93 protein-coding genes, 2 tRNA genes and 1 riboswitch (1 of these 96 running past the window's edge) are annotated in these 115343 nt (G+C 72.6%); of the genes, 38 read left to right on the forward strand and 57 right to left on the reverse strand.

Going from position 1 to position 115343, the window contains the following annotated elements:
- Both ACZ6JT_RS23525 and ACZ6JT_RS23530 read right to left on the reverse strand, forming a co-directional pair.
- The coding region (locus ACZ6JT_RS23525; protein WP_469212581.1) for a phosphohexomutase domain-containing protein at positions 1-594 on the reverse strand (594 nt) is incomplete at its 3' end.
- 77 nt (positions 595-671) lie between these two features.
- Positions 672-1046 carry a DUF3499 domain-containing protein gene (locus tag ACZ6JT_RS23530; protein ID WP_030716567.1) on the reverse strand — a complete coding sequence of 125 codons (375 nt, stop codon included), beginning with the start codon at positions 1044-1046 and terminating at the stop codon, positions 672-674.
- Positions 1047-1139: 93 nt separating this feature from the next.
- Here ACZ6JT_RS23530 and ACZ6JT_RS23535 point away from each other — a divergent pair, with 93 nt between their 5' ends.
- On the forward strand, positions 1140-1616 hold the full coding sequence (locus ACZ6JT_RS23535; protein WP_078893109.1) for a metallopeptidase family protein: 477 nt from the start codon (positions 1140-1142) through the stop codon (positions 1614-1616).
- A 77-nt stretch (positions 1617-1693) separates the two neighbouring features.
- On the opposite strand, the gene ACZ6JT_RS23540 is transcribed toward ACZ6JT_RS23535, so the two are convergent.
- From ACZ6JT_RS23540 to ACZ6JT_RS23550, 3 genes are all read right to left on the reverse strand, one after another.
- A complete protein-coding gene (locus ACZ6JT_RS23540; protein WP_469212583.1) occupies positions 1694-3178 on the reverse strand; it encodes a DUF5719 family protein in 1485 nt (494 codons plus the stop codon).
- Complete coding sequence (locus ACZ6JT_RS23545) at positions 3175-6831, reverse strand: glycosyltransferase family 2 protein (protein ID WP_469212585.1); 3657 nt, start codon at positions 6829-6831, stop codon at positions 3175-3177. Before ACZ6JT_RS23545 ends, ACZ6JT_RS23540 begins: the two co-directional genes overlap by 4 nt.
- A gap of 244 nt (positions 6832-7075) precedes the next feature.
- Positions 7076-7339: a WhiB family transcriptional regulator gene (locus ACZ6JT_RS23550; protein ID WP_003983763.1), complete on the reverse strand. Its 264-nt coding sequence runs from the start codon at positions 7337-7339 to the stop codon at positions 7076-7078.
- Between the two features lie 630 nt (positions 7340-7969).
- Here ACZ6JT_RS23550 and ACZ6JT_RS23555 point away from each other — a divergent pair.
- From ACZ6JT_RS23555 to ACZ6JT_RS23565, 3 genes are read left to right on the forward strand one after another with little or no spacing between them, the layout of a single operon-like run.
- Positions 7970-8536 (forward strand): cysteine dioxygenase, encoded by a 567-nt coding sequence (locus tag ACZ6JT_RS23555; protein WP_469212587.1) that lies wholly within the window; start codon positions 7970-7972, stop codon positions 8534-8536.
- A gap of 32 nt (positions 8537-8568) precedes the next feature.
- Complete coding sequence (cofD, locus tag ACZ6JT_RS23560; protein WP_469212589.1) at positions 8569-9528, forward strand: 2-phospho-L-lactate transferase; 960 nt, start codon at positions 8569-8571, stop codon at positions 9526-9528.
- Positions 9525-10838, forward strand: a complete 1314-nt coding sequence (locus ACZ6JT_RS23565; RefSeq protein WP_469212591.1) for a coenzyme F420-0:L-glutamate ligase — start codon at positions 9525-9527, stop codon at positions 10836-10838. Before cofD ends, ACZ6JT_RS23565 begins: the two co-directional genes overlap by 4 nt.
- 17 nt (positions 10839-10855) lie before the next feature.
- Here ACZ6JT_RS23565 and ACZ6JT_RS23570 read toward each other — a convergent pair whose 3' ends face one another.
- Positions 10856-11854 (reverse strand): DNA-3-methyladenine glycosylase family protein, encoded by a 999-nt coding sequence (locus ACZ6JT_RS23570; protein WP_469212593.1) that lies wholly within the window; start codon positions 11852-11854, stop codon positions 10856-10858.
- Positions 11855-12148: 294 nt separating this feature from the next.
- Positions 12149-13552: a peptidoglycan recognition protein family protein gene (locus ACZ6JT_RS23575; RefSeq protein WP_469212595.1), complete on the reverse strand. Its 1404-nt coding sequence runs from the start codon at positions 13550-13552 to the stop codon at positions 12149-12151.
- A 140-nt stretch (positions 13553-13692) separates the two neighbouring features.
- On the opposite strand from ACZ6JT_RS23575, the gene ACZ6JT_RS23580 reads away from it, so the two are divergent.
- From ACZ6JT_RS23580 to ACZ6JT_RS23595, 4 genes are all read left to right on the forward strand, one after another.
- Complete coding sequence (locus tag ACZ6JT_RS23580) at positions 13693-14445, forward strand: TIGR03089 family protein (RefSeq protein ID WP_469212597.1); 753 nt, start codon at positions 13693-13695, stop codon at positions 14443-14445.
- 247 nt (positions 14446-14692) lie between these two features.
- Positions 14693-16021, forward strand: a complete 1329-nt coding sequence (locus tag ACZ6JT_RS23585; protein WP_469212599.1) for an LCP family protein — start codon at positions 14693-14695, stop codon at positions 16019-16021.
- A 222-nt stretch (positions 16022-16243) separates the two neighbouring features.
- On the forward strand, positions 16244-17986 hold the full coding sequence (locus ACZ6JT_RS23590) for an LCP family protein (protein ID WP_469212601.1): 1743 nt from the start codon (positions 16244-16246) through the stop codon (positions 17984-17986).
- A 60-nt stretch (positions 17987-18046) separates the two neighbouring features.
- Entirely contained in the window at positions 18047-19759 is a 1713-nt protein-coding gene (locus ACZ6JT_RS23595; protein WP_469212602.1) for an LCP family protein, read from the forward strand.
- Positions 19760-19855: 96 nt separating this feature from the next.
- Here ACZ6JT_RS23595 and ACZ6JT_RS23600 read toward each other — a convergent pair whose 3' ends face one another.
- On the reverse strand, positions 19856-20881 hold the full coding sequence (locus ACZ6JT_RS23600; protein WP_469212604.1) for a glycosyltransferase family 2 protein: 1026 nt from the start codon (positions 20879-20881) through the stop codon (positions 19856-19858).
- Between the two features lie 176 nt (positions 20882-21057).
- On the opposite strand from ACZ6JT_RS23600, the gene ACZ6JT_RS23605 reads away from it, so the two are divergent.
- Complete coding sequence (locus ACZ6JT_RS23605) at positions 21058-22557, forward strand: LCP family protein (RefSeq protein WP_469212606.1); 1500 nt, start codon at positions 21058-21060, stop codon at positions 22555-22557.
- A 188-nt stretch (positions 22558-22745) separates the two neighbouring features.
- Here the strand turns inward: ACZ6JT_RS23605 and ACZ6JT_RS23610 are convergent, their stop codons facing one another.
- Positions 22746-23282 (reverse strand): acyl-CoA thioesterase, encoded by a 537-nt coding sequence (locus ACZ6JT_RS23610; protein ID WP_030659854.1) that lies wholly within the window; start codon positions 23280-23282, stop codon positions 22746-22748.
- A gap of 106 nt (positions 23283-23388) precedes the next feature.
- Between ACZ6JT_RS23610 and ACZ6JT_RS23615 the strand changes: the two genes are divergently transcribed.
- On the forward strand, positions 23389-24705 hold the full coding sequence (locus ACZ6JT_RS23615; RefSeq protein ID WP_469212608.1) for an LCP family protein: 1317 nt from the start codon (positions 23389-23391) through the stop codon (positions 24703-24705).
- Positions 24706-24742: 37 nt separating this feature from the next.
- Here ACZ6JT_RS23615 and manB read toward each other — a convergent pair whose 3' ends face one another.
- Positions 24743-25825: a mannose-1-phosphate guanylyltransferase gene (gene manB, locus ACZ6JT_RS23620; protein ID WP_469212609.1), complete on the reverse strand. Its 1083-nt coding sequence runs from the start codon at positions 25823-25825 to the stop codon at positions 24743-24745.
- Positions 25826-25933: 108 nt separating this feature from the next.
- Complete coding sequence (locus tag ACZ6JT_RS23625) at positions 25934-27106, reverse strand: acyl-CoA dehydrogenase family protein (RefSeq protein WP_469212611.1); 1173 nt, start codon at positions 27104-27106, stop codon at positions 25934-25936.
- A gap of 206 nt (positions 27107-27312) precedes the next feature.
- Between ACZ6JT_RS23625 and ACZ6JT_RS23630 the strand changes: the two genes are divergently transcribed.
- Entirely contained in the window at positions 27313-28656 is a 1344-nt protein-coding gene (locus tag ACZ6JT_RS23630) for a UDP-glucose dehydrogenase family protein (RefSeq protein ID WP_469212613.1), read from the forward strand.
- Positions 28657-28820: 164 nt separating this feature from the next.
- Here the strand turns inward: ACZ6JT_RS23630 and ACZ6JT_RS23635 are convergent, their stop codons facing one another.
- From ACZ6JT_RS23635 to ACZ6JT_RS23650, 4 genes are all read right to left on the reverse strand, one after another.
- Positions 28821-29894: a membrane dipeptidase gene (locus ACZ6JT_RS23635; protein ID WP_469212614.1), complete on the reverse strand. Its 1074-nt coding sequence runs from the start codon at positions 29892-29894 to the stop codon at positions 28821-28823.
- Between the two features lie 142 nt (positions 29895-30036).
- Positions 30037-31215: a dipeptidase gene (locus ACZ6JT_RS23640; RefSeq protein ID WP_376619325.1), complete on the reverse strand. Its 1179-nt coding sequence runs from the start codon at positions 31213-31215 to the stop codon at positions 30037-30039.
- On the reverse strand, positions 31212-31748 hold the full coding sequence (gene purE, locus ACZ6JT_RS23645; protein WP_469212616.1) for a 5-(carboxyamino)imidazole ribonucleotide mutase: 537 nt from the start codon (positions 31746-31748) through the stop codon (positions 31212-31214). The genes ACZ6JT_RS23640 and purE overlap by 4 nt, the downstream gene beginning before the upstream one ends.
- On the reverse strand, positions 31745-32884 hold the full coding sequence (locus ACZ6JT_RS23650; protein WP_469212618.1) for a 5-(carboxyamino)imidazole ribonucleotide synthase: 1140 nt from the start codon (positions 32882-32884) through the stop codon (positions 31745-31747). The genes purE and ACZ6JT_RS23650 overlap by 4 nt, the downstream gene beginning before the upstream one ends.
- A 187-nt stretch (positions 32885-33071) precedes the next feature.
- Between ACZ6JT_RS23650 and ACZ6JT_RS23655 the strand changes: the two genes are divergently transcribed.
- Entirely contained in the window at positions 33072-33608 is a 537-nt protein-coding gene (locus tag ACZ6JT_RS23655) for a GtrA family protein (protein ID WP_469212620.1), read from the forward strand.
- Between the two features lie 24 nt (positions 33609-33632).
- Here ACZ6JT_RS23655 and ACZ6JT_RS23660 read toward each other — a convergent pair whose 3' ends face one another.
- Positions 33633-34898 (reverse strand): ATP-binding protein, encoded by a 1266-nt coding sequence (locus tag ACZ6JT_RS23660; RefSeq protein WP_469212622.1) that lies wholly within the window; start codon positions 34896-34898, stop codon positions 33633-33635.
- A 39-nt stretch (positions 34899-34937) separates the two neighbouring features.
- Complete coding sequence (locus ACZ6JT_RS23665; RefSeq protein ID WP_030156453.1) at positions 34938-35615, reverse strand: response regulator transcription factor; 678 nt, start codon at positions 35613-35615, stop codon at positions 34938-34940.
- Positions 35616-36111: 496 nt separating this feature from the next.
- Here ACZ6JT_RS23665 and ACZ6JT_RS23670 point away from each other — a divergent pair, with 496 nt between their 5' ends.
- On the forward strand, positions 36112-37632 hold the full coding sequence (locus ACZ6JT_RS23670) for a peptide MFS transporter (RefSeq protein ID WP_469212624.1): 1521 nt from the start codon (positions 36112-36114) through the stop codon (positions 37630-37632).
- Positions 37633-37694: 62 nt separating this feature from the next.
- Here ACZ6JT_RS23670 and ACZ6JT_RS23675 read toward each other — a convergent pair whose 3' ends face one another.
- From ACZ6JT_RS23675 to hutU, 8 genes are all read right to left on the reverse strand, one after another.
- Complete coding sequence (locus ACZ6JT_RS23675; RefSeq protein WP_469212626.1) at positions 37695-38996, reverse strand: hypothetical protein; 1302 nt, start codon at positions 38994-38996, stop codon at positions 37695-37697.
- Entirely contained in the window at positions 38993-40120 is a 1128-nt protein-coding gene (locus ACZ6JT_RS23680) for a hypothetical protein (RefSeq protein WP_469213257.1), read from the reverse strand. Before ACZ6JT_RS23680 ends, ACZ6JT_RS23675 begins: the two co-directional genes overlap by 4 nt.
- Positions 40121-40125: 5 nt before the next feature.
- Positions 40126-41187, reverse strand: a complete 1062-nt coding sequence (locus ACZ6JT_RS23685) for a COG1470 family protein (protein ID WP_469212628.1) — start codon at positions 41185-41187, stop codon at positions 40126-40128.
- Positions 41188-41204: 17 nt separating this feature from the next.
- On the reverse strand, positions 41205-41882 hold the full coding sequence (locus ACZ6JT_RS23690) for an LPXTG cell wall anchor domain-containing protein (RefSeq protein ID WP_469212630.1): 678 nt from the start codon (positions 41880-41882) through the stop codon (positions 41205-41207).
- Positions 41883-41995: 113 nt separating this feature from the next.
- Complete coding sequence (gene hutI, locus ACZ6JT_RS23695) at positions 41996-43174, reverse strand: imidazolonepropionase (protein ID WP_469212633.1); 1179 nt, start codon at positions 43172-43174, stop codon at positions 41996-41998.
- Positions 43175-43288: 114 nt separating this feature from the next.
- Positions 43289-44629 carry a formimidoylglutamate deiminase gene (locus ACZ6JT_RS23700; RefSeq protein WP_469212635.1) on the reverse strand — a complete coding sequence of 447 codons (1341 nt, stop codon included), beginning with the start codon at positions 44627-44629 and terminating at the stop codon, positions 43289-43291.
- Positions 44620-45810, reverse strand: a complete 1191-nt coding sequence (locus tag ACZ6JT_RS23705; RefSeq protein WP_469213258.1) for an allantoate amidohydrolase — start codon at positions 45808-45810, stop codon at positions 44620-44622. Before ACZ6JT_RS23705 ends, ACZ6JT_RS23700 begins: the two co-directional genes overlap by 10 nt.
- A gap of 35 nt (positions 45811-45845) precedes the next feature.
- Positions 45846-47510 carry a urocanate hydratase gene (gene hutU, locus ACZ6JT_RS23710; protein WP_469212637.1) on the reverse strand — a complete coding sequence of 555 codons (1665 nt, stop codon included), beginning with the start codon at positions 47508-47510 and terminating at the stop codon, positions 45846-45848.
- A gap of 104 nt (positions 47511-47614) precedes the next feature.
- On the opposite strand from hutU, the gene ACZ6JT_RS23715 reads away from it, so the two are divergent.
- Positions 47615-48970 (forward strand): type III PLP-dependent enzyme domain-containing protein, encoded by a 1356-nt coding sequence (locus tag ACZ6JT_RS23715; RefSeq protein WP_469212639.1) that lies wholly within the window; start codon positions 47615-47617, stop codon positions 48968-48970.
- 71 nt (positions 48971-49041) lie between these two features.
- On the opposite strand, the gene ACZ6JT_RS23720 is transcribed toward ACZ6JT_RS23715, so the two are convergent.
- On the reverse strand, positions 49042-49884 hold the full coding sequence (locus tag ACZ6JT_RS23720; RefSeq protein ID WP_469212641.1) for a MurR/RpiR family transcriptional regulator: 843 nt from the start codon (positions 49882-49884) through the stop codon (positions 49042-49044).
- A gap of 160 nt (positions 49885-50044) precedes the next feature.
- Here ACZ6JT_RS23720 and ACZ6JT_RS23725 point away from each other — a divergent pair, with 160 nt between their 5' ends.
- The gene (locus ACZ6JT_RS23725; protein WP_469212643.1) at positions 50045-50419 is read left to right on the forward strand and encodes a hypothetical protein; all 375 of its coding nucleotides are present in this window, start codon (positions 50045-50047) and stop codon (positions 50417-50419) included.
- Positions 50420-50705: 286 nt separating this feature from the next.
- Here the strand turns inward: ACZ6JT_RS23725 and ACZ6JT_RS23730 are convergent, their stop codons facing one another.
- A complete protein-coding gene (locus tag ACZ6JT_RS23730; RefSeq protein ID WP_469213260.1) occupies positions 50706-52088 on the reverse strand; it encodes a cystathionine beta-synthase in 1383 nt (460 codons plus the stop codon).
- A gap of 131 nt (positions 52089-52219) precedes the next feature.
- On the opposite strand from ACZ6JT_RS23730, the gene ACZ6JT_RS23735 reads away from it, so the two are divergent.
- The 3 genes from ACZ6JT_RS23735 (at position 52220) to ACZ6JT_RS23745 (ending at position 56134) form a co-directional block, all read left to right on the forward strand.
- Positions 52220-53245 (forward strand): SGNH/GDSL hydrolase family protein, encoded by a 1026-nt coding sequence (locus tag ACZ6JT_RS23735; protein WP_469212644.1) that lies wholly within the window; start codon positions 52220-52222, stop codon positions 53243-53245.
- A 478-nt stretch (positions 53246-53723) separates the two neighbouring features.
- Entirely contained in the window at positions 53724-54944 is a 1221-nt protein-coding gene (locus ACZ6JT_RS23740) for an acetyl-CoA C-acetyltransferase (RefSeq protein ID WP_469212646.1), read from the forward strand.
- Positions 54945-55303: 359 nt separating this feature from the next.
- On the forward strand, positions 55304-56134 hold the full coding sequence (locus ACZ6JT_RS23745) for a hypothetical protein (RefSeq protein ID WP_469212648.1): 831 nt from the start codon (positions 55304-55306) through the stop codon (positions 56132-56134).
- Here the strand turns inward: ACZ6JT_RS23745 and ACZ6JT_RS23750 are convergent.
- Positions 56118-56462 (reverse strand): hypothetical protein, encoded by a 345-nt coding sequence (locus tag ACZ6JT_RS23750; protein WP_469212649.1) that lies wholly within the window; start codon positions 56460-56462, stop codon positions 56118-56120. The genes ACZ6JT_RS23745 and ACZ6JT_RS23750 overlap by 17 nt on opposite strands.
- 101 nt (positions 56463-56563) lie before the next feature.
- Here ACZ6JT_RS23750 and ACZ6JT_RS23755 point away from each other — a divergent pair, with 101 nt between their 5' ends.
- Positions 56564-56794 carry a DUF4287 domain-containing protein gene (locus tag ACZ6JT_RS23755; protein ID WP_030716449.1) on the forward strand — a complete coding sequence of 77 codons (231 nt, stop codon included), beginning with the start codon at positions 56564-56566 and terminating at the stop codon, positions 56792-56794.
- A 115-nt stretch (positions 56795-56909) separates the two neighbouring features.
- Here ACZ6JT_RS23755 and ACZ6JT_RS23760 read toward each other — a convergent pair whose 3' ends face one another.
- Together ACZ6JT_RS23760 and ACZ6JT_RS23765 are read right to left on the reverse strand one after the other, a co-directional pair.
- Positions 56910-57761, reverse strand: coding sequence for a Bax inhibitor-1/YccA family protein (locus ACZ6JT_RS23760; RefSeq protein WP_469212650.1), 852 nt, complete (start codon positions 57759-57761; stop codon positions 56910-56912).
- A gap of 146 nt (positions 57762-57907) precedes the next feature.
- Positions 57908-57989, reverse strand: a tRNA-Leu gene (locus ACZ6JT_RS23765).
- Positions 57990-58400: 411 nt separating this feature from the next.
- On the opposite strand from ACZ6JT_RS23765, the gene ACZ6JT_RS23770 reads away from it, so the two are divergent.
- Complete coding sequence (locus ACZ6JT_RS23770) at positions 58401-59165, forward strand: ABC transporter ATP-binding protein (protein WP_469213262.1); 765 nt, start codon at positions 58401-58403, stop codon at positions 59163-59165.
- A gap of 58 nt (positions 59166-59223) precedes the next feature.
- Positions 59224-61776, forward strand: a complete 2553-nt coding sequence (locus tag ACZ6JT_RS23775; RefSeq protein ID WP_469212651.1) for an ABC transporter permease — start codon at positions 59224-59226, stop codon at positions 61774-61776.
- Between the two features lie 83 nt (positions 61777-61859).
- Here ACZ6JT_RS23775 and ACZ6JT_RS23780 read toward each other — a convergent pair whose 3' ends face one another.
- Together ACZ6JT_RS23780 and ACZ6JT_RS23785 are read right to left on the reverse strand one after the other, a co-directional pair.
- A complete protein-coding gene (locus ACZ6JT_RS23780) occupies positions 61860-63314 on the reverse strand; it encodes a class I SAM-dependent methyltransferase (RefSeq protein ID WP_469212652.1) in 1455 nt (484 codons plus the stop codon).
- A 146-nt stretch (positions 63315-63460) separates the two neighbouring features.
- Positions 63461-64837 carry an NAD(P)/FAD-dependent oxidoreductase gene (locus ACZ6JT_RS23785; protein WP_365484119.1) on the reverse strand — a complete coding sequence of 459 codons (1377 nt, stop codon included), beginning with the start codon at positions 64835-64837 and terminating at the stop codon, positions 63461-63463.
- 488 nt (positions 64838-65325) lie between these two features.
- On the opposite strand from ACZ6JT_RS23785, the gene ACZ6JT_RS23790 reads away from it, so the two are divergent.
- Both ACZ6JT_RS23790 and ACZ6JT_RS23795 read left to right on the forward strand, forming a co-directional pair.
- Positions 65326-65598, forward strand: a complete 273-nt coding sequence (locus ACZ6JT_RS23790; RefSeq protein WP_469212655.1) for a type II toxin-antitoxin system Phd/YefM family antitoxin — start codon at positions 65326-65328, stop codon at positions 65596-65598.
- Positions 65595-65864 carry a type II toxin-antitoxin system RelE family toxin gene (locus ACZ6JT_RS23795; protein ID WP_468862150.1) on the forward strand — a complete coding sequence of 90 codons (270 nt, stop codon included), beginning with the start codon at positions 65595-65597 and terminating at the stop codon, positions 65862-65864. Before ACZ6JT_RS23790 ends, ACZ6JT_RS23795 begins: the two co-directional genes overlap by 4 nt.
- 66 nt (positions 65865-65930) lie before the next feature.
- Here the strand turns inward: ACZ6JT_RS23795 and ACZ6JT_RS23800 are convergent, their stop codons facing one another.
- The 7 genes from ACZ6JT_RS23800 to ACZ6JT_RS23830 all read right to left on the reverse strand — a co-directional run bounded on the left by ACZ6JT_RS23800 (position 65931) and on the right by ACZ6JT_RS23830 (position 73225).
- On the reverse strand, positions 65931-66926 hold the full coding sequence (locus ACZ6JT_RS23800; RefSeq protein WP_469212657.1) for a Ppx/GppA phosphatase family protein: 996 nt from the start codon (positions 66924-66926) through the stop codon (positions 65931-65933).
- Positions 66923-67465, reverse strand: a complete 543-nt coding sequence (locus ACZ6JT_RS23805; protein WP_030716431.1) for a DUF501 domain-containing protein — start codon at positions 67463-67465, stop codon at positions 66923-66925. The genes ACZ6JT_RS23800 and ACZ6JT_RS23805 overlap by 4 nt, the downstream gene beginning before the upstream one ends.
- Before the next feature lie 46 nt (positions 67466-67511).
- Positions 67512-68000 (reverse strand): FtsB family cell division protein, encoded by a 489-nt coding sequence (locus tag ACZ6JT_RS23810; RefSeq protein ID WP_469212659.1) that lies wholly within the window; start codon positions 67998-68000, stop codon positions 67512-67514.
- A gap of 91 nt (positions 68001-68091) precedes the next feature.
- Positions 68092-69378 carry a phosphopyruvate hydratase gene (eno, locus tag ACZ6JT_RS23815; protein ID WP_469212661.1) on the reverse strand — a complete coding sequence of 429 codons (1287 nt, stop codon included), beginning with the start codon at positions 69376-69378 and terminating at the stop codon, positions 68092-68094.
- A 274-nt stretch (positions 69379-69652) separates the two neighbouring features.
- Positions 69653-70354, reverse strand: a complete 702-nt coding sequence (locus ACZ6JT_RS23820) for a transglycosylase family protein (RefSeq protein WP_469212663.1) — start codon at positions 70352-70354, stop codon at positions 69653-69655.
- 3 nt (positions 70355-70357) lie between these two features.
- A riboswitch (cyclic di-AMP (ydaO/yuaA leader) is annotated at positions 70358-70530 on the reverse strand.
- Between the two features lie 279 nt (positions 70531-70809).
- On the reverse strand, positions 70810-71847 hold the full coding sequence (locus ACZ6JT_RS23825; RefSeq protein ID WP_469212665.1) for a transglycosylase family protein: 1038 nt from the start codon (positions 71845-71847) through the stop codon (positions 70810-70812).
- Positions 71848-71917: 70 nt separating this feature from the next.
- The gene (locus ACZ6JT_RS23830) at positions 71918-73225 is read right to left on the reverse strand and encodes a cytochrome P450 family protein (protein WP_469212667.1); all 1308 of its coding nucleotides are present in this window, start codon (positions 73223-73225) and stop codon (positions 71918-71920) included.
- Between the two features lie 121 nt (positions 73226-73346).
- Here ACZ6JT_RS23830 and ACZ6JT_RS23835 point away from each other — a divergent pair, with 121 nt between their 5' ends.
- Positions 73347-74561, forward strand: coding sequence for a globin domain-containing protein (locus ACZ6JT_RS23835; protein ID WP_469212669.1), 1215 nt, complete (start codon positions 73347-73349; stop codon positions 74559-74561).
- Positions 74562-74566: 5 nt separating this feature from the next.
- Here the strand turns inward: ACZ6JT_RS23835 and ACZ6JT_RS23840 are convergent, their stop codons facing one another.
- Both ACZ6JT_RS23840 and ACZ6JT_RS23845 read right to left on the reverse strand, forming a co-directional pair.
- Positions 74567-75559, reverse strand: a complete 993-nt coding sequence (locus ACZ6JT_RS23840; RefSeq protein ID WP_469212671.1) for a nucleoside triphosphate pyrophosphohydrolase — start codon at positions 75557-75559, stop codon at positions 74567-74569.
- 28 nt (positions 75560-75587) lie between these two features.
- Complete coding sequence (locus ACZ6JT_RS23845; RefSeq protein WP_469212673.1) at positions 75588-76211, reverse strand: SurA N-terminal domain-containing protein; 624 nt, start codon at positions 76209-76211, stop codon at positions 75588-75590.
- Between the two features lie 177 nt (positions 76212-76388).
- On the opposite strand from ACZ6JT_RS23845, the gene ACZ6JT_RS23850 reads away from it, so the two are divergent.
- On the forward strand, positions 76389-78755 hold the full coding sequence (locus tag ACZ6JT_RS23850) for a YfhO family protein (protein WP_469212674.1): 2367 nt from the start codon (positions 76389-76391) through the stop codon (positions 78753-78755).
- On the opposite strand, the gene ACZ6JT_RS23855 is transcribed toward ACZ6JT_RS23850, so the two are convergent.
- From ACZ6JT_RS23855 to mfd, 3 genes are all read right to left on the reverse strand, one after another.
- Complete coding sequence (locus tag ACZ6JT_RS23855) at positions 78743-80263, reverse strand: protein kinase domain-containing protein (RefSeq protein WP_469212676.1); 1521 nt, start codon at positions 80261-80263, stop codon at positions 78743-78745. The genes ACZ6JT_RS23850 and ACZ6JT_RS23855 overlap by 13 nt on opposite strands.
- Positions 80260-80886 (reverse strand): hypothetical protein, encoded by a 627-nt coding sequence (locus tag ACZ6JT_RS23860; protein ID WP_469212678.1) that lies wholly within the window; start codon positions 80884-80886, stop codon positions 80260-80262. Before ACZ6JT_RS23860 ends, ACZ6JT_RS23855 begins: the two co-directional genes overlap by 4 nt.
- A gap of 215 nt (positions 80887-81101) precedes the next feature.
- A complete protein-coding gene (gene mfd, locus ACZ6JT_RS23865; RefSeq protein WP_469212680.1) occupies positions 81102-84632 on the reverse strand; it encodes a transcription-repair coupling factor in 3531 nt (1176 codons plus the stop codon).
- A 248-nt stretch (positions 84633-84880) separates the two neighbouring features.
- On the opposite strand from mfd, the gene ACZ6JT_RS23870 reads away from it, so the two are divergent.
- Positions 84881-86320 (forward strand): DUF2079 domain-containing protein, encoded by a 1440-nt coding sequence (locus ACZ6JT_RS23870; protein WP_469212681.1) that lies wholly within the window; start codon positions 84881-84883, stop codon positions 86318-86320.
- A gap of 100 nt (positions 86321-86420) precedes the next feature.
- Here the strand turns inward: ACZ6JT_RS23870 and ACZ6JT_RS23875 are convergent, their stop codons facing one another.
- Both ACZ6JT_RS23875 and ACZ6JT_RS23880 read right to left on the reverse strand, forming a co-directional pair.
- Complete coding sequence (locus ACZ6JT_RS23875) at positions 86421-89006, reverse strand: ABC transporter permease (protein WP_469212683.1); 2586 nt, start codon at positions 89004-89006, stop codon at positions 86421-86423.
- Positions 89003-89779 carry an ABC transporter ATP-binding protein gene (locus ACZ6JT_RS23880; protein WP_376620465.1) on the reverse strand — a complete coding sequence of 259 codons (777 nt, stop codon included), beginning with the start codon at positions 89777-89779 and terminating at the stop codon, positions 89003-89005. The genes ACZ6JT_RS23875 and ACZ6JT_RS23880 overlap by 4 nt, the downstream gene beginning before the upstream one ends.
- Positions 89780-90381: 602 nt before the next feature.
- Between ACZ6JT_RS23880 and ACZ6JT_RS23885 the strand changes: the two genes are divergently transcribed.
- Both ACZ6JT_RS23885 and ACZ6JT_RS23890 read left to right on the forward strand, forming a co-directional pair.
- On the forward strand, positions 90382-91854 hold the full coding sequence (locus ACZ6JT_RS23885; RefSeq protein ID WP_469212685.1) for an MFS transporter: 1473 nt from the start codon (positions 90382-90384) through the stop codon (positions 91852-91854).
- Positions 91855-91935: 81 nt separating this feature from the next.
- Positions 91936-92805, forward strand: a complete 870-nt coding sequence (locus tag ACZ6JT_RS23890; protein WP_469212687.1) for a hypothetical protein — start codon at positions 91936-91938, stop codon at positions 92803-92805.
- A 103-nt stretch (positions 92806-92908) separates the two neighbouring features.
- Here ACZ6JT_RS23890 and ACZ6JT_RS23895 read toward each other — a convergent pair whose 3' ends face one another.
- The 3 genes from ACZ6JT_RS23895 to ACZ6JT_RS23905 form a co-directional block, all read right to left on the reverse strand.
- Positions 92909-93781 carry a cellulose-binding protein gene (locus ACZ6JT_RS23895; RefSeq protein WP_469212689.1) on the reverse strand — a complete coding sequence of 291 codons (873 nt, stop codon included), beginning with the start codon at positions 93779-93781 and terminating at the stop codon, positions 92909-92911.
- 134 nt (positions 93782-93915) lie between these two features.
- Positions 93916-96474, reverse strand: coding sequence for an SUKH-4 family immunity protein (locus ACZ6JT_RS23900; protein ID WP_469212691.1), 2559 nt, complete (start codon positions 96472-96474; stop codon positions 93916-93918).
- Positions 96475-96481: 7 nt separating this feature from the next.
- Positions 96482-97495, reverse strand: coding sequence for an SMI1/KNR4 family protein (locus ACZ6JT_RS23905; protein WP_469212693.1), 1014 nt, complete (start codon positions 97493-97495; stop codon positions 96482-96484).
- 230 nt (positions 97496-97725) lie between these two features.
- On the opposite strand from ACZ6JT_RS23905, the gene ACZ6JT_RS23910 reads away from it, so the two are divergent.
- A complete protein-coding gene (locus tag ACZ6JT_RS23910) occupies positions 97726-98304 on the forward strand; it encodes a YwqJ-related putative deaminase (protein WP_469212695.1) in 579 nt (192 codons plus the stop codon).
- Positions 98305-98306: 2 nt separating this feature from the next.
- The gene (locus ACZ6JT_RS23915; RefSeq protein WP_388832437.1) at positions 98307-98816 is read left to right on the forward strand and encodes an SUKH-3 domain-containing protein; all 510 of its coding nucleotides are present in this window, start codon (positions 98307-98309) and stop codon (positions 98814-98816) included.
- A gap of 617 nt (positions 98817-99433) precedes the next feature.
- Here ACZ6JT_RS23915 and ACZ6JT_RS23920 read toward each other — a convergent pair.
- The gene (locus ACZ6JT_RS23920) at positions 99434-100717 is read right to left on the reverse strand and encodes a sensor histidine kinase (RefSeq protein WP_469212697.1); all 1284 of its coding nucleotides are present in this window, start codon (positions 100715-100717) and stop codon (positions 99434-99436) included.
- Between the two features lie 160 nt (positions 100718-100877).
- Here ACZ6JT_RS23920 and ACZ6JT_RS23925 point away from each other — a divergent pair.
- From ACZ6JT_RS23925 to pth, 5 genes are all read left to right on the forward strand, one after another.
- Positions 100878-100949: transfer RNA gene (locus ACZ6JT_RS23925), tRNA-Gln, on the forward strand.
- A 144-nt stretch (positions 100950-101093) separates the two neighbouring features.
- Positions 101094-102539, forward strand: coding sequence for a bifunctional UDP-N-acetylglucosamine diphosphorylase/glucosamine-1-phosphate N-acetyltransferase GlmU (gene glmU, locus ACZ6JT_RS23930; protein ID WP_469212699.1), 1446 nt, complete (start codon positions 101094-101096; stop codon positions 102537-102539).
- A 133-nt stretch (positions 102540-102672) separates the two neighbouring features.
- Entirely contained in the window at positions 102673-103650 is a 978-nt protein-coding gene (locus ACZ6JT_RS23935; protein WP_030723354.1) for a ribose-phosphate diphosphokinase, read from the forward strand.
- 190 nt (positions 103651-103840) lie between these two features.
- Positions 103841-104425 (forward strand): 50S ribosomal protein L25/general stress protein Ctc, encoded by a 585-nt coding sequence (locus ACZ6JT_RS23940; RefSeq protein WP_469212700.1) that lies wholly within the window; start codon positions 103841-103843, stop codon positions 104423-104425.
- Between the two features lie 99 nt (positions 104426-104524).
- Complete coding sequence (gene pth, locus ACZ6JT_RS23945) at positions 104525-105115, forward strand: aminoacyl-tRNA hydrolase (RefSeq protein ID WP_469212701.1); 591 nt, start codon at positions 104525-104527, stop codon at positions 105113-105115.
- Between the two features lie 63 nt (positions 105116-105178).
- Here pth and ppc read toward each other — a convergent pair whose 3' ends face one another.
- Entirely contained in the window at positions 105179-107941 is a 2763-nt protein-coding gene (gene ppc, locus ACZ6JT_RS23950; protein WP_469212704.1) for a phosphoenolpyruvate carboxylase, read from the reverse strand.
- A 353-nt stretch (positions 107942-108294) separates the two neighbouring features.
- Here ppc and ACZ6JT_RS23955 point away from each other — a divergent pair, with 353 nt between their 5' ends.
- Both ACZ6JT_RS23955 and ACZ6JT_RS23960 read left to right on the forward strand, forming a co-directional pair.
- Positions 108295-109275 (forward strand): acyl-CoA desaturase, encoded by a 981-nt coding sequence (locus ACZ6JT_RS23955; protein WP_469212705.1) that lies wholly within the window; start codon positions 108295-108297, stop codon positions 109273-109275.
- Positions 109272-109946, forward strand: a complete 675-nt coding sequence (locus ACZ6JT_RS23960) for a TetR family transcriptional regulator (protein WP_469212707.1) — start codon at positions 109272-109274, stop codon at positions 109944-109946. The genes ACZ6JT_RS23955 and ACZ6JT_RS23960 overlap by 4 nt, the downstream gene beginning before the upstream one ends.
- Before the next feature lie 73 nt (positions 109947-110019).
- Here the strand turns inward: ACZ6JT_RS23960 and ACZ6JT_RS23965 are convergent, their stop codons facing one another.
- Both ACZ6JT_RS23965 and ACZ6JT_RS23970 read right to left on the reverse strand, forming a co-directional pair.
- On the reverse strand, positions 110020-110412 hold the full coding sequence (locus tag ACZ6JT_RS23965; protein ID WP_365484567.1) for a VOC family protein: 393 nt from the start codon (positions 110410-110412) through the stop codon (positions 110020-110022).
- Between the two features lie 2 nt (positions 110413-110414).
- On the reverse strand, positions 110415-111272 hold the full coding sequence (locus tag ACZ6JT_RS23970; RefSeq protein ID WP_469212709.1) for a trans-aconitate 2-methyltransferase: 858 nt from the start codon (positions 111270-111272) through the stop codon (positions 110415-110417).
- 161 nt (positions 111273-111433) lie between these two features.
- On the opposite strand from ACZ6JT_RS23970, the gene ACZ6JT_RS23975 reads away from it, so the two are divergent.
- Entirely contained in the window at positions 111434-111931 is a 498-nt protein-coding gene (locus ACZ6JT_RS23975; protein ID WP_215017422.1) for a MarR family winged helix-turn-helix transcriptional regulator, read from the forward strand.
- On the opposite strand, the gene ACZ6JT_RS23980 is transcribed toward ACZ6JT_RS23975, so the two are convergent.
- The 4 genes from ACZ6JT_RS23980 to ACZ6JT_RS23995 form a co-directional block, all read right to left on the reverse strand.
- Complete coding sequence (locus ACZ6JT_RS23980) at positions 111890-112657, reverse strand: LuxR C-terminal-related transcriptional regulator (RefSeq protein ID WP_469212710.1); 768 nt, start codon at positions 112655-112657, stop codon at positions 111890-111892. The two genes, ACZ6JT_RS23975 and ACZ6JT_RS23980, sit on opposite strands and share 42 nt — an antisense overlap.
- A gap of 478 nt (positions 112658-113135) precedes the next feature.
- The gene (gene galE / locus ACZ6JT_RS23985; RefSeq protein WP_362855936.1) at positions 113136-114095 is read right to left on the reverse strand and encodes a UDP-glucose 4-epimerase GalE; all 960 of its coding nucleotides are present in this window, start codon (positions 114093-114095) and stop codon (positions 113136-113138) included.
- A 47-nt stretch (positions 114096-114142) separates the two neighbouring features.
- Positions 114143-114865 carry a response regulator transcription factor gene (locus ACZ6JT_RS23990; protein WP_469213264.1) on the reverse strand — a complete coding sequence of 241 codons (723 nt, stop codon included), beginning with the start codon at positions 114863-114865 and terminating at the stop codon, positions 114143-114145.
- A gap of 207 nt (positions 114866-115072) precedes the next feature.
- A protein-coding gene (locus tag ACZ6JT_RS23995; RefSeq protein ID WP_469212711.1) for an outer membrane protein assembly factor BamB family protein crosses the window boundary here: on the reverse strand, positions 115073-115343 show its 3' end. Its footprint extends 1520 nt past the window's final position; the window shows 271 of its 1791 coding nt (coding positions 1521-1791); its start codon lies off the right edge, out of view; it ends in the stop codon at positions 115073-115075.

A 115343-nucleotide genomic window follows, 5' to 3' on the forward strand; every position in this document is an offset into this window, starting at 1 on the left:
CAGACCCTCGAACACCGTCGGCACGGTGTGACCGCCCATGCCGTTGCCCGCGTCCACCACCACCTTCAGCGGACGGATCCCCGACAGGTCCACCAGACCCCGCAGATGCGCCGCATACCCCGGCAGGCTGTCCAGCTCCCCGATCGTGCCCGCCACCGTGCCCTCGGCCACCGCCGGCGCACCCTCCCGCGACCACCGCTCCACCAGCTCACGGATCTGCGACAGACCCGTGTCCTGACCCACCGGAGCCGCACCCGCACGACACAGCTTGATGCCGTTGTACCGCGCCGGATTGTGCGACGCCGTGAACATCGCACCCGGCAACCCCAGCGAACCCGACGCGTAGTACAGCTGATCCGTCGAACACAGACCGATCAACGTCACATCCACCCCACGCGCCGCCGCACCCCGCGCGAACGCCGCCGACAGACCCGGCGACGACGGCCGCATGTCATGACCGATCACGATCGCCGAAGCACCCGTCACCTCCACGAACGCACCACCGAACAGCTCCGCCAACGACTCGTCCCACTCGTCCGGCACGACACCACGCACGTCATACGCCTTGACGATGTTCGAAAGATCTGCGGCCACTGCCTGCCCTCCTGAGGTTCTGTCCGGTTCGGCAAACCTACCCTGAACCGGGAGCGCCTTCCGAGACGAACGGGGCGTCAGGAGTCGGGCGATCTCAGGACGCGCAGGTGTCCGCGACGGGTCTCGCCGGTGGCCGGGCGGCCCTGGCCGGAGCCGCCGGCCTCGGCCGCGCGCCCGGGCGGGCGGGCGGCTTCGCGGACCGCGTTGGCGAGGGCTTCGAGGTCGTCGCCGCTGGGGCGGGACGGCCCGGAGCCGTCGGACAGGCGGACGACGTCCCAGCCGCGCGGGGCGGTCAGGCGCTCCGAGTGCTCGGCACACAGGTCGTAGCAATGGGGTTCGGCGTAGGTGGCGAGCGGGCCGAGAACTGCGGTCGAATCGGCGTAGACGTACGTCAGTGTCGCGACGGCAGGGCGGCCGCACGCGGTGCGCGAACAGCGACGTACAAGGCTCACGACGTTGGACGGTACCGCACTCTTGACCGGGCCGCGACGACTCCACCACCGCTCACTCCCCCGTGTCGTGCTCGGGGCTACCCTGCGGGGGTGATGGACACCCCTTTGCCTCCCTGCCCCGGCGAGCCCCCCGCAGGGGCCCCCACCGAGCCGCGTCCGCGCCGGCGGGACCGGCACGGACGCGGGATGCGCGGGCCGGTGGCCCCTCCTCAGGTGCCGCTGGCGGCGAGCCGGGCGGAGCTGTTCGGGGACCTCGTACGGGACTCCGTGGAGCGGCTGGAGCGGCGCTGGCCGCAGCTGGCCGAGGTGGAGTTCCTCGTCGGTGACGTCCCCGGTCCGCCGGGTGGCGCGGACGGCGGCTGGAACGACGAGGCGGTGCCGCTCGGTGCGGTGTCGGAGTCCCGTGAAGGGCGGCCGGCCCGGGTCGTGGTCTTCCGGCGGCCGGTGGAGATCCGTACGAAGACGCGGGACGAGAAGGCGATGCTGGTCCACGAGATCGTGGTGGAGCAGGTGGCGGAGCTGCTGGGGCTGTCGCCCGAGACCGTGGATCCGCGGTACGGGCAGGACTGACGGAGGCGGGGACCCCCATGGGTCCCCGCCTCGGCGTCCGGTGGAGCCGTCCGGCCCGGCCGTCCGGCTGGGCCGGGTTACCTGGTGAGGACCGAGAGGTCCTGGGCGGCCCGGGGGACGGCGACCGTGGAGTGGTCGTCCGAGAGGGTCTGCACGGTGAACATCGCGATGCCCTCGGCGGGGAGGGACAGCGTGCGGGCCGCGTGGACCGGGCCGCCCGAGAGGGTCTCGACGGTGAGCGCGTAGGAGCCCTTGCCGCCGGCCGGGGCCAGGGTCAGCGTCTGTGTGGTGCCCGCCTTGACCGTGACCTCCTGGGAGGCCGGCTCGCCGCCGCCGGTGCCCGGCGAGGCCGTCACCTTGACCTTGGCGTCCGCGGTGGGGGCGGTCAGCGACAGCAGGGTCGTGTTCTCGTCGGGCCGGTTGTCGGCCACGGTCGCCCGGGTCCCGACCGGTCCGGCGGCCGGGACGAAGCCGAGCTCCTGCTTGGCGCCGCTGCCGCGGACCACCCGTACCGCGGCGACGACCGGGGCGGCCTTCTTGGCGTCGACCGGGCCCAGCAGCAGCGAACCGGGCTCGCCGCGGGTCAGGTCCTTGAGGTCCAGGACGGCCGTCATACCGGCCTTGACGTGCAGTTGTTCACTGCCGGCCGGGCTGATCGCGCCGCCGGGAGCCGCCAGGCGCACCTTCAGGTCCGCGTCCTCCTCGCCCGGTACGAAGGCCACGAGCCGTACGGAGGAGGCGTCGGCCGGGATGCCCGGCAGCACCAGCGAGCCCGCCGGGTCCGTGGCGGCCGGCAGCCAGTCCGCGCCGACGCCCTCCTCGGCGACCTGCACCGAGGCGCCCACCCGGCCCGCGCGGGTCGTCACGTGGGCGGTGGCGTCGGCGAGCTGGGCGCCCGGGACGAGGGAGGAGAGCAGGACGGTCTTCGTGGACTTGGGGTCGACGCGGATGTTCTCGCTGGTGCCGCCCTCGGGCTTGGCCAGTCCGTCCGGGCCGAAGAGCTTGATGTCGACGATGGCCGCGGCGTCGTCGGGGTTGGTGAGGTGGACGTAGTCCTCGCGGCCCTTGGCCGTGCTCACCGCGGGGAACCAGAAGTCGGTGCCGGGCGCGGTGCAGCCGACGCCGAGCACGCCGCGGGCGCGGCCGACCGAGACCTTGGTGGTCAGCTGCGCCGTCCAGCCGGGGGCGAGGAGCCCGTCGGCGCTGCCGGTGAGGGCGGGCGCGTCGGCGCCGTTGGCGGTGGCTCCGACGGGCTTGCCGGGTTCCTTGGCCTCCAGGACCGGCTTGGCGTCCTTGGTCGCGCCGAGCAGCCGGGCCGAGCCCTTGCCGTCTCCGGCGGGGGCGCCGGGCGTGAAGGAGGCGTACGTGGTCTCCGCGATGTCCGAGGAGCTGGGCCCCGGGCACACCAGCAGGGACCGCTCCACCGGCATCCGGGCCGCGGCCGCCGCCTTGCCGTCGGCGGTCCTGCCGTCGGCGGCGGGGGCGGTGAGGGCGGCGATGCCGGTGAGGGCGGCCAGCGCCGCGGTCACGGCGGCCAGCGTCAGGGGTGCGCGCTGCTTCACTGCTGGGGGCTCCCGTCAGGACGCGGGTCGTGCGGTGCGTGGGGGTCGTACGGTGCCTGGGGGTCGTACTGGTCGTACTGCGCCTCGCCGTACGGGTACTGCTGCGGGTACGGGGCCTCGTAGGCCTGCTGTCCCGGTTGGCCCTGGTATCCCTGCGGGTCCTGCTGCCCCTGCTGGCCCTGCTGGTCGTATCCCGGGTACTGCTCGTACGGGATCGGCTGCTGGGACTGCGGTTCGTAGGCGTAGCCGCCCTGGTCGCCGTAGGGCTGGTAGGCGTACGCCTCCTCGCCGTAGACCGGCTGCGCCGGGATCTGCGCGTACGGGTCGGCGACCGCGGCGGTCTCCACCGGTACGGGGGCGGGCTCGGCCTCGGCGCGCAGCCGGCGGGCGCGGCGGCCCTCGCCGGCCTCGCCCGGGCCGGGCTGGGACGGGATCGCGGCCTCCTCCTCGGGCAGGTCGTCGTCGAGCTGGGCGCGGCGGCCCGGCAGGGCCATCACCAGCAGGACCAGGGCGAGGAGGCCCTGCGCCCAGTACCAGGCGCTCTGCAGGAGGGAGTCCTCGTGGACGAGGTCGAGGCGGCCGCCGGCGGCGGGCAGTTCGAAGCCCTGGGCCCAGCCGTCGAGGGTCTTGGCCTTGAGGGGCTTGCCGTCGAGGGTGGCCTGCCAGCCGGCGTCGGCGCGGTCGGCGATGCGCAGGACGCGGCCGGCCTCGCCGGAGGGGATCTTTCCGTGGGCCTCGACGGGTCCGGCGGCGACCGGGATCGGGGCCTCGCCCTGCTTGCCGGAGATGATGACGGCGCGGGGCAGCCAGGGCTCGACGCCCCACAGTGAGGTGCCGTCCTGCTGGTGGCGCCGGCTCAGGCCCGGGGTGGCGTCGAGGACGCGGCGGACCTCTTCGGGGCCGCCGGGGCGGAACATCACGAAGCGGATGGCGTAGGCGCTCAGCTGGCTGGACTGGTCGGCGCCGGAGCCGGCGACCAGGTTGGAGACGACCTTGTCGAGGCGGGGGTCGCCGCCGGTCCGGGCGGTGATCTCGGCGTCGCCGAGGCGGCCGCCGGAGCCGCGGACGAGGCTGTAGGAGACGGTGGCGGGCGGGTCCAGGGCGAGGATCAGGGTGCGGGTCTGGTTGTCGTCGCCGCCCGCGTCCGCGACGAAGGCCGGGACCTGAACGGGGTCGCGGCGCTCCAGCGGCCCGTCGGCGCCGGCGATCATCCAGGTGGCGGCGGCGACCAGCGGGCCCGCGGCGGCCGCGAGGGCGATGAGCGCCGCCAGCGGCTGGCGCCAGCCGAAGCTGCGCGCGGCGACTCGCTCCTTGGCGCCGTCCGCGCCGAGCGCGGCGGCCGCGAGCAGGGCGAGTCCGTAGACGAGGGTGGCGGGGCCGGCCCAGGCGGTCCGGTTGGCGAGGACGGCGAAGAGCAGCGCGGCCAGGGCGGCGGCCCAGGCGGTGCGGACGGCGAACCGGCGATCGGTGCGCAGCAGGGCGGCCAGCGCGGCGAGGACGATGCCGGCGAGCAGCAGGCCGGCGCCGGTGCCGGGGCCGCCGGGGTTGATGCCGAGCAGGTCGAGGGCGCCGGCTGCGCCGGTTCCGTAGGGCAGTCCGGCCTCTTGGAGGAGGCGGCCGGGGTGCGTGAGCAGGCCGATCGACCAGGGGGCGAGCACCAGCAGCGGGACGGCGAGGGTGGCGAGCAGCCGGGGGCCGTACGCCTTCCAGTGCGCGCGGCGCAGGACGAGTGCGGCGGTCCCGAGGACGGCGGCGAGCGGCCAGAGCACGGGGGTGAAGGCGGTGGCCAGGGTCAGCAGGAGCGTGTACGTCCACACCGCGCGCCAGCTGCCGCGCTTGTCGGCGGTCGAATCGCCGCCGCCGAGGGCGAAGGCGGCGACGGCGGAGCGGGCGATGAGCGGCAGCACGACGGCGAGGACGGCGGTGCCGAGGCGGCCGCCGGCGAGGGCTCCGGTGACGGCGGGGAGGAAGGCGTAGGCGATGGCGGCCCAGGCGCGCAGCAGTCGGGACTCCACGAGCGGCCGGGAGGCGAAGTAGGCGGTGAGGCCGGCGAGCGGGACGGATCCGACGAGCAGCAGGGTCAGTGCGGCCTGGGTGGAGCCGAACAGCAGGGTGGCGAGGGCGCCGAGGACGGCGAGGTAGGGGGGCGCGGAGGCGGTGGAGCCGGTGCCGACGGCCTGCCAGCCGTCGGTGTAGGCACGCCAGAGGTCGGGGCCGCTGTCGGGGGCGGGCAGCAGGGCGCCGCCCATGAGGGAGCCGCCGACGAGGAGGCCGCGGCAGGCGGCGAGGGAGACGAGCAGGAGGAGGCCGAAGAGGAACGGCGCGGGGTTGCGGGCGATCCGCTTGAGGCGGGCGAAGCGTTCCTCGGCCACGGCGTAGTCGCCGTCCTCGCCGGGGGCGGTCAGGATGCTGCCTCCGCCGTGCCGGCCGGCGGGGGCGACGTCGGTGTCGCGGTCGCCGCCGAAGTAGCCGGCGAGCTGTTCCGCGTTGGCCCGCAGGGAGGCTCCCGGCGGGGGGAAGAGCGGGCGCAGGTCGGCGGCGGGGACGGCGGGGCGGCGGCGGGCCTTGCGGGCGGCGAGGATCCGGCCGGGGCGCAGCAGGGTGGCGAGGAGGCCGGTGATCTCGTCGACGGCCTGGCCGGGGGCCTTGCCGATGAGGTAGGCGAGGGTGCGCAGGACGGTGCCGAGGAGGACGCGCAGCAGGACGTAGGGCAGGGCGCGGCCGGAGCTGTTGGCGAGGATGGTGTAGACGGCGCCGGCCTTGTCGACGCGGTGCGGGCCGGCCGCGGTGCGGCCGGCGCAGTCGACGGTGCGGCGTTCGCGGGCGGCGGCCTCGGCGTGGCGCAGGACGGCGTCGGGGGCGACGAGGACGGTGTGGCCGGCGCTCTGGGCGCGCCAGCACAGGTCGACGTCGTCGCGCATCAGGGGCAGGCGGCGGTCGAAGCCGCCGAGGTCGTCGTAGACGTCGCGGCGGACCAGCATGCCGGCGGTGGAGACGGACAGGACGGGGCGGACCTGGTCGTGCTGGCCCTGGTCCTGTTCCCGGCGGTCGAGTCCGGTCCAGCGGCGGCCGCTGCGGGCGATGGTGACGCCGGCTTCGAGGAGCTGCTTCTTGTCGTACCAGCCGCGCAGTTTGGGGCCGATGACGGCGGCGTCGGGGTTCTCCTCGGCGACGCGGAGCAGTTCGGTGAGGGCGTCGGGTTCAGGGGCGCTGTCGTCGTGCAGGAGCCAGAGCCACTGGACCGGTTCGCCGTGGGGGAGTTCGGGGAGGTCGTACGTGTCGTCGCGCCAGGTGCGGCTGACGGGATCCCAGCCGCTGGGGCGCTTGAGGTACGGGAGGTCCTCGGGGGTCAGGGTGCCCGCGCTCCGGGCGGCTTCGTCCACGGCCGTGCCGAATCCGGTGCGGCGGGCGAGGTGCAGGACGCGGTCGTCGCCCAGGGCCTCGGTGAGCAGCCGCGCGGATTCGTCGGCGCTGCCGGTGTCGGCGGCGACGTGGTTCTGCGCGGGGCGTTCCTGGCCGAGGAGGCCGGCGAGTGTCCGGGGCAGCCAGCGGGCGCCGTCGTGGGCGACGAGGACCGCGGTGACCACGTGCCGGGGGAACTCGGGTGTGGCGGGGGCCTGGTGGGAGGCCGCCGACTGGCTGTGCAGGGACATCGCGCTACTGGCCCTCCGGCCTGGGGGTCCCTCCGGCCGGGGCCGGGGGGAGGGTCCGGGGGTGGTGTGCCCTCGGAGGCTGCTGGACAGCGCCCCACCCTAACGGCTGGCAAGACAACGGTCCGCCTCCTGCGGGGAAGGTGCAGGAGGCGGACCGTTTGCCGTGCTCTGTGTGATGTCTTTCGCGCGTTCGATATGTCGTGCGTTGTGCGGTGGGTGCCGGGTCGGTGGTGCCCCGGCCGTTTCAGACCGCTGCCTTTTTCAGCCGGCGGCGCTCGCGCTCGGACAGACCGCCCCAGATGCCGAATCGCTCGTCGTTGGCGAGGGCGTACTCGAGGCATTCGGAGCGGACTTCGCAGGCGAGGCAGACCTTCTTGGCCTCGCGGGTGGAGCCGCCCTTCTCGGGGAAGAAGGACTCGGGGTCGGTCTGGGCGCACAGAGCGCGCTCCTGCCATCCGAGCTCTTCGTCCGCCTCCTCGACCAGCAGTTCCTGAAACAGCTCGGTCATGTGCGCCCCTCGCTCTGTCTGTGCGTCCCCGTGGTGATGCCGTTACTGATCGCTACGTAACGACACGAGTGAAATTACAAGTGCGTGGCTCCGGAGCAGTCAAGCCGGGATCTGCTATTGGGCCCCTTATTCACTCTGCGGAACCAAGCGTATGCAGAAAGTGTTCAAATCGCCAAAAATCGTGACACATGCATCGGGTGTCGCGAGACTTCCCCCTTCACCCGTTATCCACGTGCCCACTGGAGGCGGGGTTGCGACCTGCCGGGAGAAGCGGCGTAGATCACATTCCGGTCACGAGATGACGGGTTGGGTTTGAGCCCTCACACAGCGCCACATCCCCTGGCGTGGATTGCACAAACCTTTCTCCGCGCACAGCAACCGGATGAGGTGAAACATTTACGCCAAACCGGACATTGGGTTGACAGTCCGACCTCCGAACCGTTCTCCTTGTTCGCATGTCAGCGCCCGCAGCCGCCACCCGGACCCCCATTCGTGGGTTCCTGTGCGCTGCCCAGGTTCGCTGTTGCTGTTGCAGCTGTTGATGCCCCCGGAGCCCCGGCTCCCGTGAGCTCCGGCCCGCCCCCACAGCAACCGCCAGCACGACTGACATCCGTCGAGGTAACCCCCACGATGAACAGCACGTACAGCGCCACCCCCACCGCCGCCCCTGCCGCTCCCGTGACCGCGCCCTCGGCGACCGCGGCGCCCGTCGAGAGCGACCTGCAGATCGCCGGCGACATCCTCGCCGTCCAGCACCTCCTCCAGCCCGCCCGGGAACACCCGGCGACCGTCGCCGAGTTCGTCGGCCTCGCCCGCTCCATCGCCGAGGACCGCGCCTCCTGGCAGCACCTCGTCCGGTACGACGCCACCACCCGCTGGTACCACCGGCTGCGCACCGGCCCCGGCTACGAGGTCTGGCTGCTCAGCTGGGTCCCCGGCCAGGGCAGCGGCCCGCACGACCACGGCGCCTCCTCCGGGGTCCTGACCGTGCTCGAGGGCGAGCTCACCGAGCACACCTCACGCGGACGGCTCACCCACCGCCCCGGAACCCAGCGCGTCCTCGCCCCCGGCTTCGCGCACGAGGTCGTCAACGACACCCTCGACGGCGCGGTCAGCCTGCACGTGTACTTCCCCGGCCTGACCGAGATGCCGATGCACAGCTGCTCCCCGGCCGAGTCCGAGTCCGTACCCGCCTGACCCGCCCGCCGCACCGCTGACAGACTGTCCGCATGCGCATTGTTGTTCTGGCCGGCGGTATAGGCGGCGCCCGGTTCCTTCGCGGACTCAAGTCGGCAGTGCCCGACGCGGACATCACGGTCATCGGCAACACCGGTGACGACATCCACCTGTTCGGGCTCAAGGTGTGCCCCGACCTCGACACGGTGATGTACACCCTCGGCGGTGGCATCAACGAGGAGCAGGGCTGGGGCCGCACCGACGAGTCCTTCACCGTCAAGGACGAGCTCGCGGCGTACGGGGTCGGCCCCACCTGGTTCGGCCTCGGCGACCGCGACTTCGCCACCCACATCGTCCGTACGCAGATGCTCGGCGCGGGCTACCCGCTGAGCGCCGTCACCGAGGCCCTCTGCGACCGCTGGCAGCCCGGAGTGCGGCTGCTGCCCATGTCCGACGACCGCGTCGAGACCCACGTCGCGATCACCGAGGCGGGGACGGGAGAGCGACGGGTCATCCACTTCCAGGAGTACTGGGTCCGGCTGCGCGCCGCGGTGGACGCGGAGGCCGTCGTACCCGTCGGCGCCGAGCAGGCCAAGCCCGCGCCCGGCGTGCTGGAGGCCATCGCCGCCGCCGACGTGATCCTCTTCCCGCCCTCGAACCCCGTGGTCTCGGTCGGGACGATCCTCTCCGTGCCCGGCATCCGGGAGGCCGTCGCCACCGCCGGGGCGCCCGTGATCGGCCTGTCCCCCATCGTCGGGGGCGCGCCCGTGCGCGGGATGGCCGACAAGGTGCTGGCCGCGGTCGGCGTCGAGGCGACGGCCGCGGCCGTCGCCCTGCACTACGGGACCGGGCTGCTCGACGGCTGGCTGGTGGACACCGCCGACGCGGACGCCGTCGCCGAGGTGGAGGCCGCCGGCATCACCTGCCGCGCGGTACCGCTGATGATGACCGACCTGGAGGCCACCGCGGAGATGGCCCGGGCCGCGCTGGAGCTGGCGGAGGCCTCCCGGTGACGGAGCCGACCACGCAGCGCCCGCCCTCGTACGAGGTGCGGGCCGTCGGCGGGATGCCGGAGGTCAGGCCGGGCGACGACCTGGCGAAGCTGATCACGACGGCCGCGCCCGACCTGCGCGACGGGGACGTCCTGCTCGTCACGTCGAAGATCGTCTCCAAGGCCGAGGGCCGGATCGTGGAGGCGGACTCGCGCGAGGCGGCCATAGACGCGGAGACCGTACGGGTGGTCGCGCGCCGCGGCCCCCTGCGCATCGTCGAGAACCGGCAGGGCCTGGTGATGGCCGCCGCCGGGGTGGACGCCTCCAACACCGCCCCCGGCACGGTGCTGCTGCTGCCCGAGGACCCCGACGCCTCGGCCGCCGCGATCCGCGCCGGGGTGCGCGACACCCTGTCCGTGGACGTGGGCGTGGTCGTCACCGACACCTTCGGGCGGCCGTGGCGCACCGGACTCACCGACGTGGCGATCGGCTCGGCCGGCGTGCGGGTCCTGGACGACCTGCGCGGGGGCACGGACGCACACGGCAATCCGCTGAGCGCGACGGTGGTGGCGACCGCGGACGAACTGGCCGCCGCCGGCGACCTGGTCAAGGGCAAGGCGGCCGGGCTGCCCGTGGCCATCGTGCGCGGCCTGGCCCACGTGCTGGGCGAGGGCTCCTCGGCACGGGACCTGGTGCGCACGCCCGCCGACGACATGTTCCGGCTCGGCACCTCGGAGGCGGTACGGGAAGCCGTCACGCAGCGCCGTACCGTACGGGCCTTCACGGCGGAGCCGGTGGACCCGGGCGCGGTCCGGCGGGCGGTGGCGGCGGCCGTGACCGCCCCGGCCCCGCACCACACGACGCCGTGGCGGTTCGTGCTGCTGGAGTCCGAGGCCTCGCGGACCGAACTGCTGGACGCGATGCGGGACGCCTGGATCGCGGACCTGCGGGCGGACGGCAAGTCCGAGGAGTCCGTGGCCAAGCGGGTGCGGCGCGGGGACGTGCTGCGGAACGCCCCGTACCTGGTGGTGCCGTGCCTGGTGACCGACGGCGCGCACCACTACGGGCACGCCCGGCGGGACGCGGCGGAGCGGGAGATGTTCGTGGTCGCGATGGGCGCGGGCGTGCAGAACCTGCTGGTCGCGCTGGCCGGGGAGCGGCTGGGGTCGGCGTGGGTGTCCTCGACGATGTTCTGCCGGGACGTGGTGCGGGAGGTGCTGGGGCTGCCGCGGGACTGGGATCCGATGGGGGCGGTCGCGGTGGGCCACCCGGCCTCGGCTCCGGCCGGGCGGCCGCCCCGGACGGCGGAGGACTACATCGAGGTCCGCTGAGCCTTCGGGTCGGCGGGTCAGAGCAGGCCGATGTCGGTGCGCGGCATGCGGGGCGTGCGGCGGGGCGGGGCGTGGCCCGCGAGGAGGATGAGCCGGGCGGCACGGTGGCGCTGCCCGGCGTACGGGGCGAGGAGCTCCAGCATGGCGTCGTCGTCGGTGTCGCGGTCGCCGACGAGGGCGTAGCCGATGATGCCCGGCAGGTGGAGGTCGCCGGTGGTCACGGCGTCGGGGTCGCCGTTGCTGCGCTGGAGGGTTTCGGCGGAGGTCCACGGGCCGATCCCGGGAACGGCCTCCAGCCTGCGCACGGCCTCGGCCGGCGCCATGGCGGCGGCCTCCTCCAGGCGGTTCGCCACGCGGGCGGCCCGGACGATGGTGGCGGAGCGCTTGGCATCGACGCCGGCCTTGTGCCAGCCCCAGGACGGGATCATGGCCCAGGTGCGGGCGTCGGGCACGACGTACAGGTCCTGCGGCCCGGGCGCGCGCTCGCCGTACTGCCTCACGAGGCGGCGCCAGGAGCGGTAGGCCTCGTCGGAGGTGACCTTCTGCTCCAGGATCGTGGGGATCAGGGACTCCAGGACCATGCCGGTACGGGTGAGCCGCAGGCCCGGACGGCGGCGGTGGCTGGCGTGCACGAGCCGGTGGCGGGGGACGAAGGCGGCGGGGTCGTCGCCGGCGCCGAGGAGCACGGGGAGCTGTTCGAGGAACCAGTCGGCGCCGGGGCCCCAGGCCTCGGCGTGCACCTGCTCGCCCGCGCGGGCCACGCGGAGGGTGGCCGGGCCCTGCGGGGTGCGGGCGGTGCGCCAGACCGAGCCGTCGGGGGTGGTGCGGAAGGTGGGGTCGGCGGGGCCGCGTCTGAGGGGGCCGAGGGTCAGGCCGAGGTCCAGCGGACCGGCGGGGGTCCAGCGGCGTTCTTTGGCGCCGGCGGTGGCGGTGGCGGTGGCCTCCCGGCCCGGGGGGACGTCGGTGCGGCCGCCGCGCACAGCGGTACGGGTGAGTGGATCGAAGCGGCCGGCCATGCGTCGAGCGTAGCCCCGCCGAGCGCCAGCCCCGAACCCCGCCGGGCTCCGCCCGGACCCGCGCCTCAAACGCCGGCGGGGCTGAATATGCGGAGCTCCGCTGAAAGGTGCCTCCCGACGAGGCTGGACGGCCGCGGAGCGGCATTCCCAGCCCCGCCGGCGTTTGAGGCGCGGGCGCGGAGCGCCGTAGGGGGTCCGGGGCGGAGCCCCGGCAGCGGTGGGACCGTCGGGGGCGGACAGGGGCTGCGGCCCGGGGGTGGAGCCGCCCGCACGGCCCCTGCGGGCCGCCGGAGGCTAAGGGCGGCCTTGGAGTTTCGCCGAGTTCGTCCGCGTCGTCGGGAGCTTGCCGTACAGCTTCTTGCCCGGGCATTCCGTGGCGAAGCCGTCGCGGTGGCCCGAGATGACGTTCATCGACACGTTCTTGCCCTTGGGGTAGCGGTTGCCGCCGCCCGACGTCAGGGTCGTCTTCCCGCGCGGGTCGCGGCCGAAGAGGCCGAGCTTCCAGGCCGTGAGGCGGGCGACCGCGTCGACCGCCGCGGCCGGGGGCGCCGCCGAGGTGTAGGTGCCGAGCACCACGACACCCATGCTGTTCGTGTTGAAGCCCATGGTGTGGGCGCCGAGCACCGCCTTGGAGACGCCGCCCGCGCGGCCCTCGTAGACGGTGCCGCACTTGTCGACGGCGAAGTTGTAGCCGAGGTCGCGCCAGCCGCTGCTGATCACGTGGTAGCGGTACAGGCTGCGCAGCACCGCCGGGGCGTCCTTGCAGGCGTAGTTGTTGCCGGAGGCGCTGTGGTGGACGAAGGCCGCCTTCACCGTGCTGGTGTAGACGAAGGCCTTCTCGCGCAGGGACTCGTCGGCGCCCCATCCCTTGCGGGTGACGATGCGCGGGCGCGGGCCGATGAACGGGGCGGCGGCCGCGGTCAGTTCGCCGTCGCTCGCGAAGACGGCGTCGGCGGTGGAGTCGGCCTTGTTCAGCTCCGCGATCTCGTCGGCGCCGAGCGCGGCGTGCGGCACGTTCGCCGCGGAGGCCTCGGCCATCTCCATCGTCATGCCCGGGGCGACCACCTCGCCCTTGTCGTCTCCGACCGGGCCGCCGTTCTTGCCGTCGGCCGCCCTGACCGGCGCGTCCGCGCCCGGGTCGACGAGTTCGATCCGCAGGCCCGACGGCAGCCGGGATCCCGGGCGGGTGGCCGGGGCGCCGCCGGGTTCCGCCTGGACGCGGACCTCGACGCCGTCGGACTCGCCGACCCACAGCGGGGCGGTGGCGCCGCGGACGCGGCCGGACGTGCGTTCCGCCGCGCCGGGGTCGGCCGCGTGCTCGTTGTGGATCTCGACGTCCTGCCAGTCGGACCAGGTGGCGGTCCGGGCGGAGCGGGTACGGACCTGGACGCGCCCGTGAAGTTCGGTGTCGGCGTCGTCCCAGACGACGCCGACCAGCGAGAACGTCTTGACCTCGCGGGCGCCGAGGCCCTGCGTCTCGGGCCCGCGGGGCGCGGCGCTCATGCCGGGCACGCCGGGGGTGCGGTCCGCCGAGGGTCCCAGGGGGACGAGCGGCAGCGACTGGGTGGACCCGCCTGGGGTCACGGGTGCGACCGCGCCCGTGGAAGGAGTGGCCAGGGCCTGAGTAGGGAGCGCGAGGGGCAGGGCCAGTGCGGCGGCCGTCGCGACGCCGATCGAGGAAGCAAGGAATCCACGCATGAAAAGGATGGTGAGCACCCGCACGGCCCGGCGCCATCCGAGAACTGACGGTGCGTCCGATGACGGGCCGGGTACCCCTCCCCCGTACGGTGGAGCCGACGGCCCCCGTACGGGGGACGGGCCCGCGTACCCTGTGCCGGGTGAACGCCACTGACCGCACCCCTGCCGACCTGCTGCGATCCGCGCTCGCCGCCGATCCGGGCCGCCCGCTCGTCACCTTCTACGACGACGCCACCGGCGAGCGCGTCGAATTGTCCGTCGCGACCTTCGCCAATTGGGTGGCCAAGACCGCCAATCTGCTCCAGGGAGACCTGGGCGCCGAGCCCGGCGACCGGCTCGCGCTGCTGCTCCCGGCGCACTGGCAGAGCGCGGTCTGGCTGCTCGCCTGCGCCTCGGTCGGGGTCGTGGCCGAGATCGGCGGCGATCCGGCCGGTGCGGACCTCGTCGTCAGCGGGCCGGACACGCTGGAGCAGGGTCTCGCGTGCCAGGGCGAGCGGATGGCGCTCGCGCTGCGGCCGCTGGGCGGGCGCTTCCCGCAGGCGCCGCCGCCCGGGTACGCGGACTACGCGGTGGAGGTGCCGGGCCAGGGCGACCGCTTCGCCCCCTTCGCGCCGGTGAACGCCGACGGCCCCGGGCTGGTGGTCGGCGGCGAGGAGCTCTCGTACGCGGCGCTCACCGCCCGCGCCCGCGAGGACGCGGCGAAGCTCGGCCTCGGCGCGGAGGCGCGGGTGCTGACCGGGCTCGGCTACGACACCTGGGACGGGCTCTCGGCCGGGCTCTACGCCCCGCTGGCCGCGGGCGGGTCCGTGGTGCTGTGCCGGAACCTGGACCGGCTGTCGGCGCAGGCGCTGGCCCAGCGGACCGAGAGCGAGCGCGTCACCCACACCGTGTAAACCGTCCGGCGCCGCCGGGGCCGGGCCGTCCGGCCCGTCCGGGGTCCCTGCCCCGCCGTCAAGGCGAGCGTGTCCGCGACCGTCACCCACACTGCTCAACTGCGGGAACAGGCGATTTGTCACCCGGACGGCCCTAGACAGACCCCCGCCCCCAGGCTGCTCCGGTGGCCCGGGGGCAGGATCGGCAGTGGCCGCACTCACCCGTACGGCCGGGCCTGAGGTCGTAGCGGCGAGGGGACGGACGCCAGTGACGGGCAGCGCAGGCATACCGGGCGGCACCGGTGGGGCCGCGGGAGCCGGACGGCTCCCGCGCAACCACCGGCGCCGGCTGCTGCGCTGGATCGGCCTCGGGCTGGCCCTCCTGGTGCTGGCGGGGGCGGCCACCGGCTGGTGGCTCTACAACAAGCTCGACGGGAACATCACCGAGGACACGTCCGCGGCGGCCGAGCTGGACCGCTACGAGCGCGACCGCCCGGCGCACCTCGCCACCGGCTCCCAGAACATCCTGCTGATCGGCTCGGACTCGCGCTCCGGCAAGGAGAACGCCCCGTACGGGCAGGACCAGGGCACCGAGCGTTCGGACACCACGATCCTGCTGCACCTGCCGGAGGACCGCAGGAGCGCGACGGCGGTGTCGATACCGCGGGACCTGATGACGGAGATCCCGCCGTGCCTGAGGGCGGACGGGAGCCGCACCGGCGACCGGTTCGCGCAGTTCAACTGGGCGTTCCAGTGGGGCGGGGCCGCCTGCACGATCCGTACGGTGGAGGAGCTCACCGGGATCCGCGTCGACCACCACATGGTCATCGACTTCGGCGGGTTCAAGAAGATGGTCGACGCCATCGGCGGGGTCGAGATCTGCCTCAAGGAGCCGGTGAACGACTCCGAGGCCAAGCTGAGGCTGACCGCCGGGCGGCAGACCCTCCAGGGCGAGCAGGCGCTGGGCTTCGTCCGCGCCCGGTACAGCCTGGGCAACGGCAGTGACACCGAACGGATGGAGCGCCAGCAGCAGTTCCTCGGCTCGCTCGTCAAGAAGGTGAAGAGCAACGGGGTGCTGCTGAATCCGGCGCGGCTGTACCCGCTGCTGGACGCGGCGACCTCCTCGGTGACCACGGACCCCGGTCTGGCCTCGCTGCGCGGCCTGTACGAACTCGTGCGCGGGATGCGGGACATACCGACCGACCAGGTGAAGTTCCTGACCGTGCCCCGCCGGCCCTACGCCGCCGACCCGAACCGGGACGAGCTCGCGGAGCCGGACGCGGCGCGGCTGTTCCAGCAGTTGCGGACGGACCAGCCGGTGACGGTGGCCCCGCCGGAGGCCGTGACCACTCCCACTGCCACGCCCTCGACTACACCCGCGCCCTCGGCCACGCCCGCGCCCACCTCCTCCGGCGCCGCCCCCGCCACCCCCTCGGCCACGCCCCCGCCCGCCCTCACGCCCGGGCCCACGGACGGCACCGGACCGGCCACGACGGCCGGGACGACGGCGGGGACGGCCACCGGTGGAACCGTGACAGCCCCCGTTCCCGTCCCCACCTTTACCGGCACCACGGCGGAGAACGTCGACTGCCGGTAAAGCAATCCCAAAAGCCGGTGACCGAACCGAGTGGGATGGGCGGTTCACCCCGTTATAAGGGGAGTGGAATTTGTCACCAGCATGGTTTGCGGCCGAACAGGGCGGATAGGGTGAGCGATCCGGTGCCCGGCCGGACCAGAGATCGGGCGCCAGCAGCCGGATCGTTGACCGGGCGCCTGGGGGAGGCGCGTCGCGAGGCACCGACGGAGGATTCGAGCAACCGTGGATGCGCAAAGCCGTGGACGGGCGGACGAGATCGACCCCGCCGACCAGTGGGTGCTCAATCCCCGCACAGGCAACTACGAACTGCAACTGGGCGACTCCGCTGCGCAGGCGCAGCCGCGTCCCAGGGTCGGCGCGCCCCGCAGGTCGGCCTCGGCTCCTGCCGCTCCCACCGCCCCCTCCACCGGCGTACCGAAGCCCCGCCGCGGTGACGCCCCGCCCGGTGGCCGGCGCGGCGGCCGCTCCCGCAAGGGCGGCGGTGGCGGCGGACGCCGCAAGAAGGCGCTGCTGATCACCAGCGGGACGCTGGCGCTCCTGCTGGTCGGCGGCGCCACGGCGGCGTACCTGTACTACGACCACCTGAACGGCAACCTGAGCGTCACCGACGTCGCGGGAGCGGGCACGGGCGGTTTCAAGAAGGACCAGCCCATCAACATCCTGGTCATCGGCACCGACAAGCGCAGTGGCGCCGGCAACGAGGGCTACGGGGACAAGGACAGCGTCGGGCACGCCGACACCACGATCCTGTTCCACGTCTCGAAGGACCGGACGAACGCGACCGCGCTGTCCATCCCCCGCGACCTGATCACCAACATCCCGGCCTGCCCGACGAAGCAGCCCGACGGTTCGACGAAGACGATCCCGCCCGTCAGGAACACCCGCTTCAACACGAGCCTGGGCCAGGAGGGCCGGGACGCGGGCTGCACCATGCGCACGGTGAAGGAGCTCACCGGGATCGAGGTCGACCACTTCATGATGGCCGACTTCAACGCCGTCAAGACGCTGAGCACGGCGGTCGGCGGCGTACCGGTGTGCCTGGACAAGGCCGTGAACGACGAGGAGGGTTCGCACCTCAAGCTGGGCCCCGGCGAGCACCGGCTGGAGGGCGAGCAGGCCCTGGCCTTCGTCCGTACCCGGCACGGCTTCGGCAACAACAGCGACCTCGACCGGATCAGGATCCAGCAGCAGTTCCTGGGTTCGATGATGCGGGAGATGAAGTCCAAGGAGACGCTGACCAGTCCCAAGAAGTTCCTGTCCCTCGCGGAGGCGGCCACCAAGTCGCTGGGCGTGGACTCGGGGATCGGGTCCATCTCCAAACTCACCGATCTGGCCGGTGAGTTGAAGGGCATCGACACGAAGAACGTCACCTTCACCACGCTGCCCGTGAAGGACAACCCGGCCGAACCGGAGGGCAAGAAGGCGACCGTCGTCGTCGAGAAGTCCCTGGCCGACCCGCTGCTGCAGATGATCCGGGGGGACGTCTCGCTCACGGAGGTCGAGAAGAAGGAGCAGGCGGCCAAGGAGGCGGCCGACGCGGACGCGAAGGCCAAGCAGGACGCGCTGCTCCAGGGCAACCGGGCCGCCGCGGCGGACGTACGGGTGAGCGTCTACAACGGCGGCGGGCCCTCGGGCGCGGCCTCCACCACGTTGAACTGGCTGCAGAACACCAAGGGGATGTCCAAGTCCAGCAACCAGGGCAACGCCCCGGCGAAGGTCGGTGCCACGCAGCTGGAATACGCGCCCAACCAGGCCGACCAGGCCCGGGCGCTCGCGGACGCCCTGGGGCTGCCGGCCACCGCGCTGAAGATGGGGACGGCGGACGCGGCGGCGAAGGCCCCGATGAAGCTGACGCTGGGACCGGACTTCGACAAGCCGGGGGCACCGCTCGGGGCGCCGGTCCCGCAGCAGCTTCCCGAGGACGTCCAGCAGGCCCAGGCCGACAAGGCGATCTGCGCCAAGTAGCAGGACGCAGCCGGTCGCACCGGCACACAGACGACCAAGCAGGATCTTGAGGGGGGACGCGTGAGGCACAGCAGCGTGCGGGGGGAGGGGGCGACCGCCCAGGCCGCCGGGGACGACATACCCGGTGGCGGGGCGGACGCGCCCGGCGTGGTGCCCGCACCACGGGGCGGCTCCAGAGCCGCCCGGCGTGCGGCCGACCGCCAGCGCCCCACCAGGCGGGGGCGGCGGCGCGTGCTGCGCTGGGTGTCCGCCGTCCTGTCCCTGCTCATACTCGGGACCGCGGCGGCCGGATACCTCTACTACCGCCATCTGAACGGCAGCATCCAGACGGACGCGCTGAACCTCGGCGAGACCAAACTGGGCGGTTCCAAGCCCAACGCCTTCGGGCAGACCCCGCTGAACATCCTGCTCATCGGCTCCGACGCGCGCGACGACGCGGAGAACCAGGCGCTGGGCGGGGCCACGAACACCTTCGACGGCCCGCCCCTCGCGGACGTGCAGATGCTGCTGCACCTGTCCGCCGACCGCAGCAACATGTCGGTGGTCTCGATGCCGCGCGACACGATGCTGATGATGCCCAAGTGCACCGAGCCGGGCGGCAAGGTGTACCCCGCCAGCAAGGGGCTCGTCCAGACGAACGAGTCCCTCCAGCGCGGCGGGCCGGGCTGCACCGTCGCCGCGTGGATCGAGCTGACCAAGATCCCCATCGATCACTTCATGATGATCGACTTCAAGGGTGTGGTGTCCATGGCGGACGCCATCGGCGGCGTCCCGGTCTGCGTCGAGCAGAACGTGCACTCCCGCACCCGTGACGGCAAGGGCTCGGGCCTGAAGCTGCCGAAGGGCGAGAACGTCATCCAGGGCGAGGTGGCCCTGCAGTGGCTGCGCACCCGCTACGGCTTCGAGGACGGCACCGACATCGGGCGCACCCACGCCCAGCACCAGTACATGAACTCGATGGCAAGGGAGTTCCGCAAGAACGCCAAGCTCACCAACCCGGTGAAGCTCAACAGCCTGGCGCAGGCGGCGATCCAGGCCATGGTGGTGGACACCGGCCTGAACAAGATCGACAAGCTGTACGACCTCAGCATGGAGCTCAAGAAGGTCCCGCCGGGGCGCATCACCATGACCACGATGCCCTGGGTCTACAGCACGAAGCCCGGTATGGACGGACGCGTCGAGCCCATGGCGGGCGAGGCCGAGGACCTGTTCCGGATGGTCCGCGAGGACATCGCGCTCGACGGCAAGGGCTCCGGCACCCCGGAGGGCGGCGCCTCCCCCTCGCCGGGCGCGAGCGGTGCCCCGTCCGCCCCGGCCCAGCAGCCGACCACCGCCCCCACCACGGCCCCCGCGGCCGCGCCGGCGAAGATCGTGGTCGGGGTCCGCAACTCCACGGGCGGCAAGGACGGCGCCCAGGCCAGGGTCAAGAACCGGGCGAACGACGTGACGGCGCTGCTCGCCGCCAAGGGCTTCACCAAGGCCGGCGCGGAGACCCAGACGGGGGCCGAGGACACCACGGTGGTCCGCTTCGCCACCGACGGCCAGGCGGCCGACGCGGCGGCCGTGGCCACCGCGCTGGGCCTGCCCGCCGCCTCGGTGCAGAAGTCCGACCAGGTGGCCGGGATCGTCCTGTTCGTCGGCAAGGACTGGCGGACCGGCGACGCGCCGGCCGCGCCGCCGCCCGCGCCGACGGTGGCCCCGACGTCCGCCCACGCGCTCAACGGCGACAACGACAAGGCCTGCATGCCGATCCAGCCGGGCTTCACCTGGTAGCGGGTCCCGGACCTGCCGAGCACGCGGGAGGGGCCCGGCGCGGAGCTGTTCACACAGCCTCCGCGCCGGGCCCCTCCGTACGTCCCGACGCGCGGGTCAGACCTGTGAGGAGTCCCGGTGCACGGCCGGGCGGCGGCTCGCGATGACCTTGTTCGCCAGCGCCCGCGGGCTGGTCAGGAAGCCGAAGCCCCAGCACAGGTGCATCGTCGCCAGGGCGACGGGGATCTGCGCCCGGGCCCGCGGCGACAGGCCCTTGCCCGCCGGAATCGAGCCCGCGACGATCGCCGCCAGGTAGCCGGCCGGAACGGCGAAGCCCAGGGGGGTGACCGCCACGCCCACGACCACGCCCGCGGCCAGCGCGCAGACCAGGGTCGGCGGGGCCATGTAGCGCGGGTTGATGGAGCCCGAGTGGTAGCGGGCCACCACGTGCCGCCAGCGCCCGTAGTCCTTGTACTGCTTGGCCAGTGCCTTGACGGAGCGCCTGGGGCGGTACTGGACCTTCAGCTCCGGGGAGAACCAGATCAGGCCGCCGGCTTCGCGGATGCGGAAGTTCAGCTCCCAGTCCTGGGCGCGGATGAACTCCTCGTTGTATCCGCGCTGCTGCTCGAGCGCCTCGCGGCGGAAGACACCCAGGTAGACGGTCTCGGCAGGACCGGCCTGGCCACCCGTGTGGAACGGGGCGTTGCCCACGCCGATCCTCGAGGTCATCGCGGCGGCGACGGCGTCTTCCCAGGCGTTCTGGCCCTCGGCGTGCATGATGCCGCCGACGTTCTGCGCACCGGTCTCCTCCAGCAGGCGGACCGCGGTGGCGATGTAGTTCGGCGAGAGCATGCCGTGGCCGTCGACGCGTACCACGATCGGGTGACGCGACGCCTTGATGGCGGCGTTGAGCGCCGCCGGGGTCCGGCCGGTGGGATTCGGGACGGTGTGGACTCGGGGATCCTCGGCGACGAGTTCGGCGGCGATCTCGTCGGTGCGGTCCGTGGACGGCCCGAGTGCGATCACCACCTCCATCTCGCCCGCATACTCCTGTTCCAGGATGTGGCGGACGGAATCACGGAGGTAGTGCTCCTCATTGAGCACCGGCATGATCACCGAGACTGCGGGCTGCTGGGCGGGCATGTGGTCCTTCAAGGTCGGGTATCGGTGTCACGTTACCGCGTACGGGGGAACCGGGTGCGCGCCGAGTGATCGGTAAGGACAAACGCTGATCGTATGGGCCTACTGTTCTGTCGAATCAGCTGAATCCGACCCGTCTCTCGACCGGTCTCCCTGCTGCTCCCGCGGAGGTGTCCACCGTGCCCCAGCCGCACCGTCCCACCCGTCCCGCCGGGCCGTCCCAGCCGCAGCGCGCACGGCGCGGCGGCGGCGTGGGCGGCCCGGCCCGGCGTCGGGGCGAGCGCCCCCGGTGGGGGGTGCGGCTCGCGGCCGGGCTGTCGGTGGTGGTCCTGGGCTCCGGGGCCGTCGGGCACGCCGTGATGACCGGCCTGGACACCGGGATCGAGCGGGTTGACCCGTTCAAGGACATGAAGAACCGCCCGCAGGCCGGGCACGGCCTGAACTTCCTGCTGGTGGGCACCGACGGCCGGGAGAAGATCACCCCGGAGGAGAAGCGCGAGTACCGCCTGGGCGGCGCGCCCTGCCACTGCACCGACACGGTCATGCTGGTGCACCTGTCGGCCGACAGGGAGCGGGCCAGCGTCATCAGCCTGCCCCGCGACAGCTACGCGGAGGTGCCCGCGCACCGGGACCTGGTCACCGGCAAGGCGCACCGGGCCCACTCCCTGAAGCTGAACGCGGCGTACGCGGAGGGCGGCCCCAACCTGACCGTGCGGACCGTCGAGAACATGACCCGCGTGAAGATCGACCACTACCTGGAGGTCGACTTCACCAGCTTCATGAAGACGGTCGACGCGATGGGCGGCGTGGACATCTGCACGGCCAAGACCATGCGCGATGCGAACACCGGCCTCGACCTGCTGCCCGGCACCCACCGGCTCAGCGGCGGCCAGGCCCTGCAGTACGTGCGCTCGCGCCATGTGGACGGGGCCTCCGACCTGGGCCGGATGCAGCGTCAGCAGCGCTTCGTCGCCGCCCTGATCAAGCAGGCGACCGGCGGCGGGGTGCTGCTGAACCCGGTCAAGTTCAAGGAGGTCAGCTCCACCCTGCTCGGCTCGGTGCGGGCCGACAAGGACTTCGGCTCGGAGCAGATGCTGGCGCTCGGGCAGGCGATGCGGGACTTCACCCCCTCCTCCTCGGAGTTCGCCTCGGTGCCCATCGGCGACCCCTCGTTCCGCGTCAAGGGCATCGGCTCCACCGTGAAATGGGACGAGCCGAAGGCGGCCAAACTGTTCGAGGCCCTGCGGGAGGACCGCCCGCTGGCTCCGGCCCGGCCCGGCAAGACCGGCGCCGGCCGGCCGGTGGCGGTGCCGGTGGACGTGCCCCCGCAGCAGATCCGGGTCCAGGTGGAGAACGGGACGCGGATCGACGGGCTCGGCGGGCGGGTCGACACGGCGCTGCGCGCCACCGGCTTCGACACCACCCGGGCCCCGGGCAACGGAGCCAGCCGCGACGTCAAGCGCACGGTGATCACGTACGACCCGCGCTGGGACCGCTCCGCCCGCTCGGTGGCGACCGCCCTGCCGGGCAGCCAGCTGCGGGCGGTGGCGGGCCAGGGCCGGACGGTGCTGGTGATCGCGGGCTCCGACTACCGCAAGGTGGTGCCGGTCCGCGCGGAGGACCCGTACCAGGGCGCCTTCGGCGTGGTCAGCGGAGACCAGGTGGTCTGCGGGACCTAGTGCTGTGACCGGCAAGGTTCACCGGGTTGCGACACCCGGCACGGCACCTCGCCGCGTTGTCGGACCGCGCAAGTACGTCCAGTACGAGCCGCGGCCCTCCGCCTTGCGATCCACCGCACCGGACGCCGCAACCCGGCAAACCTTCCCGGCCACAGCACTAGGGTGCCCCGCCGCCCGCGGTGGGGACGTCAGTCGTCGAAGCCCTGGGCCGCCCGCTCCTCGCGCAGCGCCATGATCGCCTGGCGGCGGGCGAGCCGGTGGGTGCGGCGGATCTGGGCCTCCTGGTAGCGCCGCTCGTCCTGTTCCGTCTCGGGGAGCACCGGGGGGACCTGGCGGGGCTTGCCGTCGGCGTCCACGGCCGCGAAGACGAGGTAGGCGCTGCCGACCTGGGTGGCGGGCGTGGACTCGTTCCACCGCTCCGCGAGGACCCGCACGCCGATCTCCATGGAGGAGCGGCCGGTCCAGTTGCACTGCGCCTTCACGTGGACGAGGTCGCCCACGCGCACGGGGGCGAGGAAGGCCATCTCGTCCATGGACGCGGTGACCGCCGGGCCGCCGGAGTGGCGCCCGGCCACGGCGCCCGCCGCGTCGTCCACCAGCTTCATGATCACGCCGCCGTGCACCGTGCCGAGGAGGTTGGTGTCGTTCGCGGTCATGATGTGGCTGAGGGTCGTACGGGAGGCCGCGGTCGGCTTCCCGGGCAGCTCGCCCGGTATCTGTGTCATACGGACACCTTAGAGCCGTACCGGAGGCATCAGCTCTGCAACAGCCCCGGTACGGATCCCTCCCCGGGCTGTCGTCCGGCACGCCCGGGCAGGCATCCTAGGGCGCATGAATGACTGGCCAGAAGGTCGTGACGACGGCTACGGGCGCGGCAGCGCCCAGCCGCAGCCCGAGGGCGTACAGCGGATGCAGCACGTCCGGCGGCAGCCGCAGCAGCCCCCGCGGCCCGCGCAGCAGCCCCCGCGCCCGCAGCGCCCGGCGGGCCCGCCGCCCGCGTACGGCGTGCCTCCGCAGCAGGCCGGCGGCCACGACACGTACGGCGGTTACGACAGCGGCTACAACACCGGCCAGGTCTACGGTTCGCCCTCCGGCGGCGCCCCGGGCGGTCCGGCCGGTCCCGGCGGACCCTCCGGCCCCGGCCGTCCCGACCGCGCGCCCGGCCCCGCCCCGGACTGGCGCAGGCGGATCAAGATCGGCTCGATCGTGCTGGTCTCCGCCCTGCTGGTGACGACGGTCTCCACCTACTTCTGGGCCGACTCCAAGGTGCGCCGCGAGGTCGACCTCTCCAAGGTCATCGAGCGCCCCAAGGAAGGCGACTGCACGACGTACCTCATCGTCGGCTCCGACAGCCGCGAGGGCATGTCCGACGAGGAGAAGAAGAAGCTCCACACGGGCTCGGCCGAGGGCAAGCGGACCGACTCGATGATGATCCTGGCGAAGTGCTCCAGCGGGAACACCATGATCTCGCTGCCGCGCGACTCGGACGTGGAGATCCCGTCCTTCGTCGGCTCCCAGTCCGGCAAGAAGTTCCCCGCGCAGGGACGCCGGGTCAAGCTCAACGCGGCGTACGCGGAGGACGGCCCGGAGCTGCTCGTGCGGACGGTGGAGCACAACACCGGTCTGCGCATCGACCACTACGCGGAGATCGGCTTCGCCGGCTTCGCGAACATCGTGGACGCGCTGGGCGGCGTGGAGCTGGACATCGAGGAGGGCTTCAAGGACGAGAAGTCCGGCGCCGACTTCAAGGCGGGCAAGCAGACCCTGAACGGCGAGCAGTCGCTGGCCTTCGTACGGACCCGCTACGCCTTCGCCGAGTCGGACCTCCAGCGCACGAAGAACCAGCAGAAGTTCCTGTCGGCGCTGGCGAGCCAGGCGGCGACCCCGTCCACGGTCCTCAACCCGTTCGACCTGTACCCCCTGCTGGGCGCCGGACTGGACACCCTGATCGTGGACAAGGACATGGGCCTGTACGACATGGGCCAGATGTTCTTCGCGATGAAGGGCGTCAACGGCGGTGACGGCGTGTCGATGAACATGCCGATCTCCGGGCAGCGCGGCGGCAACCTCGTCTGGGACAAGGCGAAGGTGCAGCAGCTGGTGAAGCAGATCCAGAACGACGAGAAGGTCACCGTCCGCGGCAACTGACCGCGGCGGTGACGCCCGCCGGCTCCCCGGACTGCGCTCAGGCGTCCGGGGAGAAGCGGATGGCGGCGGCGGGCAGCCGCGCCTCGCACCACACCCGGGCCCCGGCGCGCAGTTCGTTGTCGGCCCCCACGACGGCCCCGTCGCCGATGACGGCGCCGTCCAGCACGGTCCGCGCGCCGACGGCGGAGCGGGCGCCGATCAGGCTGGCGCTCACCTGGGCGTCGGGGCCGATCACCGCCCCGTCGAGCACGATGCTGCCCTGGACGACCGCGCCGGCCTCCACGCGGGCGCCGGCTCCCACGACGGTGCCCCCCGACAGCTTGGCTCCGGCCGCCACTTCGGCGCCCGGCAGCACGAGGGACTCGCCGCGGCGTCCGGGGACGGCCGGGGAGGGGACCACGCCGCGGACCAGGTCCGCGGAGGCCTGGATGATGGACTCGGGCTTGCCGAGGTCCATCCAGTAGGTGTTCTCGGTGACGCCGTGCAGCTTGGCCCCGGAGGCCAGCAGGCCGGGGAAGGTCTCGCGTTCGACGGAGACCGGGCGGCCGGCCGGGATGGCGTCGATCACGCTGCGGCGGAAGACGTAGCAGCCGGCGTTGATCTGGTCGGTGATGATCTCCTCGGGCGTCTGCGGCTTCTCGGTGAAGGCCAGCACCCGCCCCTCGGAGTCGGTGGGGACCAGGCCGAAGGCGCGCGGGTCCTCGACGCGGACGAGGTGCAGGGAGACGTCGGCGTCGGCCGCCTCGTGGGCCTCGACGAGACCCGCGATGTCGAGGCCGGTGAGGATGTCGCCGTTGAAGACGAGGACGGAGGAGTCCGGACCGCCCGTCAGGCGCCGCCCGGCGTTGCGGATGGCGCCGCCGGTGCCGAGGGGTTCGTCCTCGACGACGTACTCGAGGGTGAGGCCGAAGTCGGAGCCGTCGCCGAAGTAGGGCTCGAAGACCTCGGCGAGGTAGCAGGTGGCCATCACGATGTGCGTGACACCGGCGGCGGCGGCCCTGGCTATCTGGTGGGCGAGGAAGGGGACCCCGGCCGTCGGGACCATCGGCTTCGGCGTGTTCACCGTCACCGGACGCAGGCGCGTCCCTTGTCCGCCGACCAGCAGGATCGCTTCCGTCATTGCGTTCTCCCCAACCGATTCCGGCGTACGAAGGTCCAAATTTAGCCCATCCTGGGCGTGCGAAGGCCGGAGACGGATGTGGGCATCCGCCTCCGGCCTGGGAGGACGTTACGGCAGGTTGCGGGCCATGACGATCCGCTGGACCTGGTTGGTGCCCTCGTAGATCTGGGTGATCTTGGCGTCGCGCATCATGCGCTCCACCGGGTAGTCACGGGTGTAGCCGTAACCGCCGAGGAGCTGGACGGCGTCCGTGGTGACCTCCATGGCCACGTCGGAGGCGAAGCACTTGGCCGCGGCGCCGAAGAAGGTGAGGTCTTCCTTGTCACCTCCGGCGGCAACCCGCTCCGACTTGGCGGCGGCCGAGTACGTGAGCTGGCGGGCGGCCTCGATCTTCATGGCCATGTCCGCGAGCATGAACTGCACGCCCTGGAAGTCGCCGATCGGCTTGCCGAACTGCTTGCGCTCCTGGACGTAGCCCTTGGCGTAGTCCAGGGCGCCCTGCGCGATGCCGAGCGCCTGGGCCGCGATCGTGATGCGGGTGTGGTCCAGGGTCTTCATCGCGGTGGCGAAGCCGGTGCCCTCGGCGCCGATCATGCGGTCGGCGGGGATCCGGACGTTGTCGAGGTAGACCTCGCGCGTCGGGGAGCCCTTGATGCCGAGCTTCTTCTCCGGGGCGCCGAAGGAGACGCCCTCGTCGGACTTCTCGACGACGAAGGCGCTGATGCCCTTGGAACGCATCGAAGGGTCGGTGACGGCCATGACCGTGTAGTACTCGGAGACGCCCGCGTTGGTGATCCAGCGCTTGACGCCGTTGAGCACCCAGAAGTCCCCGTCGCGCACGGCGCGGGTCTTCATGCCGGCCGCGTCGGAGCCCGCGTCGGGCTCCGAGAGCGCGTACGAGAACATCGCGTCGCCCTTGGCGAGCGGGCCCAGGTACTTGGCCTTGAGCTCCTCGGAACCGGAGAGGATCACGGGGAGCGAGCCGAGCTTGTTGACGGCCGGGATGAGGGAGGAGGACGCGCAGACGCGGGCCACCTCCTCGATCACGATCACGGTGGCGAGGGCGTCGGCGCCCGCGCCGCCGTAGGTCTCGGGCACGTGGACGGCGTGCAGGTCGCTGGCGACCAGGGCGTCGAGGGCCTCCTGCGGGAAGCGGGACTCCTCGTCGACCGCGGCTGCGAACGGCAGGATCTTCGCCTCGGCGAGCGAGCGGACCGACTCGCGGAGCATGTCGTGCTCCTCGGCCGGGCGGTACAGGTCGAAGTCGGCAGAACCCGCCAAGATCTCTCACTCCCCAGGGTGATGCGTGATGCTAACTACCGTTAAGTAACCCAAGCTTAGTGGCCCGGTCACGGATGGCGATATGGACGGCCTACGTGAGTTGCGTGACAGCGGTGTCGACGGCGGCCGCCTCCTGGGGAACGTCCCCGCCGACGGGCCCGACTATGCTCAGTGGCCGCAAACGGCCCCGCACCTCTGGAGCACCCATGGCCCCCCTCAGGATCACAGTGATCGGCACCGGATACCTCGGCGCGACCCACGCCGCGGCGATGGCGGAGCTGGGGTTCGAGGTGCTGGGGCTGGACGTGGTCCCCGAGAAGATCGAGATGCTGGCGTCGGGCCGGGTGCCGATGTACGAGCCCGGGCTGGAGGAGCTGCTGGCCAAGCACGTGGCCGGGCTGCCGGGCTCGACCGGGCGGCTGCGGTTCACCACCTCCTTCGAGGAGGTCGGCGCGTTCGGCGACGTCCACTTCGTCTGCGTCAACACTCCGCAGAAGCACGGCGAGTACGCGTGCGACATGTCCTACGTCGACTCCGCGATGGCCTCGCTGGCCCCGCACCTGACCCGGCCGGTCCTGGTCGTCGGCAAGTCCACCGTGCCGGTGGGCTCGGCGGAGCGGCTCGCGGCCAGGCTGACCGAGCTGTCCCCGGCGGGCGAGGACGTGGAGCTGGCCTGGAACCCGGAGTTCCTGCGCGAGGGCTTCGCGGTGCAGGACACCCTGCACCCCGACCGGATCGTGATCGGCGTCCAGGGCGAGCGCGGCGAGAAGCTGCTGCGCGAGGTGTACGAGACGCCGATGTCGGAGGGGACCCCGCTGGTCGTCACGGACTTCCCGACCGCCGAGCTGGTCAAGACCGCCGCCAACTCCTTCCTCGCGACGAAGATCTCCTTCATCAACGCCATGGCGGAGGTCTGCGAGGCCGCCGGCGGCGACGTGGTGAAGCTGGCGGAGGCCATCGGCTACGACGAGCGGATCGGCGCGAAGTTCCTGCGGGCCGGGATCGGCTTCGGCGGCGGCTGCCTGCCCAAGGACATCCGGGCCTTCATGGCCCGCGCCGGCGAGCTGGGCGCCGACCAGGCGCTGACCTTCCTGCGCGAGGTCGACTCCATCAACATGCGGCGGCGCGGGCACATGGTCGAGCTGGCGCGGGAGGCCGTGGGGGGCTCGTTCCTCGGCAAGCGGGTCGCGGTGCTCGGCGCCACGTTCAAGCCCGACTCGGACGACGTGCGCGACTCGCCCGCGCTGAACGTGGCCGGACAGATCCACCTTCAGGGCGGGCAGGTCACCGTCTACGACCCCAAGGGCATGGACAACGCCCGGCGCGTCTTCCCGACCCTCGGGTACGCGGACTCCGCGCTGACGGCGGCCCGGGGGGCGGAGGTCGTCCTCCACCTGACCGAGTGGCGCGAGTTCCGGGACCTCGACCCCGCGGAGCTCGCGGGCGTGGTGACGGACCGGCTCGTGCTGGACGGGCGCAATGCGCTGGACCCCGTGCGGTGGCGCGCCGCCGGGTGGACGTACCGGGCGATGGGCCGGCCCCGGGCCTGACCCCCTGCGGGGTTGCTCGGCGGGGTTGCTCGGCGGGCTTGCCCGACACCGCTGCATCCTGGGTGCGGCGCCTCCCCCGGACTCCGTCCGGGGGACCCCCAGGGGGCTCTGCCCCCGGGCCCCCGCGCCGCAAACGCCGGCGGGGCTGGTTTTGCCCGGCGGGGCTAGTTGTGCCCGGCTGGGCTGACCTTCGCGCGGCGAGCCGTGAACTCCGCGTCACGGACCACGCGGAGGGCGTTGCCCCAGGTCAGGAGGGCCAGGTCGGATTCCGGCCAGCCCCGTTCCAGGAGTTCCGCGATCAGTCGCGGGTAGCCCGAGGGGTCGGTCAGGCCGGCCGGGCGGGAGCCCTGGGGTTCGGTGCCGAAGGCGGCGCCGAGGCCGACGCTCTGCGGGCCCGCGACGGCCCGTACGTGGTCGAGGTGGTCCGCCACCGCGTGCAGGGAGTCCCCGGTGCGGGCGGCGTCGAAGGTGACCATCGCCAGGCCGTGCGCCTCGCCCAGCGCGAGCAGCACCTCGTCGGGCACGTTCCCCGGATGCGGGTTCAGCGCGGCCGCCGCCGTGTTCGAGATGATCGCCGGGGACTTGGACGCGCCCGCGATCTGGCAGGCGACGGCAGGCGGGCAGCCGTTGACGTCCAGGATCATCGCCAGCCGGTTCGCCTCCCGGACCACCTCGTGGCCGAAGGCCGTCAGGTCGTCCTGCGCCCAGGGCGCTCCCGCGGGCGCGAGGATCCGTACGCCCAGCGTGTGGAAGGCGCGCAGCGCGCCCAGCGAGTCGGTCAGCGTGCGGCCGGGCACCGGGCCCAGGAACGAGGCGATGCGGCCGCGGTTGTGGGCGTCCGCCATGTCGTCGGCGCTGAGCGCCAGGCGCAGGCTGTCGGGGTACCGGCGGATCAGGGCCAGCGCGACGTCGATCTGTTCCAGGGTGTCGGAGACCACCTGGTCACCGGTCATGTCCCCGCGCGGGCGGCCCTGCGGTACGAGCAGGGACCAGAACTGGGCCCCCACTCCCCCGGCGCGCAGCCGCGGGATGTCGGTGTCGACGTTGAGGTCGGGGGTGTCGATGTCGTGGTACGGGCTCTGGCGCAGGGTCCAGACGAGGGTGTTGCACCCGTCCGCCACGGGATGCACGGACAGCAGCGCGACGGCGCGGTCGAGGGCGCCCGTCGGCGCCTCGGGTGCGGGGAGGTCTTCGGCTCCGATGCCCACGGAGTGGGGTTCGTCCTGCAGGTCGGCCATGGCGTTCGCTCCGGTCTCGGCGGCAGCAGGGAGAGATGGGATGGAGCCACCGTGACATGCGGGACGGCAGGGACGCCCGACGGATGTGGCGTTCGGGTGAACCCGCAGGTCACACCCGATCACCCCATCCGCCGCGCCGCCGCTAGATGACCGCGTTCGACGGGCCCCGGGAGGCCGAGAGGTCCCGCGCCACCGCTTCCGCGTCGCGCAGCACCCGTACCGCGTTGGACCACGTCAGCTTCGCCAGGTCGGCCCGGGACCAGCCGCGCGCCAGCAGCTCGGCGACCAGGTTCGGGTATCCGGCCACGTCGTCCAGCCCGGACGGGGTGAAGGCCGTGCCGTCGTAGTCGCCGCCGATCCCGATGTGGTCGACCCCGGCGACCTCGCGCATGTGGTCCAGGTGGTCGGCCACCGTGGCGGCCGTGGCCACCGGACGCGGGCGCTCCGCCTCGAAGGCCCGGTGCAGGGCCATCGCCTCGGGAGTGGTGTCGAGGTGGTGGAAGCCGTGCGACCGCAGGTTCTCGTCCGCGGCCAGCGTCCACTCGACGGCCGCCGGGAGGATGAACTTCGGGACGAAGGTCGCCATCGCCACCCCGCCGTTGGCCGGCAGCAGCGCCAGCACGTCGTCGGGGATGTTGCGGGGGTGGTCGCAGACCGCCCGCGCCGAGGAGTGCGAGAAGACCACCGGCGCGGCCGAGACCGCGAGCGCGTCCCGCATGGTCGTCGCGGCGACGTGCGAGAGGTCCACCAGCATGCCCACGCGGTTCATCTCGCGGACGACCTCGCGGCCGAAGTCGGTCAGGCCGCCGTGCCGGGGCTCGTCGGTCGCCGAGTCCGCCCAGTCGATCGTGTCGTTGTGCGTGAGCGTCATGTACCGCACGCCCAGCCGGTGCAGGGCGCGCAGCGTGGCGAGCGAGTTGTTGATGGAGTGGCCGCCCTCGGCGCCCATCAGCGAGGCGATCCGGCCGTCGGCGCGGGCCGCCTCCATGTCGTCCGCCGTCAGCGCCCGCACCAGGTCGCCGGGGTAACGGTCGATCAGCTGGGCGACGACGTCGATCTGCTCCAGCGTCGCGCTGACCGCCTCGTCACCGGCGTAGTCGGAGCGGACGTACACGGACCAGAACTGCGCGCCGACCCCGCCGGCGCGCAGCCGCGGGATGTCGGTGTGCAGGTGGGCGGACTGGTCGCCCGCGATGTCCCGTCGCGCCAGGTCGTATCGCACCTGCTCGCGCAGCGCCCAGGGCAGGTCGTTGTGGCCGTCCACGACGGGGTGTTCGGCCAGCAGCTCGCGCGCCTCGTCCAGACGCTGCGCCGCGCTCACTTGCCGAACCCGAAGGACTCCGCGTTCGCGACCTTCGTACGCAGCCGCTTGCCCTTCTCGGTGGCCTGGTCGTTCAGCTCCTGCTGGAAGTCGCGCATCCGGGCCAGGAGGTCCTTGTCGTGCGCGGCCAGCATCCGTACGGCCAGCAGGCCCGCGTTGCGCGCGCCGGCGACCGAGACGGTGGCGACGGGCACCCCGGCCGGCATCTGGACGATCGACATCAGCGAGTCCATGCCGTCGAGGTACTTCAGCGGCACCGGCACGCCGATGACGGGCAGCGGCGTCACCGAGGCGAGCATGCCGGGCAGGTGGGCGGCCCCGCCCGCGCCCGCGATGATCGCCTTCAGGCCGCGGTCGGCGGCCTGCTCCCCGTACGCGATCATCTCGCGCGGCATCCGGTGCGCGGAGACGACGTCGACCTCGTAGGGGATCTCGAACTCGTCGAGGGCCTGCGCGGCCGCCTCCATGACGGGCCAGTCCGAATCGGATCCCATGACGATGCCGATGACGGGGGCGGCGGTGGAGGTGCTCATTCGGTGACCGTTCCTCTGAGGTAGTCGGCAGCGTGGCGTGCGCGCTCCAGCACATCGTCCAGGTCGTCGCCGTAGGTGTTGACGTGGCCGACCTTGCGGCCCGGTTTCACGTCCTTGCCGTACATGTGGATCTTCAGCTGCGGGTCGTGGGCCATGCAGTGCAGGTACGCGGCGTACATGTTGGGGTAGTCCCCGCCCAGCACGTTCGACATGACCGTCCAGCGGGCCCGGGGGCGGGGGTCGCCCAGGGGGAGGTCCAGGACCGCGCGGACGTGGTTGGCGAACTGGGAGGTGACGGCACCGTCCTGGGTCCAGTGGCCGCTGTTGTGCGGGCGCATCGCCAGTTCGTTGACCAGGATCCGGCCGTCGGTGGTCTCGAACAGTTCCACGGCCAGATGGCCGGTCACGCCGAGTTCCTTGGCGATGCGCAGGGCGAGGGCCTGGGCCTCGCCGGCCAGGGCCTCCGAGAGGTCCGGGGCGGGGGCGATCACCGTGTCGCAGACCCCGTCCACCTGGCGGGACTCGACGACGGGGTAGGCCACCGCCTGGCCGTGCGGGGAGCGGACGATGTTCGCCGCGAGCTCGCGGACGAAATCGACCTTCTCCTCCGCGAGGACCGGGACGCCCGCCTTGAACGGGGCCTCCGCGTCCTGGGGGGTGCGGACGAACCACACGCCCTTGCCGTCGTACCCGCCGCGCACCGTCTTGAGGATGACGGGGAACCCGCCGACCTCGTCCGCGAAGGCGGCCGCGTCCGCCGGATCGCTCACGATCCGGTGGCGGGGGCTCGGGGCGCCGATCGCGTCGAGCTTCGCGCGCATCACCCCCTTGTCGGCGGCGTGCATCAACGCGTCGGGCCCCGGGCGGACGGGGATGCCGTCCGCTTCCAGGGCCCGCAGGTGCTCGATGGGCACGTGCTCGTGGTCGAAGGTGATCACGTCACAGCCGCGCGCGAAGGCACGCAACGTCTCCAGGTCGCGATAGTCGCCGATGACGACATCGCTCACGACCTGGGCCGCCGAGTCCTGTGGGGTGTCACTGAGGAGCTTGAATCTGATGCCGAGGGGGATACCCGCCTCGTGGGTCATGCGGGCGAGCTGACCGCCGCCGACCATGCCGACTACCGGGAACGTCACTCCTCCAGGGTATCCGCCGGTATTCCGCCATCCGGACGTGCCCTGGCCCGAAGCCGTCGGTGTGCCGTGCGTCGCACGGTGTCCGAAGGCACAGACTGGGCTGCGGGGGGACACTTACGATGGGCGGGTTGACGCAGAACACCGGACGTCCTTAGCGGGGCGGTGACCGACAGGGACTGACCTACTGATGAGCACGCCGGAGAACGGATCTGTTCTCGAACGCGTACGCGGTCTCCTGCGGGAGGTCGCCAAGTTCGGGGCGGTCGGCGGTCTGGGTGTGCTGGTCAACCTGGGTGTCTTCAACCTGATCCGGCACACGACCGACCTGCAGGTGGTGCGCGCGAGCGTGATAGCCACCGTCGTGGCCATCGCCACGAACTACCTCGGCTTCCGCTACTTCGCCTACCGGGACCGCGCCCAGAGCGGCCGTACGCGCGAGCTGGCCCTCTTCGCCGCGTTCAGCGGCATCGGCCTGGTCATCGAGAACGGCGTGCTGTACACCGCCACCTACGGCTTCGGCTGGGACGGCTCGGTGGCCAGCAACGTCTTCAAGTTCATCGGCATCGGCACCGCCACCGTGTTCCGCTTCTGGTCGTACCGGACCTGGGTCTTCAAGGCCCTGCCCGAGGTCGCCGAGCCCGAGCCGGAGCCCGTGGCGGCGCCGCTGCCCAGGCCCGAGCGGCGGCCGGAGCCGCTGCCCGAGCCGGAGCCCGCGAGCAACTAGGGACGAGCAGCAGGGGCCGGGGCACTAGCGCACCGTGGCCTCGGGCTCGACGCGTTCCGGCGCCGTCCGGCTGAGGAACAGCGCGAACACCGGTGGCTGCGTCTGGAGCAGTTCGAGGCGCCCCCCGTCCGCCTCCGCGAGGTCGCGGGCGACCGCGAGGCCGATCCCGGTGGAGTTGCGGCCGCTGATGGCCCGCTCGAAGATCCGGTTGCCGAGGTCGGGCGGGACCCCCGGCCCCTCGTCCGTGACCTCCAGCACCGCCTGGTTGCCGATCACGCGCGTACGCAGCGCGACGGTGCCGCCACCGTGCATCAGGGCGTTCTCCACGAGCGTGGCCAGCACCTGCGAGACCGCGCCCGGGGTGCCGACGGCGCGTACGCCCTGCTTGCCGGAGCGCACGATGGCCCGCCCCGCGCTGCGGTAGGCCGGCCGCCACTCCTCCACCTGCTGTTTGACGACCTCGTCGAGGTCGAAGGGGACCGCGGAGCCGGTCCGCGGGTCGCGCGAGTTCGTGAGCAGCCGCTGCACGACGTCCGTGAGCCGCTCCACCTGGGTGAGGGCGATCGTCGCCTCCTCCCGCACGGTGTCCAGGTCGTCGGTGACGGTGATCTCCTCCAGCCGCATGGACAGGGCGGTGAGGGGGGTGCGCAGCTGGTGCGAGGCGTCGGCGGCGAGGCGCCGTTCGGCGGTCAGCATCCGGCCGATCCGTTCGGCGCTGGAGTCCAGCACGTCGGCGACGCGGTCCAGCTCGGGGACCCCGTACCGCCTGTGCCGGGGGCGCGGGTCGCCCGATCCGAGGCGTTCCGCCGTCTCGGCGAGGTCGGTGAGCGGGGAGGCCAGCCGGTTCGCCTGGCGTACGGCGAGCAGTACGGCGGCCACGACGGCCAGCAGCGCCACCGCGCCCACGACCGCGAGGGTCCGCCCGACCTCCTTGGTGACCGTCGAGCGCGATTCCTCGACGGTCACGACCTCGCCCTGTTCGCCGCGGGCGGTACCGCGGATGACGCTGTCGGGGATCGGGGCGCCCACCTCCACGGCCCGCCGGCCGGGGACGGCGATGCGGGCGTAGTGGCCGGCGTCGAGCTGCTCGGCGAGGGCGACCGGGTCGATCGGCTTGTGCTCCAGGACGTTCGCCTCGACGATGCCCACCAGCCGCAGCGCCTCGGACTCGATGCGGTCCTGGGCGCTGCTGGTGATGGTCCGCGTCTCCACGATGACGAGGGAGACGCCGAAGACGGCGATCACGACGAGCACCACGGCGAGCGTGGAGTTGATGAGGCGGCGGCGCATGCCTTAGAGCATGCCCCAGGGGAGCCGCCGCCCCCGCCGTCAGCTCTTCTCGAAGCGGAAGCCGACGCCGCGGACGGTGGCGATGTAGCGGGGGTTCGCGGCGTCGTCGCCGAGCTTCTTGCGCAGCCAGGAGATGTGCATGTCGAGGGTCTTGGTGGAGGACCACCAGGTGGTGTCCCAGACCTCGCGCATGAGCTGGTCGCGGGTGACGACCCGGCCCGCGTCGCGGACGAGGACGCGCAGGAGGTCGAACTCCTTCGCCGTGAGCTGCAGCTCTTCCTCCCCCATCCAGGCGCGGTGCGATTCGACGTCGATCCGTACGCCGTGGGTGGCGGGGGCCTGGGCGGCGTCGTTGGCTCCGCGGCGGAGCAGGGCCCGGACCCGGGCGAGCAGCTCGGCCAGACGGAAGGGCTTGGTGACGTAGTCGTCGGCGCCGGCGTCCAGGCCGACGACCGTGTCGACCTCGTCCGCGCGGGCGGTGAGGACCAGGATCGGGAAGCCGTGGCCCTCGGCCCGCAGCCGGCGGGCGACTTCCAGCCCGTCCATGCCCGGCAGGCCCAGGTCGAGGACGACGAGGTCGACGCCGCCCTGCAGTCCCGCGTCCAGGGCGGTGGGGCCGTCCTCCCGGACCTCGACCTCGTACCCCTCCCGGCGCAGGGCGCGGGCCAGGGGCTCCGAGATGGATGCGTCGTCCTCGGCGAGCAGTACACGCGTCATGTGGGTGATGGTAGTCCGCGGCGACCTGATCGAGAGGCCTCCCTGCACACCCCTCTCTATCTGCGCTTATGAACTACTAAGCGCCTTCGAATATGGTCGAACGGTTCCCGGCGCGCCTGTGATCCATCTCTCAAGTCCTTTCATATGCCGCAGTGTCGTGTCGTATGGTGGCGAGACGCCTGATGCACTACCTCAGGGACCTTTGTGCCGAAAAGCGCGCCAAAGGTCTCTATTTCTGTCCTGACCGGACAGGCCAGTCTTGTGGGACTCACCTGTCCGGGCTTGATGACAGTGAATGACCTGTGGGCCGGGCCCCTCGCGCGAAGGTGCGCGAGCGGGCGTGGATCCCGGTTACGGATGTTCTCCTCGCTCCCAACCCCATGGGGGGCGAGACCCCGAGGCGTGGGGTGGGAGATCCGTCGCCGGTGCCGGCCACCCCCCACCGGGCGCGGATGAGCTCACGAAGCCAAGCGTCCCGAGCAAGCAAGGATCGACCATGGCTTCCAGCCTGACGACGGCTTCTCAGAGCCCCGCTCACGAGAAGACCCTCTTCGGCCACCCGATCGGCCTGGCCACGCTGTTCATGACCGAGATGTGGGAGCGCTTCTCCTACTACGGCATGCGTGCGCTTCTCGTCCTGTACCTGGTCTCCGGCGGCGTCGACGCCGCGACCGGGAGCCAGGGCGGCGGCCTCGGCTTCACTGCGGCGACGGCCACGGCGATCTACTCCGTCTACGTGGCCATGGTCTATCTGATGGCCATGCCCGGCGGCTGGTTCGGTGACCGCGTCTGGGGCGCCCGCAAGACCGTCGCCATCGCCGGCGGCGTGATCATGGCGGGCCACGTGTCGCTCGCGCTGCCCGGCCAGATCGCGTTCTTCGTCGGTCTGCTGCTGGTCGCGGTCGGCTCCGGTCTGCTGAAGGCCAACATCTCCACGATGGTCGGCCACCTGTACCGGGGTGTGGACGACCCGCGCCGTGACAGCGGCTTCACGATCTTCTACATCGGCATCAACGTGGGTGCCCTCCTCGCACCGGTCGGCATCGGCATGGTCGGCGAGCTCGTGAACTGGCACCTCGGCTTCGCGCTGGCCGCCGTCGGCATGGGCATCGGCCTCGTGGTCTACCTGCTCGCCGGCCGCACGCTGAGCCCGAAGAGCAGCCTCGTCCCGAACCCGCTGAGCCCCGCCGAGCGCAAGGCCGTGATCGTCAAGGCGCTCGCCGTCCTGGCCGTCGTCGCCGTCTTCTACGCCGCCGTGGTCGCCGCGGACATGTACACGATCAAGTGGGCGCTGTACCCGATCACCATCGCCGGTCTGCTCATCCCCGTCGCCGTCCTCGTGCGCATCAAGCGGGACAAGGACCTGTCCACCGTCGAGCAGACCCGGATGAGCGCCTACATCTGGTTCTTCGTGGCCGCCGCCGTGTTCTGGATGATCTACGACCAGGGTGGTTCGACGCTCTCGCTGTTCGGTGACAAGAACTCCGAGCGCGCCCTGTTCGGCTGGGAAGTCCCCACCGTCATCTTCCAGTCGCTGAACCCGCTGTTCGTGGTCGCCCTGGCCCCGGTCTTCGCCGCCGCGTGGGTGGCCCTGGCCCGCCGCAACCGCGAGCCCAGCACCATCGTGAAGTTCTCGGTGGCCCTGATCATCGTCGGCGCCTCGTTCTTCGTCTTCGCCCTGCCGCTGAGCCAGACCGCGGGCAACGACACCAAGGTCACCATGTGGTGGCTGGTGCTCATCTTCCTGATGCACACGCTCGCCGAGCTGTGCCTGTCGCCGGTCGGCCTCTCGGTCACGACGAAGATGGCGCCGCAGAAGTACGGCTCCCAGATGATGGGTGTCTGGTTCCTCGCCGTCACCGCCGGTGACTGCGTCACCGGTCTGATGGGTCTGGCCGACGTGCAGCTGAACGGCGTCGGCGTGATCCTCTTCCAGGCGGTCGCCGCCGTGCTCGCCGGTCTCGCGATCTTCATGTACCGCAAGAAGGTCAACGAGCTGATGGGTGCCACGGGCTGACGTTCGCGCCCCCACCACGCAACGGCCCGGCACACCGGAAGGTGTGCCGGGCCGTTCGCGTGTCAGCGGGTGCCGCGCAGACGGCGCCACGGGGTGAAGGTGAACACCGCCCCGCCGAGCAGGATCACCGTACCGGCGACCAGGGCCAGGGCCTTGATGCCGCCCTCGTCCTCCGCGCCGGTCTCGGCGAGGCCGCCGCCGGAGGTGCCGCTCGCGGAGGCCGTGGAGGAGCCGGAGCCGCCCGGCTGGGCGGTGGTGTCCAGCTCCAGCGAGACGCCGCTGCTCGTGGCCTTGCAGGGGACGTTGATCGGCGTGGAGCCGGGGGCCATCGTGACGTCGATGGTCAGCTGGTCCGGGCTCAGCGTCACCTTGCCGGACTTGCCGGGCTTGTAGGTGCCGGTCATGTCGCTGAGGCTGACGGGGGCCTTGTCGGGGATCGGCTCGGCGTTGGCCGGGCCGGAGACCTTGACCGTGCCGCTGTCCGCCCCGCCGAGCTTCACGTCCATCGAGGGCTTGAGGGCTCCCGCGGGCAGGGCCATGGGCGCCGCCATCGCCCCCTTGGCCGTCTTGACCGTGAGGTCGTAGCTGCCGCCGTTCTTCTTGGCGTTGACGGTGACAGGGGTCTTGATGCCGCCCGGGACGACCGGCCCGCAGTCGAAGGCCACCTCGACCGCCTTGCCCGGGAAGTCGCTCTGGCCGCCTCCGCCGCCGGTGGTGGACCCGCCCGAGGTCGTACCGCCGGTCGTCGTGCCGCCGGTGGTCGTACCGCCCGTCGTGGTGCCGCCGGTGGTCGTGCCACCCGTCGTCGTACCGCCGCTGGAGCCGGCCGACACGTCGATGGTGGCCCCGACGCCCACGGCTCCGGTCGGCGCGCACTTGGTGACGAACGTGCCGAAGGAGAAGGTGACCGCCACGTCGTACTTGCCGGGGGTCAGCGTGATCTTCCCGGCCTTGGTCAGCTTCAGCTTGCCCTTCATCACGGACATCTGCATGGGCGCCTTCTTCGGGATCGGCGGGTTCTTCTTCTCCCCGACGACCTTCAGCTCACCGCCACCGCCGCTCACGGTGATCCAGCCGGTGGGCTGGACCGCGTCCTGCGGGATGTCCATCAGGTCCGTGTTGTTCGAGGCCGGCTTCACCGTCTCCCAGGACACGTCGACCTCGTCGCCGACCTTCGCCGAGGCCGGAGCGGTGACCTTGGCGGTGGTCTCCCCCTCCACGGGGCTGCCGCCCCCGGCCGGGGGGACGCATTTGACGTTGAACGTGGTCTCCGCGGCCTGGGCGGGAGAAGCCGTGATGGCGATGCCCGCGCCGCCGAGCAGCAGCGCGACCACGGCCGCGCTCACCCTCCGTTGGGTCTTCACGATGGTCCCTTCGTCGTCGAACGGTTCTCAGACGGTGCGGACGTCTGTGGTGCTGTCTCCGGCGCGCTGTCCGGGGTGAACCACGGCAGGACCGCCGTGGTGGTCGAAGGGGGCTCCGCGGGCTGCTCGGAGCGGGCCGGTCCGGCGGCCGGGCGCAGGGCCGGGATCCGGGGCAGCCGGGCCGTCACGGCCGTCGCCGCCTCGGCGGGCCGCGCGCCCCGGTGGCGGCCGGCCGCGGGCACGGCGCGCGGCCGGACCCGGTCGACGACGGCCATGCCGACGCGGAAGAGCGCGGCCGGGATCACCAGCAGGAGCAGGCCCCAGAAGAGCAGCACCCCGTACGGGCGGTCGACGCCCCAGGGCTGGGTGGCCACCACGGTCTCGCCGTACTTGAGGGAGATCGTGTAGTCGCCGTGGGCGCCGGCGGTGAGGGCGACGTCGAGCGCGATCTCCGCCTTGCCGCCCGGCGGGATGGTGCCCTTCCACCGGGCCTCCTCCCACAGCGGGGCGAACACCCCGTGGGCGGTGCCGAGCTGGAAGACCGGGTCCTTGACCGGGGCCGAGCCGAGATTGCCCACGGTGACCCTGAACGTGCGGCTCGGCGGGGCGCCGAACCAGGTCAGCACCCCGTCCTCGCCCTCCAGCCGGACCCCGGTGAGCATCGCGAGGCGGGCCGTGCCGGATTCGGCGGGCAGTTCGGCCACCGGATGGTCGGTGATCTTCAGGGGGGCCGCGACAGTGGACTGGTCGCCGTTAACGGAGGTGACGTTGACGACGCAGGGGCAGGGCTTGGGCGGCGCGACCACGGCCAGCCGGGCGGTGAAGCGCCCGTCGTCGGCGACGGAGACGGCGGCGCCGTCGGCGTTGGCGCAGCTGTTGGTGCCGCCGATCATGTTCTGCCCGCAGACCAGCAGCATCACCAGTGTCCTGGCCCGCCAGCCGGTGCCGGTGACGGTGAGCTCGGTGCCCTTGGCGGCCTCCTGGAGGGAGAGGGCGACGGTGGGTTTGCCCTCGTCGGCCGCGGCCGGGGCCGCGGGGAGCAGCGCGAGCGCGCACACCGCCAGCCCCGTCAGGAGGGACCGGACCGTGCGGCCGGCCTTGCCGCGGACCTTGCCGCCGACCATGGCGCTCACCTGGACGCTCCCGTCAGTTCGTGTTCCGGTGCAGGGGTCGGGCCGGGCCTCCCGGGCGTCTCGCCGGGGATCTCGCCGCCGGGCGGGTCCTGCCGGGTGCGCCGGCCCCGTACGAGGAACAGCGCGGCCAGCGTGGTCCCGCCGAGGGCGAGCAGGCCGAGGCCGGTCCAGCCGGCGGCCCGCCACGGCAGGAACCAGGCGGACGCGCTCCCCTCGGCGCGGGCTCCGCCGGGGGCGGTGACGGTGACGGTGACGCGGACCTGGTCGAGCACGGGGGCGCCGGGCCAGGGTTCGGTCAGCTCGATCCGCCGGCCCGGGAGCAGTTCCACCGGCAGGGCCCGGGCCCCGCGGCCCGGGACCTCGCCGAACCGGCCCTCGGCGCGCAGGGACAGCTCGGGGGCGAGGGCGACGTTGCCCCGGTTGACCAGGGTGTACGCGACGACCGCGGCCCCGCCCCGGCCCCGTACGGCGACGTCCTCGACGGTGAGGGCCGCCAGGGCGGGGCCGCCGACCCGCAGGTGGACCCGTACGCCCACCTCGCGGCCGGCCTCGGTGGCGACCACGGCGGCGGGGTGGTCGCCGGGCGGGGACGAGGGCGGCACGGTGACGGTGAAGGGGACCACGGCCCGGGTGTGGGGCGGGATCTTCACGGTGGTCCCGGCGCCGAAGCTGATCCAGGCGCCGGCGCCGGTGGATCCGGCGGCGGGGCGCACGGCGAAGGCCCCGTCGGCGGTGTTGTAGGCGTCGGCGCCGCGCAGAGTGACGGTGTGCTCCTGGTCGCTGGTGTTGGCCAGGGCGAGGCGGTCCTCCAGCACGGTTCCGGCGGTGCCCGCCATGTAGAAGTACGGGCGCGCGGAGGGCGGGGGGTCGCCGGCGCGGGGTACGGCCTGGCCCGCGGCGGGTTCGGCGGTCCAGCCCGGCTCGTCGGCGGCGCTCCCGTACGCGGGCGGTGCGGGGGCCGCGTAGAGGGCGGCGGCGAGCAGGAGCAGGCCGGCGCACCGGGCGCGCCGGCGGACGCGGGGGACGTGGGGGACGTGGGGGACGTGGAGCACGGGCATGGCCTGGGGCGCTCCGTTCAGGGCCGGGCCCGCTGGCCGCGCCGGGTCAGCCAGAGCACGCCCGCCACGCCGGAGAGCAGCACGGTGCCGCCGAGCGTGCCGAGGGCGAGGGCGGAGTCGGTGGGCCCGGTCTGCGGCAGGGTCTCCTCGCCCGAGCCTCCGCCGGACCGGGTGGCGGCGCCGCCGGCGGCCGTGACGTCGAGCTCCAGGGACGGGCCGGGGCTGTTGCCGGGGGTGCAGGTGGTCGTGGTGCCCATCGCCTTGATGGTGAGCACGCCGGCGGTGAAGGTGATCTTGCCGCTCTTCGCGGGCGTGTAGGTGCCCGAGAGGTCGGTGATCTTGATGGGGGTGTCGGCGGGCACGGCCTCGGGGTTGGGCGGCCCGGAGACCGGTACGGACGCCTTCTCGGCGCCGTCGACGAGGATCACGGCGCTGGGGCTCATCGCGCCCTTGCCCAGTTCGATGGGGCTGGACGAGACGCCCTTCTGGAAGGACATCGTCAGCTTGTACGCCTCGCCGTCCTTGACCGCCTTGATCTCGATGGGCGAGATCGCCGACTTGTCGCCGATCGGGGTCTTGCAGTCGTAGGCCACGTCGACGACGGCGGCGTGGGCTGCGGGGGCGGCCAGCAGGACCGCCGATCCGGCCAGCGCGGAGGCCAGCGCGAGCGCGGTGGAGCGTTTGCGGTCGGACACCTTCGTCTTCCCCTCGGGCCACAAATAACTGACGACACATCAGATGGGTGGCTCAAGGTACGCCCGGGGTCTTACGGAGGGAAGACAAAGGACGGCCCCGGATTGACCGTTCGTCAGTACGCCCGGCGACCCCGCTGCCAGACGGCCGAGACGAGCGGGACGCCCGGGCGGTAGGCGAGGTGGACGTGGCTCGGGGCGTCCAGCAGGGCCAGGTCGGCGCGGGCTCCGGGGGTCACGGTGCCGATGTCCGCGCGGCGCAGGGCGCGGGCTCCGCCGGCGGTGGCCGACCACAGGGCCTCGTCGGGGGTCATCCGCATGTCGCGGACGGCGAGCGCGACGCAGAACGGCATGGAGCTCGTGTAGGAGGAGCCGGGGTTGCAGTCCGTGGACAGGGCGACGGTGGCGCCCGCGTCGATCAGGCGGCGGGCGTCGGGCCACACCGCGCGGGTGGAGAACTCGGCTCCGGGCAGCAGGGTGGCGACCGTGGTGTCCGCCGCCTGGGCGAGGGCGTCCACGTCGGCGTCGGTCAGGTGGGTGCAGTGGTCGGCGGAGGCCGCCTCCAGCTCCACGGCGAGCTGTACGCCGGGACCGTGGGACAGCTGGTTGGCGTGCACGCGCGGGATCAGACCGGCGGCGGCGCCGGCGGTGAGGATCGCGCGGGCCTGGTCGCCGTCGAAGGCGCCCTTCTCGCAGAACACGTCCACCCAGCGGGCGTACGGGGCGCAGGCCGCCAGCATCTCGCCGGTGACGAGGTCCACGTACGCGGCCGGGTCCTCGGCGTAGTCGGGGGAGACGATGTGCGCGCCGAGGTAGGTGACCTCCTCGGTGTGCGCGGCGGCGATGCGCAGGGCGCGGGCCTCGTCGGCGACGGTGAGGCCGTAGCCGGACTTGGTCTCGAAGGTGGTGGTGCCCTGGCGGCGGGCCTCGTCGAGGTGCCGGACGAGGTTCGCCTCCAGCTCGGCGTCGGTGGCGGCGCGGGTGGCGGCGACGGTGGTGCGGATGCCTCCGGCGGAGTAGGCGCGGCCCGACATCCGGGCGTTGAACTCCTGGGTGCGGTCGCCGGCGAAGACGAGGTGGCTGTGGCTGTCGACGAAGCCGGGGATCAGGGCCCGGCCCTGCGCGTCGAAGGCCTCGTCGGCGGCGGGCGCGTTGGCGGCGGGGCCGACCCAGGCGATGCGGTCGCCGTCGATGACGACGGCGGCGTTCTCGATCAGGCCGAGGGGGCTTCCGTCGCCGACGGAGGGGTCGTTGGTGACGAGGCTGCCGATGTGGGTGATGGCGGTGGTGGTCATGGTTCCTCTCGGTTTCCTGGGGCTCCGCCCCAGACCCCGCGCCTCAAACGCCGGCGAGGCTGAATTCTTCAGCCTCGCCGGCGTTTGAGGCGCGGGCGCGGAGCGCCGTATCTGTCAGCCGCGCAGGGCCGCGATGGACTCGGCAAGGGCGGACGGGACGTCCTCGACGAGGGCGTGGGCGCCGTCGCGGACCACGTGGCGGCCGCCGACCACCGTGTGGCGGACGTCGGCGGCGGTGGCGGCGAAGACCGCCGTCTCGGCGCCGAGCCGCGGCAGGGCACCCGCCGTGCGGACGGAGTCCAGCGCGATCGTGGTGAAGTCCGCGAGCGCGCCCGCCTCCAGGCGACCCGCGTCGGCCAGGCCGAGCGCCGCATGGCCGTCGGCGGTGGCGGCCGTGAGCAGGGCGTTGGCCGTCCAGTGCCCCCGGGTACGGCTGCGCAGGCGCTCGTTGAGCTCCATCGCGCGGGCCTCCTCCAGCAGGTCGATCACGGCGTGGCTGTCGCTGCCGAGCGACAGCGGGCTGCCCGCCTGCTGGAGGCGGGTCGCCGGGCCGATGCCGTCGGCGAGGTCGCGTTCGGTGGTGGGGCACATGCAGGTGCCGGTGCCGGTGCCACCGAGCAGGGCGATGTCGGTGTCCGTGAGGTGCGTGTTGTGGACGCCGGTGGTGCGCGGGCCGAGCACCCCGTGGTCCGCGAGGAGCCGGGTCGGGGTGCGGCCGTGGGCGGCCTGGCAGGCGTCGTTCTCGGCGGTCTGCTCGGAGAGGTGGACGTGCAGCGGGGCCTCGCGCTCCTCGGCCCAGCGGGCGACGGTGGCCAGCTGGTCGGCGGGCACGGCGCGCACCGAGTGGATCGCGGCGCCGATCAGGGCGTGCGCGCGAGGCTTCAGGGCGGACGCGCGCTCGGCCCAGGCCTCGGCCGTGCCGTCGGAGAAGCGCTGCTGGTGCGGGTTCGGGGCCTCGCCGAAGCCGGCCGAGAGGTAGGCCGTGTCGAGGAGGGTGATCCGGATGCCGGCCGCGGCGGCGGCCTCGATCAGGGCCTCGCCCATGGCGTTGGGGTCGGCGTACGAGGCGCCGCCCGGCGCGTGGTGGACGTAGTGGAACTCGCCGACGTTGGTGATGCCGGCCAGCGCCATCTCGGCGTACACGGCGCGGGCGAGCGCGAAGTAGGTGTCCGGGGTCAGGTTCTGGGCGACCTTGTACATGAAGTCGCGCCAGGTCCAGAAAGTGCCGGAGCCGACCTGGACCGTGGAGCGCAGGGCCCGGTGGAAGGCGTGGCTGTGCGCGTTCGCCAGGCCCGGGACCGTCAGGCCGCGCAGGACCTCGGCGCCGGGCGGCGGGGTCTCGACCCCGGTGCGCAGGGCTCCGATGCGGCCCTCGGCGGTCACCTCCAGGGCGACGCCCGGCTCGACGTGGGTGCCGAGCCAGGCGTGCTCCAGCCAGTACGTCGTCAACGACATGCCAGGCCTTCCAGTACGTCGGCGAGGGCGAGGACACCGGCCACGCAGTCGTCCTCGGCGGCGAACTCCCGCGGGGAGTGGGAGACGCCGGTGGGGTTCCGTACGAACAGCATCGCGGTCGGGACGGCCGCGGAGAGGATTCCGGCGTCGTGTCCCGCCCCGGTGCCGAGGACGGGGACGGCCCCGCCCAGGATCCGGTTCATCTCGTCGCGCAGGGCGTGCTCGAACTCGACGACCGGGGTGAAGGACTCCCGGACGATGCCGAGGTCGATGCCGTCCTGGTCGGCGCGCTCGCGGGCGGCCTTCTCGATGGCGGTCACGACCGTGTCGAGGGTCGCCTGGTCGGCGGCCCGGGAGTCGAGCCAGCCGCGCACGAGGGAGGGGATGGCGTTGACCCCGTTGGGCTCGACGGAGATCTTCCCGAAGGTGGCCACGGCCCCGGCGAGGGCCGCCTCGGTGCGGGCGGCCAGGACGGTCGCCGCGTACGTGAGCATCGGGTCGCGGCGGTCGACCAGCCGGGTGGTGCCGGCGTGGTTGGCCTCGCCGCGGAAGTCGAACCGCCAGCGGCCGTGCGGCCAGATCGCGGAGGCGATGCCGACGCGGTCCCCGCTCAGGTCCAGGGCCCGGCCCTGTTCCACGTGCAGCTCGACGAAGGCGCCGATGCGGGCGAGCCGTTCGGGGTCGGCCCCGATGGCCTCGGGGTCGTAGCCGGCGGTCTCCATGGCCTGGGGCAGGCCGATGCCGTCGGCGTCGCGGAGCTCGTACGCCTTCTCCTTGGTGAGCTGCCCGGCGGCGAGCCGGGAGCCGACGCAGGCGAGGCCGAAGCGGGCCCCTTCCTCGTCACCGAAGTTGGTGATGGCGAGGGGCCTGGAGAATTCCGCGCCCCTCCTGCGGAGTTCGTCCAGGGCCGCGAAGGAGGACACCACCCCGAGGGGGCCGTCGAAGGCCCCGCCGTCGGGTACGGAGTCCAGGTGCGAGCCGGTGACCACGGCGTCCCCCGCGAGGGGGTCGCCGAGCCAGGCCCACTGGTTGCCGTTGCGGTCGGTCTCGTACGTCAGCCCGCGCGCCTCGGCCTGCTCCTGGAACCAGGTCCGGCAGTCGGCGTCGGCCCCGGTCCACGCGTGGCGCCGGTAGCCGCCGGACTCGGCGTGGCGGCCGATGGGGGCGAGCTCGTTCCACATGCTGTGGAACGAGGCCGCCCCGGCGGGGTTGTCGCTCACGCGTCGTCGCCCTCGCGCATCGGGACCCGCACGCCGCGCTCGTCGGCGACCGACTCCGCGATGTCGTAGCCGGCGTCGACGTGGCGGATGACGCCCATGCCCGGGTCGTTGGTGAGGACGCGGCGGATCTTCTCGCCGGCCAGCGGGGTGCCGTCGGCGACGGTGACCTGGCCCGCGTGGATCGAGCGGCCCATGCCGACGCCGCCGCCGTGGTGGATGGAGACCCAGGAGGCGCCGGAGGCGACGTTGACCATGGCGTTGAGCAGCGGCCAGTCGGCGATGGCGTCGGAGCCGTCGAGCATGGCCTCGGTCTCGCGGTACGGGGAGGCGACCGAGCCGCAGTCGAGGTGGTCACGGCCGATGGCCAGCGGGGCGGCGAGGGTACCGTCGGCGACCATCTCGTTGAAGCGCTCGCCGGCCTTGTCGCGCTCGCCGTAGCCGAGCCAGCAGATGCGCGCGGGCAGGCCCTGGAAGTGGACGCGCTCGCCCGCCATCTTGATCCAGCGGTGCAGGGACTCGTTCTCCGGGAAGAGCTCCAGCATCGCCTTGTCGGTCTTGTGGATGTCCGAGGCCTCGCCGGACAGCGCCGCCCAGCGGAAGGGGCCCTTGCCCTCGCAGAAGAGGGGGCGGATGTAGGCGGGGACGAAGCCGGGGAAGGCGAAGGCGCGGTCGTAGCCGGCCAGCTGGGCCTCGCCGCGGATGGAGTTGCCGTAGTCGAAGACCTCGGCGCCGGCGTCCATGAAGCCGACCATGGCCTCGACGTGCTTGGCCATGGACTCGCGGGCGCGGGTGGTGAAGCCGGCCGGGTCCTTGGCGGCGTAGGCGGCCATGTCGTCGAAGTCGACGCCGACGGGGAGGTACGCGAGCGGGTCGTGGGCCGAGGTCTGGTCGGTCACGATGTCGATGGGCGCGCCCTCGGCCAGCATCTGCGGGAGCAGCTCGGCGGCGTTGCCGAGCAGGCCGATGGAGAGCGGCTTGCGGGCGTCGCGGGCCTCGACGGCCAGCTGGAGGGCGTGCCGCAGGTTGTCGGCCTTGACGTCCAGGTAGCGGTGCTCGATGCGGCGCTCGATGGCGCGCGGGTCGACGTCGATGCAGATCGCGACGCCGTCGTTCATCGTCACGGCCAGCGGCTGGGCGCCGCCCATGCCGCCGAGGCCGGCGGTCAGGGTGATGGTGCCGGCGAGGGTGCCGCCGAACTTCTTGGCCGCGACGGCCGCGAAGGTCTCGTAGGTGCCCTGGAGGATGCCCTGGGTGCCGATGTAGATCCACGAGCCGGCCGTCATCTGGCCGTACATGGTCAGGCCCAGGTGTTCCAGGCGGCGGAACTCCTCCCAGTTGGCCCAGTCGCCCACCAGGTTGGAGTTGGCGAGCAGGACGCGCGGCGCCCACTCGTGGGTCTGCATGACGCCGACCGGGCGGCCGGACTGGACGAGCATCGTCTCGTCCTGCTTGAGGGTCCGGAGGGTGCGGACCATCGCGTCGTACGAGCGCCAGTCGCGGGCGGCCTTGCCGGTGCCGCCGTAGACGACGAGCTTGTCGGGGTGCTCGGCGACCTCGGGGTCGAGGTTGTTCTGGAGCATCCGCAGCGCGGCCTCCTGCTGCCATCCCAGGGCGCTGAGCTCGGTGCCTCGCGCGGCACGTACGGGGCGGGGTCCTGACATGGCGGCGCCTCCTCCGATGTTGGTGTTTCCATTCACATCCTGACGTCCTGAATAGATTCAGTCAACAGCTGCGGGCGGCCCTGTCGAATGATGGGATGGCGGACATGGCTGCACACACGCACGCGGACGCCGATGCCGCCGCGCGCCGGGATCCGGCCGTACGGGCCGCCGTCGCCCAGGGGCTCGTGGGCGGGGCGGACTCCGCGCCGCCCCTGACCTGCCTGCTGGACACCGCCGGGATCCGCGCCTCCGCCGCCGCCCTGAACAGCGCCTTCGCGGACGCCCTGGCGCCCGGCACCCCCGTCCTGCACGCCTTCGCCGTCAAGGCCGCCCCGCTCGTCCCGGTCCTGCGGCTGCTCGCGGACGCCGGGCTCGGCTGCGAGGTGGCCAGCCCCGGCGAGCTGGCGCTGGCCCGGGCGGCCGGGGTACCGGCCGGGCGGACCGTCCTGGACTCCCCCGCCAAGACGGTGGCCGAACTGCGCGAGGCCCTGGCCCTGGGAATCGCCGTCAACGCCGACAACCCGCAGGAACTGCAACGGCTCGACGCCCTGGTCGGCGCGGGCCCGCCCCGGTCCCCGATCGGCGTACGGATCAACCCGCAGACCGGCGCCGGGACCATCGACGCGCTGTCCACCGCCACCTCGACCTCGAAGTTCGGGATCGCCCTGCGGGATCCCGGCGCGCGCGCATGGCTCGTACGGGCGTACCTGGACCGGCCCTGGCTCACCCGCCTGCACGTCCACTCCGGCTCACAGGGCGTTCCCCTGGCCCTGATCGCGCAGGGCGCACGGGAACTGCACGCGCTGGCCGAGGAGATCAACGGGGTGGCCGGGCGCCGCCAGGTCGACACCCTCGACATCGGCGGCGGCCTGCCGGTGAACTTCGCCTCGGACGAGCACACGCCCCGGTTCGCCGCGTACGTGGCCGCGCTGCGCGAGGCGGCGCCCGGGCTGTTCTCGGGAGCGTACGGCCTGGTCACGGAGTTCGGCCGGGCCCTGCTGGCCAAGCACGGGCTGGTGCTGGCCAGGGTCGAGTACACCAAGACCAGCGGCTCCCGGCCGATCGCGCTCACCCACGCCGGGGTGCAGCTGGCGACCCGCACCGCGTATGCCCCGGCGGCCTGGCCAGTGCGGATCCTGGCGTACGACGCGAAGGGCGTGCCCAAGACCGGCGACCCGGTGGCGCAGGACGTCGCCGGGCCGGCCTGTTTCGCGGGGGACCTGCTCGCGACGGCCCGGGAGCTGCCGCTCCTCGCGCCCGGCGACCTGATCGGGGTCCCGGACACCGGCGCGTACTTCTTCACCGCGCACTACGGGTACAACAGCCTCCCCCGCCCGGCGGTCCACGGCTTCACGGTGGGCCCGCGGGGCGAGGTCAGCTTCGGCCTGGTCCGGCCGGCGCAGTCCCTCGAGGCCATCGTCGCGGAGGCGGGCGGCGCTCACGCCGAAGCCCTGCTGTAGCCGGCGGACGGGCCCTCCCGGGCTCCGCCCGGCGGGGGTCGGGGCGGAGCCCCGGCTTGAAGCCGTGCCGGCTACTCCACGAAGAGGCCGCGCGCCGCGGCTCGGGCGTCGAAGGCCTCCAGGCGGGCCTGGGCGTCCGGGAGGGCGTCCGCCATCGCCTCCAGCAGGACCCGCCCCAGCAGCATCGGCGCACACGCCGTGTCGAAGGCCAGCCCCGTCCCCACGGGCGCCGGGATCAGCAGGTCCGAGTGGCGGGCCACCGGCGCGAAGGCCGAGTCGGCGACCGTCACCACGGTCAGCCCGGCCGCCCGCGCGTGCTCCAGCGCCTCCGCCACCTCCCGGGGATGGCGCGGCAGCGCGAAGCACAGCAGCGCCGAGGCCCCCGCGCCGGCGGCCGCGTCGATGCGGTCGGCGAGCATCGAGCCGCCCTCGTCGAGGAGGCGTACGTCCGGGTGCACCTTGGCGGCGAAGTAGGCGAACCCGCGCGCCTGCGAGGACGCCGCGCGCAGCCCGAGCACCGGCAGCGGGGCCGAGGCGGCGAGCAGCCGTCCCGCCTCCTCCACCGGCCCGGGATCGGCGAGCATCTCCGCCAGCTGCCGCAGGTTCTCGATCTCGCCCAGGACGGCCTGCTGGTACTCGTTGTACGAGTCCTCCTGCGCGACCTCGACCCGCTCGGCGGGAGCCACCTCGCGCAGGTGCCGGCGCAGTGCGGGATATCCGTCGAAGCCCAGGGCCACCGCGAACCGGGTCACCGACGGCTGGCTCACCCCGGCCAGCTCGGCGAGCTCGACGCTCGACAGGAAGGGCACCTCGGCCGCCCCACGGACCATGCAGTGCGCGATGCGCCGCTGCGTCGGCGTCAGCCGGTGCCCCTCGAACAGCTTCTGCAGCCGCGCGGCCGGGCTGTCGCTCATTCCCGTCCCCTCCGTCCCCGTCGATCCATTCAGTCACCGAGCACTCTGCATGTGGTTATGCAGCTCGGCAAGCCGCGCCCGCGATGCGGATGCGGCGGATGCGGCGGATACGGGGGCTAGCACCAGTGCCGGGGCCCGCGGCGCTTCCTACGGTGGGGGTATGGACGCCCACGCCCAAGAGCTGAAGAAGGAACTCGACGCCACGCTGGACGCCCGGCGGGAGCTGGGTCCGGAGTACGAGACCGCGCTGGTGGACTCGTTCGTCGAGAAGGTCGAAACCCAGGTCCGGCGGCGCCTCGCGGAGGAACGCCTGTCCGCGGCCCGCGGCGAGACCCGTCCCTCCGCCTCGCCGGCGGACGGGAACTTCGGCGAACGCTTCGGCTTCGGGATCATCACGCTGGTGCTGGCGGTCCCGCTGTCGGCCATCGCGGCCGCAGAGGCGCACTTCAGCGGTCTCCTGGTCGCCTGGGCCGGGATCGTGGGCGTGAACTTCATCCACGCCAACAAGCGGTTCGGGCGCCGGTCCGCCGAATAGTTTGTGCGCGGGGACCGCCGCACCCTCGGTCGCCCGAGGGGCGGGACGACGGCGGTCCCCGCGAAGGACACGGCCGGGTCAGGGCCGTCCGCGTCCGTGACGTCCGCGTGGTCCGGGAGCCGCTCCGGAGGTACGCGTACGCCGTTCGGTGGTGCCGGCGGGGTTCCGGTCTCCCGGTCTTCCCTGCCGACGACCACCACTGTGCCCCAGCCGTGTTAAGCCGGTGCTGCCGTCACGTGTCGTGCCCGTACCGTTTGCACGAAGGCCACGCGCGGCCCCGTACGGGTTACTTGGAGCCCTTGGCGAGGAACGCCAGCAGGTCCTGACGGCTCACCACACCGGTGGGCTTGCCCTCGACGAGCACGATCGCCGCGTCCGCCTCGCCGAGCACCGCCATCAGCTCGGACACCGGCTCGCCCGAGCCGACCTGCGGCAGCGGCGAGCTCATGTGCTTCTCCAGCGGGTCGGTCAGGGAGGCCCGCTGCGCGAACAGCGCCGCCAGCAGTTCCTTCTCGACGACCGAGCCGATGACCTCGGCGGCCATCACGTCCGGGTGACCGGCGCCCGGCTTGACGATGGGCATCTGCGAGACGCCGTACTCCCGCAGGACCTCGATGGCCTCGCCGACGGTCTCCTCGGGGTGCATGTGGACGAGGGACGGGATGCCGCCCTCCTTGTCGCTCAGCACGTCACCGATGCGCGCGGCGGGACCGGCCTCCTCCAGGAAGCCGTGGCCCGCCATCCACTCGTCGCTGAAGATCTTGCTCAGGTAGCCGCGGCCGCTGTCCGGGAGCAGCACGACGACCACGTCGTCCGGGCCGAGGCCCTCGGCGGCCTTCAGCGCCGCGACGACCGCCATGCCGCAGGAGCCGCCGACGAGCAGGCCCTCCTCCTTGGCGAGGCGGCGGGTCATCTGGAAGGAGTCCTTGTCGGACACCGCGATGATCTCGTCCGTGACGTCGGGGTCGTAGGCGGTCGGCCAGAAGTCCTCGCCGACGCCCTCGACGAGGTACGGGCGGCCGGAGCCGCCGGAGTAGACCGAGCCCTCGGGGTCGGCGCCGATGACCTTGACCTTCCCGCCGCTGACCTCCTTGAGGTAGTTGCCGGTACCGGAAATCGTGCCGCCCGTGCCCACGCCCGCGACGAAGTGGGTGATCTTCCCGTCCGTCTGGTCCCACAGCTCGGGGCCGGTGGTCTCGTAGTGCGAACGGGGGTTGTTCGGGTTGCTGTACTGGTCGGGCTTCCAGGCACCGGGCTCGCGCGCGAGGCGGTCGGACACGTTGTAGTACGAGTCCGGGTGCTCGGGGTCGACGGCGGTCGGGCAGACCACCACCTCGGCTCCGTACGCGCGCATCACGTTGATCTTGTCCATGGACACCTTGTCAGGGCAGACGAAGATGCACTTGTAGCCCTTCTGCTGGGCCACGATGGCGAGTCCTACACCCGTGTTGCCGCTGGTCGGCTCCACGATGGTGCCGCCGGGCTTGAGGGCTCCGCTCTGCTCGGCGGCCTCGATCATCCGTACGGCGATCCGGTCCTTCACGGATCCACCGGGATTGAAGTACTCGACCTTCGCAAGGACGGTGGCCTGCAGGCCTTCGGTCACACGGTTGAGCTTCACCAGCGGGGTGTTGCCGACGAGGCTGATCATCGAGTCGTGGAATTGCACCATGTTCTCCAAGGAGGGGACTCCACGGGTTCTCCGGGAGGTCTGGCCAGAGTATGCGTAAAGGGATTGGCCGACCGTGCGTACGGGGCAGGTAGGGATCAATGAGGAGGACCGAGGAGGTGGCCTGAAGGGTGTCCAGGGCGAGAACGGCCCGCCGGATCGCGGCGGGGGCAGCGTACGGCGGAGGCGGACTCGGACTGGTCGGGGCCGCCGCGGTGGGTCTGGTGCTGGCCGAGGTGCAGTTCGCCAAGCGCACGGTGGGCACCGGTCTGGGCGATCCGCCGCGCGCCGACGGGCTGTACGGGAGCGAGTTCGGCGGCCCGGAACAGAGCCCGGGACCGCTGCGCCTGGGCATGCTGGGCGATTCCACGGCCGCGGGGCTCGGCGTACGGCGGGCCCGGCAGACACCGGCGGCCCTGCTGGCGTCCGGGCTGGCGGCGGTGGCCGAGCGCCCGGTGGAGCTGCGCAACGTGGCACTGTCGGGGGCCATGTCCGACGATCTGGACCGGCAGGTGGGGCTGCTGCTGAACGACGGCAGCCCCGCCCCGGACGTGTGTGTGATCATGATCGGCGCGAACGACGTGACGCGCCGGATGCCGCCGACCCAGTCCGTGCGCTGCCTGACCTCGGCCGTGCGGCGGCTGCGGATGGCGGGGGCCGAGGTCGTCGTGGGCACCTGCCCCGACCTGGGCACGATCGAGCCGGTCTACCAGCCGCTGCGCTGGGTGGCCCGGCGGGTCTCGCGGCAGCTGGCCGCCGCGCAGACCATAGGAGTGGTCGCGCTGGGCGCCCGTACGGTCTCCATGGGTGACCTGCTGGGCCCGGAGTTCGCCGCGAACCCGCGCGAGATGTTCGGCCCGGACTCCTACCACCCGTCGGCGGAGGGGTACGCGACCGCCGCCATGGCCGTGCTGCCGACGCTGTGCGCGGCGCTCGGCCTGTGGCCCGAGTCGGACCGGCTGGACGTGTCCCGCGACGAGGACATGCTCCCGGTGGCGAAGGCCGCGTCCGCGGCGGCGGACCAGGCGGGAACGGAGGTCACGGCCGCCCGCGGCCCGTGGGTCCTCCTCAAACACCGCCGCCGCCGCCGTGTCCCGGGCGAGGACCCGACCCCCACCCCCGACCCCGGCCCAGACACCAGCCCCGCCGGCGTCTGAGCCGCGGGGTTGGGGCGCAGCCCCGCCTCTCCCAGCCCCGCCGGCCCTTGGGCGCGGGGCCCTGGGCCGGAGCCCCGGCCTCCCAGCCCCGCCGGCGCTCGAGGCGCGGGTCTGGGGCGCAGCCCCGGCCTCTTCCAGCCCCGCCGGCCCTTGGGGCGCGGAGCCCCGGCCTCTCTCAGCCCCTCAGCGCTTGAGGCGCGGGGTCTGGGGCAGGGCCCCGGCCTCCCAGCCCCGCCGGCCCTTGGGGCGCGGGGCCCTGGGGCGGAGCCCCGGCCTCTTTCAGCCCCGCCGGCGTTTGAGGCGCGGGGTCTGGGGCAGGGCCCCAGCAGCGGCGCCGCACATTTCGACGCACGGCCCCGCCCAAGGGATCGCACCCCCGCGGGAGCGACCGGCATCACACTCCCACCCCGGTGACCTCGACCGTACGGGGCGGTAACTTCGCATGCGGTCCCGCAACGACGCACCCCTTGGAGTCCCGATGCCCGAAGCCGTCATCGTTTCCACCGCCCGCTCTCCCATCGGGCGCGCCGGCAAGGGGTCCCTCAAGGACGTCCGCCCGGACGACCTGACCGCGACCATCATCCAGGCCGCCCTCGCCAAGGTCCCCGAGCTGGACCCGCGCCAGATCGACGACCTGATGCTCGGCTGTGGTCTCCCCGGCGGCGAGCAGGGCCACAACCTGGCCCGCATCGTGGCCGTGCAGATGGGCATGGACTACCTGCCGGGCACCACGATCACCCGCTACTGTTCCTCCTCGCTCCAGACTTCCCGCATGGCGCTGCACGCCATCAAGGCCGGCGAGGGCGACGTCTTCATCTCCGCGGGCGTCGAGACGGTCTCCCGGTTCGCGAAGGGCTCCTCGGACGGCCTGCCGGACACGCACAACCCGCTCTTCGCCGACGCGGAGGCCCGTACGGCCGCCGTCGCGCAGAGCGAGGGCTCCTCCTGGCACGACCCGCGCGAGGACGGCCTGATCCCGGACGCCTACATCTCGATGGGGCAGACCGCGGAGAACCTGGCCCGCCTCAAGGGCGTGACCCGTCAGGACATGGACGAGTTCGGCGTGCGCTCGCAGAACCTCGCCGAAGAGGCCATCAAGAACGGCTTCTGGGCCCGCGAGATCACCCCCGTCACCACCCCGGACGGCACGGTCGTCTCGACCGACGACGGCCCGCGCGCCGGCGTGACCCTGGAGGGCGTGCAGGGACTCAAGCCCGTCTTCCGCCCCGACGGCCTGGTCACGGCCGGCAACTGCTGCCCGCTCAACGACGGCGCCGCGGCGCTGGTCATCATGAGCGACACCAAGGCCCGTGAGCTGGGCCTGACCCCGCTGGCCCGGATCGTCTCCACCGGCGTCACCGCCCTCTCCCCCGAGATCATGGGCCTGGGCCCGGTCGAGGCGTCGAAGCAGGCCTTGAAGCGGGCCGGCCTGACGGTCGGCGACATCGACCTGTTCGAGATCAACGAGGCCTTCGCGGCCCAGGTCATCCCGTCGTACCGGGACCTGGAAATCCCCCTCGACAAGCTGAACGTCAACGGCGGGGCCATCGCCGTCGGTCACCCCTTCGGGATGACCGGTGCCCGCATCACCGGCACGCTGATCAACGGCCTGCAGTTCCACGACAAGCAGTTCGGCCTCGAGACGATGTGCGTCGGCGGCGGCCAGGGCATGGCCATGGTGATCGAGCGGCTGAGCTGAGCCGTAGCGGTGGCGGAGCTCAGCGCGACCAGGAAAGCGAGCGGCTGAGCCGGAAACCGATCACCCGAGCCCACTGGATCAAGACCCGCGCCCAGTCGCCGCAAGGGATCCCGCCGGATCCCTTGCGGCGCAGGGGCACCGGATCCAACCCGGTCGCGGCCGACCTGTGACCGAATCTCCCCCAGGATGTGACCTATCTCCTGGGGGATTGGCATTTGTGCAGGTCAGCGCCAGTACGGGGGGTGCGGGTGTGACCAAAGCCCTGTCCAATTCGTGACGTAATGCACTGCACGCCATTCCCAGGTCGGGACACTCTGATGTAGGAAGTCGGGGGATCGAATCACCTCAGGAGTTAGTCAGTGAGCGCCATGTCTCTTGCCCTGCTGCTGACCACTGCCGCCGCCGCGGCCGTGGGCGCTGCTGCGCTGCACGCCGTCCACGGTCTGCGCAAGCAGGTCACCGCCCTGCGCACCGAGCTGGCGGCGCCGGTCCACCACCGCGGTGCGACCGTCCCGCACGCCCGCAGCGCCGGCGCCGTGGAATCCCCCGCCGCCGAGATACGAGCCGCCGTGGCCGAGGCCCTCGCCGAGGAGCGCGAGCGCGAGCTGGCCGAGGCGCGCGCCTTCTGGGCCGCGCAGGAGGCCCGCGACGCCGCCGACGCGCCGTCGCTGCTGGGCGGCCTGTCCGGGCTCGGTGAGGACAGCCCCGTCTTCCTGCCCCGGCAGGCCGACATGGTGGGTCTGGAGCCCGTTCTGGGCGAGGAGGCCCTCGACGAGCTCCCCGGCTACCCCGAGGACTCGGCCGAGCTGGCCGCCGCCCGTCGGCGCCACCCCTCGCACCCCGACTTCGTACCGGCCCAGGCCTCGCACCCCGGCGCCGACCACGAGCGCACCGTCAACCGCCTGGAGGAGCTCGCGGAGGCCCGTACGGCCCTCGCGGACGTCCGCCCCGGCCCGCTGGGCACGCTCGACGTGTACGTCTTCACCGACGGCACGACGCTGTGCATGACCCCCGGGCACCGGGAGACCGCGGAGCGCCTCGCCGAGGCCCTGCGTTCGGGCACGGCCCCGGTCCTGCTGGGCGGCTCGGGGATCTCCGGCGCCTACGCGCTGACCTTCTCCTGCGGTGACTCCGAGGACCCCGACAGCAACGTCTACATCCTCGCGGACCGCGTCATCGCATCGCTCTGATCTCCGCCTGCTCCACCAGCCCCACGGCCTCGTCCAGCACCTCGGACGGGGCCGTCGCGCCGTCCGGGCCGGCCGCACCGGTGCGCAGTGCCTCGGCGAGGTCCAGCCCGGCGACGGCCACCTGGTCCCCGACGACGAAGATGCCGGCGTCGGGCAGCTCCCGGGGCGCCTGCCCGGGGGTCTCCAGCCGCTGCGCCCGTACGGAGAGCTCGCGGGCCAGTTCCAGGGCCACGGCGGCGGCCCCCTGCTGCAGGCGGCTCTGCGGCAGGGCCCGCAGCCGGTCGGCGAAACGTTCCACGACGGCGGTCAGGGGCGAAGTATCAAGCACCCGGCCGACCTTACGCGCCGCCCGGGCACCATTGCCAACGGGCGAACTCTCCGGCACGGTGGCGTGAAGAGAACAGCACGGCGATACCTCCGGAGGCGCCCATGTCCGTAGAGTTCTCCGAACAGACACACCGCAACATGATCGACAGAATCCCCCAGACCACCGGTCGTGAAGTCTCCGACTGGCTCCGCACCGTCGACGAAGGCCCCTCCCTCGTCCGGTTCGAGGAGAAGGTCAGCTGGCTCCGCGGCGCGCACGAGCTGTCGTACGGCCAGGCCAAGGCGATCATCCACGAGTACGACCTGCGCAGAGCAGCGCGCCGGTTCGGCTGACCCCCTCCCCCGACCCCCGTTCCCCTGGACGCGGGAAGGCCCCGCGAGCGGTGTGCTCGCGGGGCCTTCCCCATGCCGTGTGCCGTGTGCAGGCCGGGGTGGCCTGCGGGTCCTGCTAGTCGTCGCCCGAGAGGATCGAGAAGATGCGCAGCATCTCCACGTAGATCCACGCCAGGGTGACGGTGAGGCCGAAGGCCGCCAGCCACGCCTCGTCGCGCGGAGCGCCGTAGGCGATGCCGTCCTCGACCTGCTTGAAGTCCATGGCGAGGAAGCAGGCGCCGAGGATGACGCCGATGGCACCGAACAGCAGGCCGAGGCCGCCGCTGCGGAAGCCGAGGCCGTCACCGCCGCCGAACACCGCGAACAGCGTGTTCGTCAGCATCAGCAGGATGAAGCCGAGGGTCGCGGCCATCACGAAGCCGTAGAAACGGCGCGTGACGCGGATCCAGCCCATCTTGTACCCGAGGAGCACGGCGGCGAAGACGCACATCGTGCCCATCACGGCCTGGATGACCACGCCGGGGCTGAGGTAGGTGCTGACGGCGGCGCTGATGACCCCGAGGAAGACGCCCTCGAACGCCGCGTAGGCCAGGATCAGGCCGGGGACGGCCTTGCGCTTGAAGGACTGGACGATCACCAGGACGAAGGCGACCAGGCCCGCGGCGAAGCCGATGCCGTACGACTTGCCGAGGTTGGCCGGGTCGACCGGCAGCAGCACCCAGGAAAGGGTGGCCGTGACGATGAGCGTGCCGAGCGTCATGGCCGTACGGCTCACGACGTCGTCCATGGTCATCGCACCGGCGCGCGCCGGTGCCGGCGGCATGCCCGTGGTCGGGTCGGTCGCGTACGGGTTCGTCGCGTACGGGTTGGTCCCGGCCTGCTGGTGCTGCGGCGTCGCAAAGCCCGCGTGGCCACCGTTGTCGCGGCTGAACCCCCGTCGCGAGAAGACCGGGTTACTGCTCCTCATCTCACTCCTCCGTGGCCGCCGAGCGCGGCCTTGCAACAAGAGTAATGCGCTCGCAAAGAAAGCACCCTACTGCTGGAGGAGGATCTTAGGAGAAGGCAGGGCGAAGCGCAGGAGATAAAGGAGCGGGCCTCGCGAGAACTGCGGAGTGCCCGGAGCCGGACTTGAACCGGCACGGCCCGAAGGCCAGCGAGGTTTAAGCTCGCCGTGTCTGCATTCCACCATCCGGGCAGGGCGTGGCGGCCCCCGTGGAAAAAGCCTTCGACGCTTGATCCGAGCCTATCCGTAACGCCGCCGCCGCTGACCTGCCGTCAACCCGATGTTGTCTGATTTTATTGGCGCTTGAGGGTTCGTCAGACCCGAGAACGCACGGTCGGCCCGTTCTGGGAGCCGCTCACCACCTGTACGGGATTGACGGGATTTCGACGGCCGCGCCACCCCGCGCGCCACCCGCTGCGCCACCCCGGGCCACCGCCCCGCGGATCAGGGCTCCTGTCATACCAGAGGAGGAGACGCGACGCCCCTCCGTCAGACTCGAGTGGGCCGGGAAACAAGCTCGGCGGCTGATCCGGAGCGGGGGTGCCCGCGGCGAGGATGGGAACGTCCCCGCACCGCAGACCGAGGAGCCGTCCCGTGACCACCATGAACTACGCCCCGCACACCACCCAGGCCGTGGCCGCCCGCGCCACCGGCCTCTCCAAGGTGTACGGCCAGGGCGAGACCCAGGTGGTCGCCCTGGACAACGTCTCGGTGGACTTCGGACAGGGGCAGTTCACCGCGATCATGGGCCCCTCGGGCTCCGGCAAGTCCACGCTGATGCACTGCGTCGCCGGTCTGGACACCTTCTCCGCCGGCTCCGTCCGCATAGGCGAGACCGAGCTGGGCGCCCTCAAGGACAAGCAGCTCACCCAGCTGCGCCGGGACAAGATCGGCTTCATCTTCCAGGCCTTCAACCTGCTGCCGACGCTGACGGCCCTGGAGAACATCACCCTCCCCATGGACATCGCCGGCCGCAAGCCCGACAAGCAGTGGCTGGACGACGTGATCAGCATGGTCGGCCTCACCGGCCGCCTGAGCCACCGCCCCACCCAGCTCTCCGGCGGCCAGCAGCAGCGCGTGGCCGTGGCCCGCGCCCTGGCCTCCCGCCCCGAGATCATCTTCGGTGACGAGCCCACCGGAAACCTCGACTCCCGCTCCGGCGCCGAGGTCCTCGGCTTCCTGCGCAACTCGGTGCGCGAGCTCGGCCAGACCGTCGTGATGGTCACCCACGACCCGGTGGCCGCCTCCTACGCGGACCGCGTCATCTTCCTGGCCGACGGCCGCATCGTCGACGAGATGTACGGGCCCACCGCCGACGGCGTGCTCGACCGCATGAAGGCCTTCGACGCCAAGGGCCGCACCAGCTGACCCGGGATCTCCCTCCCCCGCCCTCCTCCAGACCCCAGCCCCAGGACTGAGATCCCCCATGTTCCGTACCGCCCTGCGCAACGTCCTCGCGCACAAGGCCCGGCTGCTGATGACGGTCCTCGCCGTCACCCTCGGCGTCGCCTTCGTCTCCGGCACCCTCGTCTTCACCGACACCCTCAAGAAGTCCCTCTCCCACCAGTCCGCCAAGAGCTACGAAGGCGTGGCGGTCTCGGTCACCTCGTACGGCCAGGGCCGCGACGACAACGGGCAGAAGGAGGGCGAGCCCGGCCTCAGCCAGCAGACCCTCGACAAGGTCAAGGCCCTCGCCGGGGTCGCCTCCGTCTCCGGCCGCGTCTCCGGCTTCGCCGGCGTGGGCGACGAGAACGGCAAGCTGATCGGCTCCGGCTGGTCCAACAAGGGCTCCAACTACGCCCCCGTGAAGGACGGCAAGGACCCGAACTACGCCTTCGCCCAGGGCGCCGGCCCGGCCAAGGCCGACGAGATCGCGCTCGACAAGGCGACCGCGGACGCGGGCGGCTACCACGTCGGCGACCGGGTCCGCGTCGCCACCAACGGCCCGGTCAAGGAGTACTTGCTCGCCGGTGTCTTCACCACCGAGGACGGCGCCGTCCAGGCCGGCGGCAGCCTCGTGCTCTTCGACACCAAGGTCGCCCAGGAGCTCTACCTCAAGCCCGGCTACTTCCAGGAGCTGTCGGTGGCCGCCAAGGCCGGCGCCTCCGCCGACCAGCTGCTCGCCGAGATCAAGCCGCTGCTCGACGACAAGCACACCAAGGCGCAGACCGGCGCGGCACTCGCCAAGGAGCAGGCCGAGCAGATCGAGAAGGGCATGAGCAACATGAGCACCATGCTGCTCGTGTTCGCCGGCATCTCGCTCTTCGTCGGCGTCTTCCTGATCTACAACACCTTCACCATGCTGGTCACCCAGCGCACCAAGGAGCTGGCCCTGCTGCGCGCCGTCGGCGCGAACCGCGGCCAGGTCATGCGCTCGGTCCTCGCCGAGGCCCTGGTCGTCGGCGCGGTCTCCGCCGCCATCGGCCTCCTCAGCGGTCTCGGCCTGGCGATCGGCATGCGCTCCCTGATCGGCTCCTTCGGCGCCAAGCTGCCGGGCGGCGACCTCGTGGTCGCCCCGGGCACCATCGTCGCGGCCCTGGTCATCGGCGTCCTGGTCACCACGCTGGCCGCGCTGCTGCCCGCCTGGCGCACCGGCCGGATCGCCCCCGTCGCCGCCATGGGCAGCGCCCACCTGCCGGCCTCGGCGAAGTCCCTGATCGTGCGCAACGTCATCGGCTCCGTCATCGGCGTCCTCGCCGTCGGCCTGGTCCTGCTGGGCGTGTCCAAGGGCGGCTCCACCGGCCGCATGATCATGGGCGGAGGCGCGTTCTTCATGCTCATCGGCCTGATCGTGCTGCTGCCGCTGCTCTCCAGGCCGGTCATCTCGGCGGTCCGCCCGCTGCTCCAGAAGGCGTTCGGGGTTCCCGGCAAGCTGGCCGCGCAGAACGCCGTCCGCAACCCGCGCCGCACCGCCGTCACCGCCGCCTCCCTGGCGATCGGCCTGACCCTGGTCACCACCCTGTCCGTGCTCGGCATCACCGTCGGCAAGGTCGTCGACCGCATGAGCACCGAGAAGCTCAAGGCGGACTACCGGGTCTCCATGGCGGGCGACATGGGCAGCCTGGACAAGTCGGTGGCCGAGACCCTGGCCAAGGCTCCCGGCATCAAGGCGGTCTCCCCGCAGGCGGCGGGCTTCCTCAAGATCGGCGAGGACTTCCGCGCCGCCTCCGGTGTCACCCCGGGCGCCATCGACCAGATGCTGAACATCGAGGTCCTCAGCGGTTCGCTGGACGCCCTCGGCAAGGGTGAGCTGGCGGTGGCCGAGAAGACGGCCAAGAAGGCGAACCTGACCGTCGGCTCCACGGTCCAGGTCCAGTTCGACGACGGCGGGCAGGGCAGCCTGAAGGTCGGCGCGGTCTACAAGGACCTGGAGGGCCTGCTCTCCCCTTACGTCATCGACAACAAGATCCTCAGCGCCCACAGCGAGGAGCAGTACATCCCCGAGGTGTACGTCAACGTCGCCGGCGGGGCCTCCGCGGCCGGCCAGCAGAAGGTCGTCGACGCCCTCGGCAAGAACCCGGCCATCACCGTCGCCACCCAGCAGGACATGCGCAACGAGATGGGCGGCATGATCAACACGATGCTGAACGTCATGTACGGCCTGCTCGGCATGGCGCTGATCATCTCGGTGCTCGGCGTGGTCAACACCCTGGCGATGTCCGTCTTCGAGCGGACCCAGGAGATCGGCATGCTGCGGGCGATCGGCCTCGACCGCAGCCGGGTGAAGAACATGATCCGCCTGGAGGCCGTGGTGATCTCGCTCTTCGGCGCGGTCCTGGGCGTCGCCATCGGCGTCTTCCTCGCCTGGGCCGTCGGCACCACGATGGCGAAGTCCATGCCGAACTACGAGCTGGTCCTCCCGTGGGACCGGATCGGCATCTTCCTGCTGCTGGCCGCCGTGGTCGGCGTCCTGGCCGCCATGTGGCCGGCCCGCAGCGCCGCCCGCCTGAACATGCTGACCGCCATCAAGACCGAGTAGCGCGCCGGACGCGGACCGGCGACGAGGCAGGGCCCCGGGGCAACACGCCCCGGGGCCCTGCCCGTTGTGCGCATACGTTTCCGCTACGGGGTCCGCGCCCCCCAGGTGCGCAGCCGCAGCGGCAGGCCCGAGTCGCCACCCGCCGCGCACTTCACCGCGAGGACCTGGTTGACGCCGAGCCGGCCGTGCTCGAAGCCGAGCGCGGAGGCCGCCATGTAGAGCTGCCAGACCCGGGCCCGGCCCGGGGAGGTCAGCCGGACCGCCTCGTCCCAGTGCTCCTGGAGCCCCGCCACCCAGGCCCGCAGGGTCAGCGCGTAGTGCTCGCGCAGCGCCTCCACGTCGCGCACCTCGAAGCCGGCCCGCTCCAGCTCGCCGACGGTGGTGCCGAGCGGGGAGAGCTCCCCGTCGGGGAAGACGTAGGCGTCGATGAACTCGTCGATCCGGTACGCCTCCTCGTCCGGCTCCGGCGGACGGGCGATCTGGTGGTTCAGCAGCCGCCCGCCGGGGCGCAGCAGGGCGTGCAGGGTGCGGGCGTACTCCCGGTAGCGGTCGGACCCGACGTGCTCGGCCATCCCGATGGAGGAAATCGCGTCGTACGGGCCGTCCCTGACGTCCCGGTAGTCCTGGATGCGCAGCTCGACGAGGTCGGCCAGGCCCGCCTCGGCGACCCGTTTGCGCCCGTACGCGGCCTGCTCGCGCGAGAGCGTGATCCCGGTGACCCGGACCCCATACTCGCCGGCCGCGTGCAGCGCCATGGAGCCCCAGCCGCAGCCGACGTCGAGGAGGCGGTCGCCGGGCCGCAGGGCGAGCTTGCGGCAGACCAGGTCGAGCTTGTCCCGCTGGGCCTGCTCCAGGGTGGAGCCGGGGCTCCAGTAGGCGCAGGAGTACACCATCGAGGGGCCGAGCACCCGCTCGTAGAAGTCGTTGCCGACGTCGTAGTGGTGGCTGATGGCCTGGCGGTCGCGCCCCTTGCTGTGCCGCGGCCCGCCCCGCCGGACCGCCTCCTCCGCGGGGGGCGGGGGCGGCGGCAGCGGTCCGGCGAGCGCGATCAGCTCCCGTACGGCCGCCCGGTGGGCCGGGTCCCGCCATTTGGCCCCCGGCAGGTCGGGCAGCCGGGGCAGACGGGGCAGCCCCGGCCGGGTCGCGATGCCCTTCCGGGCCGTGCGGGGCCCCGGGCGGCCACCCGGCACCACGGCCTCGGGCGTCCGCTCCGGGCCCGCCGTGCGCGCCCCCGCGGGCCCCGCGGGGGCGGCGGGCAGCGGGGTGCGCCCGCGTTCCCACAGGACCCCCGCCACGCGGTCCAGCAGGGCGAACAGGTCGCCCTCGACGGTCAGTTCCCCCGCCACCCAGGCGCGGGCCAGGCCCAGCTCCCCGGGCTTCCACAGCACCCGCCGCAGGGCGCGGCGGTCGTGGACGACGAGCACGGGGCCACCCGGCGGACCGGCCTCACTGCCGTCCCAGGTGCGGACGCGCACCGGCAGCGGGGCACCCAGCAGTGTCTCGGCAACAGCAGCCAGCCGCGGCGCGGCGTCGGTCATGGGCGCACCTCCACAAAAGCTCCGACCCCTCCGTCTACCCATCCCGGACCCCGGGTACGCCGAAGGGGCCGCCCGCACCACGGATGGCGGGCGGCCCCTTCGGGGACGTGCGGGTACTGCTCAGGGTCCTGCCGGCCGGCGCCGGGTCAGGAAGCCTTGGCCTTCTGGGCCGTGGCGGCCGGAGCCGGGGCCGGCTTGGCGGCCTCGTAGAACTCCTCGCGCGGGGTTTCGAGAGCACCCAGCGAGACGACCTCGCGCTTGAGGAACATGCCGAGGGTCCAGTCGGCGAAGACGCGGATCTTGCGGTTCCAGGTCGGCATGGCCATGCCGTGGTAGCCACGGTGCATGTACCAGGCGAGCCGGCCCTTGAGCTTGATCTTCATCTTGCCCATGACGATCATCGCGACGCCCTTGTGGAGGCCGAGGCCCGCCACCGCACCCTTGTTGGAGTGCGAGTACTCCGACTGCGGGAAGCCCCGCATGCCCGAGATGACGTTGTCGCCGAGGACCTTGGCCTGGCGCAGCGCGTGCTGGGCGTTGGGCGGGCACCAGGCGTTCTCGACGCCGGCCTTGCGGGCGGCGACGTCGGGAACCTGGGCGTTGTCGCCGGCGGTCCAGATGTAGTCCGTGCCCGTGACCTGGAGGGTGGGCTGGGCGTCGACGTGGCCGCGGGGGCCCAGCGGCAGGCCGTAGCGGGCCAGCACCGGGTTGGGCTTGACGCCGGCGGTCCACACGATGGTGTTGGAGTCGACCTCGAGGCCGTTCTTCAGCACCACGTGGCCGTCCACGCAGGAGTCCATGGAGGTGTTGAGGTAGATCTCGATGCCGCGGGACTCGAGGTGCTCCTTGCCCCAGGTGCCGAGCTTGGGCCCGACCTCGGGAAGGATCTTGTCGGCCGCGTCGACCAGGATGAAGCGCATGTCCTCGCGCTTGATCGTGGAGTAGTACTTCGCGGCGTCGCGGGCCATGTCCTCGACCTCGCCGATCGTCTCGGCGCCGGCGAAGCCGCCGCCGACGAAGACGAAGGTGAGGGCCTTGCGGCGGACGTTCTCGTCCGTCGTGGACTCGGCCTTGTCGAGCTGCTCGAGGACGTGGTTGCGCAGGCCGATGCCCTCTTCGACGCCCTTCATGCCGATGCCCTGTTCGGCGAGGCCGGGGATCGGGAAGGTGCGGGAGACGGCGCCGAGCGCGATCACCAGGTAGTCGAAGGGCAGCTCGTACGCCTCGCCGACCAGCGGCGTGACGACGGCGACCTTGCGGTCCTGGTCGATGCTGGTGACCCGGCCGGTGAGAACCTCTGCCTTGGGCAGCACGCGTCGCAGCGGGACGACGACGTGCCGAGGCGAGATGCTGCCTGCGGCCACTTCGGGGAGGAAGGGCTGGTAGGTCATGTACGAGCGCGGGTCGACGACCGTGACGGTCGCCTCGCCGTAGCGCATCTTCTTCATGATGCGCTTGGCTGCGTACAGGCCTACGTACCCACCTCCTACAACGAGGATCCTGGGACGCTCCGTGGTGCTCATGGAACGAGTATCCAGCACCCAAAGGGGTGTCGCTCGTGAGCCCCTTCACAAGGAGTCGGAAGGCCTCTGCTACACTCCGCCGCCCACGTGACGGACGTCATGGCGCGCGACGGGAACCACCGTGTAACGGGAGTCGTTGTTCACCCGTCCTGAACTGGCCTCCAAGGCCTGAAGCGGACTGGACCACAGGGGTTCGTCCATACCTCTGACGCGGAACCCGCAGCCTCCGCCGATCGCACGAACAGACGCAGAAAAGGGCCCGGCGGCCTCCGGAGGGGCCCAAATGGCCCTCCCGTCGGCCCCACCGGACTCTTTTCCTTGTGAAGAACTTCACGAACTTTCTGTGGATCACCGGTCCGAGACCCCTCAACCCCACCTTCGAAGGTCGTTCAGGCGATCGACCACGCGATTCCGTCCGGAATCGTCGGCGAACCCGCACACGTTCGACGCCACAGCGGCGTGTACACATTGAGGCGTACACTGCGGTCATGAGTGAGAACGCTGTGACCGTGCGCGAAGCCCGTGCCCATCTCGCGGACCACATCAATCGGGCGGAGCAGGGCGCTCCGACCATCATCACCCGTAACGGCGCCCCGGTGGCCGCCCTGGTTCCCATCGCGGACTTCAACGCGCTGGAAGAGGCAGCCGACCAGCTGCTCGCACGCGAGGCGGAGGCCGTGCTCGCCGAAGGCGGGCCGACCGTGACAATGGCCGAGCTCCTGGCCGACCTGTTCAGCGAACGGGGTGACGGCGCGGCGTGAAGTACGCCTTCCGGTTCACCACCGCGGCGCAACGGCAGCTCCGGGCCATCGACAGGCCGGCCGCGATGCGGATCCTCGCCGCCCTGACTGCTCTGGGAGACGATCCGTACCGCGAGGACGCCGACATCAAGAAGCTCACCGGCCCCTCCGGCCTCTACCGGCTCCGGGTGGGCAGTTACCGCATCGCCTATCAAGTCCTGGACGGCGAGCTCGTCATCCTCGTCGTCAAGATCGGCGACCGCCGCGACATCTACCGCAACATCTGAATCCGACCGCGACGGCGGCGCTTCGGTCAGTTGACCGGAGCGCCGCCGTCCGGTGTTTTCCGCGGGTCAGGAGCGCTGCTCGTCCGACTCGACCTCTTCCGCGGTCTTCCAGGCGATTCCGTCGAGGATGTCGTGCTCGGAGACGATGACCTCGGTGGCGCCGATCCTCTCCATGATCGCCAGGAGCACCAGCACGCCGGCCCCGATCACGTCCACCCGGCCCGGGTGCATCACGGGGATCGCCGCGCGCTCGGCGTGGGTCGCCGTCAGCATCCGTTCGCTGACCTCGCGGACCTGCTCGTAGGAGATCCGCGCGTGGTGGATCTGCGAGGAGACGTACTCCGGCAGGCCCAGGACGATCCCGGCCACCGTGGTCACCGAGCCGGCCAGGCCGACCAGGGTGCGCGCCTCGGCCAGCGGGACGCTCTCGGCGGCCAGGTCGAGGGCGGCCTCGATGTCGGCCCGCATCGCGGCGATCTGCGCCGGGGACGGCGGGTCGGTGACGACCCCGTCCACCGTCAGGTGACGCTCGGTCATCCGGACGCAGCCCACGTCCACCGAGCGGGCGGCGCGCACGTGGTCCTCGCCGACCACGAACTCGGTCGAACCCCCGCCGATGTCCACCACCAGGAACGGCTGTTCCAGGTGCTCGTGGGCGACGAGCTCCCTGGTGGCGCCGGTGAAGGAGAACTCGGCCTCCTGGTCGCCGGAGATCACCTCGGGCTCGACGCCCAGGATGTCCTTGACGCCCTGCACGAACACGTCGCGGTTCTCGGCGTCCCGGGAGGCGGAGGTGGCCACGAAGCGCACCCGCTCCGCACCGAGTTCCTTGATGACCTCGGCGTACTCGCGGCAGGCGGCGAAGGTGCGCTCCAGCGCCTCCGGGGCGAGGCGCCCGGTCCGGTCCACGCCCTGGCCGAGGCGGACGATGATCATCCGTCGGTCCAGCTCGACCAGCTCGCCGGTGGTGCCCGCGCCGGAGGCGCCGTCGGACACCGTGCAGTCCGCGACGAGGAGCCGGATGGAGTTCGTACCGCAGTCGATGGCCGCGACCCGGGTCACCGGGACTCCTCTTCCTTCTTCTCCCCGCACGGGGTGACGCAGGCGCCCTTGGCCCACCACTCGGGCAGCATCGCGAGCGCCTCGTCGCCGAACGGGTTCACGCCCGGGCCCGCGGCCAGGGAGTGGCCGACCAGCACGTGCAGGCACTTCACCCGGTCCGGCATCCCGCCGGCGCTCGGGAAGCCCTGGAGCACCTCGATGGCGTCGCGGCGCCGGATGTAGTCCTCGTGCGCGGCCTGGTAGGCGGCGGCGAGCTCCGGGTCCTCGGCGAGCCGGGCCTGCATCTCCTTCATCACGCCGTTGGCCTCCAGCGTGCCGATCGCGGAGGCCGCGCGCGGGCACGTCAGGTAGTACAGCGTGGGGAAGGGGGTGCCGTCGGGGAGCCGCGGGGCGGTCTCGACCACGTCCGGCTGCCCGCAGGGGCAGCGGTGCGCGATGGCGCGCAGCCCGCGCGGCGGGCGGCCGAGCTGCTGCTCGAACGCCTCGATGTCCGCGTCGGTCGGCTCGGTCCGGTCGGTCTGGGGCGGGGGCGTCTGCATGCCTGGAGGAAGTCTCTTCGTTCGGTTCTCTGACGGATGGATCTGTTCAGTCGCCGGGGCGGTCGGCCTTGTCGACGCCGTCCCAGACGTTCGAGTACCAGGGGCGGTCGGAGCCGGCCTGGCCGGCCCGGTGCGGCTCCTGGGGCTGGGCCCCGGGGTCGCTCATGATGTAGCCGATCTCCCCCGGGCGCAGGAAGTGCAGGTGCCTGCGGGCCTGCTGCTCCGCGTAGGCGTCGTCCTGCCAGCGGGCCTTCTCGTCGCGCAGCCGCTCCAGGCGGTCCCGCGCGGTGGCGGCGGCCCGCTGCTGCTCCGCGATCTCCGAGCGCTGGGAGACGTACTGGCGCATCGGATACGCGAGGGCGACGACCAGGGTACAGAGGACCAGCACGAGGAGCGCGGCCCGGCCCGTGAGCCGGCTGCGGCGCACCTGCCGGCGCGACTGCGAGCGGTAGACGTGGGCGGCGGTCCGCTCACCGAGCTGCTTGAGCCTGGTCGCGGTGGAGAAGGTGGAGAACCGATCCCGGCTCCCGGCCATTGGTCCGCCTCCCCTGTGTCCGCACTACGCAAATACGTCCCCGCACACGGTACGGGACCGAGTGCGGGGACGTACGGAGGCGAGGGCGTGATTAGCCCTTGAAGCGCGGGAAGGCGCTGCGGCCCGCGTACACCGCGGCGTCGTCGAGGATCTCCTCGATGCGCAGCAGCTGGTTGTACTTGGCGACGCGGTCCGAGCGGGCCGGGGCGCCGGTCTTGATCTGACCGCAGTTCACGGCGACGGCGAGGTCGGCGATGGTGACGTCCTCGGTCTCACCGGAGCGGTGCGACATCATGCACTTGAAGCCGTTGCGCTGGGCCATCTCGACGGCGTCCAGGGTCTCGGTCAGCGAACCGATCTGGTTCACCTTCACGAGCAGGGCGTTCGCGGAGCCCTCCTCGATACCGCGGGCCAGACGCTCGGGGTTGGTGACGAAGAGGTCGTCACCGACGATCTGGACCTTGGAGCCCAGGCGGTCGGTGATGGTCTTCCAGCCGGCCCAGTCGTCCTCGAACAGCGGGTCCTCGATGGAGACGAGCGGGTACGCCTCGACGAGCTCGGCGTAGTAGTCCGTCATCTCGGCGGCCGAGCGGGATTTGCCCTCGAACTCGTACTGGCCGTCCTTGTAGAACTCGGACGCGGCGACGTCGAGCGCGAGCGCGATGTCCGTGCCCGGGGTGTAACCGGCCTGCTTGATGGCCTCGATGATGAGGTCGAGCGCGGCGCGGTTGGACTCCAGGTTCGGCGCGAAGCCGCCCTCGTCGCCCAGACCGGTGGAGAGGCCCTTGGTGTGCAGGACCTTCTTGAGGGTGTGGTAGACCTCGGCACCCCAACGCAGCGCCTCGGAGAAGGACTCCGCGCCGATCGGGGCGATCATGAACTCCTGGATGTCCACGTTGGAGTCGGCGTGCGACCCACCGTTGAGGATGTTCATCATCGGAACGGGCAGCAGGTGCGCGTTCGGACCGCCGAGGTAGCGGAAGAGCGGAAGGTCCGAGGCCTCGGACGCGGCGTGCGCGACGGCGAGGGAGACACCGAGGATGGCGTTGGCGCCGAGGGAGCCCTTGTTGTCGGTGGCATCCAGGTCGAACATGGCCTGGTCGATCAGGCGCTGCTCGGTGGCGTCGTAGCCGACGAGCTCCGGGCCGATCTGCTCGATGACGGCGAGGACGGCCTTCTCGACACCCTTGCCGAAGTAACGGTTGGGGTCACCGTCACGGAGCTCGATGGCCTCGAATGCACCGGTGGAGGCGCCGGACGGGACGGCAGCACGGCCGGTGCTGCCATCGTCGAGGCCCACCTCGACCTCGACCGTGGGGTTGCCTCGGGAGTCCAGGATTTCCCGGGCTACGACGACGTCGATGGACGGCACGAGCATCTCCTTCTGGGATGTGACGCTGGGTGTGCGGTGGCGTGTCAGGCCGGGGGACGGCCTTGCCGCTTAGAGCCTAACCGGCCCGGGGCACTCGACCGGCCGACCGCCCGACCCCTGGGACGAAAAAGGGGCCGAATACCCCTCTTCCGGGACATAGGTCTCCGGATCGTCGCCCGTCATCCGGTACGCACACCACCGCCCGGCGCGTGGGGGGAGACGCGCCGGGCGGGGGGAACACTGTGCGTTGCGTACGCTCCTGCGGCTATTGCCGCAGTGTTCAGCTGAGCTTCAGCTTCTGACCCGGGAAGATCAGGTCGGCGTCCGAGACGATGTCCTTGTTCAGCTCGAAGAGCTTCTCCCAGCCGCCCTTGACGCCGTTGGCCTCGGCGATGGTGCCCAGGGTGTCGCCCGACTTGACCTCGTACGAGCCGTTGCCGGTCTTCGGGGCCTCGGGGGCCGCGGGGCGCTCGGAGCGGGTGGTCGGGGCCTCGGAGCGCTTGGTCTCCTTCTTCGGCGTGGCCTTCGGGGCGACCTTGGTCTCGGTCTTCTTCGAGTCGGCCTTCGGCTTGTTCTGCGTCGAGCCCTCCGTGCCGCCACCGGCGTAGGAGGAGTTCGACAGACCCTTGCCGCAGACCGGCCAGGCGCCCTTGCCCTGGCCCTTGAGGACCTTCTCGGCGATGGCTATCTGCTGGGACTTCGAGGCCTGGTTGGCCTGCGCGGCGTACGACTTGCCACCGTAGGCGGCCCACGTCGAGGACGAGAACTGCAGTCCGCCGTAGTAGCCGTTGCCCGTGTTGATGGACCAGTTGCCGCCGGACTCGCACTGCGCGACCTTGTCCCACTCGGACGCGGTGGCGGCGCTGGCGGAGCCCGCGGCCATCAGGGGGGCGGCGACGGCCACACCGGCGACACCGGCGAGCGTGACGATGCGGACGGCCTTGGAGGCTCGACGGTGCTTGCCCTTGCCGGAAAGCAGCATGGATTTTCTCCTCACCGACGCCTACGAGGTGAGCTGTCGGGTTCGGGCGAGTGAGTTGCCCGGCCGTGCGACCTAGCGCACGTCTTGACCCCTAGCCGGTGGCGTGACCGTCTCTCAACGGCCGCTCCCGGCGCCTACCTTGGTTCCCCCGCTCCTGCCTTCGGCGCTTGACGCGACGACTGTTCCCCCCGTCCGCCGGCAGGATTCGGCGATGCGGTCGAAGGAGCCCGCGGTGGCGGGCGAATCAGAAGGTAGACAGGTCTCTCCCCGATGTTCAACGAGGAACATCGGGGAGAGAGGGCCCCTACTTGCGCTGTCCGCAAGGACGTTTGCGCAGGTGAGGGCGGGGTTTGCAGCAGCCCCGGGGCGGGACACGCCAGTTGACCGGAAGAGACGCATGTCTCACTTACAGATAACCGACAATCAGTTCTTTCCGGACGCCTGAAGTGTCCCTATTACGTGGTTAGATCCAGGTTCTGTCCGGGCTTGATCAGATTGGCGTCCTCGCCGATGACCTGCTCATTGGCCTCGTAGAGGCCGTTCCAGCCGCCCTTGACTCCCTTGGCAACCGCGATGGTCGCCAGGCTGTCGCCCTCCTGGACCGTGTACGTCGGGGCCGACGCGGCGTCAGACGGGACGGGGGCCTCGGCCGCGGGCGCCCCGCGGTGCTTGCCGCTGCCCTCGGTCGGAGAGGCTCCCGGAGTGGCGCCCGGGGCGGTCGGGGACGCCGGGTCCGTCGGCGTCGCACCCGGGGTGGCGGGGGCGGTCGTGGGCGGGGTGGTGGGCGCCGAGGGGTCCACCGGGAGGGTCGGAGCCGTCGGGTCGACGGGCGGCAGCGGCGTGGTGCCCGGGGTTCCGGGGACCGTCGGCTGGGACGGGTCGACGGGAGGCGTCGTCGGGGCGTCCGGCGCCGGCATGACGGGCAGTCCGACGGACGGCGCGTCGGGGATCAGGAAGGGGCTGCCGGTCGGGCTGGGCGCCGCGTGGGTCGGGGCGCCGAAGTCCTTGGCCGGCTCGCCTCCGGTGGTGGACGGCACCGCGTTGTCCGGGCGGGAGGGCGAGGGGGCGATCGGGCCGGAGCTGCCGGGCAGACCGGGGTCCACCTTGGCGGCGGGGCCCTGCTGCTCCAGTCCGGCCGAGGTGGCGCACAGCGGCCACGCCTGCGGCCCCTGCGAGGCCAGCACCCGCTCGGCCACGGCGATCTGCTGGGACCGGCTCGCGAGGTCGGCCCGCTCGGCGAAGTCGAGTCCGCCGGCGTTCTGCCACTCCTCCTGGGTGAACTGCAGCCCGCCGTACGCGCCGCTGCCGGAGTTGGCACTCCAGGAGCCGCCGCTCTCGCACTCGGCGACCTTGTCCCAGGTCGTGGTGTCGGCAGCGGTGGCATTGGTGGCGGCTAGCAGCGGCAGAGCCAGCGCGGAGCCAGTGACTCCGGCTGTGACTACCAGCGCGGGGACCTGGCGGGGGCGTCTGTGGCGGCCGTTCCCGGAACGCATGAGGGTGCACCTTTCGCATAACAGCGGGGTAACGGCAGAACCTAGCGGCCTTCGAACGATTGTCACAAGTTCAAGCCGGATCTGACTTTTCATCAGAAGCGGCGCAAGTGTTTTGAGCCGTGAACCGGACGGGAAGAGTACGTAGCCCTCGCATGATCAACCCCCCGCGCCAGCGCAGGTCTTGGGGCGCAGCAGCCAGTTCCAGATCCGGCAGGCGCGTCAGCAGGGTCGCGAGCGCCGTCTGCCCTTCGAGCCGCGCGAGCGGGGCGCCCAGGCAGTAGTGGATGCCGTGCCCGTACCCGAGGTGCTGGTTGTCGGTCCGGGAGAGGTCGAGCGTATCCGGTTCCGCGAACCGCTCGGGATCCCGGTCGGCGGCCGCGAGGACGACCAGGACCGGGTCACCGGCCTCGATCCGCTGTCCGCCGAGGGTCAGCGCCTCGGTGGCGAACCGCCACGTCGCCAGCTCCACGGGCCCGTCGTAGCGCAGGAGTTCCTCGACCCCGGTGGCCAGCAGGCCGCTCTCGCCGGCGGCGAGGGAGCGCTGGAGGCGCTCGCGCTGGCCGGGGTTCATGAAGAGGGAGTGGACCCCGTTGCCGATGAGGTTCACGGTCGTCTCGAAGCCGGCGAAGAGCAGGATGAAGGCCATGGCGGTGGCCTCGGCCTCGCTGAGGTGGTCGCCGTGGTCGCTCGCGCGGATCAGGTCCGAGATGAGGTCATTACCCAGATCATCCCTTTTGCGATGGATGAGTTCGCCGAGATACGTCCGCATCTGCTTCACGGAGCGGGCGACGCCGCCGCGCGGGCCGCCGCCGTGGCGGATCATCATCCCGGCCCAGTCACGGAAGTCGTCCTGGTCCTCGCGCGGTACGCCGAGCATCTCGCAGATGGCGTAGATGGGGAGCGGGAAGGCGAACTCGTGGATGAGGTCCGCCTCCCCCTTCGCCGCGAAGGCGTCGATCAGGTGGTCGGTGAGCGCCTGCACCCGCGGGGTGAACTCGGCGACCCGGCGCGGGGTGAACGCCTTCGACACCAGCCGCCGCAGCCGGGTGTGGTCCGGCGGGTCGATGTTGAGCAGGTGCGTCATCAGCTCCGCCTTGCGCTCCCCCGGGATCCCGGTCTTGCCCTTGGCGTGCGCGGGCTCCGCGTGGTGCGCCGGGTTCTTGCTCAGCCGCTGGTCGGCGAGGGCCTGGCGGGCGTCGGCGTACCGGGTGACCAGCCAGGCGTCGACCCCGCTGGGGAGCTTGGTGCGGTGCACCGGCGAGTGTTCGCGCAGCCAGGCGTAGGCCGGGTAGGGGTCGGTCGCGAACTCCCAGTCGAAGAGGGTCGGGCCCTCGGCGGAAGGGGTGTCGGCGGGGTCTGCGGGGGTCTGCTCATGCACGGCACGACCGTATCCCGGCGCCGGACCCTCATCCCATATGGCCCGTTCGTCGCGGCTGTCCGTAGATCGGCCATCGCTTGACCTCACCTTCCCCGGCATTCCTACTTTCGGTTTTGTGGATGTGAGGATCTTGAAACGCAGTTTCGCGGTGGTGGAGAGACGGGCCGAGCACGCGGTCAAGTTCTTCTACTCCCACCTCTTCTGGCACAACCCCGGAATCCGTGAGCTCTTCCCGGCCTCCTCCGAGGACATGGAGCGGCAGCGGGACCGCGTGTTCGCCGCGCTCACCCACGTGATCGCCCACCTCGACGACGAAAGCCTCCTCCCCTATCTCCGCGACCTCGGGCGCGACCACCGCAAGTTCCTGGCCCGCCCCGAGCACTACGTGGCCGTGGGCACCAGCCTCCTCGCCGCGCTCGCCGCGACCTCCGGCGAGGCCTGGACCCCTCAGGTGGAGAAGGCCTGGACCGAGGCCTACCAGGTGATCGCCGACACGATGACGGCCGGCGCCGACGCGAGCGAGGACCCGCCGTGGTGGGACGCGGAGGTCGTGCGCCACCTCCGGTACGGGCAGGACATCGCGGTGCTGACCCTGCGGCCGCACGCCCCCTTCCCCTATGTACCGGGCCAGTACGCGAGCGTGTGCAGCGAGCGGGTCCCGGCGACGTGGCGCACCTACTCCCTGGGCAACGCCCCCCGCCCCGACGGCACCGTCGACCTCCACGTCAGCCGGATCGACCAGGGACGGCTCAGCACCGCCCTGGTCAGCGAGACGCTGCCGGGCGAGGTCCTGCGGCTCGGGGCCGCCGGCGGGCAGCTGACCTTCCGCCGCGCCGGCCGCCCCGTCAGCCTCATCGCCGCCGGCACCGGCTGGGCGCCGATCCGGGCGATGCTGGAGGACCTCGCGCAACACCCTCCCGATCAGGACGTACGGCTCTTCGTCGTGGCGCGGGACGGCGCGCACCTCTACGACCGCCCGCTCATCGACACGTACGCCGCCTCCTGCCGCTGGCTCGGCGTCACCTACATCACGCCCGCCCCCGGGCGCCACCGCAACCAGGCCACGGACCGGCTCGCGACGGCGCTCGGCCACCGCGGCCTGTGGCCGGACCAGGACGTCTACCTCAGCGGGCCGCCGCAGTTCGTCGAGGAGACCGTTCACCTGCTCCAGGAGCTGGGCGCCAGCCCCGGCCGCCTCTTCCACGACTCCGTACCCGCCGCCGGCAAGGGGCAGGGCCCCGGGGGCCGCCCGCTCGGCTTCGGCGAGTGGTTCCTGAACCGCCTCTCGCCGCACTGGCACGACCCCGCGGCCCGCGCGCCCCGGGAGTGGGGTTAGGGGGTCTACTCGCCGACGCCCTCGGCGGCGCGGATCGCGTCCCGGTAGACGCGGGCCGCCGCGCGCAGCGCGGTCTCCGGGTCGGTCCCCTCCGCCTCGGCGCGCGCCGCCAGCGCCAGCAGTTCGTACCCGATGCCCTCGCCGCGGGGCAGTTCCACGGGCACGCCGCCCGCGCGGACCCGGCCCGCGAGCTTGGCCGCGAGTGCCAGACCGGGCTGGCCCACCGGGATCCCGTCGGTGACCGATTCCCGCTGCTTCTCGACCGCCTTGGTGCGCTGCCAGTGCGCGCTCACGTCCTCCGGCGTCTCGGCCTCGGCGTCGCCGAAGACGTGCGGGTGCCGGCGGATCAGCTTCTCCACGAGGGTCCCGGCCACGTCGTCGATGGAGAACGCCTCGTCGGGATCCTCGTGCTCCTCGGCGATCCGCGCGTGGAAGACCACCTGCAGCAGGACGTCGCCGAGCTCCTCGCGCAGCTCCTCCCGGTCCCCGTCCTCGATGGCCTCGACGAGCTCGTACGCCTCCTCGATCGCGTACTTGGCCAGGCCCTCGTGGGTCTGCCGCGAGGTCCACGGGCACTCCCGCCGGACCCGGTCCATCACCTGGACCAGGTCGATCAGGCGCGCGCCCGGCAGGTCGTACGAGCCGGGGAGCAGTTCCAGATCGGGCATCGAGACGCGGCCGGAGCCGGCCAGGCGGGCCAGCCCGTCGGTGAGCCGCTGGTCGCCCTCCCCGCCCGGGAGCAGCACGACGGTGCGGCCGCCCGCGCAGGCCTCGACCAGCTCGTGCGCGTCCGGGGTCCCGAAGGCGACGTCGATGCCCGCCTCCCGCAGGTACGGCAGCTGCGGGTGGCCGGGGCCGGCGCACAGCACCCGGTCCGCGGCGTGCAGGATCTGCCACGCCGGCCAGGACAGCACGCCGGGGGCGACCCGGTGGCTGGTGGTCAGCAGGACGATGCGGCCCGTGGGCTCGGCGGCGGTGGGCTCGGAGTGCTCGGTCACCCTCCGAACCTACCTCCGGCCGCGCGCGTCAGGCTCCGGCGGGTACCTGCTCGGGCTGGGTCCGCTGGGTGATCCAGGGGGTTTCCCCGGCGCCGAGCTTGATCTGCTTGACGTCCCAGGCGCCGTAGCGCGGGTTGACCTGGATGTGCAGGTCCGTCGCGGCGGCCCGGGCGGGCTCCTCCAGCTTCCCCTGCCCGTACTTCGCGGTCAGCTTGGTCAGCAGGACCCGGTCCCGCAGGAAGCGGTCGACCTGGCCGGGGGCCATGGCGCCCTTCTGCAGGAGCAGCGCCTCGAACTGCTCGGCCCCCTTGTTCTCCTCCACGTACGCCCGGCGTTCGTCCTCGATCTCCTTGACGGTGACGGAGATGCCGGCGGTGTCGGCCATCTTGTCGATGACGTGGCTCTGGAGCATCGAGTCGAGCTTCTGGCGCTCCAGGTTCGGGGTGCTCGCGATGAGCTCGGCGGCGGCCTGCCCGGTCCGGTTCTGCGCCACGCGGACGTCGTTGACCTGGGCCTGGAGGGCGGAGGTGGTGATCCGTTCGCCGCCGACGACGGCCGCGGTGCCGGGCCGGGCCTCGCCCGAGCAGGCGGACAGCAGGGGCGCCGCGACGAGCAGGGCGGCGGAGACGGAGAGCGCTGTGCGACGGTGCAAAGGAGCCTCCAGGGCCGGGAGATTGTGCGTCGGTGCACAAGGGCCGTGCGGTGATCGATGGTATGCAGTCGGGGTGGTCCGAGCCACCGGTTCGACCAACGATTCCCGAGGTGTCGGGGTGCGCGTTCATCTGGCGGCCATCCTTCGGTCCCCCGGTGGTGCCAGGGTCGGCCCACCATGTCGACACCGCACCGCTCGCCGCACCGCTCACCGCACCGCTCGCCGCGCCGCCCGAGCCTGTCCGGCTCGGCGCTCGCCGCCCTGCTCACGGCGGTGGCCGTGGGTGCCGGGGACGCCGCCGCCCGCGTCTTCCCGTACGGATCGCGCCACCGCAGCGTCAACGACCTCGGCAATCAGTTCGTACCGTTCCACGCGCACCTGTGGGACCTCCTGCACGGCCGCGCGGAGGGCGGGCTGCTGTTCAACTGGCAGTCCGGGTACGGGACCAGCTTCCTGCCCGACCTGGGCACATATCTGACGAGCCCGCTCTCCGTCCTCGTCGGGCTCTTCCCGCGCGCGGACATAGACCTCGCGGTGTACGTCGTGACCGTGCTCAAGACGACGGTCGCCGCGGCGGCCATGGCGTGGCTGCTGCGCACCCAGCGCCGGGGGCCGTGGTGGGCGGCGGGGCTGCTCGGGGCCTCGTACGCGCTGTGCGGCTGGTCGGTGATCGAGGCCTCCTACAACCCCATGTGGCTGGACGGGCTGATCGCCTTCCCGCTGCTGTGCCTGACCGGCGAATGGGCCCTGCGCGGGCGCCGGCCCGTGCTCGCGCCGCTGGTCGTCGCCGTCTGCTGGACGGCGAACTTCTACACCGCCTACATGGCGACGCTGGGTGCGGCGCTGGTGCTGGTGGTACGGGTGGTGCTGACCCGGGACGGTCTGCGGACCCGGACGGCGGTGATCGCACGGGCCGCCGGGACGACCCTGCTCGGGATCCTGCTCGCGGCTCCGGTGCTCGTCCCCCTCTTCTTCAGCTCGGGGCAGGCCTACCCGGGGTGGGTCAAGGAGTTCCGGCCGGTGTCCTGGGCGGACCTCTTCGCGCGGCTGCTGCCCGCGACGTACTCCTTCTCCTCCCCCGCCGTCTTCGTGGGCACCGGCACCCTGCTCCTGGTGGCCGCGCTGCCCTTCCACCGGGCGGTGCCGGTGCGCACCCGGCTCTGGTGGGCGGGGCTGACGGCGGCCGTAGCGCTCTCGCTCCAGTGGGCCCCGACCCACCTGGCCTGGCACCTGTTCGCCACCCCGAACGGAAGCCCGTACCGGCAGACCTTCGTGCTCGCCGGCATCGCCGTGATCGCCGCCTGGACCGGGCTGGCGGCGGGCCCGCCGCGGCCGCCGGCGCTCGCGGCGGGGGCGGGCCTGCTCGCCGCCGCCGTGCTCTGGTCCCGCGGGAGCACGCTGGGGACGGACTGGGGGTACGCGCTGTTCGCGGGCGGGCTGGTCCTGGCCGGCGCGGCCTGGTGGGCGCTGCGCCACCGCCGGCTGGTGCTCCCGGCGGCCGGGCTGCTGGCGGCGGTCCTGCTGGCGCAGGCGGCCGCGACGACCGCGTACGGGCACAAGGGGAAGCTGGGCGGGCTCGACGACTACCCGTCCTGGGGGGCGGCCCACACCGCGCGCGCCGAGGCGCTGGCCGGCGCCGAGGGCTGGCCGGCGTACCGCACCGACCCGAGCCGGCCCGCCCTGTCGGGCAACGACCCGCTGCTGCTGGGCGGGGAGGGCGGCTCGTACTACAGCAGCCACACCCCGGAGGTGTTCACGCGCACGATGGTCGCCCTCGGGGCCGGCTGGACCTCGCGCGGACGCAACGTGCAGAGCATCGACAACCCGGTCACGGACGCCCTGTTCGCGGTCGGCGCGCGCCTGCAGCCCGACGGCACGGTCCGCCGTGCCGAGGTGCCCCCGCTGGTGACGACCCGCCCGCCGGGGGCGCCCCTCTCCTACGGCGACTCCCCCTTCGCCAACCAGGAACTGCTGCTGGGCACCCGGGTGTACGAGGACCCGCTCGCGCCGGGTGTCTGCCGCGCGGGCACGGAGGCGTACCTGTGGGCGCCGGAGTACAACGCCACGGCCCGCCTCGCGGACGGGCCGGCCTTCCGCCTGAACGGCAACGCCCCTCGCAACCGGGCGGCCCTGCAGCCGATGGGCGTCTCCCGCGGGGCCTCCTCGGCCCTGGTCTTCGACGCGGCACCGCCCGCGCGGTGGACCCTGTCCTGCCTGGACCGGGCCCGCCTCGACGGCGCGGTGGTCGTCCTGCGCGCCACGGCGGCGACCTCGCTGCACGTCGGGTCCTCTCGGATCCGGGCCGAACTGCCAGCGGGGGCCACGGGCACGGCGGTCCTCTCCGTCCCCGCGATCGCCTGCTGGACGTGCAACGGCCGCCCGGCCGCGGCCCATCTGGGGCTGGTGGCCCTCCCCCTGGACGGCAGCACCACCACGCTCAGCTGCTCGTTCCGACCGCCGGGGCTGGTCCCCGGCGCGGCGGCGGCCGGACTCGCCCTCGCGGTCCTGACCGTCGTGGCGCTCCGGCGGCGTCAGCGCATCTGACCGAGCCACTGCAGGGTGCGGCGGATCTCGGACGGGAAGGGGTGCGCCGGGCCGTGCAGCCGCTCCGCGTCGAACAGCAAGCGGGCCAGGGTCTCGTGGGCGGCCTGCCGGTCGCCGAGGGAGAGCAGCAGGTGCGCGATCCGGCGGCGGACCTCCAGCGGCAGGCCCGGGTCCGGGTTGGCGTAGTGGTTCTCGAAGAGCGGGAGCAGCGAGCGGTACTCGGCCAGGGCGGCGGCCGGCTCGCCCAGCTGCTCCAGGCACTGGGCCGCGTCGTAGCGGAAGCGCAGGGACTGCGGGTCGCCGGCCGGGAACTCGTCGGCGAGGCGGCGCAGTTCCGGCAGGGCGCGGCGGTACTGGCCGTCGTCCATCAGCGTGGCGGCGTACTGCTTGCGCAGGGAGCGGACCACCGGGGAGTGCTCCCCGTGCTCGGCGGCCGCCGCCGGGAGGATGCCGCCGAGGATGTCCCCGGCCTGGGTGAGCCGCCCCTGGTCCAGGAGCTTGCGGGCCTCGTCGACGGCGCCGGGGATGTCGGGCCGGGCGGGCGTCGGGACCGGGGTGGGCGGTGAGGTCGGCTGCGGCGGGATCACGGTGGCCCGGTCCGGCCAGGGGGCGTGCGGGCGCAGGAAGGGCCGGGTCGGATCGAGCGGGCCGGCGGGGGCCCGGCTGCCGCCGGCGGGCAGCAGCGGCGCGAGGGCCTCGTAGACGGCCTGGGCGGAGGCGGGCCGGTCCTGCGGGTCCTTGGCGAGCAGCCGCATCAGGAGCGTCTCCAGCTGCTGGGGGATCTCCGGGCGCTTGGGCCGGACCAGGGCCGGGGGCTCGTACAGGTGGCGGTGGAGCACGCCGAGGGCGGTGGAGCCCGCGAAGGGGACGTTGCCGCTGAGGAGTTCGTAGAGCAGCACGCCCAGGGCGTAGAGGTCGGTGTACGGGCCGACGGCGCCGCTCATGGCCTGCTCGGGCGCCATGTACGCGGGGCTGCCGATCGGGGTTCCGGTGCTGGTGAGACGGGTGGTGTCGGTGTCCATCACCGAGGCCACGCCGAGGTCCAGGACGAGCACGGTGCCGTCCGGGCGGACCATGACGTTGCGCGGCTTGAGGTCGCGGTGGACGATCGGCACCGCGTGCACGGCGGAGAGCACCGAGCACAGCTGCGCGACGACGGCGACCGCCCACTGCCAGGGGTAGGGGCCGTGCTCGGCGAGGTGGTCGGCGAGGTCGGTGCCCTCGACGTAGCCCATGACGAGGAAGAGTTCGTCGCCGTCGCTGCCGGCGTCGTGCACGGTGACCAGGCCGGGGTGGTCGACCTGCGCGGTCACCCGGCACTCGCGCACGAAGCGGCGGCGCAGTTCCTCGGCGACCGTGCCCGGGCCGGCGACCTTGTCGGGGCGCAGCAGCTTGACGGCGACGCGGCGGTCCAGGCGCTTGTCGTACGCGGTCCAGACCTGGCCCATGCCGCCCTGCCCCAGGATGGAGGCCAGCTGGTAGCGGTCTCCGATGAGGCGGTCCGTCACTGGTTCGGGTCCTGGACCGCGGTCTGGTTCGGGTCCTGGTAGGGGCCGCCGGGCGGCGGGGTCTGCTTGCGCAGCAGCTCGCTGAGCTCGTCGAGTTCGGCGCGGACCTGCCCGATGCGCGGGGGCGGGGTCGGCTGCGGCGGCACCTGCGGCGGGACCGGGGCGGCGGCGGGCTGCCGGGGCACGGGCGTCTGGGTGTGCGGGTACCCGTAGGCGGGCGTGGTCTGCTGCGGGTGGGCGTAGGGCGCGGCCGGGTACCCGTAGGCGGGCAGTGCGGCCCGCCGGGCCTCGTGGTGCTTGATGTCCGCGACGAGGAAGTACACGCAGATCGCGAAGCCGGTGAAGATCGAGCCACCGGCCCCGAGGTTGCCCTGCCAGCCGTTGACGTCGGGCGTCGGGTCGAGCTGGATCAACGTCATCCACAGCACGGCGAGCGCGCCGCTGACCACCAGCAGCACCCAGTCACGGGACTTGCGGGTCACCAGGGCGAGCCGCAGCATCGAGCCCCAGGCCAGGAAGCCGCAGCTCAGGATGGGCAGCAGCATGAACACCACGCGCAGTGCCACCACACCCCCGTCGGTGGACTGGGGGGCGTGCTGCGGCGGAAGGCCGGGGCCGTGCATCGCTGCTCCTGACGGGCCGTGCGGAAGAAGTTTCGGCTCTGAGGGTATACAGCGTTCCCGGCCGGGAGTGAGGGGATGCGCGCAACCGTTGCACGCTCGCTGCACGGCAGTTCACCCGCGCCCGGAACGACCCCTCAGGGGCGAAACGCCCCGGATGTGCGCGGCGTCGGGACGGACCGGGCGTCCGCATCGCGGACGCCCGGCCGCCGCGTCGGTCAGGAGCCGAGGATGGTGGTGAGGAACTCTCCCGTCCAGGCCAGCAGTTCCCGCCCGACCACCGGCTTGCCGCCGACCTTGCCCGTCTTCGGGCGCGGGACCAGCACCTGCGAGGTGGCGGGCTTGAGCACCGTCCCCGGGTAGAGCCGCTTGAGGCGCAGCTCCTGCGACTCGCGCAGTTCCACCGGCCCGAAGCGGACGTTGTTGCCCTGGAGGGTGATGTCCCCGACCCCGCAGGCCCGGGCGAGCATCCGCAGCCCGGCCACCAGCAGCAGGTTCTCCACCGGCTCGGGCAGCTTGCCGTAGCGGTCGGTGAGTTCCTCCCGTACGGCCTTGATGTCCGCCTCGGAGTTGGCGGAGGCGATGGACCGGTACGCCTGCAGGCGCAGCCGCTCGCCGGGGGCGTAGTCGTGCGGGACGTGCGCGTCGACCGGGAGCTCGATCTTGACCTCCAGCGGCGGCTCCTCCTCCACCCCGCCCTCGACGGCCGCCCGGTAGTCGGCCACGGCCTCGCCGACCATGCGGATGTACAGGTCGAAGCCGACGCCCGCGATGTGACCGGACTGCTCGCCGCCGAGCAGGTTGCCCGCGCCGCGGATCTCCAGGTCCTTCATGGCCACGTACATGCCGGCGCCCATCTCGGTGTGCTGGGCGATGGTGGCCAGGCGCTCGTGGGCGGTCTCCGTGAGCGGCTTCTCCGGCGGGTAGAGGAAGTACGCGTACCCGCGCTCGCGGCCGCGGCCGACGCGGCCGCGCAGCTGGTGCAGCTGGGACAGGCCGAAGTTGTCGCCGCGCTCCACGATGAGGGTATTGGCGTTGGAGATGTCGATGCCGGACTCGACGATCGTCGTGGAGACGAGCACGTCGAACTTCTTCTCCCAGAAGTCCACGACGACCTGCTCCAGCGCCTGCTCCGACATCTGGCCGTGGGCCGTCGCGATCCGCGCCTCGGGCACGATCTCGCGCAGCTTGGCGGCCGCCCGGTCGATGGACTCGACCCGGTTGTGGATGTAGAAGCACTGGCCCTCGCGCAGCAGTTCGCGGCGGATGGCCGCGCCGATCTGCTTCTCCTCGTACGGGCCGACGAAGGTGAGCACCGGATGGCGCTCCTCCGGCGGGGTGGTGATCGTCGACATCTCGCGGATGCCGGTCACCGCCATCTCCAGGGTGCGCGGGATCGGCGTCGCGGACATCGTGAGCACGTCCACGTTGGCGCGGAGCTTCTTCAGCTGCTCCTTGTGCTCGACGCCGAACCGCTGCTCCTCGTCGACGATGACCAGGCCCAGGTTCTTGAACCTCGTCTCCTGCGAGAAGAGCCGGTGCGTACCGATGACCACGTCCACCGAGCCCTCCTTCAGGCCCTCCAGGGTGGCCTTCGACTCGGTTTCGCTCTGGAAGCGGGACAGCGCCTTCACGTTGACCGGGAACTGGCTGTAGCGCTCGGAGAAGGTCCCGAAGTGCTGCTGCACCAGCAGGGTGGTCGGGACGAGGACGGCGACCTGCTTGCCGTCCTGGACCGCCTTGAAGGCCGCCCGGACCGCGATCTCGGTCTTGCCGTAGCCGACGTCGCCGCAGATCAGCCGGTCCATGGGGACCGACTTCTCCATGTCCTCCTTGACCTCGGCGATGGTGGTGAGCTGGTCGGGCGTCTCCGCGTACGGGAAGGCGTCCTCCAGCTCGCGCTGCCAGGGGGTGTCCGGGCCGAAGGTGTGGCCGGGGGCCGCCATGCGGGCGCTGTACAGCTTGATGAGGTCGGCGGCGATCTCCTTGACCGCCTTCTTCGCGCGCGCCTTGGTCTTGGTCCAGTCGGCGCCGCCGAGCCGGTGCAGGGTCGGGGCCTCGCCGCCGACGTACTTGGTGACCTGCTCCAGCTGGTCGGTGGGGATGTAGAGGCGGTCGCCGGGCTGGCCGCGCTTGGCCGGCGCGTACTCCACCAGCAGGTACTCGCGGGTGGCGCCCTGCACGGTCCGCTGGACCATCTCGACGTAGCGGCCCACTCCGTGCTGCTCGTGCACGATGTAGTCGCCGGCCTCGAGGGTCAGCGGGTCGATCGACTTGCGGCGCCGGGTCGGCATCCGGCCCAGGTCCTTGGTGGCGGTGCGCTGACCGGTCAGGTCCGTCTCGGTGAGGACGGCGATCTTCAGGGCCGGGTCGACGAACCCGTTGTCGACCGAGCCGCAGGCGACGTGGACGATCGACGGCTCCAGGGCGCGGAGCTCGGCCTCCAGCCGGGCCGGGATGCCCTCGCCGCCGAGCACCTCGACGGTACGGGCGGCCGGGCCGTGGCCCTCGGTCAGGTAGACGGTGTACCAACCGTCGGCGATCCAGCCCTTGGTGTCGGCCAGCGCCCGGGCGGTGTCGCCGCGGTAGGCCTCCGGCGCGTGCATGCCGAGCTTGAGCGTGTCCCCGCCCACCGCCTCGTCGGCGGCGAAGGGGGAGACCGACCACCACATCATGTTCAGCTCGCGCGCCCGGTCGCGGACGTCCGCGATCCCGCGCAGCGAGGCCGCGCCGACGTCGATGGGGGCCTCGCCGCCGCCCGCGGTGGCCGCCCAGGAGGCCGTCAGGAACTCCTGGCTCGTCGCGACGAGGTCGGCGGCCCGGGTACGGACCCGCTCGGGGTCGCAGACCACGGCCATCGACCCGGCCGGCAGGACGTCGATCAGCAGCTCCATGTCGTCGACGAGGACCGGGGCCAGGGACTCCATGCCCTCGACGGCGATCCCCTCGGCGATCTTGTTCAGCAGTTCGCCGAGCTCGGGATGGGCCTCGGCGAGGGCCGCGGCACGCTCCCGTACGGCGTCGGTCAGCAGCAGCTCGCGGCAGGGCGGGGCCCACAGCCCGTGCTCGGCGACCTCCAGGGACCGCTGGTCGGCGACCTTGAAGTAGCGGATCTCCTCGACCTCGTCGCCCCAGAACTCCACGCGCAGCGGGTGTTCCTCGGTGGGCGGGAACACGTCGAGGATGCCGCCGCGCACGGCGAACTCCCCGCGCTTTTCGACGAGCTCGACGCGCGCGTACGCGGCGGCGGCCAGCGCCGCCGTGATCTCCCCGAGGTCGGCGCTCCCGCCCTGGCGCAGGCTGACCGGGACCAGGTCCCCGAGCCCCTTGACCTGCGGCTGCAGCACGGACCGGATGGGGGCGACGATCACGCTCACGGGACCTGCCGCCGGGTCGTCCTTGCTGGGGTGCACCAGGCGGCGCAGTACGGCGAGCCGGCGGCCCATCGTGTCGCTGCGCGGGCTGAGCCGCTCGTGCGGGAGCGTCTCCCACGACGGGTAGTCCACCACCTCGTCGGGGGGCAGCAGCGAGCGCAGGGCGGCGGCCAGGTCCTCGGCCTCGCGCCCGGTGGCGGTGACCGCGAGCACCGTCCGCTCGGTCCGCCGGGCCAGCGCGGCGATCGTGAAGGGCCGTGCGGCGGCGGGGCCGACCAGGTCCACGTGCATGCGGTTGCCGTCCCCGGCCGCGGTGACCGCCTCGGCGAGGGCGGGGTCCCGGGTGACGGCGTCGAGCAGTCCGTGCAGGCTCATGAAGGAGGCTTTCCGTCCGGTGAAGGGGCAACGCGAAGGACCCGACACGTCGCACGGGCCGGGGGTTCCCACCCTACGACGCGCCCCGCCGCCGCGCGCGGGGGATTCGGGTCGCCCGTGCGGGTGACGGCCCGGGCGCCCGCACGGGCCCGGACCGAAGGGCTCACGGAGGCAACCGGGGGTGCGTTCGAGCCCCTCTACGATGACGAGGTACTGACGTCGGAGCTCGCCGAGGGGGCACGAAGGCCGTGACGAGCGATGCCATAGTCCGGCCGGACCCCGCGGCGGATCCGGCGCGGCCGGACCCGGCGCCGGCGACACCGGCGCGGCCGAAGCCCCTCGGGAACCGGTGGGCCGGACCGTACGCGGTCGCCGCCGGCCTCTTCCTCGTCTACCTCGTCCTCTCCGTCGGACGGTTCCGGCGGATGGACTGGGCCTCCTGGGACCTGGGCATCTTCGAGCAGGCGATCCGTGCGTACGCGCACCTGCGGGAGCCCGTCGCGGACCTGAAGGGGCCGGGCGCCAACATCCTCGGCGACCACTTCAGCCCGATCATCGCGCTCGCCGCGCCCGTCTACCGGCTCTTCCCCGGCCCGATCACCCTGCTCGTCGTGCAGGCCGCGCTGTTCGCGCTCTCCGCCGTGCCCGTCACCAGGGCGGCCGGACGGCTCCTGGGCCGGGCCCGCGGCGCCGCGATCGGCGTGGCGTACGGGCTGTCCTGGGGCGTCCAGCGGGCCGTGGAGTTCGATTTCCACGAGATCGCCTTCGCCATGCCGCTGCTGGCCTTCTCCCTGGAGGCGGTGCTCGCCCGGCGGTGGCAGGCCGCGCTGCTGTGGGCCCTTCCGCTGGTCCTGGTCAAGGAGGACCTCGGCTTCACGCTCGCCGCCCTGGCCGTGGTCGTGGCCTGGCGGGCCTGGACCACCGACCGCCGGACCGCGTGGACCGCGCTCGGCGTCGCCGCGTTCGGCGCCGTCTTCGCCGCCCTCGTGTTCACCGTCGTCATACCGGCCTTCGCCACCGAGGGCTACGGCTACTGGCACAAGATCGACGGCGGCGGCCCGTTCTCCGGCACCGGCACCAAGCTCGCCACCCTGGCGTGGGTGCTGATCCCCACCTCCGGACTGCTCGCCCTGCGCTCACCGCTGCTGCTGGTCGCCGCGCCCACCCTCGGCTGGCGGTTCCTGTCCGGGGACGACCACTACTGGTCCACCGACTGGCACTACAGCGCCGTGCTCATGCCCGTCGTCTCCCTCGCCCTCGTCGACGCGATCGACACGTTCCGGCGCAGCGAGCGGCCCCGGCTGCGCGCCTACTGCCTGCAGCTGCCCACCGCCGTCCTCGCCGCCGGCCTCGCCCTGGCAGCGACGGCCATGCCGACCGCCAAGCTCGCGGAGGCGCGTACGTACGAGAAGCCCGACCGGGTCACGGCCGTCGAGCGGCTCCTCGGCCAGATCCCCGACGGGGCCACCGTGGAGGCCGACACCACACCGCTGACCCGGCTGACCTCCCGCTGCCGCGTCCTGTGGATCGGCGGCAGCAAGGGCGTGGTCCCCGACTGGATCACCATCGACAACTCCTCCAAGTGGGCCGGCGAGGACCCCGTCGTCTACGCCGGCCAGCTGCACCCCGGTGAGCGGTACACCCTGGTGGGCGAGGCGGCCGGGATCGTCCTGATGCGGCGCGGCTGACGGGCCGCTGAGGGGCGGAAAACGAGGCGCCGGAAAACGAGGCGCCGGCCCGGGACCAAGGTCCCGGGCCGGCGCCCTCCCCCGTGCGACCGCCCGGCGGTTACTCGCTGGCGATCGCGTTCAGGACGTTCATCCGCCCCGCCCGGAAGGCCGGGACCAGTGCGGCGAACAGGCCCACGAAGGCGGAGGCGACGAACACCCCGATGATCGTCGGCCACGGGATCTCCAGGACCTTCAGGCCCTGGAGGGCCAGCAGCTTCTGGGCGCTGGCGCCCCAGCCCATGCCCAGCCCGAGGCCGAGCAGCGCGCCGAAGAGGGCGATGACCACCGACTCCAGGCGGATCATGCGGCGCAGCTGGCGCCGGGAGAGGCCGATGGCGCGCATCAGGCCGATCTCGCGGGTCCGCTCGACCACCGACAGGGCCAGGGTGTTCACGACGCCCAGGACCGCGACGATGATGGCGAGGCCGAGGAGCCCGTAGACCATGTTGAGCAGCTGGCCGACCTGGTCCTTGAGGGACTGCTTGTAGTCGGCCTGGTTGCGCACCTTGTACTGCGGGTACTCCGCCATCGCCGCCTTGACCGCCTTGTACGCGGCGGCGTCGGACTGCCCGTCCTTCGCGCTGGCCAGCAGCATGAAGGGCAGCGGCAGCCGGTCGGCCGGGACGTTCGCCCGGGCGGTCTCGGTGCTGATGTACTTCATGGTCTTGTCGAGGTTGCCGGCGTCGCTGGTGATCGCCGCGACCTTCAGCTTGACCGTGTTGCCGCCGGTGAAGGCGACCGTCAGCTCGTCACCGAGCTTGATGCCGTGCTTGGTCGCGTACTCCGAGCCCACCGACATGGAGCCCTTGCCGTACGCCGCCGCGTGCTCGCCGGCGACCATCTTGCGCCGGATGTCCTTGGCGTACGTCGGGTCGTTGGCGCCGAGGCCGTCCTCCTCGGTGCTCCCGTCGGGGGCGGTGATCCTGGCCGCCACCTCGCGGTAGGCGGTGACGTGGTCCAGGCCCGCGGTGGCGCGCAGTGCCTGCTCGGCCTGCGGCAGCATGGGCTGCCCGGTCTCGGAGTTGACGATGTAGTCCGCCCCGACGGACTTGTCGAGCTCGTCGGTGGCGGAGGCCACCATCGAGGAGCCGACCACCGACAGGCAGGCGACCAGCGCGAGGCCGATCATCAGCGCGGCGGCGGTGGCGCCGGTGCGGCGCGGGTTGCGCAGGGCGTTGCGCTCGGCGAGCCGGCCCACGGACCCGAAGGGCCGCAGCACCACGCCGGAGAGCACCCGTACGACGCCCGCGGCGAGCAGCGGGCCGATCACGATGAAGCCGATGAGGCTGAAGACGACGCCCAGGGCCAGCCACAGCGATCCGGGGCCGGCCTTCTCGGCGGCCGCGGCGAGGAACAGCCCCGCGGCGCCGATGCCGGTGAGGAGCAGGCCGAGGGCGGCGCGGATGCGGCCGGCCTTCTTGTCGCCCGGGGTGCCGGACTCGCGCAGTGCGGCCATCGGGGAGACCTTGCCGGCGCGGCGGGCCGGGACGAAGGCGGAGACGACGGTGACGAGGACACCGAGGACGATGCCGACGACCGGGGTGGTCCAGGCGACCGTCAGGTCGTCGGTGGACAGGTGCATGCCCATCTGGCCCATGAGCTTCATCAGGCCGACGGCCAGGCCCACGCCCGCGCCGACTCCGAGGACCGAGCCGACGACGCCGAGCAGGAAGGCCTCGACGACCACGGACTTGAGGACCTGTCCGCTGTCGGCGCCGATGGCGCGCATCAGGCCGATCTCGCGGGTGCGCTGGGCGACCAGCATGGAGAAGGTGTTGAAGATCAGGAAGATGCCGACGAGGAAGGCGATGCCGGCGAAGCCGAGCATCACGTACTTCATGACGTTCAGGAAGGAGCCGACGTCCTTGCGGTTGGCGTCCGCGGCTTCCTTCGCGGTCTGCAGCTTGTACGTGTCCGCGCCGACGGCGGCGGCGATGTTCTGCTTGAGCTGCTCGTCGCTCACGCCGTCCTTGGCCGTGACGTTGACGTGCGTGAAGGAGCCGGCGGAGCCGAGCAGGGCCTGCTGCGAGGTGGCCGTGTCGAAGTAGACGACGGCCGCACCCGGGTTGGTCACGGTGAAGGTGGCGATACCGGTGATCCTGGCCCTGATGTCGCCGGTGATGGCGATGGTGCGCAGCTCGTCACCGAGCCCGAGGCCGTGCTTCTTCGCGGTGTCGGCGTCGACCATCACCTCGGTGGGGCCGCGCGGCGCCCGGCCCGAGGTGATCTTCATGGACTTGAGCTCGTTGTCGCTCCAGTTGCCCGCGATGGTCGGGGCACCGGTGGTCGAGCCCATGTTCTCGTTCTTGGAGTTGACCACGGTGACGGACATCGAGACGACGCCGCCCTCGGCGCTCTGGACGCCCTCGGCCTTCTTGATCTGCTCGACGGCCGAGCCGGCGAGCATCTCGGGCCTGCCGCGGTCGGGGGTCTCCTCCCCGGCCTTGGCCTCCTTCGGGCTGACGGTCACGTCGGAGTTGGTGACGGCGAACAGCTTGTCGAAGGTGGTGTTCATGGTGTCGGTGAACACCAGGGTGCCGCAGACGAAGGCGACGGAGAGCAGGACCGCGACGGCGGAGAGCGCCATCCGCCCCTTGTGCGCGACGAAGTTGCGCCGCGAGGTCTTCAGGACGGTGTTGCTCATGATGTCCGCCCGCGCGCGTCGAAGTCCTTCATGCGGTCCAGGACCTGGTCGGCGGTAGGCCCGTACATCTCGTCGACGATGCGGCCGTCGGCCAGGAAGATGACGCGGTCCGCGTAGGAGGCGGCCACCGGGTCGTGGGTGACCATGACGATGGTCTGGCCCAGCTCGTCCACGGAACGGCGCAGGAAGCCGAGGACCTCCGCCCCGGCCCGGGAATCCAGGTTTCCGGTGGGCTCGTCACCGAAGATGATCTGCGGGCGGGCGGCGAGGGCGCGGGCGACCGCCACACGCTGCTGCTGGCCGCCGGAGAGCTCGGTCGGGCGGTGCTTGAGCCGGCCGGCGAGGCCGACGGTCTCCACGACCCGGTTCAGCCACTCCGCGTCGGGCTTGCGGCCCGCGATGTCCATGGGGAGCGTGATGTTCTCCAGGGCGTTGAGCGTGGGCAGCAGGTTGAAGGCCTGGAAGATGAAGCCGATCCGGTCCCGGCGCAGCTGCGTGAGCTTCTTGTCCTTCAGCCCCGTGATCTCGGTGTCGTCCAGGTGGATCTGCCCGCTGGTCACCGTGTCGAGACCGGCGAGGCAGTGCATCAGCGTGGACTTTCCGGAGCCGGAGGGGCCCATGATCGCGGTGAACTGGCCGCGCATGATGTCCACGTCCACGTCGTCGAGGGCGACGACGCGCGTCTCCCCCGAGCCGTACGCCTTGACGAGCTTCCGTGCCCGGGCCGCGACGGCTTCATGCCCTCCAGTACCCCCGTGCCTGGTTTCGGTCATAGCCGTTGTCACGGTCTTTCTCCCTTTTCGCATGTGTGCGTCTGCGTGCGTCTGTGTGCCGCGTGCCTGCCGCGTGCGTCGTCATGAGTCTGCGGCGGGTGGGGGTCCTGGCACGCTGGTGCCCATCGCCGTATCCACCCGGGGGTTATCCCCACCCCCCACCTCCCGGTCCGTATGTTCCAGTTAAGGAGGCGGGGGGCGCCCCCACCTCCTCCGCCGGGAGGAACCGCCCCTGGCCCGTTGTGCGGAGGGACCCCTAGGGGATGTCCACCCTTCGAGCGAGAGGGCCTGGGGGATACCGCCGGGCGCGGGGGCGGTGAGAAGGTGTTCCCCGCAGTTACGTGCAGGGGGAAGGAATCTCGGTGGCCGCAGCGGAGAGCACGGGCGCAGGCCACGACGGCATCCCTGCGGGGCCCGCTGACCACGCGCCGGGGACGGCGGGGACGGCGGGGGCGGCCCCTCCGGCCACGGGGTCCCGGGCCTCGACAGGGGCGGCAGGTGGGGCCGGTGGGGCCGGTGCGGCCGGTGCGGCCGGCGGCGGGAACCCGGCCGGCGGCCCCTCCGGGGGCGCCCGGAAGGCCGGCGGCGGGCCGCCGACCCCCGTGGTCGCCTCGCTGATGCTCGGCATGGCCCTCGTCGCCCTCGACAGCACCATCGTCGCCACCGCCGTCCCGCAGATCGTCGGCGACCTCGGCGGGTTCTCCGTCTTCTCCTGGCTCTTCTCCGGCTATCTGCTGGCCGTCACCGTCACCCTGCCCGTCTACGGGAAGCTGTCCGACACCTTCGGCCGCAAGCCCGTCCTCCTCTTCGGCATCGGCCTCTTCCTCGTCGGCTCGCTGCTGTGCGCCCTCGCCTGGAACATGGCCGCCCTCATCGCCTTCCGCATCGTCCAGGGCCTGGGCGGCGGCGCCCTGCAGGGCACGGTCCAGACCCTGGCGGCCGACCTCTACCCGCTGAAGGAACGCCCGCGGATCCAGGCCCGGATGTCCAGCGTCTGGGCCACCTCGGCCGTGGCCGGCCCGGCGCTCGGCGGGCTCCTCGCCTCGTACGCGCACTGGCGCTGGATCTTCCTGCTCAACCTTCCGCTGGCCGCCCTCGCCCTGTGGATGGTCACCCGTCACCTGGTGGAGCCCGTACGGTCCCCCGGGCGCCGGGGCCCCGTCGACTGGGCGGGCGCCCTGGCCGTCTTCGCCTGCGGCGGGCTGCTGCTCTTCGCGCTCGTCCAGGGCGGGGTCGCCTGGCCGTGGCTGTCCACGCCCTCGCTGGGGCTGCTCGGCGCGAGCGCGGTGCTGGCCGCGGTGGTGGTCGTGGTGGAACGCCGGGCCGAGGAACCGATCCTGCCCGGCTGGGTCTGGCGGCGGCGCACCATCGCCGCGGTCAACCTGGCCCTGGCCGCGCTCGGGCTGCTGATGGTCGCCCCGATGGTGTTCATGCCGACGTACGCGCAGTCCGTGCTCGGCCTCGGGCCCGTCAGCGCCGGGCTGGTGATGTCGGTGATGACCCTGAGCTGGCCCATCAGCGCCGCCCTCAGCCAGCACGTGTACCGGCGCATCGGCTTCCGGAACACCGCGGCCGTCGGGATCGGCCTCGCGGCGGTGATCCTGTTCTCCTTCACCCTGCTGCCGCACCCCGCCCGGCCCTGGCAGCCCGCTCTGATCATGCTGCTGCTGGGCGGCGCCCTCGGCCTCTTCCAGCTTCCGCTGATCGTCGGGGTCCAGTCCACGGTGGGCTGGGCCGAGCGCGGGACCACCACGGCCTCGGTGCTCTTCTGCCGGCAGGTCGGTCAGAGCGTGGGCGCCGCCCTGCTCGCCGCCGTGGCCAACGCGACCATCGCCGCCCGCCTGGCCGGCGCGCCCGTACCGGGGCTCCCGGACCACCTCGACGACGTCGCGAAGGCACTGGAGCGGCCGGGGCTGCTCCCGCAGGCCGCCGCCGACTACCTGCGCGAGGCCGTCGCCACCGCCGTGGAGCACATCTTCCTCGGTGCGAGCGCGGCCGCCGTGGCCGCGCTGCTGGTCCTGCTGTTCGTGGCGCCGCGCAGGTTCCCGGTCCTGCCGGAGCTGCGCGAGGAGTAGCGGGCAACGACCGGACTTGTCATGGCTGGGCCAGTGGGCGACCCTCGTACGCAGCACCGTCATCCGGGGGGGGGGGACGACATGGCATCCGCACTGTGCGCACTGCTGTTACTGGCCGCGCTGGCCGGACCGATCGGCCTGCGGCTGCGCAGGAACCCGGCGTTCGTCACCGGCCGCGACGGCCGGCTCTCCACCTCCACGACGCTCGCCCTGGCCTGGACGGTGATCCTCGTCTGGCTCCTGCTCGCGATCCTCGCGTACGGGCTCACCGCGGGCGGCGGCGTCGGCTACTTCGGGGCCGCCGACGGCCCGCTGTCCCAGCTGACCACCGTGTACCTGCCGCTGCTCGGCGGCCCGTACGTGGCACTGATCGCGGCGAAGACGGTCGTCGGGCTGCGCGTGGAGAACGGCACGCTGGCCAAGCCGGCCGCGAAGCCCACGCGGTCGGGGCGGCGGCCGCTGCGGGAGCTGATCGCCAACGACGGCGGGCGCACCGATCTCGTCGACGTCCAGTACGTCGCGCTCAGCGCGGTCACGATGCTGTACGTGGTGCTGTTCTTCCTCGCGGACGTGGGGGCCGGGCTCCCCCGGCTGCCGGCCGAAATGTGGGCCCTGACGGGCGCCCCGGCCGGGGCCTACCTGGTGAACAAGATGGCCGTCCGCGCCAACCCGGTGATCACCGACGTCTGCGTGGCCGACGGCCTGCTCACCGTCGAGGGCGGCGGCTTCGGCCCCGGCCCTGCGGGCACCCCAGCCCGGGTGAGCGTGAACGGCGCCACCGCCCCGGCCTTCCTCGACCCCGCGACGGGCACCCTGAGCGCCCCGCTCCCGCCGGGCACGGCCCCGCCGTTCGCGGTGACGGTCACGGCCCGAGGCCTACGCAGCGACCCTTACCGGTACGAGCCCCCGATCAAACCGGCCGCACCGTCGGATCAGCAACCGGCCGCCTAGCCCCTCCGGGGCCCACCCCGCGCCTCAAACGCCGGAGGGGCCGAACTTGCGCGGCCCCGCCGGAAGATGCGGCCCCGGCAGCGGCGCCGCCGGGCGATCCGCGTCAGCCCTCCGCGGGGGCGCGGCCCGTCAGGGCCGCCAGGCTGGAGCGGACGTGGTTCATGTGGGCCCGCATCTCGTCCTGCGCCTCCGCGTGCTCCCGCAGCACGCGGTCCGTCTCCCGCCCGATCCGCTCCTCCCGCACCCGCGCCGCCGCCACCAGCTCCGCGGCCCGCGCCTCCGCGTCCTCCTGGCCGTGCCGCGCCGACTCCTCCGCCTCCGCGAACCCCCGCCGCGCCGCGTCCAGGCGGGCCTGCGCCTGCTGCTCCAGCTCGGCGTGGCGCGCCTCCAACTCCGCCTCCCGCGCGGCCAGGGCCCGCTCCGCGGTCTCCCAGCGCTCCTTCTGCTCCTGCTCGCGCTCCGCCAGCTCCGCGTCCGCCCGCCGCCGCGTCTCGGCCAGCGCTGCCGCCGCCTCGGACCGCCACGCCGCCGCGTCGTCCCGGGCCTGCGCCCGTACGTCGTCCGCCTCCCGCTGCGCCCGCAGCAGCCCCTGCCGGACCCGTACCTCGGTCTGCTCGCGCACCGCCTCCGCGTCGGCCCGCGCCAGCTCCGCCGCCCGGTCGGCGCGCGCCTCGGCCGCGCCCAGCGTCGCGAACGCGTCCGCCCGCGCGTCCATCCGTACGGCGTCCGCCTCCTCCTGCGCCAGCAGCAGGATCCGGCGGGCCCGCTCGCCCAGTTCGTCGTACGTCTGCGGGGCGAGCCCGGCCACCGCCTCCCGCAGCCGCGCCGCCTCCGCCTCCATCTGCTTGGCCAGGACCGTCAGCCGTGCCACCCGCTCCCAGGCGTCGTCGCGGCTCCCGGAGAGCCGGGCGAGATACCGGTCGACCTCTTCCATGCGGTAGCCGCGACCGCGCACGGTCGCCATGGGTGCACTCATCCTGGATGCGCCTCTCTCGCGGGGATTCCCGTCAAGGATGCGCCATTTGCTCCCAGAAGCCCGAATGGCCGGGCCGAGACCCCCTCCGAGGGTCCCGACCCGGCCATTGCACCGGTCACCCGATCAGGGCGACCTCAGAGCAGTCCGTCCCACATCTGCTCCAGCAGTACCGACCACCAGCTCTCCGGCGACGCCAGCGCCGCACTGTCGAGCCCGGCGACATTCGCCTGGAAATCGACGGTCCACCGGCCGGCCTGTTCCGGCGTCAGATGCTGGCGCAGCCGCCACATGTGACCCAGCATCGCCAGCGAACGCACGAACTGCGGCAGGCTCGAGTTCACGAACTGCGGCGGCACCGGAGCACCGCCCGGACCGCCCTCCACCGGCACCGCCACGATGTGCGCCGTGCCGTACTGCACGCAGAGCGCCTTGCCGAAGTCGCTGCCGACCACGAGGTACGAGCCCGCGTCCGAAGCCGGCTGCACCTGCCGCTGCGCGGCCATCTCGGCGAGCGTCGGCACCGGCTGACCCGGCACCGCCTGCGCCCAGAAGAACGGCCCGAAGTCGACGGGCAGACCCGACCACATCAGCGTCTGCGCCACGATCTCCGGCACACCCTGACGGGACACCGCCCGCTGGTCGAAGCGGAACACGCCCTGCGGACCGAACGCCCCCGTCAGCTCCTGCGCGATCGCCTCCAGCGGGATCGCCGGCTGCAGCGGGACCTGCGGCAGGGGCGCCCGTACCGGCGCGGGGCGCGCCGGACCGTCCGCCACCTGGTGCAGCTCGCCCTGATGGGTGAGCAGGTGCCGCATGCCGGCCTGTCGGCCCGCGTGGTCCTTCCCGTACGGGGCCACGCTGGTGATCCGCACCTGCGGCCAGGTCTCCCGGATCATCCGCGCGCAGTAACCGCCGGGCAGCTCACAGGACTCCAGTTCGGTGTGCAATTCCAGCACCTGCTGCGGCGGCACGTTCATGGCGCGCAGTTCGTGCAGGATCTGCCACTCCGGGTGCGGGGTGCCGGGCGCCGAGCGGCGGATGAGCTGCTGCTCGGAGCCGTCGGGCGCGCGGTAGCGCAGCACGGCCTGGTATCCGGGGCCGACGGTGGGCGCACCGGTCGGGACCTGGACCGGGGGCTGCGCCACGGGGCCGCCCGGCGGCGGACCGGGCGGGCCGGGCGGCTGCGGTACGCCGGGGCCGGCCAGCATCGTCGCGGCGTGGTCCAGCCCGCCACCGGGCGCGCCGGGCGCACCGGGAGCGCCGGGAGCCCCCGGCGGACCGGGCGGCTGCGGTACGCCGGGCCCCGCGAGCATCGTCGCGGCGTGATGGGCACCGCCACCGGGCGCCCCGGGAGCCCCGGGCGCACCAGGGGCCCCGGGCGGACCGGGAGGCGCCGGGGGCTGACCCGTCACGGCCGGACCGGCCAGCATCGTCGCGGCGTGGTCGAGCCCACGACCGAGCGACCCGGGAGCCCCGGGCGGGCCGGGCGGACCGGGCGGTTGCGGCGCGCCGGCGCCGGGGGCACCGGGCGGGCCGGGCGGCGCGGGCGGCTGACCGGTCACGGCGGGGCCGGCCAGCATCGTCGCGGCGTGGTCCAGCCCGCGGCCGAGCGACCCGGGAGCCCCGGGCGGGCCGGGGGGCGCGGGCGGCTGACCCGCACCGGGCGCACCCGGAGCACCGGGCGGGCCGGGAGGCTGCGGCACGCCGGGCCCCGCGAGCATCGTCGCGGCGTGATGGGCACCGGGAGCACCGGGCGGACCCGGCGGCGTCGACTGCTGCCCCGCGCCCGCACCCGGCGCACCGGGGGCACCGGGGGGCGTCGACTGCTGGCCCGCGGGCCCACCCGGCCGGGAGACCTGCGCCTTGCTCGTCGGCGCGTCGGCGATGTCGGCGGCCGGCGAACCCAGCGCGGGCACGACGGCCGTCCGCGGCAGCTGGCTGCCGCCCGGCATCAGCGTGGTCTTGGCCTCGGGGGCCACGCCGGAGGACGGCCGGTCCTCCAGGTCCGACCCGGACAGCGGCGGCGCGAACACGGTCGCGGGCAGCGGCACGGACGCGTCGTCCGTACCGGAGTTCACATCGGTACCCGCCCACGGCGTGGCACCGGTGGGCACCGCGGGCGCGGCCGGGGCCGGGGCCGGCGCCGGGGCGCCCGCCGGGACGCCGTCGTTGGCCGTCGGCTCGTACGGGATCTCACCCCCGCGCCGCAGCGGCACCGCTTCCACCGGCGCCGGGGGCGCGGCCGGAGCCGCGGCGGCCGGCTCACCGGCAACGGAAGCCGGAGCCGGAGCCGACGCGGGCGCCGGCGCGGGCGGAATCCCCGCCCGGTCCGCGGCCTCCTGCAGCCACTCCGGCGGGCTCAGCATGAACGAGGTCTGCTCCGAGTCGATCCGCGGCGGCGGAACCGAAGCCTCCGAAGCGGCCGAGGCGGCGACCGCCCCGTACTCCTCCTCGTACCGGCGGATCACCTCACCCACCGGCAGCCCCGGCCACAGCGTCACCTCCCCGCTGTCCCGCGCGATGACCAGCCGCTGCCGGCCGCCCCCGGACACCGGACCCGCCGCACGGTCCTCCGCCCACACCACGAACCCGAGCCCGAACTCCCGTACGCGCACCTCACGGTGCTGGTACGCGGGCACGTCGCCGTTGATCCACTCCTCGGCGCGCTCCTGCGCCTGCGCAAAGGTCACCATCGCGCCGTCACCCCTCATCCGAACCGGTACGCACCGACGGAACCGGTCCCGCCACGGGAACCGAGCGTGCGAATCCGCCGTCCACCATCAGACCGGCCACCGTCTCCAGCTCCGGCGGGTTGCCCGCCAGCCGCTCCAGAAAGGCGTCGAAATCAGCACCGCACGGCAGCAACAGCCGCTCCACGCGCTCCTGTACCGACCAGCCGTCCTGGTCGCGCGCGTCGTCGTACGGGGAGAACCACACCGAGCCGATGGCCTCGCCCTTCACCTTCAGGGCGAGCAGCCCGCCCTGCGCGAAGGCCACGCACAGGTAGTCCTTCGTCAGGTGGTCCCGCAGGCACTTGTTGACGTACACCAGGTCGTTGACCGCCGCCTCCTCGCGCACCGTGAAGAACGGCTGGTCCACCAGCAGACCCAGGTCCACGTCCAGGCCGGCGCCCACCGGCGCGCAGCCGCCCGCGGCCTTCAGGAACGAGCGGTACGCCTCCGGCAGCCGGTAGCCGAGGTCCTCCTCGACGCCCTGCACCAGTTCCTCGGACACCGAGACCACCGACTTCGGCAGCCCCATGTGCACCGGGCGCAGCTCCTGCAACGGGCGCGTCCCGCGCTTCTCGTGGTCCACCGGCGCGGTCGCCAGCCCCGCGTGGTGCCGCAGCAGGGCCTTCACCTCGACCGGGACCAGCTCCATGCGCCGCGAACCCGCCACGTGGTGCCAGGTCCAGCCGTGCGGGGTCGCCACCGGCCCGACCGTGTCCCACAGCTCGTGGCCGGCGGCCTTCATCGCCGCGTTCGCGGACACGTAGTCCGTCAGCCGCAACTCGTCGACGCCGAACCCCTCCGGGGGCTCGGCGATCTCCACGGCCGCACGCGCGTACGCGGAGAAGTCCGGATGCCCGTTGCCGTCCATCCGCACCCCGTGGGGATGCCGAGCGGCCCGGACCGGGTCCGGGAAATGCACGACCTGCCCCGAGTAAGCGGCGTTGGGTGGCGCGGCCTGCTGCCCGAGCCGACCTGTCGTCATGGCGGTAGCCCCCTGCTGGATCTGGCTGGTTCACCACAGCCTATGCGCTGGGGCAAGAGCCTCACCCGCGCGCGACCGGCCCACCCCCCGCGGGGCCAGGAACATCCGAATTGATACGAATATTCGACCCCGCTTCCACACGACAGGTGACATTTGACAGGCTGTCCCCGCAGCACGGGGGCGTGCGCGACAGCGGTCACCACCGCCGCCACGGGAGGGAAAGCGCGACCATGCACCACACGGCAACACGCACAGAACCGGGCGACACCACCCCGGAGGCGCCGGGCACACCGGCGGCCGCGGGCCCGGCCGGCGAGGCGAGCGGCCCCGCCGGCGACCCCCGCCTGCGCTGGAGCAGCACCGACGGCCGCCCCGTCGCACCCATCCTGCGCTTCCGCCGCGACGGCATCCTCCCCACCGTCGCCGCCGCCCTCTCCGTACGCGGCGAAACCCTCACCGGCACCGCCGGCAAGGCCGACCAGCCCCCGGTGCTCCACCCCCTCGTCCAGGACTTCCTCGACACCCTGACGAGCGGCCAGCGCGAACGTTTCACCGGCCGATGTCCCGAGGCGATACTGCTCTCCCGCCACCTCGCCGCCGTCGAGGCGGCCCGCTCCCGGCGCGCCTCCCGCAAGCCGCTCTCCGCGAGCGAGGCCCGCCGCTCCCTCAAACACTCCAAGATCACCGCGCGCCGCATCCGCGAGGACGGCGACCCCCTCCACGGCAGCTACGCACCACCCTGCCGCTCCTGCGACGCCCTCCTCGCCCACTTCGGCGTACGCCCCGTCGACCTCACCCCAGCCGAGTAGCCATGACCCCCACCTCCGCCTCCTACGACCGCTCCTCGGCCACCCGCTTCCCGGTCGCCGTGGACTCCGCCCTGCGCACGGCCGGCTGGGAACCCGGCCGCTGGGACATCAAGCAGGCCGAGTACTGGGCCGACGCGCTCCGGGACCACACCACCCCCGCCGGACACCGGCACACGGTCTTCCCCGCCGCCGTCGAGGCCTGGGCCGAATTCGGGGGCCTCACCGTCAGCGCCCCCGGGCCCGGCCGCCAGATCGCCCCGACGCCGGTCCGGCTCGACCCGCTCACGGGCCTCCACCTCGCCCGCACCTTCGCGGACCTCGGCCGGGCCCTGTCCACCCAGCTCTGCCCCCTCGGCGTCGAGGCCGACGGCGGCTCGCACCTCGCGCTCGACCGCGAAGGCCGCGTCTACGGCATCGACCACACCGGCGACTGGTACCTCGGCTCCACCCTCGACGAAGCCCTCACCCTCCTCCTGACGGGCCTCCAACCCACCCGCCTGACGACGGCGTAGCGAGCGGCGCGGCGCCCAGACCGGGGCTCCGCCCCGCGCCTCAAACGCCGGCGAGGCTGAATTCGCGCGGCCGCTGCGGCTCAAAGCCCGGGGCCCCGCCCCAGACCCCGCTCCTCAATCGCCGGAGGGGCTGAACTTGCGCGGCCCAGCCGGAAGGTAAGGCCCAGCTGACCGGTGCGGCTCAAAGACCGGGGCTCCGCCCCGCACCCCGCTCCTCAAACGCCGGAGGGGCTGAATGGGTGCGGCGGAGGCTGAAGTGGTGCGGCACGGCTGGACGGTGCGGCTCAAAGACCGGGGCTCCGCCCCGGACCCCGCTCCTCAAACGCCGGAGGGGCTGAACTTGCGCGGCGAGGCCGAATGTGGGCCAGCACCGGAAGGTTGGTCGGCCGGGGCGGTTGGGGTGGGGGTGGGTGTGTGTCGGGGTGATCCCCGCAGGGCGCCAAACGCACTGCCGCCCAGCTCTCCGACACCCCGACACGTTTGGCGCCCGAGGAGACGCCCCGGCGCGCGCCCGCCCCCACCACAACCGACCCCCGCACCCGACCAGGCCCCGGTGCAACTGGCCCCCGTAGCCCGCCCGAGCGGCGCAGCCAACCGGCGGCGCAGCCAACCGGCGGCTAGCGGACCGGTAGGACCGCCGACACCCTGAACCCGCCCGCGTCCGTCGGCCCGGACACGAAGACCCCGCCCAGCCCGAGCACTCGCTCCCGCATCCCGACCAGCCCGTTCCCCCCGCTCGGCAGTCCGACCCCGTCCGTCTTCCCCTCGCACGGCCCGTTCTCCACCTGCATCGCCACCTCCCCGTCCCGATGCGCGAGCCGCACCACGACCCGCGCCCCCGGGGCGTGCTTGTGGCAGTTGGTCAGTGCCTCCTGGACCACGCGGTACGCCGTCTGCTCGACCTCCGCCGCGTACCCCGCGGCCGCCCCCTCGCCCTGCACGAGCATCTCCACGGCCATCCCGGCCGCCCGGGACTGCCCGACCAGCACCTCCAGCTCGTCGAGCGAGGGCCCCTCCTCGCCACCCCCGACGAGCCCGACCGCAGCCACCGGCACGGCGGCCACCGCGGCCGCGGCTGCGGCTGCCGCAACCACCGGCTTCGGCGCAGCCCTCAGCACGCCCAGCATCTCCCGCAGTTCCGTCAGCGCCTGCCGCCCCATGTCACCCACCAGCGCGGCGTTCTTCGCCGCGCGCGCCGGGTCCTTGACGGCCACCGCCTCCAGCGCGGCCGCGTGCACCACCATCAGCGACACCCGGTGCGCGACGACGTCGTGCATCTCCCGCGCGATGCGGGTCCGCTCCTCCGTACGGGCCCATTCGGCCCGTTCCTCCGCCCGGTCCGCCAGCAGTGACAGCTCCCGCTCCAGCGAGTCCGCCCGCTCCTGCAGGCTCTCCATCAGCCGCCGCCGGGCCCCTATGTAGAGCCCGAGCAGCAGCGGCGGCACGGTCAGCGCCACCGCGACGAACCCCGAGAGCGCGACCACGAGCTTCGGATCGGCCTCGACGTCCCCGCGGGTCTGGACGTACATCACCACGAAGGTCGCGACCAGGGACATCGAGGCCAGGGTCGCGATGATCCGCCGGGGCACCCCGGAGGAGGCGAGGGAGTACATCCCCACCACCGAGAGCAGGAACCCCATCGCGGCGGGCGTGACGGCGATGCCCACGAGCACCACGGCGATCGGCCAGCGCCGCCGCAGCACGAGCGTGGCCCCCACCACCAGCCCGAACGTCACCCCGACCGCGGTCGGCAGCCCCGCCTCACGGGCGAAGGTGACGCCCTCCCACGCGCACTCCACGGCGGACACCCCGGCGAGCGTCACGTCCGTTACGGCATCCCGTCGCCGCGCCCACCACAACGGCGGCCCAGCGCGGCCTTCCACTTCCCCCGTACTGGTCATGCCGTCCAGCGTACGGGCGGGCCCGGCGGGGGCTCCGGCAATTCTCCGCCTCCGAAACGGCGGACACGAGTACCGTCGCATTGAGGCCGGGTGGTACGGCATAGTAGGGACGGCCAGCTTGATCGGATTGCGGAACTGTCCGGTTCGGCCTGATTTACCATCCCCTGTGGTGTAATTGGCAGCACTGAGGCTTTTGGTGCCTTATGTTCGGGTTCGAGTCCTGACAGGGGAGCTGCACAGCCCCTCGGGTCCTGACCACCGGTCGGGACCCGCTCTCATTCCGGCCCCTCTACCCGCCCTCCACCCGCCCTCGTTTCGGCTCCTTTGCACCCCGGTATCCTTCACGGGTCCACCCCCGAAGCCGAAGGGCATCCCCGTGAGCGCCAACCGCCCGGCAGCCGTCGTCGTACTCGCAGCGGGTGAAGGCACCCGCATGAAGTCGGCCACTCCCAAGGTTCTGCACGAGATCTGCGGGCGCTCGCTCGTCGGTCACGTCGTCGCCGCCTCCCGCGAGCTGGACCCCGCCCACCTCGTCGTGGTCGTCGGGCACGCCCGGGAGCAGGTCACCGCGCACCTGGCCGGCGTCGACGCCGGCGTCCGCACCGCCGTCCAGTACGAGCAGAACGGCACCGGGCACGCCGTCCGCATGGCCCTCGAAGAGCTCGGCGGCCCGCTCGACGGGACCGTGATCGTGGTCTGCGGCGACACCCCGCTGCTGACCGGCGAGACGCTGGCGCGGCTGGCGGCGACGCACGAGGCCGACGGCAACGCCGTCACCGTGCTCACCGCCGAGGTACCGGACTCCACCGGCTACGGGCGGATCGTCCGGGACGCCGGCGGCGCCGTGACGGCCATCGTCGAACACAAGGACGCCACCGACGCCCAGCGGGCCATCCGCGAGATCAACTCCGGCGTCTTCGCCTTCGACGGCAGCCTGCTCGCCGACGCGCTCGGCAAGGTCCGCACCGACAACAGCCAGGGCGAGGAGTACCTCACCGACGTCCTCGGCATCCTGCGCGAGGCCGGGCACCGCGTCGGCGCGGCCGTCGGCAGCGACCACCGCCAGATCCTCGGGATCAACAACCGCGTCCAGCTGGCCGAGGCCCGCGCGCTGCTGAACGCGCGCCTGCTGGAGCGGGCCATGCTCGCGGGCGTGACGGTCGTCGACCCGGCGAGCACCTTCGTGGACGTGACCGTCACCTTCGGGCAGGACGCGCTCGTGCACCCCGGCACCCAGCTCCTGGGCGCCACGCACATCGCCGAAGGCGCCGAGGTCGGCCCGAACACCCGGCTGAAGGACACCACCGTGGGCGCGGGCGCCCGGGTGGACAACACGGTCGCGGAGAGCGCGGTCGTGGGCCCGCAGGCGTCCGTGGGGCCGTTCGCCTACCTGCGTCCGGGCACGAACCTCGGCGCGAAGGCCAAGGCCGGCACGTACGTCGAGATGAAGAACGCGACGATCGGCGAGGGCACCAAGGTGCCCCACCTGTCCTACGTGGGCGACGCGACGATCGGCGAGTACACGAACATCGGCGCGGCCAGCGTCTTCGTGAACTACGACGGTGAGCACAAGCACCACACCACCGTCGGCTCACACTGCAAGACGGGCTCGGACAACATGTTTGTGGCTCCCGTCACGATCGGGGACGGCGCCTACACGGCGGCCGGGTCCGTGATCACCAAGGATGTGCCGCCCGGTGCGCTGGCCGTGGCCCGCGGCCAGCAGCGGAATATCGAGGGCTGGGTGGCCCGCAAGCGTCCGGGAAGCGCGGCCGCCACGGCGGCCCAGTCGGCGGGCTCGGAGGATTCCGAGCGCCACTGAGGTGAACTGACCGGAAACAGGTACGCCCGCGACGGCGTACCGTGATAGGTGCACGCAATTCGGCTGGCTCACCGTGTGCGGGACGGACGCACATGGGGGCGAGCAGCTTCAACACGTCTGAGGAGACAGTGCTGTGACCGGGATCAAGACGACCGGCGAGAAGAAGCTGATGCTCTTCTCCGGCCGCGCCCACCCCGAGCTGGCCGAGGAGGTCGCGCACCAGCTGGGAGTCGGCCTCGTGCCGACCAAGGCTTTCGACTTCGCGAACGGTGAGATCTACGTTCGCTTCCAGGAGTCGGCTCGCGGCGCGGACTGCTTCCTGATCCAGAGCCACACGGCTCCGATCAACAAGTGGATCATGGAACAGCTGATCATGATCGACGCGCTGAAGCGCGCGTCGGCGCGCTCCATCACCGTGATCATCCCGTCCTACGGATACGCCCGCCAGGACAAGAAGCACAAGGGCCGCGAGCCGATCTCGGCCCGCCTGGTCGCCGACCTGCTGAAGACCTCGGGTGCGGACCGCATCCTCACGGTCGACCTGCACACGGACCAGATCCAGGGCTTCTTCGACGGCCCGGTGGACCACCTGTCGGCGCTGAACGTCCTCGCGGACTACGTGGGCGCCAAGGTGGACCGCACCAAGCTGACGATCGTCTCCCCGGACGCCGGCCGCGTGCGCGTCGCCGACCGCTGGTGCGACCGCCTGGACGCGCCGCTGGCCATCGTGCACAAGCGCCGCGACAAGGACGTCGCCAACCAGGTGACCGTCCACGAGGTCGTCGGTGAGGTCAAGGGCCGCGTCTGCGTCCTGGTCGACGACATGATCGACACCGGTGGCACCATCTGCGCCGCGGCCGACGCGCTGTTCGCGCACGGCGCCGAGGACGTCATCGTGACGGCCACGCACGGCATCCTGTCGGGCCCGGCGGCCGACCGCCTGAAGAACTCCAAGGTCAGCGAGTTCGTGTTCACGAACACCCTGCCGGACCCGTCCGACCTGGAGCTCGACAAGATCACGGTGCTGTCGATCGCCCCGATGATCGCCCGCGCGGTGCGCGAGGTCTTCGAGGACGGTTCGGTCACCAGCCTCTTCGAGGAGCAGCAGTAACAGCGGCAACCGCTCCGCGGTAGATCGTTTTGGGTACGGCCTCCCCTGCCGGGTACACTCCATGAGTTGCTCGGCGAGGGAGGCCGTACCTGTTTCCGGTACGGACGCTCCGTTATCGACGCGCTCTTCGTAGCAGGCCGTTCCGGCCGGGTGACCGTCGTCCTTTTCCGTCACCCCACGAGGAGTGAGCATGTCCGAGGTCAAGCTTTCCGCCAAGGTCCGCACCGAGTTCGGCAAGGGCTCTGCCCGCCAGGCCCGTCGTGACGCCCTGACCCCCGCCGTCATCTACGGCCACGGCACCGACCCGAAGCACGTCAACGTCGACGCCCACGCCCTGCAGCTGGCGCTCCGCACCCCGAACGTCCTGATCTCCCTGGACATCGCGGGCGAGGGCACCGAGCTGGTCATCCCGAAGGCCGTGCAGAAGCACCCGCTGAAGCGCTCGGTCTCCCACGTCGACTTCCTGATCGTCCAGAAGGGCGAGAAGGTCACCGTCGACGTCGCGATCGTCACCGAGGGCGAGCTGGCCGCCGGCGGCAACATGCTGGAGACCCTCCAGAACACGATCTCCGTCGAGGCCGAGGCCACCCACATCCCGACCGAGGTCACCGTCTCCATCGCGGGCCTCGAGGCCGGCGCGACCATCCACGCCAAGGACCTGGTCCTCCCGGCGGGCACCACCCTGGCCGTCGACGGCGACATCGCCGTCCTGCAGGTCGTGGCCCCGCAGGCCGAGGAGCCGGCCGCCGAGGCCGCCGAGGGCACCGAGGCCTGAGCCTCGCCTTCCCCCCTCAGCAGTTGCTGACCGACCGCCGTCCGGCTCCACTGGAGCGGGACGGCGGTCGTCTTCGTTCAAGGCCTTAAGGAGCTTTTGATGTCGGACGACGCGGCACCCTGGCTGATCGTCGGCCTCGGCAACCCCGGACCGGAGTACGCGGGCAACCGCCACAACATCGGCTTCATGGTGGCCGACCTGCTGGCGGAGCGGATCGGCGGGAAGTTCAAGGCGCACAAGGCCCGGGCCCAGGTGGTCGAGGGCCGCGTCGGCGCGCCGGGACCGGCGAACCGCCGGGTGGTGCTGGCGAAGCCGATGACGTACATGAACCTCTCCGGCGGCCCGGTGACGGCCCTGCGCGACTTCTACAAGGTGCCGCTGGAGCGGATCGTCGCCGTCCACGACGAGCTGGACATCGACTACCCGACGCTGCGCCTGAAGCTGGGCGGCGGGGACAACGGCCACAACGGTCTGAAGTCGATGACGAAGTCGATGGGCCCCGACTACCACCGGGTCCGCTGCGGCATCGGCCGGCCGCCGGGCCGGATGCAGGTCGCGGACTTCGTGCTGAAGGACTTCTCGTCCACGGAGCGCAAGGAGCTGGACTGGTTCGTGGACCGGGCCGCCGACTCGGTGGAGTGCCTGATCCAGGATGGCCTGGAGCGCGCGCAGTCCACGTACAACTCCTGACGGATACGACGGAGCCCCCGCACCGGCCGGTGCGGGGGCTCCGTCGTATCCGGCTCCGAGGGTTCAGCCGGTGTTGCGCAGGCCCGCGGCCACGCCGTTGACGGTGAGCAGCAGGGCGCGGGCGAGGAGCGGGTCGGCCTCCTCGCCGCGGGCGGCGGCCGCGCGCTGGCGGGCCAGGAGGGAGACCTGGAGGTAGGAGATCGGGTCCAGGTAGGCGTCGCGGACCGCGAAGGTCTGCTGGAGGACCGGGTTGGAGTCCAGGAGACGGCTGCCGCCGGTGATGCGCAGGACCTCGTTGACGGTGAGCTCGTGCTCGGCCTCGATGCGGGTGAAGACGTGCTTGAGGTGGTCGGGCACGAGGGTGTCGACGTAGTGGCGGGCGATCCGCAGGTCGGTCTTGGCCAGCGTCATCTCGACGTTGGACAGGAAGTTGCGGAAGAAGTGCCAGCGCTCGCCCATCTCGGTGAGGGCGTCCTGCCGGCCGGCCTCGCGCAGTGCCTTGAGGCCGGAGCCGACCCCGTACCAGCCGGGGACGATCTGGCGGGACTGGGTCCAGCCGAAGACCCACGGGATGGCGCGCAGGCCGTCGAGGCCGGCGCCGGAGTCGGGGCGGCGCGAGGGCCGCGAGCCCAGGTGGAGGTCGGCGAGCTGGTCGACGGGGGTCGCCGCGAAGAAGTACGACGGCAGGTCCGGGTCCTCGACGAGCGCGCGGTACGCGGCGTGGGCGGCGTCGGAGACGACGTCCATGGCCGCGTCCCAGCGGGCGAGGGCCTCGTCGGACTGGCGGGGCGCGGTGTGCAGGGCGGAGGCCTGCAGGGTCGCCGCGACGGTCAGTTCGAGGTTCTCGCGGGCCAGCGACGGGACGAGGTACTTGTCGGAGATGACCTCGCCCTGCTCGGTGACCTTGATCTCGCCCTCCAGGGTGCCCCAGGGCTGGGCGAGGATCGCGTCGTGCGAGGGGCCACCGCCGCGGCCGACGGTGCCTCCGCGGCCGTGGAAGAGGCGCAGGCGCACCCCGTAGCGGTGGGCCACGTCGCGCAGCCGCCGCTGGGCGCGGTGGATCTCCCACTGGCTGGTGGTGATGCCGCCGAACTTGCTGGAGTCGGAGTAGCCGAGCATGACCTCCTGGACGTCGCCGCGCAGGGAGACCAGGCGCCGGTAGGAGGGGTCGGCGAGCATCTCGTCGAGGATGACGTCGGCGGCGCGCAGCTCGTCGGTGGTCTCCAGGAGCGGGACGATGCCGATCTTGGCCCAGCCGCCGTGCAGGTCGATCAGGCCGGCCTCGCGGGCCAGTACCGCGGCCGCGAAGACGTCGTCGGCACCCTGGCACATCGAGATGATGTACGACTCGATGACCTCGGGGCCGAACTTCTCGAAGGCGTCCTTGATGGCGAGGAAGACACCGAGGGTCTTCTGCCCGGCCGCGTCGAGGGGCGCCGGGGTGGGGGCCAGCGGCCGGCGCGAGCGCAGCTCCTTGGCGAGGAGCTTCTGCCGGTAGTCGCGCGGCATGTCGGCGTAGCGCCAGGACTCCTCGCCGAGCCGGTCGAAGAGCTGGCCGAGCGCGTGGTGGTGGGCGTCGGCGTGCTCGCGTACGTCCATGGTGGCGAGCTGGAGGCCGAAGGCGGCCAGGGTGCGGATGGTGCGGTCCATGCGGCCGTCGGCGAAGAGGGCGCCGCGGTGCTCGCGCAGGGAGGTCTGGATGAGGGTGAGGTCGGTGAGCAGCTCGGCGGTGCCGAGGTAGTCGCGGCCTTCCTCGTGCGGGGTGCCCTTGGCGAGGCGCTCGCGGGTGTTGAGGAGCTTCTGCCGGATGCAGGTGGCCTTGAGGCGGTACGGCTCCTCGGCGTTCAGCCGCTTGTAGCGCGGGCTGATCTCGGGGAGGCGTTCCAGGTCGGCCTGGAGGGAGGCGAGGAGTTCCTCGGTGGCGCCGGTGTAACGGATGGAGTTGGACAGCAGGCCGCGCAGGAAGTCGATGAGTTCGAGTGCGTCGGTGATGCCGTGCTCGTGCTGGAGGATCAGCACGTCGCGGGTGACGTCGGGGGTGACGTTGGGGTTGCCGTCGCGGTCGCCGCCGATCCAGGTGCCGAAGGTCAGCGGGCGGGTGCCGGCGGGCAGCTCGACGCCGACGCGCTGGAGCTCGGCGGCGAGGTCCTCGAGGACGTCGCCGACGGCCCCGGCGTGCAGCTCGTCGAGGTAGTAGATCGCGTTGCGGGCCTCGTCGGCGGGCTCGGGGCGGACCACGCGCAGCTCGTCGGTCTGCCACACGAGGTCGATGTTCTCGGCGAGCCGCAGGTCGTGGCGGCGGCGGTCGCCGGCGCCGGTGACGGGCTCCTCCAGCAGCGCGGCGATGCGGCGCAGCTTGTTGAGGACGCTGCGGCGGGCCGCCTCGGTGGGGTGCGCGGTGAAGACCGGGCGGACGTTGAGGTTCTTGACCGTCTCGCGCAGGTGTTCGGGGTCGGCGTCCTTCAGCATGTCGGCGGTGCGGGCGAGGAGCCCGCCCTCGGCGGCACGGTGGGCGCGCAGTTCCTTGCCGCGGTGCACCTGCTCGGTGACGTTGGCGAGGTGGAAGTAGGTGGAGAAGGCGCGCACGAGCTTGGCGGCGGTCTCCAGATCGGTGTCGCCGAGCAGCTCGGCGGCGGCCTCGCCGTCCGTGCGGGTGAGGGCGCGCACCTTTTCGACGAGGTCGAGGAGTTCCCGGCCCTCCTGGCGTACGAGGGTCTCCCCGAGGAGGTCGCCCAGGCGGCGGATGTCCGCGCGCAGCTCCGCGTTGGCGGTGGCGGCCGGGGTGACGGGGGCCTGGCCCTGGGGGGCCTGGTCAGCACTGCTCACAGGTGCGGCTCCTTGCAGTGTTCGAGCGCTACTGGGCGGTGGGCTGCCGGCCGCGCGCTTCGATGCCCCGCGGACTCGGTCCGGGGGATCGTCGCTCCTGATGCGCAGCTCGGGCTGCCCGTGCGGACCGCGCTGTCCGACGGGACCAGGATAGGTGTCCCGCGCGTGTGTCCGGGCAGACGTCTCACAGGGCGGCGCGTGCCCCGTCCGCGGGCGCGTCTTTCGCCCCGCCGCGTTCCTCTCTCCTCTTGCCCCGGGATCCGCCTTTGCCATACTTACGATGCCGTAGGTTACGGGTCCGTAGGTCCGTGACCGGAGAGCCTGCCGACTTCTCTCACCCCCCAGGGGACACCATGACCACCAGTCCCGATCTGATCGAGGGTGCTTCGGCCCCCTCCGAGACAACTGCGCCGTCCGCGACCCTCGGCGGCGAGAACAAGCGGTCCATCGAGCAGATCGCTCTGCTGCTGTTCATCACCGTTCCCTTCGTGGCCCTGCTGGCCGCGGTCCCCCTGGCGTGGGGCTGGGGGGTGAGCTGGCTGGACGTGGGCCTGATGGTCTTCATGTACTTCCTGGCCTGCCACGGGATCACCATCGGTTTCCACCGCTACTTCACGCACGGTTCCTTCAAGGCGAAGCGGCCGCTGCGGATCGCCCTGGCCGTGATGGGTTCGATGGCGGTGGAGGGGCCGCTGGTGCGCTGGGTGGCGGACCACCGCAAGCACCACAAGTACTCGGATCACGAGGGCGACCCGCATTCGCCGTGGCGGTTCGGCGAGACGCTGCCGGCGCTGATGAAGGGCCTGTGGTGGGCGCACATCGGCTGGCTCTTCGACGAGGAGCAGACCGATCAGCAGAAGTACGCCCCCGACCTGATCAAGGACCCGGCGATCCGGCGGATCTCGCGTGACTTCATCTTCTGGACGATGCTGTCGCTGGCGATCCCGCCTCTGGTGGGCGGTCTGGTGACGATGTCCTGGTGGGGCGCGTTCACGGCGTTCTTCTGGGGCTCGCTGGTGCGGGTGGCGCTGCTGCACCACGTGACGTGGTCGATCAACTCGATCTGTCACGCGGTGGGCAAGCGGCCGTTCAAGTCGCGCGACCGCAGCGGCAACGTGTGGTGGCTGGCGGTGCTCTCCTGCGGGGAGTCCTGGCACAACCTGCACCACGCCGATCCGACCTCGGCGCGCCACGGTGTGCTGCGCGGCCAGGTCGACTCCAGCGCGCGGCTGATCCGCTGGTTCGAGCAGCTGGGCTGGGCCACGGACGTGCGCTGGCCGTCGGCCGCCCGCGTCGACGCCCGGCGCAGGGAAAGCGACGCGAAAGCGGCATGATGGGGGGCGTGGCGATCGACGGCGGTAATTCCAGCAGCGACAAGCCCCGGCGCGGCCGCCGGGTGCGGATGACGGGCGCGGAGCGGCGCCAGCAACTGCTGGACATCGGCCGGGCCCTGTTCGCGGAGAAGGGTTTCGAAGGCACGTCGGTGGAGGAGATCGCGGCGAAGGCCGGGGTGTCCAAGCCGGTGGTGTACGAGCACTTCGGGGGCAAGGAGGGGCTGTACGCGGTGGTCGTCGACCGGGAGATGCGCCAGCTGCTGGACGGGGTGACGGGGGCGTTGACGGCCGGGCACCCGCGGGAGCTGCTGGAGCAGGCGGCGTTCGCGCTGCTGGACTACATCGAGTCATACACGGACGGTTTCCGGATCCTGGTCCGGGACTCCCCGGTGGCGCAGTCCACCGGCACCTTCGCCTCGCTGATCAGTGACATCGCCACGCAGGTCGAGGACATCCTGGGCCTGGAGTTCAAGGCGCGGGGCTTTGATCCCAAGCTGGCGCCGCTGTACGCGCAGGCGCTGGTCGGGATGGTGGCGCTGACCGGGCAGTGGTGGCTGGACGTCCGCAAGCCGAGGAAGGCGGAGGTGGCCGCCCACCTCGTCAACCTGGCCTGGCACGGGCTGGACGGGCTGGAGTCGAAGCCGCAGCTGGTGGGCCGCCGCAAGAGCTGAGCGGGCCGGACCGTACGACGCGCCCCGCCACCGAGGACTCGGTGGCGGGGCGCCGTCGTCTCGTGCGGGCCGCTCAGCCGCACTCCTCCAGGGCCTGCGGTTCCAGGGCGTGCTCCTCGAGGAACTCGAGCCGGTTGCCGACGGGGTCCTCGGAGTAGAAGCGGCGGTGGCCGGGCAGGTCGTCGTCCCAGACGACCTTGGCACCGCGTTCCTCCAGTCTGTTCGCGTACGCCTCGATCCCGGTCACCCGCAGTCCGGGGTGGGCCTTGCGGGCGGGCCGGAAGTCCGCCTCGATGCCGAGGTGCAGCTGTACCGGCCCGGCGGCGAACCAGCAGCCCCCGCGCGCGGCGAGGACGGGCGGTTTGGGGATCTCGGTCATGCCGAGGACGTCGGTGTAGAAGGCGCGGAGCCGGTCCTCCGAGTCCGGCGGCGCGGCGAGTTGGACGTGGTCGACGGCGGTGAGCACGGTCAGGCCTCCTTGCGGGCGACGGCGAAGATCCGGCGGAACGGGAAGACGGTGCCGCGCGGCCCGGTCGGGTAGGCCACGCGCAGCCGGTCGCGGTATTCGGTGAGGAAGGCGTCCACGGCCTCGTGGTCCTCGCCGAGGGCGGTGAGGACGGGCCGCAGGGCGGTGCCCTTGACCCAGTCGAGAACGGGGTCGGGGCCGGGGAGCAGTTGGTGGTAGGTGGTCTCCCAGACGTCGGCGGCGCAGCCGAGCGCGGTGAACCGGGCAAGATATTCGGCGGGTTCGAGGAGATGGATGTAACGGGCGCCGTGGCCGGCGAGCCGGGCCCGCCATCGCGGGGTGTCGCACAGTTCGGCGAGCAGGGCGTGGCTGGGGGCGGTGAAGTTGCCGGGGATCTGGAAGGCGAAGGTGCCGCCGGGGCGCAGGCCGTTGATCCAGGCGCCGAAGGAGCCGGCGTGGCCGGGGACCCACTGCAGGGCGGCGTTGGAGACGATCAGGTCGTAGGGCTCCTCGGGGAGCCAGCCGGCGAGGTCGCCGTGGCGGAAGTCGAGGCTGCCGCCGCCGGTGGTGGGGCCGGCGTGCTCCTGGGTGGCGCGGTGGAGCATCTCCGGGGAGAGGTCGAAGCCGGTGATGCGGGCGGCGGGCCAGCGGTCGGCGAGGAGCGCGGTGACATTGCCGGGGCCGCAGCCGAGGTCGGCGATGCGGGCGGGCCGGTTGGGGAGCTCGGGTATGCGGGTGAGGAGGTCCAGGAAGGGCCGGGTGCGATGGCCTGCGTGCCGCAGGTACTGCTGGGGATCCCACGTGGGAGCCGAGGGCGCGGTGGACGTGGGGGTCCCCGAGTGCGCGGTATCGGAATACATGTTCGAGCCTCCCTGCTGGCGGGGCGGTCGGAAGCGGAATCTGTTCCGGCCCCCTCCATGCCCCATGCTCGCGCGATTTATATCTCGACGTCAAGATGCTTGTGGTCAAGATACTCGGTATGAAGAGACTTCACGTCGACAGACCCCTTACACTGATCGGCATGGAGGACGAGGTCGACCGACTGGTGGCGGCATGGCGGCGGGAGCGCCCTGACCTCGACGTGGAACCGCTCGAGGTACTGAGCCGCGTCAGCAGGCTCGCGCGCCACCTGGACCGCGCCCGCCGGCTGGCCTTCTCCGAGCACGGCCTGGAGCCCTGGGAGTTCGACGTCCTCACGTCCCTGCGCCGGGCCGGCGCGCCCTACCAGCTCTCCCCCGGCCAGCTCCTTACCCAGACCCTGGTCACCTCCGGCACCATGACCAACCGCATCGACCGGCTCGCCAAGAAGGGCCTCGTCGAGCGGCTCCCGGACCCCAGCGACCGCCGCGGGGTCCTGGTGCGGCTCACCCCCGAGGGCCGGGACCGTGCGGACCAGGCCCTCGCCGGGCTGCTGGCGCAGGAGCGGGCGATCCTGGCCCAGCTCTCGCGGAACCAGCGCGGTGATCTCGCCGGGCTGCTACGCCAGTTGACCGCTCCGTTCGACAACATCCCCGGCTAGGTCGGCCGGTCGTACGCCGGCCCGCCGGGCCAGCGCCACCGCCGCCAGCGTGGAGTGCACGCCGAGCTTGCCCAGCACGTTCTGCATGTGCGTGCGGACGGTGTGCGGGGACAGGAACAGGCGCGCGGCCACGTCCTTGCGCCCCAGCCCCGCCACCATGCAGCGCAGCACCTCGTGTTCGCGCGGGGTGAGCGACTCCACGAGCCGTTCGCTGTCCGTGCGGTGCTTGCGCGCCGCGGTCAACTCGCGGAGCACTCCGGTCAGCAGCGCGGGCGCCAGATGGGTCTCCTCGCGCAGCACCCCGCGGATGACGGCCAGCAACCGCGAGAGCGAGCAGTCCTTCGCCACCCAGCCCGAGGCCCCGGCCTGCAGCGCCTGCGCGGCCCGGCGGGGGTCGTCGCGCTCGGCGAGCACGACCGTACGGACCCCGGGGTGGGCCACCCGCACCCCGGCGACCAGCGCGATCCCGTCCGCGCCCGGCGGCGGTGGACCCGAGCCCGGCTCCCGCGGGGCGGGCAGGGCCCCGGCGACCGCGCCGAGGTCGGCGTCGACCAGCAGGACGTCGAAGCGGCGGCCCTCGGCCACCGCGCGTTCGAGGCAACGCAGGGCGGCGGGGCCGCTGCCGGCCGCGGACACGTCCACGTCCGACTCGGCCGCGAGCGCGGCTGCGAGCGATTCGGCGAAGATGCGGTGATCGTCGACGACGAGAACCCGGATACGAACCACAAAACCCCCAAGGGTCGGGGAACGGACGACGGCGGGTACGGCGCCCGGACCGGGTGATCCGCAGCTGCCCCGGCCGCCGCCGTGACACCTCTGCACTACCCGGACCGGACGTCGTACCCGACTTGTCTCGACCCCTGAATCAACACCGGCCCCCACCGGTGTCACGCATCAGCGTAGAGCCGGGTGCCGCTCGCGGTTGGCCGAATAGCAGAAGTTTTCCCAGCGATTTTCCGGCGCAGGCGTTCTGAACCGCCTGCGCAGTGGCTTGAAATCACCCCTACCACCGGTCCGGATGGAGCTTCCGTACCGGCGCGTGCCACGGGCAGTTGCACGGTGGGCCATTCACCCGGCGTGTGCACGCTGGGCGCCCGCGCACAGCGCCCGGCGGCCGCGCACGGCCCCCACGCACGCGCCCCCCGCACCTGGCAGGGTGCGGGGGGCGCGCAGGACAGCGGTGTTCCGGGGGGATACCCGTGGGTCAGGCGGTGTGCGTGCGCGCGAAGTTCCACGCGTCCGTGATGATGCCGGTCAGGTCCGAGCGGCTCGGGGTCCAGCCGAGGCGCTCGTGCGCCGTGCGGGCGGAGGCGACCAGCATCGCGGGGTCGCCGGCCCGGCGGGGGGCGACGACCTCGGGGATCTCCCGGCCGGTGACCTTGCGGACCGTCTCGACCACCTCGCGGACCGAGAACCCGCTGCCGTTGCCCAGGTTGCAGATCAGGTGCTCCCCTTCGGCGGCGACCCGCAGGGCGGCCAGGTGGGCCTCCGCCAGGTCGGCGACGTGGATGTAGTCGCGCACGCAGGTGCCGTCCGGGGTCGGGTAGTCCTCACCGAACACCGAGATCGACTCGCGCTCGCCCAGCGCGACCTGGAGGACCAGCGGGATCAGGTGCGTCTCGGGCGTGTGCCGCTCGCCGAACTCCCCGTAGGCCCCGGCCACGTTGAAGTAGCGCAGCGACACCGCGGCCAGGCCGTGCGCCACGCACTCCCCCGCGATCATGTGGTCGACGGCCAGCTTCGAGGCGCCGTACGGGTTGGTCGGCGCGGTCACCGAGGCCTCGGTGAGCAGGCCCTCCGTCGGCTCCCCGTAGGTCGCGGCGGTGGAGGAGAACACCAGCTTGCGCACGCCCGCCTCGCGCATCGCGCCGAGCAGGGCGAGCGTGCCGCCGACGTTGTTCTCCCAGTACTTGCCCGGGTTCACCACGGACTCGCCGACCTGCGAGGAGGCCGCGAAGTGCAGCACCGCCTCGTAGGAGGAGTCCAGGTGGCGGGCGGCGTCCTGGATGCGGCCCTCGATGAAGGCGGCGCCCGCCGGGACGCCGACGCGGAAGCCGGTGCTGAGGTCGTCGAGGACGGTGACCTCGTGGCCGGCCTCCAGGAGGTGCGCCGCGACCACGCTGCCGACGTATCCGGCGCCACCGGTTACCAGGTACTTGCTCACTCGCCTACTGCCTCTCGCGGGGGAGCACGCGCGGGAGGCTGCGCGTGCTAGGACACTGGCTTACCCGATTCGACGCCCGCGGGGAAATCGGCGGCGGACGGCCGCACCGGCAGCGCCCGGTCCAGCAGGCCGGTACGGGCGGCCAGCGCGGCCGCCTCCAGCCGCGATCCCACGCCCAGTTTCATCAGCACCCGCTGCACGTGCGTACGGGCGGTGCTCGGCGCGATCTCCATGCCCGCGGCGATCAGCCGGGTGTCCTCGCCCTCGGCGACCCGCACCAGCACCTCCACCTCGCGCGGGGTGAGCAGCCGCAGCAGCCGGCTGCCCTCGTCGTCGGGCTGGGCGGCCGGGTTCAGGAGCTCCGCGAAGGCTCCCTGCAACAGCTGCGGCGCGATCGCCACCTCGCCCGCCCGCGCCTTGGCCAGCGCACGCTCCACGCCCTCGATGCGCTCGTCGTGGCGTACGTACCCGCAGGCGCCGGCGGCGAAGGCGGCGGCGATCCCGCGCGGGCTCGGCACCGGACCGAGGACGACGACGGCGATCTGCGGGCGCTCCCGCTTGATGCGGACCACGGGCTCGAAGACCCCGGCCTCGGCGGGACTCGCCGTCCCGAACAGGCAGACCTCGGGGGCGCGCCCGATGACCAGCTCGGCTGCGCCCGCGGCCGGGGCCGCGGCCGCCAGGACCCGGTGGCCGCGCAGTTTCAGGGCCGAGGCCAGCGCCTCGGCCAGCAACCGGTGCTCGTCGACCACCACGACCCGTACGCCCATTGCGGAACCCACCCCCCACCCTTCTGACCCGGCAAGCTACACGCTTGTTCGACGGTGCGCCGGGGTTACCGCGCAGAAGCCCCCGGAAGGCGGACCTTCCGGGGGCTTGCGGCGGCTCGCGCGGCTCGCGGCGTGCGGGCGTGCGGGCGTGCGGGCGTGCGGGCGTGCGGGCGTGCGGGCGTGCGGGCGTGCGGGCGTGCGGGCGGATCAGCTCGCGGTGAAGGCGGTGAAGATGAACTCCGGGTCGGACGTGGCGGAGTACGGCTTCTTGACCGAGGTGCGCGCGAGGAACAGCTTGCCGTTGTGGTAGCGGTACTCGTGGTAGTTGGGCGAGTAGGCCGTCTCGATGCGCTGGGTCGTCTTGTCCGACGGGTTCTCCATCAGGACGGTTTCCTTCATCGTCTTGCCGTCGATGCTGACGACCTGGCCGCCCTTGTCGTACGGGGGCTCCTTGTAGGCGATGACGTTCGACCCGTCC

Source organism: Streptomyces sp. NPDC046308, from assembly GCF_055588065.1.

Excerpts from the sequence above, each read along its gene's own strand:
- hutI (WP_469212633.1), bottom strand. The coding sequence starts at position 43,174 with ATGACCACCACCGCCATCACCCACATCGGCAGCCTCGTCACCAACGAC.
- manB (WP_469212609.1), bottom strand. The coding sequence starts at position 25,825 with ATGACGGAAGCGATCCTGCTGGTCGGCGGACAAGGGACGCGCCTGCGT.
- ACZ6JT_RS23915 (WP_388832437.1), top strand. The coding sequence starts at position 98,307 with ATGACCCCCACCTCCGCCTCCTACGACCGCTCCTCGGCCACCCGCTTC.
- ACZ6JT_RS23955 (WP_469212705.1), top strand. The coding sequence starts at position 108,295 with ATGACCACCAGTCCCGATCTGATCGAGGGTGCTTCGGCCCCCTCCGAG.
- ACZ6JT_RS23660 (WP_469212622.1), bottom strand. The coding sequence starts at position 34,898 with ATGCGCCGCCGCCTCATCAACTCCACGCTCGCCGTGGTGCTCGTCGTG.
- ACZ6JT_RS23670 (WP_469212624.1), top strand. The coding sequence starts at position 36,112 with ATGGCTTCCAGCCTGACGACGGCTTCTCAGAGCCCCGCTCACGAGAAG.
- ACZ6JT_RS23685 (WP_469212628.1), bottom strand. The coding sequence starts at position 41,187 with ATGCCCGTGCTCCACGTCCCCCACGTCCCCCACGTCCCCCGCGTCCGC.
- ACZ6JT_RS23575 (WP_469212595.1), bottom strand. The coding sequence starts at position 13,552 with ATGCGTGGATTCCTTGCTTCCTCGATCGGCGTCGCGACGGCCGCCGCA.
- mfd (WP_469212680.1), bottom strand. The coding sequence starts at position 84,632 with ATGAGCCTGCACGGACTGCTCGACGCCGTCACCCGGGACCCCGCCCTC.
- ACZ6JT_RS23705 (WP_469213258.1), bottom strand. The coding sequence starts at position 45,810 with ATGTGGAACGAGCTCGCCCCCATCGGCCGCCACGCCGAGTCCGGCGGC.
- ACZ6JT_RS23740 (WP_469212646.1), top strand. The coding sequence starts at position 53,724 with ATGCCCGAAGCCGTCATCGTTTCCACCGCCCGCTCTCCCATCGGGCGC.
- ACZ6JT_RS23920 (WP_469212697.1), bottom strand. The coding sequence starts at position 100,717 with ATGACCAGTACGGGGGAAGTGGAAGGCCGCGCTGGGCCGCCGTTGTGG.
- ACZ6JT_RS23905 (WP_469212693.1), bottom strand. The coding sequence starts at position 97,495 with ATGACGACAGGTCGGCTCGGGCAGCAGGCCGCGCCACCCAACGCCGCT.
- ACZ6JT_RS23550 (WP_003983763.1), bottom strand. The coding sequence starts at position 7,339 with ATGACCGAGCTGTTTCAGGAACTGCTGGTCGAGGAGGCGGACGAAGAG.
- ACZ6JT_RS23610 (WP_030659854.1), bottom strand. The coding sequence starts at position 23,282 with ATGACACAGATACCGGGCGAGCTGCCCGGGAAGCCGACCGCGGCCTCC.
- ACZ6JT_RS23545 (WP_469212585.1), bottom strand. The coding sequence starts at position 6,831 with ATGTCCCTGCACAGCCAGTCGGCGGCCTCCCACCAGGCCCCCGCCACA.
- ACZ6JT_RS23960 (WP_469212707.1), top strand. The coding sequence starts at position 109,272 with ATGATGGGGGGCGTGGCGATCGACGGCGGTAATTCCAGCAGCGACAAG.
- ACZ6JT_RS23600 (WP_469212604.1), bottom strand. The coding sequence starts at position 20,881 with ATGCCCGCCCAGCAGCCCGCAGTCTCGGTGATCATGCCGGTGCTCAAT.
- ACZ6JT_RS23940 (WP_469212700.1), top strand. The coding sequence starts at position 103,841 with ATGTCCGAGGTCAAGCTTTCCGCCAAGGTCCGCACCGAGTTCGGCAAG.
- ACZ6JT_RS23770 (WP_469213262.1), top strand. The coding sequence starts at position 58,401 with ATGAACTACGCCCCGCACACCACCCAGGCCGTGGCCGCCCGCGCCACC.
- ACZ6JT_RS23635 (WP_469212614.1), bottom strand. The coding sequence starts at position 29,894 with ATGGCCGACCTGCAGGACGAACCCCACTCCGTGGGCATCGGAGCCGAA.
- purE (WP_469212616.1), bottom strand. The coding sequence starts at position 31,748 with ATGAGCACCTCCACCGCCGCCCCCGTCATCGGCATCGTCATGGGATCC.
- ACZ6JT_RS23760 (WP_469212650.1), bottom strand. The coding sequence starts at position 57,761 with ATGAGGAGCAGTAACCCGGTCTTCTCGCGACGGGGGTTCAGCCGCGAC.
- ACZ6JT_RS23990 (WP_469213264.1), bottom strand. The coding sequence starts at position 114,865 with ATGGGCGTACGGGTCGTGGTGGTCGACGAGCACCGGTTGCTGGCCGAG.
- ACZ6JT_RS23860 (WP_469212678.1), bottom strand. The coding sequence starts at position 80,886 with ATGCACGGCCCCGGCCTTCCGCCGCAGCACGCCCCCCAGTCCACCGAC.
- hutU (WP_469212637.1), bottom strand. The coding sequence starts at position 47,510 with ATGTCAGGACCCCGCCCCGTACGTGCCGCGCGAGGCACCGAGCTCAGC.
- ACZ6JT_RS23820 (WP_469212663.1), bottom strand. The coding sequence starts at position 70,354 with ATGCTGCTTTCCGGCAAGGGCAAGCACCGTCGAGCCTCCAAGGCCGTC.
- ACZ6JT_RS23875 (WP_469212683.1), bottom strand. The coding sequence starts at position 89,006 with ATGAGCAACACCGTCCTGAAGACCTCGCGGCGCAACTTCGTCGCGCAC.
- ACZ6JT_RS23780 (WP_469212652.1), bottom strand. The coding sequence starts at position 63,314 with ATGACCGACGCCGCGCCGCGGCTGGCTGCTGTTGCCGAGACACTGCTG.
- ACZ6JT_RS23790 (WP_469212655.1), top strand. The coding sequence starts at position 65,326 with ATGAGTGAGAACGCTGTGACCGTGCGCGAAGCCCGTGCCCATCTCGCG.
- ACZ6JT_RS23775 (WP_469212651.1), top strand. The coding sequence starts at position 59,224 with ATGTTCCGTACCGCCCTGCGCAACGTCCTCGCGCACAAGGCCCGGCTG.
- ACZ6JT_RS23975 (WP_215017422.1), top strand. The coding sequence starts at position 111,434 with ATGGAGGACGAGGTCGACCGACTGGTGGCGGCATGGCGGCGGGAGCGC.
- ACZ6JT_RS23805 (WP_030716431.1), bottom strand. The coding sequence starts at position 67,465 with ATGCAGACGCCCCCGCCCCAGACCGACCGGACCGAGCCGACCGACGCG.
- ACZ6JT_RS23755 (WP_030716449.1), top strand. The coding sequence starts at position 56,564 with ATGTCCGTAGAGTTCTCCGAACAGACACACCGCAACATGATCGACAGA.
- ACZ6JT_RS23725 (WP_469212643.1), top strand. The coding sequence starts at position 50,045 with ATGGACGCCCACGCCCAAGAGCTGAAGAAGGAACTCGACGCCACGCTG.
- ACZ6JT_RS23630 (WP_469212613.1), top strand. The coding sequence starts at position 27,313 with ATGGCCCCCCTCAGGATCACAGTGATCGGCACCGGATACCTCGGCGCG.
- ACZ6JT_RS23655 (WP_469212620.1), top strand. The coding sequence starts at position 33,072 with ATGAGCACGCCGGAGAACGGATCTGTTCTCGAACGCGTACGCGGTCTC.
- ACZ6JT_RS23720 (WP_469212641.1), bottom strand. The coding sequence starts at position 49,884 with ATGAGCGACAGCCCGGCCGCGCGGCTGCAGAAGCTGTTCGAGGGGCAC.
- ACZ6JT_RS23680 (WP_469213257.1), bottom strand. The coding sequence starts at position 40,120 with ATGGTCGGCGGCAAGGTCCGCGGCAAGGCCGGCCGCACGGTCCGGTCC.
- ACZ6JT_RS23665 (WP_030156453.1), bottom strand. The coding sequence starts at position 35,615 with ATGACGCGTGTACTGCTCGCCGAGGACGACGCATCCATCTCGGAGCCC.
- ACZ6JT_RS23570 (WP_469212593.1), bottom strand. The coding sequence starts at position 11,854 with ATGGCCGGCCGCTTCGATCCACTCACCCGTACCGCTGTGCGCGGCGGC.
- ACZ6JT_RS23535 (WP_078893109.1), top strand. The coding sequence starts at position 1,140 with ATGGACACCCCTTTGCCTCCCTGCCCCGGCGAGCCCCCCGCAGGGGCC.
- ACZ6JT_RS23615 (WP_469212608.1), top strand. The coding sequence starts at position 23,389 with ATGAATGACTGGCCAGAAGGTCGTGACGACGGCTACGGGCGCGGCAGC.
- ACZ6JT_RS23880 (WP_376620465.1), bottom strand. The coding sequence starts at position 89,779 with ATGACCGAAACCAGGCACGGGGGTACTGGAGGGCATGAAGCCGTCGCG.
- ACZ6JT_RS23850 (WP_469212674.1), top strand. The coding sequence starts at position 76,389 with ATGTCGACACCGCACCGCTCGCCGCACCGCTCACCGCACCGCTCGCCG.
- cofD (WP_469212589.1), top strand. The coding sequence starts at position 8,569 with ATGCGCATTGTTGTTCTGGCCGGCGGTATAGGCGGCGCCCGGTTCCTT.
- ACZ6JT_RS23910 (WP_469212695.1), top strand. The coding sequence starts at position 97,726 with ATGCACCACACGGCAACACGCACAGAACCGGGCGACACCACCCCGGAG.
- ACZ6JT_RS23555 (WP_469212587.1), top strand. The coding sequence starts at position 7,970 with ATGAACAGCACGTACAGCGCCACCCCCACCGCCGCCCCTGCCGCTCCC.
- eno (WP_469212661.1), bottom strand. The coding sequence starts at position 69,378 with ATGCTCGTGCCGTCCATCGACGTCGTCGTAGCCCGGGAAATCCTGGAC.
- ACZ6JT_RS23715 (WP_469212639.1), top strand. The coding sequence starts at position 47,615 with ATGGCTGCACACACGCACGCGGACGCCGATGCCGCCGCGCGCCGGGAT.
- ACZ6JT_RS23970 (WP_469212709.1), bottom strand. The coding sequence starts at position 111,272 with ATGTATTCCGATACCGCGCACTCGGGGACCCCCACGTCCACCGCGCCC.
- ACZ6JT_RS23890 (WP_469212687.1), top strand. The coding sequence starts at position 91,936 with ATGGCATCCGCACTGTGCGCACTGCTGTTACTGGCCGCGCTGGCCGGA.
- ACZ6JT_RS23895 (WP_469212689.1), bottom strand. The coding sequence starts at position 93,781 with ATGAGTGCACCCATGGCGACCGTGCGCGGTCGCGGCTACCGCATGGAA.
- ACZ6JT_RS23825 (WP_469212665.1), bottom strand. The coding sequence starts at position 71,847 with ATGCGTTCCGGGAACGGCCGCCACAGACGCCCCCGCCAGGTCCCCGCG.
- pth (WP_469212701.1), top strand. The coding sequence starts at position 104,525 with ATGTCGGACGACGCGGCACCCTGGCTGATCGTCGGCCTCGGCAACCCC.
- ACZ6JT_RS23900 (WP_469212691.1), bottom strand. The coding sequence starts at position 96,474 with ATGGTGACCTTTGCGCAGGCGCAGGAGCGCGCCGAGGAGTGGATCAAC.
- ACZ6JT_RS23700 (WP_469212635.1), bottom strand. The coding sequence starts at position 44,629 with ATGTCGTTGACGACGTACTGGCTGGAGCACGCCTGGCTCGGCACCCAC.
- ACZ6JT_RS23785 (WP_365484119.1), bottom strand. The coding sequence starts at position 64,837 with ATGAGCACCACGGAGCGTCCCAGGATCCTCGTTGTAGGAGGTGGGTAC.
- ACZ6JT_RS23810 (WP_469212659.1), bottom strand. The coding sequence starts at position 68,000 with ATGGCCGGGAGCCGGGATCGGTTCTCCACCTTCTCCACCGCGACCAGG.